Origin of the sequence: Clostridium lundense DSM 17049 (assembly GCF_000619945.1) — a bacterium.
GTDB classification, from domain to species: Bacteria; Bacillota; Clostridia; order Clostridiales; family Clostridiaceae; genus Clostridium_AO; species Clostridium_AO lundense.
In genome coordinates, this window is sequence record NZ_JHVC01000017.1 from 1 (window position 1) to 89091 (window position 89091).

Genomic DNA, 89091 nt, shown 5'->3' on the forward strand with positions numbered 1-89091 from the left:
TCTGTTCCAACGTTTGTATCATTTGTTCCTTGAACTGCAAGTTCTCTCATTCTTTGAAGAATTGAGTGTGTTTCATTTAATGCTCCTTCTGCTGTCTGAATTAATGATATAGCATCCTGTGAGTTTCTTGATGCCTGATCAAGTCCTCTTATCTGTCCTCTCATTTTTTCAGAAATTGCAAGACCTGCAGCGTCATCTCCTGCTCTGTTTATTCTTAAACCTGAGCTTAATTTTTCCATTGCCTTTCCTGCATTTCCAATGTTAACTCCCATGTTTCTATGAGCATTCATAGCATTTAAATTGTGATTAATTATCATAATAAATTCCTCCTTGAATTTTTTTGGGCATCCATGCCCCATATTTATAGTTAAGCTCTTTTGAGCCTACTAACTTATTTGATTTAGAGTTGAAAATTAAGAACTGAAGTTTATTATTTTTTATGTATATTACAACTATTTTATCGTAGTGACTTTTCAGTACTTTATAGTTTTTTTAAAATCTTTTCTAATCTTTTTAAACTTTATTTTTGTTATCATCTTATATTATGTTTTTCGGCAATATACTTTAAAACTTTATATATTTTAAAATAAAAATCTTGCCTTTCTTCAGCTAAGCTAGGATAAAATGTATTATTAAATCTCCACTTTCAATCCCCAACTAAATAAAGTACTTTGTAATTTTTAAAAGCGCTCTACAGGTTTTTAATTTTATAATTTTCTATAAAAAAGAAAAAAGCATAAAAACTTATGCTCTATAATCTGGGGGTACTCCCTGACAACTTAAGGTTTAGTTACCAGGGAGATTGTGGGATTAAACTTTGATGTAGATTTTAATATTTGTTTACTACATTATACAATATTTGCTACTATTAAACAATATACATTATAAAAAGCTTATATTTTTTTACTAAATATTGTACTATTTGAGTAAAATTTCTTATTATAATTAACATTAGCATTTCTATTTGTAGATAATTTTCTCATTTCCTCTTTTATATTTGCCTTTTTTTCATTAATAACCTTTTCTAATTCTTTGTCATATTCTATAATATTTAATTCTTTTGCTATATCTACAAATTCCTCTTTTGAAAATTCCATATGATCTATGTTATCTATTATCTTTTGCCTTTCTTCCATAAGGCTATCTACTGCATCTAAATCATCTTCTTTTACATTATAGATTAATTTAATAGTAATATCTTTAAAACTTTGCAGATATTCCTTTATGATACACATAAAATTTCTCCCTTATTTAGTCTAAGCTAAAATTTCTATTATTGAAATTGTTGTGCTAACCAAGAAGTCTGAGCGTTATATTTATTCATAACTACTTCTAATGCAGAAAATTTCTTATAAAGACTATTTTCCTTATCTTTTAATTTGCTATTTAAAGTTTTTATTAAATTATCTTTTTTATAAATTTGATCTGGTAATGTATTACTTCCAGCAGTTCCATAGATACTATAGTCTTCTTGCTTATTAGCATACTTTGTAAGTATAGCACTATTTATTGTAATTCCTGGAGTACCCACATTATCATTTAATATGGTGCTAATTCTTTGAAAAATACCAGAATTATCATACATTATCTTCTTTTGTTCTTCTGATGATTTGGTTAAGTCATCACTGCTCAATGTATAAGTTTTATTAAACAGATCCATTATTTCATCTGCTCTTTCACTTAATGCTTTTTTAAATGTGTCACCAGTATCATCTGAAAACTTTATTTGTCCAGCTTTTGATGCCTTTCCATCAGTATCCAATCCTATAGATTTACCAAAACTTGCAGAAGCCTCATTTACAGGATCAAAAAAGGTACTTCTAAGGTGTGAAAGCATATTTCTAAGGTTATCATCATTTCTTAATATACCTTTTTTAGCTTTTTCTTCCCAAGCCTTTATTTCGTCATCTTTCATTCCTTTCTTTTGATCATCAGTAAGAGGTTTATAATCATAATCTTTCTTTTCTGTAAGCTTTGTGTTTATTTTATCTATTAATGAATTATACTTGTCTATAAATTTTACAAATCTATCGAAAGTCTTATCTGCATCCTTAGTTACGGTTAAAGTCGTTGCACTTAAGTTATTTGCTTCTCTAGGAAGGTTTGGGTCAATAACTTCACTTTGACTTTGCAAATTATATGCTATACCATCAATAGTAAAGTTATTTCTGGACTGTGTTACTTTAGTTTCAGTGCCACCTGGTGGAGTTATATGAACTATTGCATCCTGGGAATTCTGATTTTTATTAAAAGATAGCTCTGCACTACTAACATTTAAATCCTTAGTAGCATCTGCTACTGCTCCTGTTTTCTTTTTAACTATAGTAAATTTTTGAGTTAACTCGCTATAAGAAACATCAACATCATTTCCTACTAGAGTTCCGTCATCCCATTTTGCATTTTTTACATTATTAATAAAATCTTTTATAGTATCAGTAGCATTAAAATTGACATCAACATTCTTTCCATCTAAAGTTAGTGTTATTTTACCTGTTGATTTCATTTCTGTATTTAAGTCTCCTGCTATTCCACATTGGAATGCGGCTCCTTTAGCTAATTGCTCTACTTTTACACTATAATTTCCACTAACAGCCCCTGTTGTTGCAGTAGCTGCTGCTATTGCAGAATTTGTGCTATCTACTTTAAAATCAGAATAGGCTTTAGATGAAATTAAGCAATCAGCACTTGTAGCACCAAAATAAGTATTCTGAAGATCTTTTACATCTTTTATAATATCCTGATACATTTCTTGTTTCCAAACAATTGCCTGTCTTTGCTGCTTGACTACATCTACTTTTTTTTGCTCAGCTAGCATCATTTTTTTTATCATACCGTCTATATCCATACCTGATGCCATACCTATAACTCTCATCATATCTCCGCCACCAGTTCCAGATAATCCGCTAATTGAATCTGCCATTTATATCTCCCCCTCTTTATTTCTTCATTGGAATTAATTTTTAATTTATATAAAATTTATGCATATAGCTTAATAATATAATTTATAATCCACAATTATGCTCTATCAGCTAACTCCATACTCTATTAACTTTATTATATAATCTAACTATCTGATTTTTGAAAGTTTATATGCTTCATTCCAAGTATCTCTAATTTCTTCTATAAGCGGAATTACCTCATCCATTATAGCCACATCTTTTTTTACATTTGCCATCATAAGTCTATTTACAATAAATTCGTATATACTCATAAGTCTTGGAGCCCAATCTCCCCCTTTATCCACATCTAACGTAGCCATTAATTCATAAAATATATTCTGTGTTTTCACTATATTTTCATGGGCCTTTTTTATATTTTTTTCTTCAATGCCTTGTCTTGCTATTTTAGAAAATTTAACAGCTCCATCTAAGATCATAAGTAAAAGCTGTTCTTTTGATGCAAAATTTACACTATTATTTTTATAAGCACTATATGCATTTCCTGCAAACATTCTTTATACACCTACCTTTTAATATCAAGGAATCTCCCACTAGAAAAATTATTTTTTTCATCTTCATTTATATATCCTTCTACTTTTACTTCATCTATCTTTTCCGCTTGGATGAAAAGCCTTTTGCTTTTTTGAGCATTCTTTTTAGAATGTTTTTTAAGCTCATCAGAAAAATTTTCTCTTTTAGAATGTTTATTACTATCTTTATTTATTTCAATTTCCTGTTTTCTATGAACTAAACCTTCCTTTGTTGAATCCTCTATTCTCTGCCTTATGTCTGTATCAATTTTATTTAGCTTATACTCCATAAAACCACTCCATTTCTTCAGTGAAAATTTAATGATCAAAAATGAATAATGAATAAAGTTTTTTCTTACATAGAACTAAGAAAAGCAATTAATCAATTTTTATTAGTTTTTAATTAAGTAGAAAATAACTTTTTACTCTTCATTCTTATCTTTTCACTATTCACTGAATTAAGCTTTGTCATCCATAAATATTCCTGCCAATTCGCAAAGCTTGTCTACCATATCTATTATTTTCTTGGGTGGAATTTCCTTTACTACTTTTTTCGTACTACTATCCATTATCTTTATAGTTATACTCTTAGATTTTCCATATAATTCATATTCTACATAAGTTGGCTTACCCTCTAGCAACTTATTTAATTTATCTACAGACCTTTTTACATCTTGTTCTCTTACATTTCCATTATCATTATTTACACCATTTGCCTCTTTTATAGCAGTATCTATTATATATTCTCCATTTAAATTCTTTATTTGTGTTTCTTCACCTAATAAGCTATCTATTGAATTAATATCAAAGGCTTCACGTCTTCCTTGACTTATATATTTTACATCCATGATATCACCTCTTTTAATTATTCCTTTCCAATTTTTTTTAATAGTGATAAATCCATTTTAGCTGCTTTTTTATTTTCTTCCTCTACTTCCTTGTAAAGTTCTTTTCTTAATATAGCCACATCTCTAGGAGCTGATATAGCAAGCTTTACTGAACCATCCTCTACCTTTACTACTGTTATCTCTATATTATCTCCTATAAGTAAAGACTCTCCCTTTTTCCTTCCTATAACCAACATGACTAAACCTCCTGAAAAATTGGATGTTTTATTTCATATCTATCATTATCTAATATTATTTGTTCCCCAATTTTATCCTTAATATTAATAATTATAGGAGCCTTTAAATTAGTTGTTATATCCTTATAGTTAGAACTTATAGTAACAGTATTTAATGTTACTACATCTGTTGCACTTTTTATATTCAATTTTTTGATTTGCTCATCAGATAAAGAAAATTCATAGTTTTTACATATCGTAAATGGAGATACTACGGGTATACCAATTTCCTCATCCTCTATAGAATGAACAATACTAAATACTTTATTTTCTTCTAAAGAGAAGATTATAAACTTCTTTAAATTTTCAAATCCAGGCAGTCCCTTGTTAAAAGTAATTATATCCTCTTCTTTATACTCTATCTCTCCATGATACTTTGAATTTAATTTCATAAAAACCATCCTTCTTTTTTAAGTGAAAAGTTAAGGGTTAAAAATAAAGGATATTTTTTAATTTATTAAACATAATTTTCTTTATTCTTAACTCCTCATTATTTATTCTTCACCATAATATTTATACTATATAATTTAACGTAAGTAATCCAAAAGAGTAGGCTGAATTATTCTAGCACTGGTTTGAAGTGACGCAGTATATACTGTAGATGCTACTGCAAGTTCCATGGTCTTCTGAGTAAAGTCTATATCTTCAGTTTTAGATAATATTGATGTCATATTAAAATTTTCTTCTGTATTTCTATCTTCTGCACTCTCCATTCTATTTTGTTTTGCACCAACTTGAGAACGAATTTTTAATATATTATTCACAACTGCATCTATAGCATCTAAATCTTCGTTTGATATTGCTTTTATATCTTTAGATCCATCAGGAGAATCTAAATGTTTTACTATTTTTTCTAGTATATCTTTTAAATTTTTTGCATTTCCTTTTTCATCATTAAACTTTATAATGTCCGTTGCTGTAACATTATATTCTATATTAACACCTTGAGATATTTCTGTTACTAATCTTTCATCCATGGTTTCAAGTTCAAAAGAACCCATAAACTTTTTAGTTTCATCCTTTAAATCTGAAATATCAGTTTCTTTTATAAATGCTTTATTTTCTTCCAAGGAAAAAATCTCTATAGAACTTTCTTTCCCATTCTTAATCTCACGTGCTAATATTTTACCCTTTAGTTTTTCATTTGAATTTATCTTTTCTATAATATCATTTGTATCTTTTACATCTTTTAATTCTAATTTTACTTCTTCTCCATTTACATTGAAAGTTATATTCTTACCATTCCAATCCTTTATATCAGAAATTTTTCCTGTTAATGGATCTGCATCATTTACTTCGTTTCCTGCCTTACCATTAAATATTAATTGAGTATTTCCATTAGCCACAGCTGTAAATTTATATCCACTTCCATTTACTAATTCCCCATCAATTTGGAATGTTAATCCATTACCCAAATCCCAACTGTTATCTTTAGGATCTTTTTTAGCTATGATTTCTTTACCATTAACTTCAAATGTAACATTACTACCATTTACCTTTACTTCAAAATCCATATTTTCAGCACCAGTATATTTTCCATTTACAGAAGCCTTAGCTGGCAACTTTCCATCTGGTGATATTTGAAGTTCCATTTCTGTTACTGCAGGGCCCTTAATAGTTGTGGTAGGTTTAGTAGTACCTCTAGTACCAGAAAATAAATATTTTCCATCAAAAGCTGAATTTAAGGTTTGTGATAGCTGTCCTATTATTTCATTCATCTCATCTTTTATCTTTTTTCTCTCACTAGACCCATATGCTGCATTTCCAGCAGATACTAAAAGTTCTCTTACCCTTTGAAATTGATTTCCTGCCTGATTTAAAGCAGTATCTGTTTGTTCTAGCCAGTTTATAGTATCTTTAATGTTGTCATTATACTGCTTATTTGAATTTATATCTGTATGTAGCTGCATTGCCCTTGCTACCTTAAACGGATCATCAGAAGGTCTTCTAATTTCTTTTCCTGAAGTCATTTGCATATTAAGAGTCTGCAAATTTTGCAAATTATTCATCATATCATTTAAAAAATTATCAGCCATCATAGTATTGGTTATACGCACTAAAAACACTCCTCTTTTCACTATTAATTAACAAATTATCTCTTCAATCCATTAACTATTACATCTAACAATTCATCTACAGTGGATATTATCTTTGAATTAGCCACATAAGCATGTTGGAACTGAACTAAATTAGTCATTTCTTCGTCCAAAGATACACCTGATACTGAAGCTCTACTTTGTGTAAAAGTATTAAGTAAATCACTTTGATTTTTCACCATTCTTCTAGCTTCCTGCTCCTGTATTCCAAGAGTGTCTACCATATCCTTAAAATAATTATCCACTTTCATACCATCTGTAGTTCCATTTAGCACTTTAATTCCATATTCATTTTCTTTTAATCCACCACAAAACTTATTTATAAAATCTTCTCTAGACATATTGCTGTTTATGTTTTGAATTCCCATAAGTACATCTCTTAAGCCTGCAATAGCTAAAGCTCTTTTTCCATCGGATTCACCTGATGGTGGTACATCCAATTTGCTTCCCTTTATTTTCATAGGATTATCCATTATTTCTTTATTCACCACTATGTTTGATGCATCTATCCCATTTTCTTGTCCATCTTTATTAACAAAGAAAGGTAAATCATCTTTACTACTATCAGTAGTTTGTCCATGAAGTGTATTTACTGCCAGAGCTAATCCTTTTGCTAAATTATTTGTTCTATCTATGTATCCATCTACATCTTGTTGTACAGACATATATCCTTTAAATTCTCCTGAAGAAGGTTTAAAAAGTGCTATATCTGAAAACTTAATTCCTGATATACCGTCTTTATCTGCATTTACAGCTCCTCCATCTTTTTTTAATAAATTTCCACTTTTATCTGTCCATAGAACTCTGCATTCATCCATTTCCTTTTTTTGTTCATCAGTTAATTCTACATCTTTTATAACAACTCTATTACTTTCTGTAGTTGTGTCTCCATTTTTATAATAAACTATATCGTATTTTCCTGTAGGATTTCCTTTGTCATCCTTTTGAGCTTGTATATCTTGTATATATGCAAATCTTGCTACATTATCTGGGTCTATAACTTGTACTAAATTAGCTCCCTTTGGTGAGCCTGCTTCTTTATCCTCTTTTGTATTTAGTTCAATAGCATTAAAATCTTTCTTATCTATAGTAATGCCAAAATTTGAACTTAGCTGATCTAATAAATAATCTCTTCTATCCATTAAATCATTGGGATTATTACCTGCTACACTTATCTGAATTATCTCCTGATTTAATTGATTAACTTGATTTATTATATTATTTACATCAAATACTTTCTGCTTTATAATATCCTGTGCATTTCCTTTTATCTTATTTAATTGGCTATAAGTATGATTTAATTCACTAGCTAATGCCTTGGACTGCTCTGCCACCATAGTTCTAGTATTTGAAGTTTCCGGCTGCTTAGAAAATTGATGCCATGCATCAAAGAACTTTCCAAAAAGTGTAGATAAACCTGTTTCACTTGGTTCATTAAACACTCCTTCTATTTCTCTTAAAAATTTATCTCTTCCTTGATAGCGTCCTTGAGTTCCCATTTCTACTCTTATTTGATAGTCCAAAAATGAATCTCTTATTCTTGCTATTTGAGAAATCTCAACACCTGTTCCTAATTGACCAGGTTCTGCTGCATTATTCATCGAAGGGGTACAAAATGGTCTTCTTGTTTGCATTTCCGCCCTTTGTCTTGAATAACCCGGTGTTTTAGTATTTGCTATATTATGTCCTGTTACATCAATAGCTCTTTGATTGGCAAAAATACCACTCTTTCCTATATTCAAAGTTCCAAATAAACCTGACAAATTTATTACCTCCAAACTTTATTCAGAGAACAATTGACAATTGACAGAGTTAAGAAAAAAATTTTTACAAAGTAAAAATTTCAGTAAAATATATAATTTAAGTTTTTCTACGCTCATACTAGAAAAACTTAAATTATACACTAATTCTTAATTATCATTTTCCCTCGTACTCTGTACTTTGTACTCTGCACTCTGTAATTTATCGTTTCATTTTTCCATAAGCTCCGTAGGTTTTAGGTTGTCTATCAGGATTTAATACTTGAAGCATCCTATTAGTGTATCCTAATCCCTGCTTTATAAGTATTTCGTTTGTTTCTTTTTGAACTTTAAGTTCTTCTATTAATTTTCTTGCTTTTCTATAATTTTCTTCTAATTCTTTATCATTTAGACTATCAACTATTTTTCCCATAGATTCACCATTGGTTAATTTTCGTCTTTCCATTTCCAATTTTGCAATTTCTTTATTGCAGCTATTAATTTCTTCCACTATCTTTTCCATTTTAAACACATCATTTTTAGCTACATACTCATGCTGTCTATCTAAACATTGTAGCAAATCTTCAAGGGCCTTTATTTCTGCTACTACTATACTATTTAATTCTTTAACCAATTAATTTCACCACCCTTATTTAAATTAAGAATTGAGAATGGAAAATTGAAAATAACTTTAGAAATTTTTATCATCATAAAAATTCTATAAAATATATAACTTAAGTTTTTCTAAGTATAACTTAAAAAAACATTCTTGATTCTCAATTTTCAACTCTCAATTCTCAATTTTCCTTTGTACTCTATAATCTTCCCTATACCAAATGTATTTTATTCTCTATTTTTCATAGCATCAATTAATCCTTTAGCTACAAGTCTTGAATCTCTATTATAAGTGCCCTTTGAAATTTCTTCCCTTAGTTTTTCTATTTTTTCTTTTGATTGAATACATTTGTCATCAATAGAATAGGAACTTAAACTTTTACCTACTGAAGATATCTGTATAGTATCGTTATTTTTTTCTTTTTTGACCCCTTTAATTTCTGTTCTCTTTTTATTATCTCCATAGGAATTTAATATTTTACTAGCACTTATTCCATTAATCTTCATTTAATACACTCCTTATCATAAACACATAGTGTTTAACTATACTACTAATAGTTTTACAATATTTTTTAATTATATTATACTTACCATTAAACACTTCTACATATTTCCAAATTTAATGTTATTTATATTATCGAGATTAAAATTTATTTATTTAGACGTCTTTAAAAAAATAACTATTGGAATATAAAAGTATATTTCATAGTTATTTTTTTAAGGATATCTTAAATTATAAATAATACATATTATCCAATAAATGTTAAATGTCAATATCTTTTTATTAGTCTTTATCCGAAAGTAATTTCATATACGTAAAAAAATAACGGCTTATAAAGCCGTTATTTTTGCTTACCAAGAGACTTAATTTTTTCTTCATTACTTACTATACTTGTTATTCTTACTCCAAAGTTTTCATCTACAACTACAACTTCCCCATAAGCTACTTTTTTTCCATTTACAAGAATTTCCACTGGTTCTTCTGCCAATTTATCCAGTTCTATTAGAGAACCTGTTCCTAAATTTAATATTTCTCTTATATTTAATCTAGTTCTTCCTAAAACTACAGAAACTTCTAGAGGAACATCCATTATAAGATCAATATTTTTAGGTAATGCTTGTGAAAATCCTGCATTTAGTGGCTGGAATGATGCCTGTTGAACTTCTATTGGCTTTTCCATCATTTGAGGCGCACCATAGTTCTGTGGCGGCATACTATTATACTGTTGTGGGTATTGCGGATTATAATTCATTCCATTAGGGACTTCATTTACATACCCCTGAGGTTCATGTTGAGTTTGTTGATTTCCTTGTGCCATTTTATTAACCTCTTTTTTAGATTGTGGTTGTTCAATAGGTTTACTTTCTTCTTTATCTGTTCCCATCATTATAGCAACTATTTTTTTGCAGTACCCATAGGAAGCAACTGCATAATGCTGCTATCTACCAATTCTCCTATTGTAAGACTAAATGAAACTTGAACTATATCTTCATCTTCACTTAATTGATCAGATACAGGAGAGCTTAAGTCATCCCATATTCTTGATAAAGGTGGTGATATATTAACTTCTCTAGCAAACATAGTAGCCATAGAAGTAGCTGCTGAACCTATCATCTGATTCATAGCTTCAGAAACAGCACTTTCTTCTATTTCTGATAAAGTGGTTACGTTTTCTACCACTCCTGTTCCACCCATCATAAGATTTGCTATTACTGCAGCATCAGTTATTTTCATAACTAAAAGATTTTCACCTACAATACCACTAGTATACTTAACCTCCAAAGCTACATTTGGTACTTCAAAGGTATCCTTAAGATCTCTTAAAGTAGTAACAGAAACTACAGGAGTTGTTATATTTACCTGCTGTCCTATTATAGTAGATAGTGCTGTAGAAGCAGAACCCATAGATATATTTCCTATCTCTCCTAAAAGATCTTTTTCTATATCTGTTAAATCTACTCTATCATTTTCTTCTGTTGTAGCATTTTCTATATCACTTGTTTCACCATCATTTATTTCACCCTCATTGTTATCATTGCTGCCATTTAACAATGAATCTATTTCTTCCTGTGAAAGAAATCCATTACTCATAATTTTCCACATCCTTATCTATTATATCTAGCACCTCAACACCCATCTTCTTTCCTACCAATCCTGGTTTACCATAGCAATATACTTCATTTTCTACCATTACCTTTATTGGAGAATTAGTATTTTCTTGTAAAATTAATATATCTCCTAAAGATAATCTTAAAAACTGCTCTACAGTAATACTAGTTGAACCTAATACCGCAGATATTTCTGTATTAACTATATTAATTCTTTCTCTCAATTTAGTTCTTGATTCATTTATTACATCTTCATCGCTTTGCTGGAACCAATACTGTATAACCAATTTATCTAATGTTTTTTCTACACTCAAATAAGGTATACATATATTTATAAATGTACTGCTTTTTCCCATTTCTACGGAGAAAGTTATTAATGCTACTGGTTCATTTGGTGCTAATGTTTGATTAAGGGCAGGATTAGTTTCCATTCCTTCTATCTCTGGGTGTACTTCTAATATATCCTCCCAGGCTAATTTAAGATTTGATATAAGCCCTTGGTTCACATGTCTTATTATATTTTTATCTATATCTGTAAATTCTCTTAATTTAAATTTTCCATATCCAGTACCTCCAAGGAGTACATCCATTATTTCATAAACAAATTGAGGATTAGTTTCAAATAAAATAGAGCCCGATAATGGAGGCATTTTAAACACAGTTAATATTGTTGGATTTGGAATAGAATGTATAAATTCTTCATAGGTTATCTGTTGAACAGATTCTATCTTAACTTTTACATTTGCTCTTAGCTGGGCGGTTAAATAGTTTGATATAATTCTAGCATAATTATCATGTATAAGCTCTAAAGTTCTTATATGATCCTTGGAAAACTTCTGTGGACTTCTAAAATCATATGGCTTTACCTTTTGCTTCTCTTCTTCTTTAGGCATCTCATCAGGTGTAATTTCACCTGATGACAGAGCAGCCAAAAGGGCATCTATTTCGCTTTGTGATAAAACCTCTGCCATACTTTTCCCTCATTTCTTGCTAATTTGAAAGGAGTCTATCTATATCGATTAAAGTAACTACTCTATCTTTAAAATTTATAACTCCCTTTATGTAAGCTCTTTTTCTGTCATCTTCAACTTTTTCTAATAGGTTTTCTTCAACTTCTAATACTTCATCTACTTGATCAACAGTAATTCCTACCATTTCTTCTTCAATATTAAGAATTATAATATTGCTTTGTTCTTTATCTTCTCTACCTACTTCTAGAAGTAAATTTATATCTAGAAGTGATATAATATTTCCTCTAAGATTTATAAGTCCTTTTATATGTGCTGGTGCATTAGGTACTTTGGTTATTTCCATCATATCATTTATACTTTGAACTTTGGCAGTTTCTACAGCAAATTGTTCATCACTTAGTTTAAATACCACAACTTGCACAATTTCACCCCCCCTAAAATTAGTTAACAGTTGACAAAGAACAGAGAACAGTTAAGGAAGGAATTTTTTACTTAGTAAAAAATTTCATAAAATATATGATTTAAGTTTTTCTAGGCTATGCCTAGAAAAACCTCCTTATCTGTACTCTATGCTCTGTGTTCTGTACTCTTAATAAATTATTGTCCAAGTACTTTTTTAATTGCTTCTAAAACTCTATCTGGTTGAAATGGTTTTACTATAAAATCTTTAGCTCCTGCTTTTATAGCATCCATTACCATTGTTTGTTGTCCCATAGCAGAACACATAATTATTTTTGCTGTAGAATCTATTGATCTTATTTCTTTTACTGCCTGTAAACCATCCATATCAGGCATAGTTATATCCATAGTAACTACATCTGGTCTTTCTTTTTTATAAAGTTCAACTGCCTTCAGCCCATTATTAGCTTCTCCTATAACTTCAAAACCATTTTTTTCTAAAATATCCTTAATCATCATTCTCATAAAAGCAGCGTCATCAACAATTAATACTTTTGCCATTTTAATACCTCCAAATTACATTACTCCTAATGAATTTAATATTATTTCTAAAGAACCGGGCATAGGTATATAGTAAAAATGCCCGCTTATTTTTGAATTATCCTGTAAAAATTGAGTTTCTACGTCAAGAACATATTCATCAAATTGTCCTGACTCAATAAATGTTGTTGAAAGAATAGCCCCTAGCATATCATAAGTTACTGCTGGTACAGATGGTATTATAGTTAAATTTGTAAATTTAGCTATAGCATTCATATAAGAAGCAGAAATTATATTTCCAATCTCTGATATTACTGAATTCCCCATTTCACTTACGCTATCTTCCTTTACTCCTATTAATAATTCTATTATATTAACAGCAGTTTCTTTTTCAAATACAAATAGAATATTTCCTGGAGTATCTCCTAATACTCTTACCAATACTCCATATACAATTTCCTCTCCACCTATTCCAGCAAATATTTCATCAAAAGGAACTACATTTATAGCAGGCACAGACATATCTATCTTTTTATTCAAAAGCTGTGATAAAGCTGTAGCCGCATTTCCAGCACCTATATTACCTACTTCTCTTAAAGCATCCATTTGCATAGGGGTAAGGTGTTCATATGACATATAAATATTCCTCCTTAAACTAAAGCAGCAACATCTAGAATTAGTGTTACAAGTCCATCTCCAAGAATGGTTGCTCCTATATATTCTTTCATACCTTGAAGTGTCTTTCCTAAAGGTTTTATAACTATTTCCTGCTGTCCTAGTAGAGAATCTACCATGAGCCCTACATTCTTTTCTCCTATTTTAACTATAACTATGTATTTCTTCTCACTTTCAGTTGCTTCTAAATTTAATTTTTTATTTAGTCTTATAAGAGGAGTTACATTTCCATTATGAATAATAACCTCTTTATTGTTTGTTCTCTTAACTAAACTTTCTTCAAAATCAATAACTCTATCTATATATCCTAGTGATATAGCCATAGTTTCAGTTCCTACTTTTACAAGTAACGCTTGTATTATTTGAAGCGTAAGTGGAAGCCTTATAATAAAAGCAGATCCTTTATCATGTTCGCTCACTACTTCTACACTACCACCTAAGGATGCAATCTTTGTTTTAACTACATCCATACCTACTCCTCTACCAGATATATCTGTTACTTGTTCATTAGTACTAAATCCCTGTAAGAAAATTAAATTTCTTATATCATTATCAGACATTCCTTCTGTATTAATGCCCAACTTTTCTGCTTTTGCTCTTACTTTTTCTACAGGAATTCCGCCACCATCATCTTCTACTTTTATAACAGCTTTTGTTCCTTCCTGATATGCAATTAATCTTATCTTACCTACTGGATCCTTGCCTTTACTAATTCTCTCTTCTCTTGGTTCAACACCATGGTCTGCTGCATTTCGTATTAAGTGTATCAATGGTTCCCCTATTTCGTCAATAACAGTTCTATCCAATTCAGTGTCTTGTCCTTGAACAATAAGTTCCATTTCCTTATTAAGTTCTACAGACAAATCCCTTACCATTCTAGGGAATCTATTAAACACTACATCTAAAGGTAACATTCTTATTTTCATAACTAAATCTTGTAAATCTGATGTAGTTCTTGCTACTTGCTCTAAAGTTTCATTTAAGTCTGCAAGTCTATAATTTAAACTTATTTGCTCAAGTCTTGTTCTATGAATAACTAATTCAGAAACCATGTTCATAAACTTGTCTAATCTTTCTAAATCAACTCTTACAGATTGATGCTGTTTTTTATGAGCCACTTCTTTTTCTTTATTACCATTTTTAACTTCTTTAACCTTATTGACCTTTTCATTAGAGGATACAGGTTTCTCTTTATTTTCTTTTTGCTGTTCTTGTATTTTCTCCTTTACCCTAGATACCTCTTTTTCCTCATTCTCTATTTTTTTGGCTATTTCTGCTTTTACATTTACATTATCGATGATAACCTCATCAACTTCAGAGATGTTCATCAAATTATTGTATATTTCATCTTTATCTTTAGTAGATAGGTATACTAAGTCTATTTCTAAATCAAAATTTTCATTTTCAATATCTTCTGTACTAGGTACTGACTTTATAATTTCACCTAAATCCTCTAGGTTTTTAAAAATTAGAAATGCTCTAGCAGATTTTAATAAGGTACTTGCACTTAATTTTATTTTTATATGATAAGAATTAAATCCTCTATCAACAGCTTGTTGTATAACATTTACATCATATTCATTTAACTCTATATCAGAAGCTATAATGCTTCCTTCAGGTTCACTTTCTTCATTTTCTTCTATTTCCTTTATTTCTGATGATGATATATCCTCACCATCAGCTACAGCTTCAAGTTCCTTTATTATGCTCTCTATAGATACTTCTTCTTCTACTCCATCTGATATATTATTAACCATCTGTTCTAAGGTATCTAAGCATTTAAAAAGAACTGTTACTACCTTTTGATTTACTTTAAGTTGTCCATCCCTAAATTCTGAAAGAACATCTTCCATCTTATGTGTAAGCTCTGCCATCTCATTGAAGCCCATAGTAGCTGCCATTCCCTTTATGGTATGAGCCACCCTAAATATTTCATTTAACTTGTCTACATCATCTGGTTCCTGTTCTAGTTGGAGCAGGGATTCATTTAATATCTGAAGATTGTCCATAGATTCTTCTAAAAACATTGACATATATTGTGATGTATCCATACTTACTATTCCCTCCTTATATCTTTCTATATATAAATGTTGAGGCTTTTTCAAAACCAAAGTCTTTATAATTATAAATACTTTCTGTTGCTCCTACAAAAAGCAGACCATCTTTTTTTAAGGATTCACTAAATTTCTTATAAATCTTATCTTTTATATCTGCATTAAAATATATTACCACATTTCTACATACTATTAAATCAAATCCTGTATCATATCTATCTAATATTAAATCTTGCTTTTTAAAGGTAACCATACTTTTTATTTTACTGTCTATTTCATAAAAGTCTTCTTTCTTTTTGAAATACTTATTAATTTGCTCATTGCTCACATTTTTTATTTCAGAATCAGCATAGCATCCCCTTTTAGCCCTTTCTAATATTGTATTATCTATATCTGTTGCTAATATACTATGTCTTCCTGTAGGTGCTATTTCATCTAAAATCATGGCTATGGAATATGGCTCTGCACCTATGGAACAAGCTGCACTCCAAATTTTCAAGTTCTTATTTTTAGGTAAAAGTTCTGTTTTAATTTTATTTCTTAGATCATTAAATATTTCTGGATTTCTAAAAAATTCAGATACATTTATAGTTATAAAATCCAAAAACTTTTGTCTTTGGTCTTTATCCTTTTTTAGTAATTCTATATATTCTTCTACAGTGCCTACTCCAACTCTAGACATAAGACTCAAAATTCTTCTATGTAACTGATTAGGCTTATAAGCTTTTAAATCTATCTTAAATTCTTTGAAAACCCACTCTTTAAAATATTCTAAATCCATAATTACCTCCAGCTTTCTCTAACTATCCTTATTAGTTCATCTGATATATTGTCAAGTGGTAAAACCATATCTACCATACCAGTTTCAAAGGTGGCTTTAGGCATTCCATAAATTGTACAGGTAGATTTATCTTCTGATATTGTTATTCCACCATTTTCTTTTACCTTTACTGTTCCATCTGCTCCATCCTTTCCCATACCAGTGAGTACCACACTAACTAATTTATCCTTATATACCTTTGATGCAGATATAAAAAGCTTATCAACAGCAGGTCTTACTCCCCAAATGGTTGGATCTGTATTTAAATGTATTTTTTTATCCATTCCTACTTCCATATGGAAGCCTCCCGGAGCTACGTAAACTGTATTCTTTTCTACTATATCCCCGTCACTAGCTTCTATTACTTTTAGTTTGCTATTATTGTTTAATCTATCTGCAAAAGCCTTTGTAAAAGTAGCTGGCATGTGTTGTACAACAAATACAGGTATATTTAAATTTTCTGGCAGCTTTGTTATTACTGAATATAATGCTTTTGGTCCTCCTGTAGAAGCTCCTATAACTATTGCTTCTATCTTAGTCCCTAAACTTTTTCTTATTACTTTATTCACTTTTACCTCTTTATTTTCTCTATGCTCAATTTCTTTTACAGTAGTGGCTTCTTCAGAATATCTTCTAATTTCCTTTTCTTCACAACTTTCCTCACATTTTTCATAAGCTAAATTTATCTTTGTAATAAGGTCGTTTTTAACCTTATTTATATCTAAAGATATAGTTCCTGAGGGTTTGGGAATAAAATCAAAAGCCCCCTTCTCTAAACAATCCATAGTTAGTTCTGAGGATTTTTTTGACATACTACTTAAAATTATTACAGGAATATTAATTCCTCTTTTTTTCATTTCTTTCAATGCTGATATACCATCCATAATTGGCATTTCCGCATCTAAAGTTATTACATCTGGAGTAAATTTTTCTATCTTTAAAAATAAATCTTCACCATTTCTTGCAGTAGCTACAACTTCCATGTTAAACTCTGAATTTATCATATCAGAAATTATTTTTCTCATTAAAGCGGAATCATCTACAACTAAAACCTTTATCTTTTTCAATATTTATCAACTCCATTATATTTCTTTTACACCCATTCCAACAGTCTTTATTTGAACTACGCCATTAGAAGTATCAAAAATCATTGTCCTTCCTTTATTGCCACCTATATCTTCTGCTAGTATTGGAATTGAAAATTCATTTAACACCCTTTTTACTGCAATACCATTTCGGTTCCCTATATCCATTACCATACTTTTATCAGAGAAATTAAACATAGAAGCTCCACCTGCAATTTTGGCTTTCATATTTCTCTTATTTGCACCTTTTGATTCCATTTTTTCAATAAGTATGGGAATACCCAAATCTGCAAATTTGAGTGGATTTGTTACATTGCTAAACTGAGTGCTATCTGGTAGCATTATATGGAGTAATCCTCCTACACCCTTAATTTTATCATACAACGCTATACCTATACATGAACCAAGCCCTACTGTTATTATTTTATCTGGTGATGTAGCTACATTTAAATCTGCAATCCCCACTCTATATTCTTTAACTTCCATAATATGCACCTTTCATTTTTTTAAATATTGATTTATAGCTGTGAATGTTTAAATTAAATAAGACTTTTTTCTTCTTCTGTAAGTATATTTCCTAAATTTAAAAAGATTATAATTTTCTTATCTATTTTTATAAGTCCTTTTATATATCTTTTGGATATTCCTGATACTATTTCTGGTGGCTCTTCTACATTATCTTCATTTACATCTCTTACTTCAGAAACTATATCTACTATAATACCTATTTTGTTGTTATTTTGTTTTGCTACTATTATCTTAGAATCACTTTTTCTTTCGCTTTCTTTTAATCCAAATCTTCTACTCAAAGATATTACTGGTAAAATATTTCCCTCATAATTAATAACTCCATCTACAAAACTTGGTGAGTCTGGGAGTTTTGTCGGTTCTTCAAAGCCTAGTATTCTCTCTACTTCCATAATATCCGTAGCATAGTATTCATCATTAATATTAAATATTAATATTTTTAATTCTTTACTTGACATAACACGCCTCCTATAACACAAATTTATCTATTATTAGTTCATCCTTATTATCTATGTAGGCATGGATATCTTTACTTGGTCTTTCTAGTAAATATTCTTTTTGCCCTATTATAAATATTGTATTCTGATATGCTATATCAGCCCATATATGACCACTTTTCTCTACAATTAATTTTGTAGATACTCCACCTTCACTTCCTACTGTTTTACATTTTATCTCTCTTTTAGCTTTTAGTTCCCCACCTCTAGCTATACTCTTGTCTTGGGTAAAATATATTGCACCATTTGCATCTAAATTTGATACATATTCTCCTTTACCTGATACTATTATATCTCCTGAACTACTAATAGTTGAATCTTGGCAATAACTTATCTTTACATTTACAGGCAAAGCTAATTCTCCCTTTACCCTATTCATGATTTCACTACAAGAATTTATAATATCTTGTAATTCTACATAATGTTTTATATTAACAGGACTTAATCCTATTAATTTTCCTCTTATCATTGGAAGTAATATTTCTTCCCCTTGTACATCATCTATTAAAATTATATTTTTAATAATACTTCCACATAGAATAGGCAGATTTTTAAATTTGTTTTCAATTAATATTTTTATTATTTCTCCGTCTTTTCTACCTTGTCCAAGCAAATCATACTTTTTAATTTCTTCTACTGTTTCCATTAACCTTTTAAGATTGTCCTTCATTTTGGTTAAGTCATCTATATAATCCAGTTTTAATACATCTTGTCCTCCACCTATAATATTGGACGTTATTATATTGCCATCAATGATAATATCTCCTTTTCCTTTTATCATTGATCTTTCTACCTGCTTTTTTATAGTTATAGAATTACCTGATAATATTTTCATTCCTTCTTTTACAGCACCATAGACTATAATATCTCCTACAAACTCGATATTACCAGTTTTTAAATCCACATCAGATTTCACTTCATGAATCTGATACACATAAAAAGCATTATTTCTTACACATGGTTTTCCATCTATAGTTGCGACAATTGTATTATTACCCTGAAGCTGGCATCCATCTCCTGTTTTTATTTTAATTTTTTTACCCGTTTTACACTTTTTCACTTTGCCAGTAATATCCTTACCATTCTTTCCTGGAGCTCCTTCAATTTTTACTGCTATCAAGTCTCCTTTTTTAACAGCTTGTACAGATCCTATGCTCTTAAAGTCTACTTTTCCTTTTTCATCTTCAATTAATTTTTTTATACACTCATCAATGGGAAATTTGTATTCAATAATATCATCCTTCTCATCTAAAGGATGATCTCCTTTTGCTATAGGTACACTTATACAATCTTTTTCTACATTTTTAGAAATATTTTCTTCTATTATACCATAAATCACCCCGAATTTGGATAATTCTTCTTTAACTTCTGCTAATGTATATTTATTAGGCATAATCTGTTCTTTTAATGTTTTTTCTAAATGCACAGTGTTATTTTCATTACAATCTTTAAGTGTATAAATGTTTCCTGGAGTATAAGTCAAACTCATATAAGCTTCCATTTTTTCATTATCCATGCTTATATCTAAATGCCTAGTAGGCACTACTTTCTCTAAAAATACTTCTATTGATGATTCCTCATAGATCTCTACTTTTCCAGAAACCTGTTTTCCATCTATATTAACCTTTATAGATGGATCAATTATAATACAGGCTGGGGCTCCACCTTCTATAGGATTAGTTACTATAACCTCTCCATTTTCTATCTTTACCATACCATCATTTTGATCATATGTATCCTGTTTATTATTTATATTATCAGTCTTGTCCAAAATAGTTCTCATTTTTTTTTCATCATTTAATTCTTCAGAACATTGAACTTTAATTGTTACTTTTTTACAAAAGAAACCATTTTTCTCTTCAATTATTTCATATTTTAATTTATCTTCCTCAATATTCAAAAGCTCACAAGCTTCTTTTATACATTTTTCTAAACTTACCGCCTTAAAAGTATCCTTCACATATATCCCCTCGCTCACACCATAATTTTAACCCTTAAAATATGATAAAACCCCTTTTTATAAACTATCGTTATTTTATAGCCATTCTTTACTTTTCGATTTATTTTAAATTAAATTTTATATATTTTTTAACTTTTTCGTTGAATTTCGTCATTATGGATTTTATCAATTGATTTTCTGAAGAATTTAAAACTATATTATCAATTTTCTTTACAGGAAGTATATCAAAAGGAGTACTTGATATAAACATCCCATCAATATTTCCAATTGAGCTACAGTTTATTTTCTCTTCTATTAGCTCTATATTTAACTCTTTGCATATTTCAAAAATGGTTCTTCTTGTAGTACCTGGTAGCACATCCTGAACTGGTGGTGTTATTAGCTTATTACTTTTTACTATAAATACATTTGATTTACTTCCCTCAGTTACATCTTTGTTTTTATCTACTAATATAGCTTCGAATATATTTTTCTCCTTTATAAATTTATCTAAATCTCTTCTAAATTCTATATTCAATACCTTAGCATTAGGATTTATTCTTTCCCTATTATATAAAGCCACATCTATACCCTCTTTATACTGTTGTTCTGCAGGAAAATTCTTTTCTTCAAAGAAAACTATAAAATTATTTTTTTCAAAATTAAAAACAAATTTTATGCTTCCTTCCTTTACTTTATTCTCTTTTATAAGTTTATTTAAACTTTCTTTTATTTTTGAATCTGAAATCCATGGTTTTACATTTATAAGTTTTGCCGAATTATGAAACCTTTCTAAATGTTTTTCTAAAAACAGTGGTACTTCTTCTTTTATCTTTATAACTTCATAAAGACTTGTTCCTCTTAAAAGTTCTTCCTCGTCAAAACAATTACTACTTATTAAATCATCGTTAAATAAAAAATAATTATTAGTTATTCCCACTTTAACATCCCTCTCTTTTTTTTAATGAAGAATTAATAACGAAAAATTATAGATTATATTTTAACTACATCAAAACCATCTTAAGCTGTTCTTATTTTTTTGTTAATGTAATTAAAAAACTTCCCTTACTTTTTATTCTTCGCTCTTCACTAATAAAACTACTTCCATCTAAGTATCTTTATTTTATCATGCTTTTTTCTATAATTAATTAAATATGGATTTCCTACTAAATTAAATAAGGGCAAATCTGCTAATGAGTCAGAAAACATATAAGAATTTTTAAAATCCACTTCTATATTCTCCTTTTTTAATACTTGCATTAGTCTATTTACTTTTTCTTCACCCTTGCAGTTTTTTCCTTCTATTTTTCTACTAAATATTCCATCATTCAAAGTAAATTTGGTTCCTATTACTTTATCTACTATATTTATATTATACAATTCATTTAAATAAAATTCAGCTGAAGCTGATATTAAATATATCTGACATCCTTGTTTTTTTAGCTTCTCCATAGTATCTATAGCATCTTTATACAATATTTTACTTAAACGCTTTTCATAAAATTCTTTAACCAATTCTTTCATATCATCTTCTTTTACACCATCTATAAATGATATAAAGTTTTCCTTAGCTTTACCTGAATCATATATCTTAAATGCATAAAAAAATGCAGCCTTAAGACTTCTAGGAATATGTTTAATAAGATATGGTCTTTTTCTCAATAAAAACATATAAAATTCTATTAATGTTTCTCTTTTAGTTAGTGTAAAATCCACATCAAATATTGCAAGTTTTACTTTCTCATTTTCCATTATTAAATCCTCCCATTAGTTATTTATTCTTTATTATTTGCTATTTATCCTTTTTCTATTGAAAAAAGAACCTCACATATGTGGGTTCTTCTTAAAAAATTATTCTTCTGTATTATCTAAAGTTTGATAATATGAAGATACTTCTTCAAACTCTTCATCCTCAGGGATTACAAGTTCACTATTTTCTTCATCTCCAATAACTTTAAATAAATATACTGAACCATCTTGTGGATTCTGTACTAATACATATTCATTGTCCTTATACTCAAATCCATCAACAACTTCACAAGTCACTACGTTGCCATTTTCGTCCTCTAAATCTACTACTAAGGCACCATGCTCATGATCATGACCTTCGCATCCACAGCCACAACCTTCACTTTCGCAACTTTCACCTTCACAACCGCAGTTATATAATTTTTCGTTATCCATAATATTCATCTGGTATTTAAAAAAACCAGATTTTCACCTCCTTTTCGGTTATGGTATAATTTTAACCTTAAATCCAATATTTTAAAAGACCTTTTTTAAAATATTTTTTTAAATTATAAATAATCCCTAGCAATTGCTAAGGATTATTTATATTAATATGCTTAAAAAGATCTTTTTATATTCTTAACTATTCTTTTTACACCTTTCTCTATACCATCTGTCATATCATTAATAGCCATCTTCATTTTTCTTTTCTTCATCATTTTTCTAGCCATTAAACTCATCTCCTTTCAAAAGAAGTTATATTTTTATTTTCTCTCTATACATATATTTAATACTAGTAAAACCAAGTTCATTTTAGTGATTAATTCCTTAATTTTTTAAACAACAAATAAAAAATTTTATCGTAATATTAATGTGAAAAGATTATCAATATTTATCTCTTTACTCTTTACTATTTAAGCCATTTAATATAAAAAAGGAGATCACTTAATGTGATCTCCTCTTATATTAAAATTAAACTAATCTTCTGTAGCTTTCGTATCTGCCCTTTGCATCTTCTTCAGTCTTAGCATATAGGCTATCTGCTACTTCTGGGAATGCTTTCTTTAATGAAGCATATCTTACTTCACCCATTAAGAAGTCTTGGAATTTGCTCCAATCTGGTTCTTTTGAATCAAGTGAGAATGGATTCTTTCCTGCTTCTTTAAGTTCTGGGTTGAATCTGTACATCTGCCAGTATCCGCAATCAACGGCTCTCTTCTGTTCTAACTGGCTGCATCCCATACCAACTTTTAATCCTTGGTTGATACATGGAGCGTAAGCGATGATTAATGATGGTCCATTGTAAGCTTCAGCTTCTTGGATAGCTTTTAATGTCTGATTCTTATCAGCACCCATAGCTATCTGTGCTACGTATACATAACCATAGCTCATAGCCATCATTCCAAGGTCTTTCTTCTTAGTCTTCTTACCTGAAGCAGCGAACTTAGCTATAGCTGCAGTTGGAGTAGATTTTGATGATTGTCCACCAGTATTTGAGTAAACTTCTGTATCAAATACGAAGATGTTAATGTCTTCTCCTGATGCAAGTACGTGGTCAACTCCACCGTATCCGATATCGTAAGCCCAACCGTCTCCACCAAATATCCACTGTGACTGTTTAACTAAGTAATCTTTGTGATCAAACATGTCTTTTACAGCTTCATTGTTGTTCTTTTCAGCTTCTAATAATGGAAGTAAAGCTTCAACTGCTTTCTTTGAACCCTCTCCATCATTTACATTATCTAACCAAGTCTGTAAAGCAGCTTTTAATTCAGCACTTACAGCGCCCATAGCTTCTTTAGCATCCTTTTCTAATCTTTCTCTTATCTGTTTAGTTCCAAGTAACATACCTAATCCGAATTCAGCATTGTCTTCGAATAATGAGTTAGCCCATGCTGGACCTTGTCCTTTATGGTTAACTGTGTATGGTGTTGAAGGAGCTGATCCTCCCCAGATTGATGAACATCCAGTTGCATTAGCAACCATCATTCTGTCACCAAATAACTGAGTTATTAACTTAGCGTATGAAGCTTCTCCACAACCAGCACAAGCTCCGTTGAACTCTAATAATGGTTGTTCGAACTGACTTCCTTTTACAGTCATCTTGTTCATTGGATTTTCTTTTGGTGATACTTTACTCTTAGCATAATCCCAGTTAGCTTCTTCTTTTAACTGAGTTTCAGCTGGCTTCATAACTAAAGCTTTTTCTGGAGCTGGACATACGTCAGCACAGTTTCCACATCCAGTACAATCAAGTGGTGATATGATCATTGTGTAGTTTAATCCTTCAAATGTCTTTCCACCCTTAGCAGCAACTAATTTCATGCCTTCTGGAGCATTTTTAGCTTCTTCAGCATTTAATAAAGTTGGTCTAATAACAGCGTGTGGACAAACGAATGAACACTGATTACACTGAATACATTTGTCTGCCTGCCATTCAGGAATATTAACAGCTATTCCTCTCTTTTCATATGCAGCTGTTCCCTGTGGGAATGTACCATCTTCATATCCGTTGAATGCTGATATAGGAAGTGAATCTCCTTCTTGTCTGTTCATAACATCAACGATGTTCTTTATGAATTCTGGTTTTTCTTTTTCTTCTGCTACGAATCCTTCAGTAGTTGTTGCCCATGATGCTGGAACTTTAACTTCGTGAACTGATTCAACACCCTTGTCGATAGCAGCGTTGTTCATGTTAACAACTTTTTCACCTTTTTTACCGTATGAAGTTACAACTGCTTCTTTTAAGTATTTAACAGCATCTTCTACAGGAATGATGTTGGCTAATTTAAAGAATGCTGATTGCATGATCATGTTAATTCTTCCACCAAGACCTATTTCCTGAGCTATTTTAACTGCGTTCATAGTACAGAATCTGATGTTATTTTTAGCTATGAAGTTCTTCATTGAAGCTGGTAATTGTGCTTCTAACTCTTCATCTGACCAAATACAGTTAAGTAAGAAAGTACCATTTGGTTTTAATCCAGTAAGTACATTATATTTATGAACGTATGCTTGGTTATGACAAGCAACGAAATCTGCTTTGTTTATTAAGTAAGGGCTCTTTATAGCTGTCTTACCAAATCTTAAGTGAGATACAGTTATACCACCAGATTTCTTTGAATCATATGCAAAGTATCCTTGAGCATACATGTCAGTGTGATCTCCGATGATTTTGATAGCACTCTTGTTAGCACCAACAGTACCATCTGATCCAAGACCCCAGAACTTACATGCTGTAGTTCCTTCTGGTGTAGTATCAACATCTTCTCCCATTGGAAGTGACTTAAATGTTACGTCGTCAACTATACCAATTGTGAAGTCATCCTTTGGACATTCAGCTTTTAAGTTTTCATATACAGAGATGATATGTCCTGGTAAAGTATCTTTTGAACCTAATCCATATCTTCCTCCAACTATAACTGGTTTCATATCTTGGCAGCTATAGTATGCTGACTTAACATCTAAGTATAAAGGTTCTCCAATTGATCCTGGTTCTTTTGTTCTATCTAAAACAGCGATCTTCTTAACTGTGCTTGGCATAGCTTTGAAGAAGTGCTCTAATGAGAATGGTCTATAAAGATGAACTTTAAGTAAACCAACTTTTTCTCCTTGAGCCATTAAGTAATCAATAGTTTCTTCGATACAGTCACAAACTGAACCCATAGCTACGATTACTCTTTCAGCATCTGCTGCTCCGTAGTAGTTGAATAATTTGTAATCTCTTCCTGTTAATTTGTTGATTTCATTCATGTAATGTTCAACAACCTGAGGAATTCTATCATAGAATTTATTACAAGCTTCTTTACCCTGGAAGAATATATCTGGGTTTTCAGCAGTTCCTCTAGTTACTGGATGATTTGGATTTAAAGCTTTTGCTCTAAATGCGTTAACACAATCCATATCAACTAATTTAGCTAATTCATCATATTCTAATACTTCTATCTTCTGTATTTCGTGTGAAGTTCTGAATCCGTCGAAGAAGCTTACGAATGGAACGCTACTCTTTATAGTTGATAAGTGTGCAACTGCTGCTAAGTCCATAACTTCCTGAACACTGCTTTCAGCAAGCATAGCAAATCCAGTCTGTCTTGCAGCCATAACATCAGAGTGATCTCCAAATATGTTTAATGCGTGAGTTGCAAGTGCTCTTGCACTAACATGGAATACGCATGGAAGAAGTTCTCCAGCTATTTTATACATGTTAGGGATCATAAGTAATAGACCCTGTGATGCAGTATATGTAGTAGTTAATGCACCAGCTTGTAATGAACCGTGAACTGCTCCAGCAGCTCCAGCCTCTGACTGCATTTCCATAAGTTTAACAGTCTGTCCAAAAATATTTTTTGTTCCTTGTGCAGCCCATTCATCAACATGTTCTGCCATTGGTGATGAAGGTGTAATTGGGTAAATTGCTGCTACATCAGTAAATGCATAGGATACATATCCGGCAGCAGTATTACCGTCCATAGTTTTCATTCTTCTCATTGAAAATTCCCTTCTTTCTATAGATTATGTTACATAAAATAATATTTAAAAATTTTGTAGAAAATCCACAAAATTTATAATAAGCTAAAAAACTTGTCCTAGAATTTTAAATATTACAGAATAAATGACCACCTATACTAATATACACCAAAAAAATAAATATGTAAAATATATTTATCATATTTTATATTAAATATTACTTTTTATCTAAAGGTTTTCTTAGAGTTTATATTATTTTTAAATTACATATAAATTTTCTATGTAAAACCTTTGCAAAGCTATTATAACATAAAATTTTTATTATTGTACACTTTTTTTATTATAAATACATCAATATATAAAATAAGTAATATTGCGAATTTTTTCAAAAATTATAAAGCAACTTTTTTAGATTACAAAACACAGAGTACAGATACAGTAGTTTTTCTTCCATCACCATCAACATTTATAGAAAAGCTTAGATTTAATATTAGTACACTTACACATAGTAAAATTAAATAAAAATTCATTTTAAATATAGTTAAAATAAATAATTTAAAATTTTTCATAATATTAATGAAGAAAATTCTCCTTATTTGTACTCTATGCTCTTTATTCTATATTCTAAAAAATTTTTCTTTAACTTTTTTACTTTGAATACTTTTCAATAAGTCTTATAATATTATCCACCCCATTTTGCGCTGGACTTTTTTCCATTGCTTTTATATACTTATCTTTATCCTTATAAAGTGTTTTTAAATTTTTTATAAGAACTTCACTAGTCAATTCTTCTTCTTGTAGAACTACACTATATCCAGCTTGTTTGAAAGATTGTGCATTTAATATTTGATCTCCTCTACTGGATTTTTTTGATAATGGTATTAATAGATTTGGCTTTTTTAAAGCTAGTAACTCAAAAATCACATTAGCCCCTGCCCTTGATATGACAATATCCGCTGCATTCATAAGATGAGGCAGTTCTTCTTTCACGTATTCAAACTGCTTGTAACCAACTGTGTTCTTAAGTTTTTCATCCATATTGCCCTTACCACAAATATGAATTACATTAAAATCTTTTAATATATTTATTAATACACTTCTTATACTATCATTTATAAACTTTGAACCTAAACTTCCCCCTATTATAAGTAATATTGGTTTATCTTCTTTAAAACCACATATTTTTATTCCCTCTTCTCTTTTTCCTGTAAAGAGTTCTTCTCTTATTGGAGTTCCTGTTAATACTCCCTTTTGTCCCTTTATACTATTTAAAGATTCAGGAAAAGTTACACAAACTTTTGTGCAATAAGGAATAGATAGCTTATTTGCAAGTCCTGGAGTAATATCTGATTCATGTGCGATAACCGGGACTCTATTTAAATATGCTCCAATTACTACAGGTACAGATACAAATCCTCCCTTAGAAAACACTACATTAGGCTTTTCTTTTTTTATTATCTTCTTAGCCTGACATACTCCTTTCAACACTTTAAAAGGATCTGTAAAATTTTTTATATCTAAATATCTTCTAAGTTTACCACTAGATATTACATGATACTTTATTTTTTCATTTTCTATAATACCTTTTTCTATTCCATCTTTTGTTCCTATATATTGAACTTCATAACCTAGTTCTCTAAGTTTGGGTATTAAAGCTAGATTGGGAGTTACATGTCCTGCCGATCCGCCACCTGTTAAAATTATCTTCTTTTTTTTCAAAATAATCACCAACCCTCTTTTTCAGTGAATAATTAATAGTGAAAAATTAAGAATAATGGACGTTACTTTTACATTAAGTAAAAATAGGCCAAATTATTATTTTACTTTTCCTAAACTTCCTTTACTCTTCTCTATTCATTCTTCACTTTTTCAAGTATCATTTTATATTATTCAAGTAGTGTTGTCCAATGTTATTACTTTTAATAAATTTTTCATAAACTTCAAATATACACCACCTTGTGTACAAACTACATCTTGTACCTATAAGTCACTAATATATTTGCTTCAAATATGGTTAAGATAATACTACAAAAGAAAAAGGAGGTAGTAAATATGGCAAACAGAAGTAATAGAGTTTTAGTACCAGAAGCTAGGGAAGGCTTAAACAGATTCAAAATGGAGGCTGCTAAAGAAGTAGGCGTTAACTTAACAAATGGATACAATGGAAACCTTACTTCAAGAGAAAATGGATCTGTTGGCGGACAGATGGTTAAAAGAATGGTAGAACAGTACGAAAGAAATTTATAATAAAAACTTAATAATTAAACCAGTGAAAAGTAAATGCTTTAGGATAGTTTCTTCTAAGAAATTTACTTTTCACTAAACTCTAAAAAGACATATAGTGTTTTAGTTATTAAAGCACTATATGCCTTTTAAATTTAAAGTTTAGTTTATATCAGACATCTCTATATTTACTATATCTACAAAGTTATCACTTAATGTAGCCCATGAACTTATGGAATTAGAAATTTTAGAATGTTTATCTAAAACAACAATAAATTCTGATCCTTCTGATTCCTTGCTTTTTACATAAATACTTCCCTTCATGGCTTCCACAAATTTTTTTACAACCGTAAGTCCTAATCCTAATCCCTCTGCACCTCTTGAAAGAGTACTATCTATTTGAGTACATCTATCAAATATTGAATCTATCTTATTTTCAGGTATTCCTATGCCTTCATCTTTAATAGTTAACGTAAAATAATCTTTCTTCACATCAATATACACATATATATGTTTATTGTGTGGAGTATATTTTATAGCATTTGATAGAAGGTTTAATAATATTCTCTCATATTTTTCTTTATCAATTACAACCTTACACTCTTCTTCATTAGTATCAAATATAATATCTAAACCTTTAGTTACTCCATAAGAGTTTACTAAGTTTACTATTCTTTCAGTTTCCATTACCACATCAAATTCTTTATTATTAACACAAAGCATCTCTTCCTCAGCTTTAGATATATCCATTATATTATTTGTTAACTTAAGAAGCCTGCTACAATTTTGCTTTATTCTATTAAAGGTCTTGTCTATATTTGGGGTAATTTCTTTACCATATATGTTATATGCTAATTGTAATGAAGAATATATTATAGTTAACGGAGTTCTTAATTCATGAGATATTATAGTTAAAAACTCATCCTTCATTTTATTTATTTTTTCTAATTGGTGATTATGATTTACTTCTTCAGTGACATCTACTCCATGTATATATATTCTCATACCATCATTTTTTATCTTATATGGTGTTATTCTCATTTTATAATATTTTTCTTTATTCTCTATTGATTTTACAGATAAAGGTGGTAAAATAACCTCCTTATTACTTTCAACAACTTTCAAAAGCTGCTTTATAAACTCCCTATTCTTATACTCTGAAAAAACGTTTAAAATATTATTTCCCACAATATTTTTTGCAGAATATTTTTCATTAAATACAGAACATAATATTTGTTCAAATTTTTTATTAAGTAATCTACCTGTAAATCCAGGGTAATCTAAAACAGATATAGGAACATCTAATGTATTTAAAACATTTTTTACAAACTGAGCTTGTTCTGCTGCATATATTTCATTAAGCTTTTTATCTGTAATATCTTTTAAAGTTATTATAGTATATATGAGTTTACCATTACTTTTTATTATAGGATTACTATTATATTCTATGTATTTAATATGCCCTTTCCCAATTTCCTCTAATTTTAAAACTAAATTTTTTATTGGTATATTCTTCATATGGTAATCTCGGAAAAATTCCCTTAAACTTTTACTTTCAGCATATTCTGGTGTTATGGTATATTTTCTTTCAATATTGTTATAATCTAACAGTTCTATTTGCTTTAAATTAAGTATATTACAAACAGCATTATTGCAAAGGGTTATTTTATGATTATTATCTATTACCAAAATTCCTTCTGATATATTATTTATAACATCCTTTAAATGCATTAAATGCTCTTTTTCTCTTTTTCTAAGTATCTCAATAATATAACATTTAGTCTTAAATTCAGTAGATAGGGCTAAAAACTTTTCTCTTTCTTTTCTTTGCTTTAACGTATCAATATAGGATTCAGTTATATCACTCCAAATACACATAGCACCTATTATACAATCATCTTTTGTAATTGGAATAGTAGTTGTTTTAATATATTTATCAACACAGTTTATATTACACAATAATATTTTATCCACAGAGCAAATACCTGTTTCTAATGTTTTGTACAATGGTAAATCTTTAATTTCTAATAATCTGCTATTATTATCATATAAGTTGCAATGTTTAATTATATGGAAAAGATTTTGCAACTCTCTTATTCCAAACTCTTCTAAACTGTGATAAGCTTTTTGATTCATGTATTTAATGTCTCCATTTTTGTCGGTAATACATACAAAATGAGCAAATGATTCTAAAATATTTGTATTTATAATGAAATTATCGATTATATTTTTATTTGTTTCCATTAATGGCGTATTACTTGTATCTATTTTGCTTGTAAATATCTGTATACTATCACCTATTATATTTATGTTTATATCCATAAAAATATCTGGATAAACCTCTACTTCCCTTAAATATGTTTCACTATCATTATACTTACAATTACAAATTGTATTTATCACTACATTAGGCAAAATAAAGTTTGATAGTTCCCTTCCTATAATATCACCAGAAATATTAAAATTACTTTTAAATCTATTATTTATATATGCAACCTTCAAAGTTTCTACTTTTAGTATCATCACTCCAAAGGGAATGCTATCATATAATTCATACATAAGTTTTCCCCCGTATATATAAAATCCATAAATGTTTTAATATGGTAACACAAAGCTAATTATTTAGGCTATATAAAAATATAGCCTAAATAATTAAATGTTCATAATATAAATCTAGAATTTGAAAATTTTACTCTAACTTATATTATATTCCTAAATTTTCTATGCACAACACTTTGTACTAAATTTTATGTCTATTTTTTACTAAGAGAACTAAATCTATAATCTACTATTCTAATTTGCGTAGATACATATCCATTATATTCATTTATATAAGGATAAAATATGAAGTCCATCTTAATATTTTGTGGTTTACTTATTATATCGTCATAACCACTACCATACTTTACCTTAAGATCATCATCAAATTCTTTTCCTCTTCCAAAACATAATCCATCAATTTTATTAAAACTATTACCTATTCTTAAAGTAAGTTTAACAGTATTTCCATCCTTACCCAATATACTTATTCTATCTAACGTTACATTTTTCTCTGCAAATAATGGAGAAGAATTTCCTTTACCAAAAGGCTCTAACAATTCAAGTTTTTTTATTAAATCTAAGGATACATGTCCTAATTGAAGTCTTTTATCTATAGAGATTCTAGGTATCATATCTTCATCAGTAAGTTTGCATTGTTTGTTTAATAAAGCCCTAAGCTTTTCTATATTCTCTTCTTTCAAAGAAAGTCCTGCTGCCATTGGATGCCCTCCAAACTTTTCTATTAGTTCCTTGCATTTAAGAAGTTCTTCAAACATATTATATCCTTCTATGGATCTTCCTGAACCTTTAGGCATATCCTTTCCTCTAGTTAAAACTATAGTTGGCACATTATACTTTTCCTTTATTTTACCAGCTACTATACCCGCTATACTTTCATGAATGTCCTCTTTATATATTACAAACACCTTATCATTTTTTAGTGGGGTACCTTCTATAATTTCTTCAATAGTTTCTACACTTCTTATTGTCATTTCCTGTCTTTCCATATTTAATGCATGAAGCTTTTTTGCTAGTTCCTCAGCTTTTTTTACTTCTTCTGTTAAAAGTAATTCCACAGAGAGATCTGCAGTTTCAAGCCTTCCTGTAGCATTGATGCAAGGTCCTATAATATAACCTATATGGTAAGAACTTAAATTTTTATCTTCCAAATTTGTTTCTTTCATTAAATGCTTTAGGCCTAAATTTTCTGTATTTCTTAAAATTTTTAATCCATTCTTAGCTATAATTCTATTTTCATCCACTAGATCAACTACGTCACATATTGTACCTATGGCAGCATACTGAAGTAATTCATATAGATTTTTTTCATCTATATTCATGACAGAATATAATGCCTGAACAAATTTTAAAGCTATTCCAGCTCCACATAATATTTTAAAAGGATATGTACAATCACTTCTTTTAGGATTTACTACCGCATCAGCTTCAGGTAATATATAATACCTTTCTCCTTTTTCATCTTCTTTAAAACTTAACTCATGATGATCTGTTATTATTACCTTCATCCCCAACTGTTTTGCTAATTTTATCTCTTCTATAGCTGAAATTCCATTGTCACAGCTAAGTATTATATCTACGCCTTCCTGTTTTAATTTCTGTATTCTTTCACTATTCATCCCATAACCTTCCCCTTCTCTGTTAGGGATATGATATATAAAATTGCCTTTACAGTTCTTTAGGGCCTTATATAGTATTACTGTACTAGTAACTCCATCAGCATCATAATCTCCATATATTGCAATTTTTTCTTTGTTCATTATACCTTCTTTTATTATTTCTACAGCTTTATCCATATCCTTCATTAAAAAAGGATCATAAAGATCCTTTAATGAAGCCTTAACAAATCTATCTATATCATAAGGAGTTTTTATTCCTCTATTAACCAAAATATTAACTATAACAGGATCTACTCCAGTTATAGCTGATAATTGTTGTATATTTGCACTATTACATTTTATCATCCATTTTCCCTTCAACATTTATCACCTCTAAAACATTATATACTAATTTGTAACAATTTCGTAGTATAAAAAGGTTGCAAGGCAACTTTTTAAATTCTCTATAAAATGAAAAAATCCTTGGGACTATCCCAAGGATTTTTTCTAATTCATAATATTTTTAAGGTCTACAAGTTTTTCTTCTAACTTATTAATACTCTGCTTATCATCTTCTAACCCAGTAATCTCATTAAAACCATTAACATTTGTTTCCTGGATTTTTTGTAAATATTCATCAATTTTGCTTTCATCTTTAGAACTAATAGCATTCTTTATATCTTTAAAACTATTTTCATAAGAACTTATCATTTGAATGAGTTTATCTAAATTTTTAACTTCAATATCTATGCTATTTGTGTACTCTATTCTAAATATTTCAAGACCATTTAAATTCGTCATATTAGCCGTTTCATTTTTCAAGTTAATCAAATTTTCTCTATATGCTATTAAAGTAGTTTTATAATTATTATAAGCTTTTTCAAATTTATCAAATACACCATAAACTTTATTAGGATCTTCTAAGTCCGCTAAAATATCTTCATTAAAAATACCATCAATAATATTCATAACATTATTTGCAGTGTTTGTACTGTCTGTTGTATATTTATTACAATTGCCTAATAGTCTATCAATATAATCTCTTTCTTCCTTAGTTATATTTTCTGACCCTTTTAATAAATACTCTATTGTGAAATCAACAGAACCCCTTCCTCCAAGCAGGTATATGTTTTTATAGCTTTTACCGTCTAAAAACTCCTTTTGGCTAGTTATATCCTGACCATTAGTAAGTATTATTGGGGCATTAAATTTTGTAGCTAAAGCACTTCCAGATAAAGCGTCAGGAAAATTTGTACCATTAGCAATCACTGCTGCATCTGTATCCATATTAAAATACTTACATACATTAAGTGACGTTTCATATCTAGTTTTTCCTGCTAACTTTATTATTTTCTTACTCTCTAGTGAAGGTACTAGTGTTTTTATTTCATTAATTACATTATCTCCTACAGAGGCATATCCACCTATTACATATACTTCACTTGGTGCAATAGTTTTAATCATGTTTTTAGCTTCATTTGATAAGTTAGAATTGGATGTCATAATTATAGGATAACCTTTAGAAGCCGCAATACTTGAAACACTAAGAGCATCCGCAAATCCATAAGCATTTGCTATAACTATAGGAGTATTCTTTTCTACATTCGTAAAGTTTACAATATGTTTATTAGTTTCAAATCTATTTTTTCCACCAAGTCTTACAAAATTTTTGTAACCTTGAGACTTCATATTATTTATAAACTCTTCATTTACAGATGCTTGTCCACCCAATATATATATAGTTCCATTTTTATCCAAATGATTATTTATATATTCTATACAATCCTTACTTTCATTAGCTGTACTACCTATTAATAATATAGGTGCATTTAACTTTTTGGATAATACACTTCCAGCTAAAGCATCGGGAAAATTCTTTCCACTTGCTACTATTACATTTTCCAAGGTATTACTATTAAATTTATTTGAAATATTAACTGACGTCTTATATCTATCCATTCCATATAATCTACTAACATTGTAATTATTTTGTGCATACACTGTATTTGAAATTCCTACCGTAATGATCGCCGCAACAACAAGACTTAATATTTTTTTCATTAAGTTCCACACTCCTAATTAATCTATAATAGAATCCTATCATATTACCATAATATTTACATTATGATATTTGTGGGATTCATGTAATATTTAGCAAACTCATTTATGAATAAAATACATAAATAAAATGAAAAATATAATTATAACTATTGGAGGCGATTTTATGAAAATTCATCTAAATAATCAATATGATAAATTAATATATTATTTGATGGTATATCCATGTAAATATGAAATAATTGACCCTGGAAATCCATATAAAAATAAAATTAATTATCACCTAATGTACTCCCAATACAATAATTTTGTTAATTTACTTATAGAAAGTGGAATAAAGGTACAATTTTTAGATATAATGGATAGTCCTTCTCAAGTTTTCTCCAGAGATATTGGCTTTGTAGTAAAGGATATACTTTTTATTTCGAAATTAAAAAGTCCAGAAAGAATAAATGAACCAAATGCTTTAAAAATATTTGCAAAGAAACATAATTTAAAAACATATGAAATGAAAAATAATATAGAAGGAGGCGATGTAATACTTCATGATGAAGTAATGTTTGTAGGCATGAGCAGAAGAAGCACTAGAGAAGCTTGTGATGAAGTTCAAGAAGTTTTAGATAAAGAAAACATAGATGTAAAAGTACTTCCCATAAACTTTGATAATCATAAACTTCATTTGGATTGTGTATTTAATACTATTGATAGAGATAATTGCATAATTTCTGATTATGTTTATGATGTAGATATAATAAAAAAATATATGAAAAACTTAATTAGAATAGATCATGAAGCTGCAGATAAGCTTGGTTCTAATTTTGTTTGTTTAGGAGATAAAAGAATACTAACTAGTAACGAAAATGTAAAAAACATACTATGCGAATACGGTTATAATGCCATATATTCAGATTATAGTGAGGTAATAAAAGCAGGTGGAAGCTTTACCTGTAGTACTTTGCCTATACTTAGAATTTAAAAAAAGTGCATTTCGCACTTTTTTTATAATGAGTAATAGTATTCTTTTAATAAAAGAGCATCTTTCTCAAGAATTGGACTTTCACAAATAATACAACCTTTTATATCAAAGGTTTTGAAAGCTTTTAAACAATCTATATAATTAAAATCACTTTCTTCAAATGGAAGATGATTTCTTTCACCCTCTTCACTATAGTTTATTCCTGACAAATGTATATGAATATCCTCTAAAGCATCATATCCTAGTTCATTTTTTATGTAATCAAGTATTTCAGCAAAATCATCATAATTCTTTAAACTACCATTATACCTAGCGTGAACATGAGAAAAATCAATACAAGGTTTACAAGTAGTTATTTCTTTGCAAAGAGCAACAATTTCTTCTACGGAACCAAATTGAGTTCCTTTTCCTGTGGTTTCAAGTCTATAATCTACACCTATGTTAGGAAGTTTAGATAAATTCTCCTTAATACTATTGAAAGCTTCTTCCTTTGAAGATTTTAGATAAAAACCAGGATGAAATATTAAACTTCTGCCTTGTACCTTTTTTAGTCCCTCTGCCCCTTTCACTATTCTTTCCATAGATTTTTCCTGTTTTTCTATTTCCTCTGCATTAAGATTTATATAATAAGAACCATGGGCGGAAAGATAAAAATCATTTTCTAGTTTAGATGCTAAAACTTCGTCTTTATTTTTATCTGTAATATTTACAGAGCGAACAAAAGGAAGCTCCATGGCATCAAGACCTATATCATTTAAATATTTTATACCAGTTTTATAAGTAAATTTAGTAGAGCCATCTCCTATAGGAAGGCCAGATATACCAAATAATAATTTATCCAAAATACCACAACCCTTCAAAATATTAATTTATAATATTTTAAACGTTGTAAAGCTTTAAGTCAAACTTTCAAACATGTATAGTTTTAGACCGAACTGTTTTTCTTTTTATTATTAATCCAAACAAATATAGCAATTAAGGTAATAAAGAATAGATTAAATCCTACACATACTGGTATTATTTTGCTCAAAATCTTTCTAGCCTTAACTACATTTCCATATAGTCCTGATATTACAACAATAAACGGAAAAGTTAATACTACAAATATTTTTCTATGTACTTTTTTCGTTATCTCACTTAATCCATGAGCAAAAATAAAATACTCATTACATATATTCTTAAACATGGTTAAAGCCCATAAAGACATAAATATGTATCTAAAAGAATTTATAACAGGTACCATTATACTTTCTGTAATAGTAACTAACGGCCATATAAATAGTAATGAAGTATCTATCCCTAAATAAAGTATATCTATAATAGTAAATGTTGCATATACTGCTACACAAAAAGCAATACTCTTTAATCCACATGCTTTTAACCTAGTATTATTTTTAAGAAATGGATAAATCAAAAAAATTATTTCTATTCCAGCGTATGCAAAAATAGTTTCTTTTGTCCCCTTTACTATATTCCATATTCCACTTCCAAATACAGGTCTTATATTTAAAATACTGCCATCTTTTATAGCTTCTAAAGGTATTAAAAAGATAATAATTGTGGAAAAAAATATAATTTCATTTAGTCTACCTATAGTTTTAGTTCCCTGATATGCAGTATAGGCTATGCTACAATACATAACCATTAGTATAGTCCATTTGTTTAAAAATGGAACTATGTATATAGTTAATACATTGTATACACCTGATGCTACCTCTGTAGTTAAAAGTCCAAAATATAAAACAAAAATTAAATTAAAGATATTTCCAAATATCTTTCCAAAAAACTTTTTGCTTAATGCAAGTATATCTTCATTGGGGTAACTTTTACTTACATAACTTGCTAAAAATACTATATATAATGGATAAACTGCTCCTAGTATAGCTGATATCCATCCATCTTGTTTTGAAATTTTTATAACATCATTGGGCAAACTTAAAATACCTATACCTATCATGCACCCTATTAGCACTAAAGTAAATTCCATTTCCGTCAATTCATTTTCTATATTACTTTTCATTAAACTTCTCCCCTAAACTTAGGATAATATAAACAAAGTTCTTGACTTGGGATACAATTACTCTATCTATTAATAATCTCCTCTGCCTTGACTATCCACTTTAACTTTTACATTAACTTTAATTTCAGAATTTAATATCTCCTTATTCCAATCTACTCCCTTTTCTCTTCCATACTTTGCAGCAGCAATATTTCCAAGTTGCAATACATCAACTTTATAATTATCCTTCATCTCACCTATAAATTTTTCACACTTTCCCTTTACTTGTTCTTCCATTTCTTTTTCAAATTGCTTTATTACTTTAGGATCAGTATCTAAATCTTTATACAATTCATTAGATACAATAGGTCCTTTAAGATTAATATCTATTACAAATTTATATTTATTCCCTTGTTTGGAGCACTTAACCTTTCTTTTAGCTTTAGGGTAAAAATTCACATATTCTTTAGAATTTTTTTGAATAGTTAAAATGCCTTTTCCTCCATTCTCCCTCAATAAATTTAATACTTTAACATCTTCCATTGCTAATTTTCTTATCATTTTATCTTTATTAAAAACGGCTAATCCTGTTATTTTTAATTCATTATCAACAATATCTATATAAGGTAAAACTGGAGTTTTTCCTTCTGAACTTGACAAAATAATAAAGTTCATTAAAGTATAATCTTCGGGGAAAAAATTAAATTGATTTAAATGTTCTATTAATGTGCCTATAAACTCCTCAGTTCCACTAAACTTTTTAACTTCATATTGCATTATGTCTTTTGCTTTGCCATTACATACTACCATTCTGGCATTATCATTTACTGATGGATTATTAAGTAATATATCTATTATATTGCTTACACCAAACCTAGCAGCTTTTTCACTAACAATTAATGCCTTTTCCAATCCTAATATAAATCTTTTACTGGATTGTAATTGCCTTCTATTTCTAGTTTCCCCTAGATTAATGGCATCTGCAATTACCAATTTACTTTCATTTTCAAATTTACTTTCCGAAAAATATATTCTCAATGGAACACTATATAACACCCCACTATCAGGTCCTTCTTCTATGTCATAACCTATAGCATTGGGAATATTTAACTCCTCTACAACAGCCCCTCTTTTACCAACTAAATTGGCAACTACTATTAAGATAAAACAAATTATAAGTATTTTTTTTTCTTATTTTTCACGTTTATCACCTTTCCCTAAAGCTATCAGTATAGCTGTAATGGAAACAAATATGATATTATATGCTGCATATGGTGGAAAAATCATATCTAAAAAGGTTCTTCTCTTAGCTGGATTGCCATACAGGCTAGATACTATAACCATCACTGGATAAAACAATAGCACCCAATTTTTTCTGCTAACTTTTGTAAATATTTTGCTAAATCCATAAGTAACTAAGTAATAATGTACAGTAATACACTTAATCATAGTCATTGTCCATAGTGATAAAAATATATATCTAAAAGAATTTATTATAGGTATTTCTATACTTTCAGTTACCGTTACTAAAGGCCATAAAAATTTTAATGCAGCATCCACTCCTAGATATAATATAGTGATTAAAGTAAACAAAGTATATATAATTGATATAAATGCTACACTTTTAAAAGCTATTTTTTTAATGCTAACATTTTCATCTACAAATGGATACACTATAAATAGTATTTCTATTCCAGAATAAGCTGTAGTTGTTTCTTTAATTCCCTTTAAAATATTTTGCACTCCTGCTCCAAATATTGGCTGCATATTTGATATATGTGATTTTTGAATTGAAAAAAAAGGTACTAAATAAACTAAAAACGTAATATAAAATAATATTTCATTTAATCTTCCTAATGCTTTAGTGCCACTATAAACAGCATAAGCTGATACTAAAAACAATAAAGTTAGTATGTTCCAAACACCTAGAAAATTTACTATATAAATTCTTATTGCATTGCTTATACCTGCTGCTACATCTGTTCCAATTATAAAAAAAAATAATATAAATACTAAATTAAATATATTGCCAAAAAATTTACCGTAAATATTTTTGTTTAAATCTAAAATATCTTCTTTAGGATGCTTTTTTCTCATATAATTTGCTATAACTATCATATATATGGGATAAATTGATCCAATTAAAACAGCTATCCAACCATCTTGCTTTGCTGACTTTATTGCACTTCTTGGTAAATTTAATACACTTACACCAATAATACTGGCTATAATTATAAAAGTGAGCTGACTTGGTGTTAAAACATTTTCCTCCTTATTCTCCATGCTTTTTCCTCCTAAACAAGTTCCTAAAGTTGCTTTGTCTAGTTGGATTGGAATTTGGTATAATTTCAGGTCTTTTATTCATCTTCCATAGAGGTGCTCTTATAAAGATATCCTTCATATCACCTTTATATAATTTAAAGTAAGGTACTCCATAACTTTCTAAAGTACATAAATAAGCTATTATAAAAAACCATCCTACTGCAATTCCAAACATACCTAAAAAGTTGCCTAATATTAGCATTGGGTAACTTATTAATCTTACTGAAAGTGCCATTTCATAATTAGGTATTAGAAAAGTTGCTACTGTGGCAATACCTACTACAAGCAATGTTGTAGAACTAACTATTTTTGCCTTTATTGCTGCATCGCCTATGATTATACCTCCAACCACACTTAGAGTTTGCCCTATTTTAAACGGTAGTCTCAATCCACCTTCTCTTAAAAATTCTACAATTATATTCATTGATAATATTGACATAAATGGAGTTAGTGCTATACCTCTTCTTGCTTCAATAATAGCTCCTAAAAACTTAAAGGGAATTAATTCTGCATTGAATTTTATTAGCGTTACATAAATAGCTGGCATTGTTATAACTATAAAAACTGCAATATATCTAATTAACCTAGTAAATGAAGATATTAATGTTCTTTGGTTATAATCTTCAACCGCTTGAAAAAACTCGAAAAATATTGTTGGAAATGTTAGTACAAATGATGTTCCATCAACAATAATAGCAATTTTACCTTCTAATAAGTTTGCTTCTACTATATCTGGTCTTTCTGTAGGAAAACTTTGTGGAAATATACTATATGGATTACTCTCTATAAATTGTTCTAACATTCCACTTCCCGTAAAGCCATCTACATCAATAATACTTAATCTTTGCTTTATATCATTTAGTATTTCCTTATCAACTATATTATCAATATACATTAATACAACGTCTGTTTGATTTCTTCTTCCAACAACTAATCTTTCCTCTACTAAATTGTTATCCTTTATTTTTCTTCTAATCATACTTATATTTGTTTCTAATTTTTCTACAAATCCTTCCCTGGATGCTCTTACAGATGTTTCATTAATAGGGTCTGAAATACCTCTATACTCTCCTCCTGTAGTATCCAGTATAATATATTTTGAAGTTCTTTCTAAAACAATTACTGTTTTTCCTCTTTTTATATTGAATATAACTTTATTTATATCCTCTTCTATGAAAGCATTACTAACAGATATATATTTTTTTACAATACTATCCTCTAAGTTATCTATAATGCTTAAATCTTCTTCCACCTCAAACATCAATGGCTTAAGTATATCTCTATCTATGGTCTGTCTATTTGCTAATCCATTTATATATAATATTGCTGCAGTTAGATTACATCCCTTTCCTATTACAAATTCTCTTACTATTAATTCACTTTTTTCTCCAACTAACCTTTTAATAAACTGTATTTTTTGTTGAAGTTCATTTAAATTGTTATTTTCCATAGATATCTCATCCTTCCATGGTAAGTAAAATATATATATATTAATTATTTCCATACATTTATATAACTATGCAAAAAGCATATATTACACTTCCTTTGTGCAATATATGCTCTTTACTTAATTAAATAAACTATTTATATTAAATTTTTACTTACTAAAAAGATCCTTTAAATTTTTTGATGCTTCTTTTATATTTTCTTTAGCCAATATAGCAGAAATAATTGAAACCCCCTCAATTCCTGTATCCTTGAGCAGGGATACATTTTTTTCATTTATCCCGCCTATAGCTACTATAGGAATAGAAACTGTGCTTTTTATTCTTTTCAACTCATCAATTGATACATTCTTAGCATCCTTTTTAGTAGTGGTACCAAATATAGCTCCCACACCTAAATAATCAGCTCCTTGTTTTTCAGCTTCAATAGCTTCTTCTAAATTTCTTGCTGACACTCCAATTATTTTTCCTTCTCCAATTAATTTTCTTACAATTTTAGCCTCCATGTCACTTTGGCCCACATGTACTCCTTCAGCATCTACTGCTAAGGCTATATCAACTCTGTCATTTATAATTAAAGGTACATTATATTTACTTGTTACAGCCTTTATTTTTAAAGCAATATTATAGAAATCTCTTGTATCTATATCTTTTTCTCTTAGCTGCACTAATGTTGTTCCACCTAAAATTGATTCTTCTACTGCTTCTTCTAGATTCCTTCCATTTAAAAGTTCTCTATCTGTTACCAAATATAATGTATAATCTATTAAACTTTTCATTAATATATTTTACTCCTTTCTTTATAAGTATTTAAGTCAAGATTATAAATACTGTCCATTAAAGCTGTCTTAAAAGAACCTATCCCTAAATCCTTAGTTTTCTCATAGGCTATTTCTCCCGCAATCCCCATAGAAGCTACTCCTGCTACAGCTGCTGTTAAATAATCTCTTTCTGCTCCACAAAAACTTCCTATTAAAGAAGAACACATACATCCTGTCCCAGTTATTTTAGATAAAATCTTATGTCCATTAGCAATATAATAACTTTTATCTTTAGAACTTATACAATCAACTTCTCCAGTAACTGCAATTATAGCATCTAATTCCTTTGAAAGTTCTTGGGAAATTTCTTTCTTTTCTTCCATTTTTGTAGAAGTGTCCCCAACTTCTGAAGCATCTACACCTTTAGTTATAACCTCTATACCTGCAATATTTTTAATTTCAGATAAATTTCCTCTAACTACTGAAAAGTGTACTTCTTCAATTAATTTTTTTGCCACTTCTGTTCTATAACTTGTAGCTCCTACTCCTACAGGATCTAATATTACAGGTATATTTAGGCTATTTGCTTTTTTGCCTGCAAGTATCATTGATTGTACTGTTCTACTATTTAATGTTCCTATGTTAATTACTAAAGAAGATGCAATGGATACCATTTCCTCCACTTCTCTCTCATCATCTGCCATTACTGGTGAGCCTCCAATAGCTAAAACAATATTTGCACAATCATTTACTGTAACATAATTTGTTATATGATGAACAAGAGGATTCTTTTCTTTAACTTTTAATAAACTATTATATATATTTTCATACATTTCCATATTTACTACCTCCAAAACTTTTCTTAAGAGTACAGATGACAGATTCTTTTATTTATTCTTTAATAGTCATTCCTGCTTTTTTATAAAGTGTATAAAAATGATTGGTAGGCCCTACTCCTTTTCCTATATCTAAAGAATATTCTATAGCTATAGTAATGTATTCCTTAGCTAATTTAACAGCTTCTTCAATTGAATGTCCAAGGGCAAGATTTGATGCTATAGCTGAAGACAGTGTACATCCTGTACCATGAGTATTTTTAGTATTTATTCTTTTGCTTTCAAAATAGTGCATTCTTTCTCCATCAAACAAGATATCTACTGCATCATCTTTTAAATGACCACCTTTTATAAGTACATACTTAACTCCAATTTTGCATATAAATCTAGCCACCTTTTCCATGTCTGCACTATTTTCTATCTCTCCTATATGTAATCTTTCTTCCTCTGGTAATACTTCATTATAAGTTTTTACAATTACCTCTGCTTCTGGAAGATTAGGAGTTACTACTGTAGCTAGTGGTAATAATTTTGTAACTAAAGTCATTTTAGATTCTGGTTTTAAAAGATCAAATCCGCTTTTAGATATCATAACTGGATCAACTACTAAATTTTTAGGACTATACTGTTTTATCTTTTCACAAATTACATCAATAGTGTCTATTTTAGATACCATGCCTATTTTCACAGCATCTACTTCTATATCTGTAAAAATAGCATCTATTTGTGCTCCAATTATATCTTTGTCTATATCTTGAACTGCAAAAACTCCTTGAGTATTTTGGGCAGTAATAGCAGTAATAACACTCATGCCAAACACTCCATGGGCAGACATTGTCTTTAGATCTGCTTGAACGCCTGCTCCTCCTGAACTATCTGATCCCGCTATAGTTAGTACCTTTTTCATAATTTATCTCTCCCTTTTAATTGTTAGTTATTACCGTTTTTCTATCCAAAGCTTTTAATATAAGATATCCAATAATGCTTCCGCCAATAGTACTAATAGAAAATGGAGCTACAAAAAATAATGCTGCCACTTTTTTACCTAAAATAAACTTTGCTATTGGAAAAGCTATTAATGCACCTATAATACCTGTACCTATAACTTCTCCTAACACTGCATGAATAAGTTTATGTCCTTTTTTATAAAGTGTTGCTGCAAGAAAAGCCCCTATCATACTTCCTGGAAAAGCAAGTAATGAACCTGTACCTAATACATTTCTCAGAAGTGAAATACAAAAGGCAATAGCCACACTATAATATGGCCCTAAAAGCGTTGCTGCTAGTACATTAATACTATGTTGTACTGGAAAACATTTAGATATTCCTACAGGTATGTAAATTAAATTACCTGTAAAAACTCCTACTGCAATAAGTAATGCTGAAAAAGTAATTTTCTTAGTTTTCACAAAAACACCATCCTTTTAAATTTATTGTATTTGCTAAATTTCAGTATTAATGCTAAGATATCAAATTAAAAACAAAAAATAAAAAAGGTACAAACCAACGTGGGATTTGTACCTTACTTAAACTAAAACTAATTTACAAACACTTTCCTACGCTGGCATTATCCAGATCAGGTTAAAAGGTCTAAGAATTTCGTTCCTACTCTCAGCCGGCAACACCAGCTCCCCTGCGATTGCTATATTTATTTTTACAACTTCATAATACTACAATGCAATAAAATGGTCAATAGCCAAAACTTACAGTTACTACCTTCAATCTACATTATTATATTATCAAAATAATAAATTATTACATGATTGACTATTATTGTTATTTAGAATAAACTATAAAAAAAGTACATAATACTTTTTTAGAGTACAGATTACAGAGCACAGATTATAGATATGGAAGCTTTTTTTCCGTTGACACTACAGAAAAGCTTAAATTTAATAATAAATAATTTAAAATTTTTCGTAATGCTAATGAAGAAAAATTATCCTTATCTGTACTCTGTACTCTTTGCTCTGTGCTCTAAAAAGTTGCTTCGCAATCTTTTATAATTATAAAGGAGGAAAAGTATAATGAAAATAGGGTACGCCTGTATTCCCATGGGCTTAGATGCCAAAACTACTAGGAGTTTTGTATTAAAAAACTTTTCTTTTGATAGATTTTATGAATGCGTAAAATACAACATAGAGGATTTAAATAAAATCCTTAATTATAATATAGATAATAATATTTACATGTTTAGAATTAGCTCCGATATTATTCCATTCGGTTCCCACAGCGTCAATGATTTTTCTTGGTGGAAAACCTTTCATGAAGAATTGCAAAATACAGGAGAATTCATTAAAAAAAATAATATAAGGGTCTCCATGCATCCTGGGCAATATACAGTGCTTAATTCTCCTTTTGAAGATGTAGTAAATAAAAGTATAAGAGATATAGAATATCATTGCCTTTTTTTAGATTCATTAGAAATTGATTATACTAATAAAATAGTCCTTCATATAGGAGGAGCCTATAACGACAAACTATCCGCTCTTAAAAGATTTAAAGAAAATTTTAAAAAGCTTTCTGATTCCGCAAAAAGTAGACTGGTTTTAGAAAATGATGAGAGAATTTTTAATATATATGAGGTACTAGAACTTTGTAATAACTTAAATATTCCTGCTGTATTTGATAATCTTCATCATAACTTTAATCCTGGTAAATGTGAAGATATTGAATGTGTATTAAAATCTGTTTACAATAGCTGGACTACTAAAGACGGTAATATGAAGCTCCACTATTCCGATAGCGACATAAATAAAAAAGCCGGCGCTCACTCAAAACATATAGATATAGAAAACTTTTTGAACTTTTATGAAAAAATTAAAGACTTTAATCCAGATATAATGTTAGAAGTAAAAGATAAAGATATATCTGCAATAGAATGCATAAATTGTCTACACCCTACTAAAAATTCCACTAAATTTGAACAATGGGCAAAATATAAATATACAGTAATGGAAAAAGATTATGGGCTATATAAAAAATGTAGTTCAATAATAAATTCAGATAAAAATATGCTAGAGTTTTATAAAATCATAGATAAAACTTTAGCCCTTCCGTTTAACGAAGGTAATTTTAAAAATACTCTTCTGCATACTTGGGGGTATATAAAAGATAAAGCTAGCATTAAGGAAAAAACTGAATTCATTAATTCCTTAGAAAACTTCGATGATCCCGGAAAGATTAAAAATGTAATAAAAAAGTTATGTAAAAAATATAATATAACCTACCTACTTAATTCTTATTATTTTTTGATGTGAAATTTTGTGGATAAGGGAGTTATAAGTATGAAAATAAAAAATTTAAAAGAATTTATATTTTATGTACTTATTGGGGGAATAAATTTTATAATAGATTTTACAATATTAAATATACTGTGGAAAATTACTCACTTATATGAAGGCTATGTAAATATAATATTTAAAACTATATCCTTTATTATATGTTCTCTCAACGGTTATAATTTGAATAAAAAATATACTTTTAAAGCAGATGGATCTTATATTAGATATGCCTCTGTTTTAGGCCTGTCTAATATAGCTGATGCATTCTTATTGTCTATATTGTCCATGCATAATATTTTAGGTATATCTCCAGTAGCTTGGTCTAATATTTCTAATTTCATAGCCTATGCTTCAACAGGAACAATAGTATTTATAATAAATAAATTTCTTATATTCAAAAAATAATGTTTCATTATATACCAGCCTAGGAATAAAATTCATAAAAACATGCATACTAATGTTAATATGCCTAGGAGGATTATTATGAAAGAACATCTTACTAATAAACAAATTGCCTTTTATATATTTGGTATAGTAGTTGGTTATGGTATCGTAAGTCTTCCAAAACAAGTTGCTGAATATGCTTCTACCGCTGGTTGGATTTCTATAGCTATATGTACAATTGTCTCTTTATTAGGAATGTATATAATAACCTTCTTAAATTATACTTACAAAAATATGACTTTTGATGAATATAGCAAAAAATTGGTGGGTAACTTTATTTCAAACATTTTTATAATATTATTCATAATATATTTATTTCTAGTTTCCAGTATGTCATTAAGAGATACAGCTAATATAATAAAAAACTCCATACTTATAAAAACTCCCTCATGGATTATAATATTTATTTTATTAATTTTATGTTATTATGCCTTATCAAAGGGTTTACAGGTTATTGGAAAATTGTGTGAACTTTATGGATTTGCTATTATTATTTTTGCAATAATAATAAATACTCTATCATTTACAGAAGGCGATATGCTTAACTTACTTCCAGTACTAGGGTTCAATGGTTTAATTGGCCCATTAAAATCATCAAAACATTTAATATTATCATTTATAGGAGGAGAATTATTATTAATAGTTCCTTTTAGTGATAAAAATAACAAGTCAGTATTTAAATATACTTTATCTATGACTGCATTTATAGGTTTAATTTATATTATAATTTTTGAATCAAATTTATCAATAATTGGTGCTGAGGATTTAGTTCATTATTACGATGCTCTTATAATTTCAGCTAAAAGAATGGATGTTCATTTTTTAGAGTTTTTCAGAAAAATTGATGGAATTGTATTGACCGCCTGGATTATGGCTGTTTTCACTACAGTTACTATTGAAAGTTATGCCTTAAATTTTTTTATTCGTAAATTGCTTAAAATAAAAAGTAATGTTCTATCAACAGCTATAGTTATGACATTAGTTTTCATTGCATCACTCATTCCACGCTATAATGAAGATGTACGAGAAATATTATTATATACCGGTTATTTAGGATTATTTTGCTCATTTGTAATTCCATTTATATTATTTATTATATCTAAGGTGAAAAAATATGATAAAAAAAATTTATAAATCATTATGTATTATGTTAATATTTATGTTTACTATAATTTTTTCAGGATGCTGGGATTATGCTGATATAGAAAAAAGGGGTATTTATGTTTCTATAGGTGTAGATAAGCTAAAGGATGAAGTAGAGTTAATCAGCGAGGTAGCTGGATTTAAAACATCATTATCTAAGGATCCCAATAAATCAAATTCTTCAAATATATATAAAATTATCTCTTATGGCCCCAATTTTGAAGATGCTCGATTTATTCAAGATAGAAAATCGCCTTTCCCTATATTTTTAGGCGCTGTGAAAACCGTTATTTTTAGTGAAAATTATGCAAAAGATGGCATATTGCCCTACATTAACAGGATCAATAGAATTTACAACTATAGAAAAACAGTTATACCCGTTGTAACCAAGGAATCTCCCAAAGAAATATTTAATTTAAATGTTCCCAATAATTTATCCGCTGGTTTTTTAATTGAGGATATTATTCGTAGCTCAAATGCAGAAGGGAAAGGTATTTATATTGATTTTAGTGATGTGCTTAACATTATTTCTTTAAAACATATGGGATTTGTACTTCCTTATCTAGGCATAGATAACGAATTAATAACTTACTTAGGTTCTGCAATAATGAATGAAGAAAGTAGGCTTATCGATGTAATAAACATTAATAAGTCTAAGGGACTATTATATTTATTATCTAATAATCCCAATTTAACAGAATATGTTTCTTTACATGATAATAGTAATTTAATATCCATTTCTCCTATAAGTTTTAAAAAAAATATAAAAACTAAATATATTGATAATAAGGTAGTTATTAATATTGATTTAAAATTAAAAGAAAAATTAGACTACTCCTATAAAGAAATGGATCTAAATGACAATGATTTATCAATGTTAGAAAATGAAACATCTAAAAAAATAAAAGGCTATATTACTAGTATAATAAAAAAAGCTCAAGAAGAATATAAATGCGATATTTTTCAATTTTTAAGATACTTTAGAGCTCAAAATCCAGTGGCATATAAAACAATTGATTGGAAAAAAGAATTTCCTAAAGCTGAAGTTAATGTAAATGTAAATACAAAAATAGTTAGTAAAAACTTTTATGATTATGAAAGTATTAATAAGAGTAATTCAAAGTAAGGTGAGTATTAGTGTTAAAAAATAAAGCTGTATTAAATCTAATAGAAGAATTATCTAAAAGCGAATTGGATATTACCATACGAAAATTAAATTTATTAGGATATGATTATTATCTACTTTATATTTCAGCAATAACTGATAGGATTTCACTGTCCAATTATATAATAAAGCCCTTATTATCCTACAAGGATTCAAATTCCTTAAATATAAATTACATAGCTGAATCAATTATAACTATTGATAACTTTCTTATTGATAATGACATTAATAAGATAACTGATTATATTTTAAAAGGAAATTCGGTTATTTTATCAACTAAAGATGTAAACTATATAGTAATAAATACTTATAAAGTACCAAAAAGGAGCTTACCTGACCCTCAACTTCAAACTACTTTAAAAGGTCCAAGAGATAGTTTTACGGAAAACTTCGAAAATAATATTTCACTAATAAGATATAGATTAAAAGATTCTAGATTAAATATACATAAAACCACTGTAGGTAAAAGGACTAAAACTTCTGTAGCTGTAATTTATTTAGAAGATGTTGCTGATTCTAATTTAGTAAATAAAGCTATTCAAAAAATTAATGGCATAGATGTTGATGGAATCATGGAAACCGGATACTTACAAAAATTTTTACAACAAAAATTCAGCTTATTTCCCCAAACTGGTATAGTAGAAAGATCTGATTCTGCTTGTGCATCTTTACTCGATGGTAAGATCTGCATAGTTGTAGAAGGTAGTCATTTACCTATTGTAATCCCTCAAACATTTTGGGACTTTATGGATGCTGGTGATGACCACTATAAACTTACTTACTTTTCTATATTCCTAAAATGCTTAAGATTATTTTCACTTGTACTCTCTTTAACTTTATCTCCTATTTATGTAGCAGTGGTAAGTTTTCATCCTGATATATTGCCAACTGAATATATTTTGACTTTAGCTAAATCAAGAGCTACTGTACCTATAAATGCATTTTTAGAAGCTTTTCTTATGGAAATAGTAGCAGAAATATTAAAAGAAGCTAGTTTAAGATTGCCAAAACAAATTGGTTCTACTATTGGTATTGTTGGTACTATAGTTATAGGTCAGGCTTCAGTAGCAGCTGGACTTGTAAGTCCACTTATGGTTATTATAGTTGCTTTATCCACTATGACCTCTTTTATACTTCCTGACTATACTATTATGTCTTCTTTTAGAGTATTAAAATTTTTTATTTTATTATTTACCGGAACCTTAGGGTTATTTGGATTTATTGTAGGAATAACTTTTATAGTCATCAATCTAGTTTCTACTATGAGCTTTTCTACTCCATACAGTTCTCCTGCAGTTCCTATTAATTTAGCTGGTATAAAAGACTTTTTTTTAAGTGATATAAAAGAAGATACTGAAAGACCTAGCTTTTTTTATCCTAAAGATAAAAAAAAGCAATAGCTGTGAAATATTATTCACAGCTATTTTACTTATCTTATATAACTTCTACCAAAACTAATAATCACTTGATTATCTGTATACTTGGAAAGTTAAGCACTCTATTTATAAGTGTATTTATTTTTTCTCCATCAATACTACTTAAATTTTCTACTTCATCATAAACTTTTTTATAAGAATTATACATAAGCTCATAACAAGTTAAATCTTTAGCTAATTGTATAGATTTTTCAATTCTTAAAGCCTTTTTTAGTTTAATACTTTTTGATGCACTTTGAATCTTTTCCTTTGTAAAAAAGTTATTATTATTTTTAATGTCTTCTATTGATTCATTAATTAATTTAATAGCCTTTTCCACCTTATCCTTTGATGTACCTAATGTAATTGTGAATAGCTTAATCCCTCTTTCTTCCTTAATATCGCTTGATATCTCATATGCTAGTCCATTTTTAGTTCTTATAATATCATATAATATACTGCTAGTACCCTCTCCAAAATAAAAATTAAATAATTTTAGCATCTTCATATCTTCCTCATTTAAACTATGTATTGGATAGCAGTATTGTATTTTAGCTCCATTGATTTCTTCCCTTAATTTTTGGAATACCCCTACCTTATTATTTTCATAAAGTTTTATTGAAGCATTCTTTTCACAGTTTGAATCTTCCAAATTAAAAGTTTTCTCCCCAATTTTAAAATCTTTAAAATAATTTTCTACTATATCTTTAACTAATTCAAATTTTAAAGAAGTTACTACTGAAATAACCATATTATCAGGTCTATAATATTTTTTATAAAATGTCTTTAAATCCTCCAATGTTATAGACTTAATACTTTCTTCTGTACCTATTATTAAATTTTTTATTCTTCTTTCATTAAAAGCATTATACAAAAGTTCATCTTCACAATATTGATATAAGTCATCTTTCCATTCCTTCAATTCCTCAAGTATTACATTTATTTCTTCAGAAAATCCCTTTTCAGGAAACGTTGGATTTAATACTATATCAGAAAATAATTCTAGACCTTTATTAAAATCCTCTGATAAGGTTGTCCCATAATATATAACATAGGGATAGTTGGTCATAGCATTTTGGAATCCAAATATTTCATCACAAAGTTTATTTATTTCTCCCTCACTTCTATTTTTAGTTTCTTTAAATACCATATGCTCTACCGCATGAGCAGTGCCTAAAGGAAAACCATCTTCCTCTAATGCTCCACCATTAAATCCGATACAAAATGAAGTTATATCACTAAAAGCTTCTTTGTATATAAGTTTTATACCATTTTTAAGCTGTATGTCTTTCATGAAATCACCTACAATATTAATAATTTAAAGACCTTTAAAAAGCATGTCCCTTTTTAAATTGTCTATATCCTTTGTTGTAATAAAATTTTCCAATATTTTATACGCAAAGTCAAGAGCTGTAGCTGGTCCTCTGCTTGTTATAATATTATCTTGTTGAATTACTTTATCCTCCACATACTTGCTATTCTTAAATTCTTCTTTAAAAGATGGATAAGAGGTTACTTCCTTATCATCAATTATATTAGCCTTTTCTAAAACTATTGGAGCAGCACAAATGGCAGCTATTATTTTGCCATCATCATTAAATTTTTGTAAAATATATAATACTCTATAATCCTCTCTTAAATTTGTTGCACCAGGCATCCCTCCTGGTAATATTACTCCATCATATTCATTTATTTTTATACTATCTATATTTACATCACTTTTTACCCAAATATTATGGGCTCCCTTTACCATTTCTTCTCCTATAGAACATAGATGACAGGTTAATCCTGCTCTTCTTAACACGTCCGCTGTAGTTAATGCCTCTATTTCCTCAAAACCTTCTGCCAATAATATAAGTAGTTTCATGTAAAATCCTCCTCTGTTAGCAAAAATTAGTTGTAATATATAGAATATTCTATATATATTTTATATTATAACAAATAATACATTTTTCAGCACCCTTTTTTATTTTATATCTATATGGTATAATATCTTAGTAAAAAATATACTCTCATTTTTTAAGGGGTGATTTTAAATGAATCAAATTGGATATGTAAAAGAAATACAGGGAGACACTGCTTTTGTCATATTTAAAAGATTGTCTAGCTGTGGTGATAACTGTGCAAGTTGTTCAGGTAGTTGTGAAGCACCACCTTTGGTTTTAGATATGGACAATACAATATCTGCGCAAGTTGGCGATAGTGTTGAAGTTATTATGGAAGATAATACCTTCTTTAAATTTACTTTCTTTGCTTATGTAGTACCATTAATATTAATGCTTGCAGGAATTGCTGTAGGATATCTAACTACTCATAATGAACTTACTGCTACTTTTACTGGACTAGCTTTTTTAGCTCTATCCTATGGAATTTTAAGAATAGTTAATAACAACCATGCAAAAAATAAAAAAGAAACTGTTGCTATGGTAAGAATTATAGATAAAGATGAGCTTGCAAGATTAGGACTTTAATTAGAATGCAGGTATTATTAGAGGGAATTTAAAATTATTTTGTTAATTTAGAGCATACATTATAAATCTGTGTATGCTCTTTTCTATATATAATAAAAATTACTACAGAAGTTTTACCTCCCATAGTAATTTTCAATTTAAATATATTTCCCCAAATTTCTGTGTGTGATTCTATTCATTTATTTTAACTCTAAACTATTTAGCCCATCCCATAGATCTCTTAACAGCTTCATGCCAACCTGCTGCTAATTCTTCTCTCTTATCTTCAGCCATAGTTGGTTCAAATGTTTTTGATATTGCCCAGTTATGAGAAACATCTTCTCTATCCTTCCAATATCCTACTGCAAGACCTGCTAAATATGCTGCACCAAGTGCTGTAGTCTCAATTACTTCTGGTCTTTCTACTGGAACTCCTAAAATATCGGACTGGAACTGCATTAAGAAGTTATTTGCACATGCTCCACCATCAACTTTTAATGCTTTAAGTTTAATTCCTGAGTCTTCTTCCATAGCCTTTAATACATCATAAGTCTGATATGCCATAGATTCAAGTGCTGCTCTTATAAAGTGTTCTTTTTTAGCTCCTCTTGTAAGTCCAACTATAGTTCCTCTTGCATATGCATCCCAATGTGGTGCACCAAGTCCTACAAATGCAGGAACTAAGTATACTCCATTAGTATCTTCAACTGCTGTAGCATATTTTTCTGATTCTGGAGAATCTTTAAGCATTCTTAATTCATCTCTTAACCACTGAATAACTGCTCCTCCAATAAATATACTTCCTTCTAAGGCATATTGAACTTTTCCATTAATACCAACTGCTATAGTAGTTAACAAACCATTCTTTGATTCAACTGCTTTTTCTCCAGTATTCATAAGTAAGAAACATCCTGTACCATAAGTATTCTTTGCTGTTCCTTCTTGGAAACAAGTTTGTCCAAATAAAGCTGCCTGCTGATCACCAGCGTCACCTGCAATTGGAATAGGAGCTCCAAATAATGCAATAGCAGTTTCTCCATATACACAGCTAGATGGCTTTACTTCTGGAAGCATTGACTTTGGAATATTTAATATCTCTAATAATTCCTCATCCCATTTTAGATCATGTATGTTAAATATCATTGTTCTTGAAGCATTAGTATAGTCTGTTACATGAGCTTTACCTTTAGTTAAATTCCAAATTAACCATGTATCTACATTACCAAATATAAGATTTCCTTTTTCTGCTTCTTCTCTTGCTCCTGGAACATTGTCTAATATCCATTTAATCTTTGTTCCTGAAAAATAAGCATCAACTACAAGACCTGTTTTCTTTTTAATTGTATCTGTAAGTCCTCTTTCTTTTAATTCATCACAAGTTGGAGCTGTTCTTCTACATTGCCAAACTATTGCATTATATACAGGAATACCTGTTCTCTTATCCCAAACTATAGTAGTTTCTCTCTGATTAGTAATTCCAATGCCAGCTATATCCTTAGCTTCTATGTTAGCTTTTGCCATAGCTTCAGTAGCTACACTAAATTGAGTAGCCCATATTTCCATAGGGTCGTGCTCAACCCATCCTCCTTTTGGATATATCTGTTTAAATTCTTTTTGAGCTACACTAACTACAAGTCCCTTTTCATTAAAAAGTATACATCTTGAACTAGTTGTACCCTGATCTAAAGCCATAACATACTTTGCCATAATAAATACCCCCATTTTTTATTTTTAGTTAAACCTTATAAATACTTGTCCATTTAATTATATGTTTATTGCATATGATTAAGAACAATGGTAATTAAAGGTTTACATATTTATATATATAAAAAGAACCATACTTAAGAAAGCCCATTAACTGAGCATTTCTAAAATATGGCTCTCTTATTCTCCGCCTTAATATTATATTATTATTATAATACTTTTGTAATATTTTATCAATTGTTTCTATAAATTCCATAATTCTATAGAAGTTGTTGATATAGCTATTGCCCCTGCTGCTAATGAATCCATAACATCTTTTTTAGTTTTTATTAATCCACCTGCTATTATTGGTACATTTATTTCTCTTTCCATACTGTGTATTATTTTACTAGCAACACCAGGCATAACTTCTACTGCATTTGGTCCTGTTTCATGTATATTTTTTATACCAGTTTTTAAAAACAATGAGTCTATTATAAATACCCTTTGAATAGTATAAAATCCCAATTGCTTTGCATATTTTATATTGCTACTTTTTGTGGTAATAATACCTTGAGGATTAGCATATTCCTTAATAAATTCAATACCTGCTTGATCCCCTTTTAGACCTTCTATCATATCTAAATGTACAAAAACTATTTTGTTTTCTTCTTTAAGCTTCTTACATATAGTAGCTATATTCATTATATTTCCATAGAGCACAAATACTACTAATGCTTTACTCTTTAATACATTTTCTAAATCTTTTTTGTTTCTTAATGCTGCTATAACAGGATTTTCTATAAGTATTTCTTTTATATTCATTTTGTAACTCCTTTATGCCTTTTTTCCTAATCTCATCTCTTCAACTATTGCTTTTACTTCCTCTAGACTTTTTTCCATGCTTATTTCAACTGCAGCAGTTATTGCCCCCTCCACCAGTGCCGTATCTACTATTTTAACTTTTTCTTTTCTTTCTTCTGGTAGAAAATCCAAAGCCATTTCTGCATTCATCAGTGCACTTCCTAAATCAAAAAGTATTATAACCCCGTCATCTGAATAAACTTTGTCTATAGCACTTAATATAAAATCTATATCAGTGCCAATTCTTCCATCCTTTGTGCCGCCTGCAACAGCTATGGGTACATCAGATGCCATTTGAAGAGCAAGTTCCCCTATTCCTTCAGCTATTTTGCGGCTATGAGAAACTATGACCATACCTACCATAGCATAACCTCCCTATTGGTAAATAACAATAACTATTTATTATTATTTAAGACATAGTTATATATTTCATTTAATATTAAATAACTTGACGTAGCTCCTGGATCTTGGTGTCCTATACTTCTTTCTCCTAAATAGCTTGCTCTACCCTTTTTAGCTATAATTCCTTTAGTATATTCCACCCCTTTTAATGCTTCATTTTTCATATTCTCTAAAGCAGTAATATCATCCAATCCATTAGCTTTAGCTTCTCTTAAAACATCTAGAGCAGGTTCTAAGGCATCTAACATAGTCTTATCTCCTCTATTTGCCTTACCCCTCATTTTTACTCCGTCTATTGCTGCTTGAAACATATCTATAAAATCATTTATATTCACTTCTTCTTTATTAACTAGAGAAGAAGCTTTCATAAATGCTGTACCATAAAGAGGGCCAGAAGCACCTCCAACATTTGAGACCAATGCCATTCCAGTAGTTTTTAATATATCACCTACTGTATTTATTTTAGCTGTAGTTAATTTTTCTTTCACAGCTTTAAAACCCTTACTCATATTAATTCCATGGTCTCCATCACCTATAGCAGAATCAAGTTCTGTTAAAAACTCCTTATTGTTTTGAATTACATTAGCTATATTATTTATCAATTCTGTAACTTGCGCTATCTTTAATGCCATAATAAATCACTCCTTTTAATTAGATAACAGATAATAGAGTATAGAGTATAGGTATTAAGATTAAATTTTAAAAATAGAAAGATAAGAGTGAAGGAATGTTTTTAATAAAAAATCTCTTTATTGACTTTTAATTTATTAAAGCGGATAGAGTTTCTCTCACTCCTTATGCCTTACTTTAAAAATCTAATCCATTCTCTACACCCTATCTCTATAATCTATTCCCTAAAATATGCATATTCTTTTCTTTTGACTCTTTACTAAATTAACTTTTACTTCAAAATTTATTATACATTAAACTATAACTATTAAATTATCTTAAATGCTGGAGTATCTGCTGAAGCATCTAATAATTCTTTTAATTCACTATCTAGCTTCAGTACAGTAACAGAACAACCTGCCATTTCAAGAGATGTCATAAATTCTCCTACAAAAGTTTTATATACCTTAATTCCTTTTTCTTTAAAGATTTCACTTACTTTTTTATTTACTATATATAATTCCATTAATGGCGTTGCTCCAAGTCCATTGACCATAATTGCAACTTCTTCATTTTTGCTAATATTTATGTCGTCTAATATTTTTGAAACTAAATGTTTAGTAACTTCATCAGCTGACTTTAAACCTTCCCTATGAGTACCTGGTTCTCCATGTATACCCATTCCTATTTCCATCTCATTTTCTCCAATAGTAAAAGTAGGTTTACCCGCAGCTGGTACTATACATGGTGTTAAAGCCATTCCCATACTTCTTACATTATCTATTACCTTTTCTGCTACAGCTTTTACTTCTTGTAAAGTGGCTCCAGTTTCAGCTTTAGCCCCTGCTATTTTATGAACAAATACAGTTCCTGCTATACCACGTCTTCCAGTAGTATATGTGCTATTTTCTACTGCTACATCATCATTAACTACCACACTATCAACCATTATTCCATCTGCTTCTGCCATATCCTTTGCCATCTCAAAATTCATTACATCCCCACTATAATTTTTTATTACTAGTAATACACCTTTTCCACCGTCTACAGCTTTTACCGCCTCATAAACTTGATCTGGAGTAGGAGATGTAAACACTGCCCCTGCTACAGCAGCACTAAGCATTCCATGTCCTACATAGCCTCCATGTGATGGTTCATGTCCACTTCCGCCACCACTTACTAAAGCTACCTTATCTTTTATTGGAGCATCTTTTCTAACAATTATATTTCCTTCTTCTAATTTTTTAATATACTGAGGATAAGCAGCTACCATTCCTTTTAACATATCTTCAACAACGTATTCTGAATCATTTATAAGTTTTTTCATGTTTTTTCCCCCTTTACGTAACAAATAATATTAAATATGAGAAAAGTAAAAAATTCAACTTAAAAATAATTGTACACTATTAAACTAAAGCTGCAAAAAAGAATGCTGCTATTAATCCTCCTACTATTGGTCCTAAAACTGGTATCCATGAATATCCCCAATCAGCATCTCTTTTCCCTGGTATTGGTAATATAGCATGAGCAATTCTTGGTCCTAAATCTCTAGCTGGGTTAATAGCATAACCAGTTGGTCCACCTAAAGAAAGACCTATACCAACTATTAATAGTCCAACATACATAATTCCTATTCCATCAGCAGCCTTATTAAGTCCAAATCCAAGTATTCCAAATACAAGCATAAATGTTCCAATAACTTCTGAAATAAAGTTTGCTACTGTATTTCTAATAGCTGGTGCTGTACAGAATACTCCAAGTTTAGTATTTGGATCTTCTGTTTCTTTCCAATGTGGTAGATACATAAGATAAACTAAAAATCCTCCAAGTATAGCACCTATCATTTGAGCAATTATATAAGGTACTACTTGAGCTGCTGGAAATTGTCCAATAGCTGCTAAAGCTATAGTAACTGCTGGATTAAAATGTGATCCACTTATAGCTCCAAAAACAAATGCTGGAACAGCAACTGCAATTCCCCAACCTGTAGCAACAACAATCCATCCACTATTTTGCGATTTACTCTTATTTAGAGAAACACCTGCAACAACACCATCACCTAGTAAAATAAGCAACATAGTTCCTACTAATTCACCCATAAAAGCTGACATTAATAATTACCCCCCATGATTTTATTTAGGAATAAAGTAACCGGTTACAAATCCCTATCAATATAACCAGCAATTCCCATGCCAATCATTTCCACAAGGTTATTAAGCTTTTACTGATATTTAGTAACATTAAGTTGGTATTTTTGACCTAATAACTATAGACCGTTGGTTATTTTTACCAAACTGCACCTATTTACCAATATTTTTAATGAATTTAGAATCATAAAAAATTTTTATAGATTATCCAATCTATTTCTATTATTTTTTATCCCATGATGTATTTTTTTCTATGCCAAACTGTCTTGCTTTCGCTGCTACAGTTTTATGACTTATGCCAAGAGCTTTTCCTGCAGCATTGTAACTTCCATACTTCTCCAAAGCTACTTTTATTATCTTCTTTTCATAAAACTTTAGTGGAAATATTGTATCTTTGCTATTAATTTTTAATATATCTTGTAATGTGTTATCTTTTATTATGTTATCATCTCCAATTCCTATGGAGTTTTCACTACCTTGAAGTATATAGTTTGGTATATCTGCAATAGTTAAATATCCACCTTCCTTAAGAGTTATTATTCTTTCCATAATATTTTCTAGTTCTCTCACATTTCCAGGCCAACTATAATTAATAAATACTTTCATTGCATCTTCATTTACTTTTCTTATATCTTTATGCATTTTTAAATTCATCTTTTTTAAAAAGTGATTTACTAAAAGAGGTATATCCTCTTTTCTTTCCCTTAAATTAGGCAAAATTATAGGTATAACATTTAACCTATAATATAAATCTTCTCTAAATTCTTCATTGTCTACCATTCTCTTAAGATTTTTATTAGTAGCTGCAATAATTCTAGCATCTGTTTTTAGAGTTTCCTCTCCCCCAACCCTTTGAAATTCCTTTTCCTGCAATACTCTAAGTAATTTTACCTGCATACTCTTTTCCAAATCACCTATTTCATCTAAAAATATACTCCCGCCTTTGGCCAATTCGAATTTACCAAGTTTCCTTCTAACCGCTCCTGTAAAAGAACCTCTTTCATGTCCAAATAGCTCACTTTCCAAAAGATTAGAAGGAATTGCTGCACAATTAACCTTTATAAAAGGTCCTGTGGCTCTTTCACTTCCCCTATGTATTCCCTCAGCAATAAGCTCTTTTCCAGTTCCACTTTCTCCATAGATTATAACAGTAGAAATACCTTTTGAAGCCTTTAATGCTATATTTAATGCATTCTTTGCTTTTTTACTTTCTCCAATAAATTTTATAAAGGGATTTTTGTTATATGTATTTATGTTAAAATAATGATACTTTAATTTTTCATTTATTTTATATTTGTTTATCTTATCATTAGTACCCTTGTTCTTGCAATTAAAATAGGCATCTTTTATATCTTCTCCTATAAGTACTTCAGGGGTAGTTTCTAAAAAAGTTGCATACAAATTGTTAGCATAAACAATTTTTCCATACTTATCAACAATACATATACCCTTTTCTTCCTTATCTTTACACTCTCTACTTTGGCTCAATTGTTTTCTTTCTTCCACCATAATCCCTCCTTTAATTACATTTTTTTACTGCCATTATATTACCATTATACCATAAGTATAGGTTCTATAAAAAAACTAATAACTAACAAAGTATAAGCAAATACTATTTCTGAATATTTTTAATTATCTGCATTTCAAAAAAGGGCTTATATATTTTTTTGATTTGGTATATAATTCTTTAACGTACTAAGAAAGTTTTAATACTATAATTATGGTAATAATAATTTTTGTATATATTAATAAGGGGGTAATGTGATGGACATTAATTTAATAGGTGTTCCTATTTATTATGGATCTGATATAAAAGGTGTTGAATTTGGTCCTAAAAAATTAAGAGAAAAAAATATTTATGGAGTTCTAAGTAAATACCATAATGTTTATGATTTAGGCGATTTGTATGTACCAACTGAAAAAGAAGAGAACAAATATTTTTACCATCCTAAAATGAAATATTTAAAACCTATAACTGAAGTAAACACTAACTTAGCTCAACAAGTGTATGCCTCCTTAAGTTCAGGAAGCTTTCCTCTTATATTAGGTGGAGACCATTCTCTAGGCTTAGGAAGTATTTCTGGTGTAAGTAAATATTACAAAAATTTTGCTGTAATTTGGGTAGATGCCCATGGAGATATAAATTCCTATCTCACCACTGAAACTGGTAATGTTCATGGAATGCCTCTTGCAGCAGCTATGGGTATTGGCTATGAAGACTTAACCAATATTTATTTTCACGGTACAAAAGTAAAAACTGACAATGTATTTATAATTGGAGCTAGAGATTTGGATAAAGGTGAATGTGAACTTATTGAAGAAAAAAATCTTAATGTGTATTCTACAGCAAGAGTACAAGAAAATGGTATAAGTTCTGTCCTTGAAGATGTATTAAATAAAATAAAGGATTTAAATATTAAAGCTATCCATTTAAGTTTTGATATAGATTGCATTGATTCAAATTATGTACCTGGAACTGGAACCCCTGTTAAAAATGGCATGACTATTGGTGAAGCCAAAACACTTTTAAAAGTTTTAGGAGAAACAAGACTTATTAAATCTATGGACTTCGTTGAATTGAATCCTAAACTAGATAAAGATGATGAAACTGCTGATTTATGCATAGATTTATTAGATTGGGCGTTTAAATATATTAAATAAATTTTACCCATTCTCTATTATTTTAAAAATTTTATTCTGAACTGTTTATAATCTATACTCTAAAAATGGATTGTCTCAAAATTTTTTGAGACAATCCATTTTTTACTTAATAACTTCTATATTCTTTACATAGTCATCCATAACTACTATCATTATGTTATTTCCTCTACCAGCTCTATTTTGAACCTTTATATTTTCTAATGGTACTATTTTGTCAACCTCTTTCATAGATTTTATCATTATCTTTTTATTTTCATCTTTTATAATAAAGGCAAAAGCTACCTTGTCATCCTCTCTAAGGCTTATTCCTGTAACTCCAGAAGCTATTCTTCCCATAGGATTTACTGAATTTTTATCAAACCTTATACTCATAGCTCTTTCTGTTATTATAACTATATCTTCTTTTTTCTCTTCTTTTGAAAAATCTACAGCTATTAACTCATCTTTGTCATTTTTAAATTTATAACCCATAGTAACAAAATAGTCTCCATAAAACTCATTTATCATAGTTCTCTTCACCAATCCATTTTTAGTGAAGAAATATATGCTTAATTCTTCTCCTTCTTTAAATGATAGTACATTTAAAATCTTATTTTTTCTTTGTTCATTTCCTAATAGATTTATTATGTTTATACCTTTATCCTCTAAGCTTTGAAGCATATAACATGGCATTAACATTGTACTTCCATCTTCTAAGAATAATAATAACTTCTCTGAACTATCTGTATTAACTATAAAGTCATAGCTTTTAACTCTTCCACTTACTTCTTTTATTTTTCCATTTTTCATTATTCCTAGATGAAAAGTCTTAAAGTTTCCTTCTTCTACAAAGTCTACACTGTGAATAAAGTCTTTATCACTTAAATTAAACAATTGTGTGGACGAAATATTTCTATCTACAGCTTGTAACGCTGGTTCTTCCATAGTAAACTCTAACCCTTCACCAGTTTTAATTTTTATAAACTTTTCTTCTCTATCTCTTGAAATTAGTTCTACCTTAATTAATTTTTCATCATCCTTAAGCTTTAATGCCATAAGTTTCGTATAGCTTGTATTGTATTTATCTAAATTAGTTTTCTTTATGGCTCCTTTAGAAGTTACAAATAGGAAATCTTTTTGAGCTGCAAAGTTGTCTATGGAATACGTATTCGCAATAACTTCTTCCTCTAAATTTAATCCCTTTATTAGTTCGTCAATTCTTTCTCCTTTTTCCTTCCATTTTAATTCTGGAATAGAAATCACTTTTATTTGATACATATTCCCCTTATCTGTAAATAATATTAATGTATCCTTTGTGTTGGAGTTAATTATAAATCTATTAAAATCTCCTTCTCTATATTCAATATCTTCTACATTAGCATTTGAACGGTTATAGGATTTCAGTGGGACCCTCTTAATAAATCCTTCATTAGACATAGTTATTATAACATCTTCTTCAACTATAAGATCTTCTACATCAATCTTTGCTTTTTCATCATCCTCAACTATAGCAGTCTTTCTATTATCAGCATATTTATTTTTTACTTCTAAAAGTTCATCTCTTATTACCTTTAAAAGTTCTTTTTCACTTTGTAATATTTTATTAAGTCTTTTTATTTCTCTTTCTAGTTCCTTATACTCTTTTTCAAATGTTTTTATTTCAAGCCCAGTAAGTCTATATAACATAAGTTCCAATATAGCTTCAGCCTGCATTTCTGTAAATAAAAACTTATTTACAAGATTATCTTTTGCATCTTTTTTAGATTTTGATGCTCTTATGGTTTGGATAATTTCATCCATAATATCTATAGCTTTAATAAATCCCTGTACTATATGAAATCTCTTTTCTGCAATTTCTAATTCTCTCTTTGTTCTTCTTGTAATTACATCCCTTTGATGATTTACATAGTGATATATTATGGTTTTTAGCCCCATAGTTTCTGGCTTTCCATTAGCTAAAGCTACCATATTAAAAGGTAAGTTACATTGAAGGTCTGTTTTCTTATATAAATATTTAAGAACTTTTGAAGCTGTTTCTTCATCAACAGATTTTTTAAATTCAATAACTGCTCTTACTCCTGTTCTATCTGACTCATCTCTTATATCACTTATAGCTTCTAATGCCTTTGAATGTTTTTTGTCTGCTGTCATTTCAGAAATAATTTGAAGAAGCTTTGCTTTATTTCTTCTATAAGGGAATTCTGTAATTACAATACCCAATCTTCCACTTTCCAACTTTTCAATTGATGTCTTAGCTCTTAAAGTAACCTTACCTGTGCCTGTTTCATATGCAGATAACAATGAATTTTTACCTATAAGTATGCCTCCTGTAGGTAAATCTGGTCCCTTTATATATTCCATTAAACCTTTTGTATCTATATTATTATTCTCTATGTATGCTAAAGTTGCATCTATTACTTCTCCTAAATTGTGTGGGGGAATATTGGTAGCAAGACCTACTGCTATACCAAAAGCACCATTAACAAGTATATTAGGATATCTTGCTGGTAATACTTCTGGCTCCTTTTCAGATGCAGAATAGTTATCTACCATATTGACTACTCCCTTATCAATATCCCTTATCATTTCCAGGGCAATAGGTGTAAGTCTAGCTTCAGTATAACGCATAGCTGCTGCACTATCTCCATCCTGACTTCCCCAGTTACCATGTCCATCTATCAATGGTTTTCTAGTAGTAAAATCCTGTGCTAATATTACCATAGCATCATATACTGAGGTATCCCCATGAGGATGATATTTACCTAAAATATCTCCTACAATTCTAGCTGATTTATAATAAGGCTTATCTGGAAAAGCTGAAAGCTTATATGATCCATAAACTATCCTTCTATGTACAGGCTTTAGGCCATCTCTAACATCTGGAAGTGCTCTATCCTTTGCCACTTCGACTGCATAAGGTAAATAGTTGTCTGGCATAGCTTCTTCTATAGGCATAGAAATAATGTTTCTATCCTTTGGTATTTGTAATTTCTTTGACATTGAAACACCCCTTTAAAATTCCGCGTATTTGTACATATAATTTTTCCTTGGTTCTACTACATCCCCCATTAATAAAGATACCATTTTCTCAGCTTTAGCTGCATCTTCAATAGTAATTCTTTGTATTGTTCTTGTTTCTGGGTTTAGTGTTGTTTCCCAAAGCTGCTCTGGATTCATTTCACCTAATCCCTTATATCTTTGTATTAAACAACCTTTCCCAATTTCCTTCTTTGTCTTTTCTAATTCATCATCGCTATAAGCATATCTTACTACTTCTCCACCTTTTGCTTGTTTATAAACTTTATAAAGTGGTGGAAGGGCTATATATAAGTGTCCATTTGTAATTAATGGTTTCATATATCTATATAGATAGGTCATCCATAATGTTCTAATATGATATCCGTCCACATCCGCGTCTGACATAATTATTATCTTATCGTATTTTAAGTCTTCTTCTTTATAATTATCAAGGACACCAGTACCTACAGCTGTATTAAATATTTTAAGTTCTTCACTACTTAATACATTTTCAAGTTTTTGTTTTTCTGTATTCATTATTTTACCTTTTGAAGGCATTATGGTTTGGAATCTTCTATCTCTTGCTTGTTTTGCGGAACCTCCAGCTGAGTCTCCTTCCACCACTATGAATTCAGCCACAGAAGAATCCTTCAGGGTACATACCGCAATTTTACCTGCTAATGGAGCCGTTCCCTTTCCTATTTTTTTCTTCTCCGCTTCATTTATCTTTTTTATTTTTTCTCTTCTAGCTGCAGCCTCTAATGCATTATTTATCATAAGAGAAGCAGTTTCTTTATTATCCTCAATCCATTCAGAAAGTTTAGTATAAGCTAAATCATTCATCATAGTATAAGCTTCGTTATTTCCAAGCTTTGTTTTAGTTTGACCTTCAAATACAGGATTAGTTAATTTTATCCTTACTATAGCAGTCATCCCTTCTCTTAAATCGTCACCTTCAAACTCAATGTCCTTTTCCTTTAAAAGATTAAGCTTTTTAGCCCATTCCTTAAAGGCTCTAGTCATACCTGTTTTAAAGCCTGTTTCATGAGTTCCAGATTCCGTAGTAGGAATATTATTTACATAGCTTGCAATATATTCTGTAGTTGAATCTGTAAACTGCATGCATACTTCTCCATACATAGTTATTTCATTAACTTCTCTTTCCCCCTCAAACAAAATAGGTGGATTATGAAGTACTGTTTTACTTTCGTTTAAATAATCTATAAAATCTAAAAGTCCTCTTTCTGAATGATATTCTTTTTCTATAGTTTCTTCTTTTCTATTATCTATAAGTTTTAAAGTTATTCCTTTATTTTGGAAAGCTAATTCTTGAAGTCTTTCATCTATAACATCGAATTTAAAATCTATTGTTGAGAAAACCTCTTTATCAGGCATGAAAGTAACTCTTGTTCCTGTTTCTTTTGTGTCTCCTACAGCTTCCAAATTAGTTACTGCTGTTCCTGGCATTTTTTTCTTCAAACCCTTATCATAGGCATATTCAAATCTTTGTTTAAATATCTTTCCGTTTTGCTTTACCTCTACTTCTAACCACTCTGAAAGAGCATTAACTACAGAGGCACCTACTCCATGAAGTCCTCCAGATGTTTTATAAATGGAATTATTAAATTTTCCTCCAGTATGTAGCTCTGTAAAAACCATCTCTACTCCTGATTTTTTCTTTACAGGATGTATTCCTGTAGGAATTCCTCTTCCATTATCTTCTATAGTAACACTTTTATCCTTATTTAACACAATAGTAGCTTTATTTCCAAAACCATTAGAAATTTCATCTATAGCATTATCTAGTATCTCCCATATGCAATGATGAAGCCCCTTAGCCCCTGTAGAGCCTATATACATTCCTGGTCTTACACGAACAGGCTCTAATTTTTCAAGGGATGTGAGGGCCGTTACATCATATAAAGAAGCTTTTTCAAATTCCTTTTCCATAAACATCCTCCCTTAAATCAAGTTCATCACAAATTAAGATTATATCAGATATTTTTTATAAAAACAAACGTTCCCATTTTACAGAACAGAAATAATTGCGAATTTACACACATTTCTCAAGAAAGCAGATGACAAAGTCAATTGTAACTTATTAATAATAAATGATGACACTTTTCTTTTTCGAAAAGTACTTAATTAAACTTTATCTTACCTATGGATTAAGATTTCCTTATTTATTATCTATTCTTTATTATTTTTTATTTATAATTTAGAATTTTATATTTAAGTTATAGTTTCCATTTCACTTCTTCCTGCATATAAAATTATTAAAAGCATGAAAGGAGAGATATTTATGCCAAGTATAATACTTCAATATGTGCTCATTGTTTTTTTAGTTGTTGGCATTGGTTACCTTCTATACCTGCTAAAGGATAAGGGAATTACTATAAAAGATGATTATTTTGGAATAACTCTATATATTCTAAATACCTTAACCGAACAAGATGCTACTCCTGAAAATGTAAAGAAAATATTGAGGGCTGTTTCTAAAGCTGTTAATTATGTAGAATCAAATTATAAAGATGAACCTAATAATATAAAAGAAATAAAAGCATTAGAAATGGCTAAAGAAATGATAAATGCATTAAATCTTAGTAGTCCAATTCCAGACGAATCTATAATCTATTTAATTAGAATTTCAGCAGCTTTATTACCCCCTAAAAATAAAGAATAAAGCATAAAAAATAAGAAGGCTAGCTACAGTATACTATAATCAGCCTTCTTATTTTTCTGCACTATAAAAACTCTATTTGTAATTTACTATTCTTGTGAATTTGCTTTCTTAAATACATATGTTGATGTAATTGTAGCAATTATTACTATGCATAATGGGATAATAAATTTTGCAGAACAAGGATTTAATATGTTTTCCCCCATAACTGAATAGCATAATGTTTCAGGTGATACTCCTATAAGAGACGCTAAAATAAAATCTCTATATTTTATTTTTGTTAATCCACATGTATAGCTTAATGGATCATAAGGTAATACTGGTGGCAGTCTTAATAAAAGTAATATTTTAAATCCGTTTTTCTCCAGATTTGCATTTATGTTCAACGCTCGTCCTTTTAGAATCTTATCTATAGTAGCTTTTCCTAAAAATCTAGAAAGATAGAAAGCTAAAGTTCCAGATATGAAGAATCCAAACATATTTAACAGGAATCCTTCAACTGGCCCAAATAAAATTCCTCCTACTACAGAAAACATGGCCGCTGGCATAAAAAGCATTAGGGGCTTCAATCCACAGATAACTAAAAAAAACAATCCTGCATATTTCCCATAATTCTTTATATAATTAGCCAAGGTATTTATATTTATTTTTCTTATGTCTATATTAAACTTTTCCAAGATAATAATAACTACCAAAATCAAGATAATTATTATACTCAGTTTTAATATACCTTCTTTTTTCATATATAGCTCCTTTCAAATAATTTATGATCCCCTTATAACTTGATTATTATATCCATACGCCCAATACAATTTTATCACATAAAATATTAATAACAATACTATTTTATACTGTTATCAATATTTTAGTTGTACTTAAATTAAAATAAATATTATTTTAGAAATTCGATTATTTATTACACAAATTGTTAATTTACAGCTATAAATTAATGTTCTAAAGAAAGTGTATTTGCTTTCGATATCATATACAAATATATTATTATTTCATGGATAGAAAGTTTATATTTTATATAAATTAATAAGGAGGACAATATTATGACTTTAAAAAAGAAACTGCCAATAATTATCTCCCTAATTATATTTTTATCCCTTTCCTTAACTGGTACAATCAATTATATTCAATCTTCAAAAGCCATGATAGATTCTACCAAAAATTCCATGATCTCTATTAATGAAAGGGTAGTCTCCACTATGAATACTATTATAAATAGGGAGCAAACTTTAGTTACTATATTATCAAATAGAAGTAATATAATAGCTCTTATGAAGGCACATAATTCTTCTAAACTAGATGATAATTATAAAAAACTTATTCAATCAAACAATGAATGGTTAAAGGGATATGTTAAAGAAGTAGGAAATATAGAACATGCCTTTATCGTAGATTCTAAAGGGTTAATTATTTCTGATAGTGAAGCTAGCACTATTGGTAAAAACGTATTAGATAGAGATTACCATAAAACAACTATGAATGGCTCTAAAAGTATAGGTAGTTTGGTGGTTTCAAAATCAACTGGTAAACAAATTATTGTATTTACATCACCTATAAAAGTAAACAATGAAATATTAGGCTATGTGGGAACTGCAGTATTAGCAGAAAGTTTTTCTGAACATTTATCAAACATAAATATAAATAATACAAAAGGAAGTTATGGTTATTTATTAGACAGTAAAGGAATTATGATTTATCATAAAGATTTATCTAAAATAGGAAAACCTGTAGAAAATGAATCTATAAAAAAGGTGGTAAGTGATATTTCTTCAGGCAAAACCTTAAAGCCTGCTTCTGTAGAATATACATATAACAACGCTAAAAAAGTAGCTGCATATAATTTTGTAGATAAAACAAATTGGATATTAGTAATAACCAGTGATTATAATGAAATAATATCTCCTATAACTAAGTTAACTAGAATTATAATTATAGTTAGTTTTCTAGCTATAATTATTTCAATATTAATAGCTACATTCATATCTAACAAGATAACAACGCCTATTATAAAAATATCAAGGCTAGTTGATAAAACATCTAACTTAGATTTAGAACATGATAATAGCTATGATGAGTATTCTAAATACAATGATGAAATAGGAATAATATTCAAATCAACAACTGCTATGAGAGAAAATTTAAGAGAAATGATTAATCAATTATCAAGTATTAGTAACAGCATAAACAACAATGCAAATATGGTAGAAAAACTAACTGCTGAATTAAAACTATCTTCAACAGAAACAAATACAGCAATAGAAGGCCTCACAGCTGCTATGGAAGAATCTGCTGCCACTATAGAAGAAGTTTCTGCTTCCTCCACAGAAATCGAAAATGCTGTTAACTTAATGGCTCATAAAGCCACAGAAGGCTCTATAAATGCAAATGAAATTTCTGATAAGGCCGATAATATGCAGGTATCTTCTAAAAAAGCTAAGGAAAATTCTATTACAGTGTATTACACAGTAAAGGATGAACTCTCTAAAGCTATTGATGGGGCTCGTTCCGTATCTAAAGTAAATGAGTTGGCAGAATCTATATTAAATATTACAGGTCAAACAAATCTTTTAGCATTAAATGCAGCTATTGAAGCTGCTAGGGCTGGAGAAGCTGGAAAAGGCTTTGCAGTAGTTGCTGAAGAAGTAAGAAAACTTGCTGAAGAATCTTCAAAAACTGCATCTAATATTCAAACAATCATTAAGCAAGTAAATAGTTCTGTATTAGCTTTAATAGAAAGTTCTAATAAAATATTAGAATTTATAGATAAAGAAGTTACTAAAGATTATGATATCCTTATACAAACTGCTGAGGAATATAAAAAAGACGCTAATAATTATAATGAAGTTATGACAGAGTTTTCGGCTACCTCAGAAGAGTTAACTGCATCAATAACTGGTATTGCAAAAGCTATTGGAGAAATGTCCTTAACCATAAACTCAAGCACAGATGAGATTACAAGTATTTCTGATAAATCCTCATCTCTTAATGAAAAGGTATTAGTAATTGAAAATACTTCTATAGAAAATAAAAATAGTGTAACTGTATTACAAAGTATTATTGATAAGTTTAAAATATAAAAAAATTACAACAAAGCTTTTTAGAGCAAAGAGCACAGATTATAGAGTATAGATTGCTGAGCAACTTTTCATCTATGCTCTTTGCTCTATTATCTATGCTCTGAAAAAAGTTCTGGAGCAATCTTTTTAATTAATACAAGTTCCTCATCTTTTTTCATATAATCTATAAAATCCGGATATAATTTTATAGCTATCTTTATATCATTAATTCCTTCATCTATTAATTTTTCATGAACATAAAAACAAGCCCTATTATAATAAAGATATGGTTCTTCTGGATTATTTAAAATTCCATCACTTATAATATGAATAGCTTTATCATAACTTCCCAGCTCTTTATAAAGTACAGCCAAATTAAGAAAACTATACCCATATTTTTTATTTTCACATATTGATTTTTCATAATACTCTATTGCTTTATTAGAATTCCCTAACTTTTTTGATATAACACCCATATTAAATAGTGCCATATAATGATTAGGATCTATTTCTAAAGCTTTTTTCATTTCTTCTAAAGCATGATAATCCTTATTTAACTCTTCATATATACACCCTAAATTTATATGAGTCCAAAAATCTATAGGTTGTATTTCTTCTGCTTTTTTATAATATTTAATAGCACTTTCTTTGTCTCCCATCTCATCATATAAATTAGCTAAAAAAAAGTATGCTTTATGATAATAAGGATTTATGCTAATTGCTTTTTTATAATAATTTATTGCCTCATGGTATTGTCCCTTATCTTCATATAGTATGGCTAACCCATAATATGCCCGCTCTTCTTCAGCTATATTAATTACTTCTCTATATTTTTCCTCTGCCATAATCGCATTATCCAATTCATCATAAAGCAGTGCCAAATCTAAAATTAGCTCTATGTTTTTCCTTCCTTCTGGTAGATTATAAGCCTTATTGAAAAACTGTAATGCTTTTATTATCTGCCCATTTCTCTTGAAATTTTTACCAATATTTTTATAGTTTTCCATCATGTAATTATTATTCATATTACCATCTCTCCAACTACCTTAAATTTAATAATTTTCTATCAAATATAGTTTACCACTATCCCCCACTACATTTGCAAATTTTAATATATATACTGATTAAAATCAATATGCTAAGTTAGCCTTAAATATAATTTTTGGTGAAAATTTTAGATATATTTCCACAACTTAATCATTGATAACATATTCAATACTAAATATAATTGTATTCATCATGTATATTAAATATTATTTTTAAAACTTAATTTAACCAATAAGGAGAATGAGTATGAAAAAAAGTATTTGTAAAGTACTAAGTATGCTTGTTTTATTAGTTTCTACTGCCGCTCCATTGCCGAAAGTTAAAGCTGCTGAAACAACCGGTATAACTAGAAGCACCGCTGAGCAAAGAGCCTTAAACATGATTAATCTTAAATGGACATACTCTTCAGATAAAAACGGTATCATAGATCCAAAATATACTAACCTAATTACATCTCCAAAACAGTTTACCAATGTTACTACAGCAGAGTTTACAGGAATACCTTATAACTGGGGCGGACAAGACTCTCTAGATTCTTTTTCAATTGATTCACCTTGGACAAACTTTTTAGATGCCATAAATAAAGGTGCTCATGCTGGAAACGTAAATACCGAAGCTGGATATGGATATATTTCAGGAACTGCTGGTATAGACTGTTCAGGATTTGTTCAAGCGACATTTAATATAAAAGATTATAAGCTTTCTACCTCAACCCTTTTCAATAAATATTTTACAAAAATCAACTTAAATGATTTAAAGCATATGGATATTTTGGACAAGCCATGCGATCATGTTGTTATATTTGATAAATGGGGTACATTAAATGGTGTCTACGGTGCTTTTACCTATGAATCAACTACTGACGATATCTATGGTGGAATACAAGGAACAAAAAAATATTTTATAAGCATGAATGAAATTAACAAAGGATATATTCCAGGAAGATATGTTAATATAATTGAAGAACCTACAACACCTCCAATTACTCCAGGAATATTTGCCAAAGTAACTAATGCTAATGATTGGATTAATTTTAGAAGCGGTCCTTCAACAGATTCTGCTACTATAAATACCATACCACTAAATAGTATTATTTATTTAATGGATTATTCCTCTGGTTGGTATAAGGTAAATTATAATGGTACTACTGGTTGGATATATAAAGACTTTGTTGGCTTACTTGATGAAGGCAAATATGTTACTGTAAATGGTGTTTATGCTTTAAATATTAGAAGTAATCCTTCTGCTAGTTCTTCCATACTAAGTGTATTATACAAAAATCAATATGCAGAAGTAATTGATTATTCAAATGATGGTTCATGGATGAAAATAAGAATAAATGGAGTGGAAGGCTGGTCTTCTAGCAAATATTTAAAATATATATATTAATTTGTAAACAAAAATGCTCTAGGAAAAGATTATCGTTTCCTTAGAGCATTTATTTTTAAATGCAAACTTCCCCTTGTTTTAATATTACCTTACCATCTGCTATAACTGTAGGTTTAGTCATTATAAGGTCATAATGGCAGGCTGCTTTAACATTTCCACCTAAAGTAATATTAGTTCCAATTCCAATATGTACAGAACCATATACGCCTTCGTCCTCTAACATAAGTCCTGTAAATTTACAATTTGGATTAAGCCCTACCCCCATTTCTGCAATATTATAAACAAAAGGATCATTTTTAAGAGCTAAATTTTCTCTTAAAATGTCTGCTTCTTTTCCACCAGAAATATCTATAATCATACCTTTGCTTACCTGAATTTTAACATTTTCCTTTAAAATTCCTATTCCTATATAAGGTATGCTTGCGTCAGCTACAATTACTCCTTCTGCAGTACCTTCTAATGGTGATACATTTGCTTCTATTGTAGGCACAGGAGCAAATTCTCCTGAAGAAACAATACAAGTTAAAGCGTTTCCTCTTCTTCCATGAGCTGAAAAAGTTAAATCTGTTCCACTAGGCGTAGTAAGCCTTACTTCCTTGCTATTTTCTAAGGCTTTAGCTACAGCCTTACAAGTTACTGAAGCCAATTCAAAATTTGCTTCTATTCCTCCACTTATAAGCATATCTTCCTCAAATTGAGTAAGCATTATTCCTCTAGAGTTAGCATTTACTGCTTCCTTTACTGCCTTAGTATGAGTAATGGATTTTGAAACAGCACATATAAATACATCACTGCTTTTCATTGCAGCCGCTACAGTTTTTGGTGGTTCCTCACCATCTCTTTCTCTAGGTACTATGTACATAATTGTAGGCTCTGATCCTACTGCATATACTGAAGTTGCTATACTTTCAACAATGTTTTTTGTTTTATATTCCCCAATAATTAAAACCTGTTCTTTTTCCTTTACCTTTGCACAAACTTCTATAATAGTTTTTGCCCCCCTGCCCATAAGAACCTTTTTCATAATTAAATCCCCCTTTTATATTAAAAACTATTCAAATTTAAATTTATTTATACTTTCCATTAATTCTTGTGACATATTACTTAATCTAGTAGCCGTTTGAGCTAATTCATCTGTAGAAGCACTTATTTCTTCTGAAGAAGCTGCTACATCCTCTGTAGAGGCATTTATTTTTTTAGCAATAGATAATGCTTCTTCATTTTCCCTTAAAAGCTTTATCTTTTCCTTACTTATATTTTTAGCTGAGTTATTTATAGAATCTATCCTTGGTACAATAACTTGTATTAAATGTATTACCTGATCATAAGAATTCATGGATGTAGTTGTTACCTGTTTTGAATTATCTAATTTTTTTCCTATATACTCCGTGGAATTTATGATATTAACAGTTTCCGTTGATATTTTTCCTATTAATTTACTTATGCCATTTGATGAATCTCTTGTTTCCTCTGCAAGTGCTCTTATTTCCTCTGCTACTACTGAAAAACCTTTACCTTCCTCCCCTGCCCTAGCTGCTTCTATAGAAGCATTTAGTGCTAAAAGATTTGTTTGCTCTGCTATATTATTTATTAATATTGAAATGTTATTAATCTCTTTAATATCATTTCCCAATGAATTTATTTTCTCTATAAATTTTTTAAAATCTTTACTTATATGGACTATATGTTGAATTAATTTTTGCATATTATCCATATTATCCTTTGATATATTATCAATGGTTATGGAATTTTGTGCTACTTCTTCTATATAACTTATCATTTCATCTAACTCTATGTCAAATTTTTGAAAGAAACCATTTATATTCTCCAAATTCTCCCACTGGCTTCTTGTACCATGGGCTGCATTATTAATAGTTTCAGAAACTTCCCCGGAACTACAGGATAATTCTTCTGATACCGACGCTAACTCTTCTGAATATTGCAGGGCTTTTGTTGATTGATATTTTATATTGCCTAATAAATTACAAAAACTATCTTTAAATTCATTTATCGATATTGATATTTCTTCAATTTCATCTTTAGAATTTACTTCTACACTATTCAATAGATTTCCTTCAGACATATCTTCTAAAGAACTTTTAATTATATTAATATTTTTAGATATTCTTTTGGATAAAATATAACTAGTTATAAATGATACTATTATAATTAAAAATGAAACAAAGATAAAACTTAATATCATTCTGTCTTTCATAAATTGATAATCTGCTCCATTATAATCTGCTCCTATGATCGCTATTACTTCACCTTTAGAATTTTTTATAGGAGCATATGCAGAAATAAAAATACCCTCACCATCTTTGATTAATTTACCTGAACATGATACAGTACCATTAAAGGCATCTTTCATTTCTTTTTCAAGAGTATATGTACTTTCTGGCGTATCAGCATTTTTTATACTGGAATCTACAATAAAATAGGCACTTTTTTCATCCTTTATTCCCATTATATATAAGTATTTTATATTCTTGTCATTCCTAAAGTTAATCAATTGCTGCCTAATATCTTTATATTCATTACTATTAATATCTTTATCTTGTATCACTTTCATCAATTCATCTGTATTTACTATAGATACAGACTCATTAGCAGCATTAATTGCTTCTGTTTTTCCTTCCCTTACCAAGGATTTGTAAGTAAAATAATTGGATGCCATTACAATTAAAATACATACAAATGAAATCATCATCATAGCAGTTAACATCTTTTTTCCTATAGAGTTTTTCATAGATTTCCTCCTTTAAATTTTTTGTGCTATTTTGTCGAAATTACCACTATAATTATTATAATACATTTTTTTTACCTTATATATTATTTTCCTCTTAATTATTCCAGGTAAATGTTTCCTTAAGCTATTTATTATAGAAAAAAACGAATTCCTAAGAATTCGTTTTTAAATATATAATTATTTACAAATTAGCAATAAAAATTATAGTAGTAACATCAATGGTTATCAGTCTAAATTAACTTTAAACTTATCTACATTTTCCTCCATATTTTCTATCATATTGGATAGTTTTTCAGCTATAGAAGTTACATCTTCTCCATTAACACTTATTTGCTCAATAGAACTAGATATCTCTTCTATAGATGATGATATTTCCTCTGATACTACAGAAGCTCCATTTATTTTTTCAAATAATTCCTCACTCTTATTATCAATACTTATAGTAGAATTACTTAAAACATTTATATTAGGTATTATTTCTTGTAACAACTCTACTATTTTCTTAAAAGAATCAATGGTATTATTAATAATATCCGTTCCCTTATCTAATTCATTTTCCACAAATTTATTTCCACTTATTAATTCATTACTATCTTGAGATATATTATTCACCAATGTTTCTATACTTTCTGCAGATGCCTTACTTTGTTCTGCTAACTTTCTTACCTCTTCTGCAACCACCGCAAAACCCTTTCCAGATTCTCCAGCTCGTGCAGCTTCAATGCTTGCATTTAAAGATAGAAGATTTGTTCTTTCCGAAATACTATTTATTATATTATTAATTTGATAAATTTCTGTTATATTTTTTTCTAACTTTAAAATCCTATCTGAAAACATACCAAAAGAACTTGTTATATTTTGTATAGAATTTATTAAGGTATTCATATTACTAGTACTATCTTTAGCCATATCATCTACAGATTTTGATTGACATTCAATATTTTTTATATTTTGGATTATCCCCTTCAATTCATTACTAAAATCATCTACCATCTTATTTATATTTATTAGATCTTCTGATTGTTCCTCTGTTCCCCTTGCTATTTCTTGTGTAGCTGCTGAAGCACTTTCCAAAGATGCTTGGATCTCCTGAGATATGGAAAGTAATTCTTTAGACTTCTCATTTACATTACATGACTTTTCTTTTACTCCGTTTATCATTATTGATACATTTATAATAGTTTTATTAAGAGATTTTTGTATAAATCCCATTTCATTATTTCTATCTGAATTGAATTCTACAGTTAAATCTCCATCTGCAATCTTATCTACATTTTTTATAATATTTCCACACTGTTTCTTTATATTATTTATTACAAATGCACATATTAATGTAAACAAAACTATTCCTATTATAACAACAATTATAAATATTTTAATACTTAATAAATAAGTCTCTTCATTGTTATTCTCCAAATCATCAGCATACTTTTCATTGTACTCTATTAACCAGTTTAATTTAGATTCTATATTATTACTAAACTGATCTAATTTCTTTAAATCTTCTTCGGCTAATTTATGTCCTTTTGATAATTCATTATCCAATTTATTCCAGAAATATATATAATCATTATATTCTTTATTAAATTTATCTAGTATATCTTTTTCATCTCTATCGAGATTAGTATTCAAATAACTTTTTACACTGTTTTTTAACTTTTCATCATAATTTCTTATAACATTATCATAATTTTTATCATAATATTTATTAGCCCTATTTACTTGAATCCTTATACTTAAATAATTACTCTTTATATTATTTGCTTCTATAATTGGATGTACATTTTCTTCATGCATTGTAATACAATTTTTATTAATATTTCTTATAGTGTATGCTCCTAGAGCCCCTAAAAATACAATAATAACTATAGCTAATATCTCCATAACAATCATACATGTGGAAATTTTTAAATCCTTAATTTTTTTCATCTAATAGCTCACTCCTACTTATTTGCTTAAATTCATAATAATCTAAAAATTATCAACTCATAATCCTACACCAATTAAGTAAAGTTTGCTATTCCGAATTAAAATATAAACAATAAATCAATATGTTCATTGATTTTCCCTCCCCCCGAAGGTTTAATCAAAAGCTTTAGGCAGGTTTCCTGGCTTACGGTTCATTCTCCATCCTCCTTCCCAGAATACTAAATTCCAGTGGTTTAGGACTTAGTCGCCGTATACAGTAGCGGGGCTGCAGCGGATTTTCACCACTTTCCCTTTTAACCTCATGAAAATAAGGCACCTAAAACTTAAAATATTACCATTTAAGTATATAAAATTTAATTACATACTTCAACAATACTTGTTATTTTTCATAACTTTTCTCATAAGATTGTTAGTTTATTGATAAAAATTAAGAGTAACTTGTAAAAAAATGCACTCTTTTACAAATTACTCTTATTCTTGATAACACCTATTATAACATATTGATTCTAACTTCCCTATTTAGTATTATTTTTAAGAAATTCTCTTATTTCATCAGAAGTTCCTAGCTCCATAACCTTTGGTACTAATTTTTTACACTCTTCATATTTTAAATTCTTTATTGTAGCTCTAGCTCTAAGTACAGAAGATGCACTCATACTAAATTCATCTAATCCCATACCTAAAAGTAATGGAATCAATTCAATATTTCCAGCCATTTCGCCACACATTCCAACATATTTTCCTTCTTTATGTCCATTATCTATTACCGTCTTTATAAGCCTTAATACTGCTGGGCTAAAGAAATCATAAAGATAAGATACCTTTTCATTCATTCTATCTACCGCTGTGGTATACTGAATAAGATCATTAGTTCCTATACTAAAGAAATCAACTTCTTTAGCTAACACATCTGAAATAACTGCTGCTGAAGGTATTTCTACCATTATTCCAACTTGTACCTTATCATTAAAATCTATTTTTTCTTTTCTTAATTCCCCTTTACATTCTTCCAATACAGCTTTTCCTTCCCTTAATTCCTTAAGGTTAGATATCATAGGAAACATTATTTTTAAGTTTCCATATAAAGAAGCTCTAAGTAATGCTCTTAGCTGAGTTTTAAATATGTCTTTTCTATCTAAACATAATCTTATTGCCCTATATCCTAAAAATGGATTTAATTCCTCCTCTATAGGAAGATAAGGAAGTTTTTTATCTCCACCTATATCAAGAGTTCTTATTATTACAGGTTTTCCTTCTAACTTTTCTAACACTTCCTTATAAGCGCTAAATTGCTCCTCTTCACTAGGTAACTCTTCTTTAGACATATATAAGAATTCTGTTCTAAACAGTCCTACTCCTTCAGCTCCATTGCTTATAGCATTTAAAGCATCTTTAGCTGAACCAATATTTGCTGCTACCTCAACTTTTCTATTATCTAATGTAATAGATTCCATATCTTTAAATTTGATAAGGTTCTTTTTAAATTCTATATCATTTAACATTTTGCTTTTATAATTATTTAATGTTTTATCATCTGGATTAACTATTATTATTCCATTATCTCCATCCAATATTAGCAAGTCATTATCCTTTATATGATTAATTTCTTTTCCTACACCAAGAACTGCTGGTATACCAATAGAGCGAGCAATAATAGCAGAATGTGATGTAATCCCACCAATTTCTGTAGCAAACCCTAATACTTTTTCCTTATCAATTTGAGCAGTATCCGATGGCGTAAGATCCTTTGATATTATAATACATTCTTCCTTTATATCCCCTATACATACACTTTCTATTCCCTTTAATATTCTTATTATTCTACTAGCAACATCCCTTATGTCTGCAGCTCTTTCTCTCATGTAATCATTATCTAAAGCTTCAAAAATAGACGCTAACTCTTCACTAGTAGTTTTTAAAGCATATTCTGCATTTACTTTTTCAAGAAGTATTTTTGAAGAAATAGCTCCAACAAATTCTGGGTCATCTAGCATAAGTAAATGCGCCTCAAATATTTTTGATTTTTCTTCCCCTAACTTTTCCATTGTGGTATTTATGGTATTTTGAAGCTGTACTTTTCCCTTTTCTATAGCTTCTTTAAACCTTTCATTTTCACATTCACATTCAACCACATCTTTTTTTACAATTTCATAATCATCTTCTTTTAATATTAAGGCTTTACCTATTGCTATGCCTGATGAAGCACTTATTCCCTTTATCACCATAATTCCCCCCTATTTACTTATGCGGTTTTCTATCAAGTCAATTAAACAAGCTACCGCTTCATTTTCATCTTCTCCAGATGCTTTTACAGTAATTTCATCTCCTTTTACACATCCCATAGACATAATTCCTACAATACTTTTAGCATTATAGTTATTTCCATTCTTTATTAAAAATATATCTGATTTAAATTTTGAGGCTTCTTTAACTACTTCCATAGCTGGCCTTGCATGTAAGCCAGTTTCATTTTTTATTATTATATTCTTCTCTGCCATAGTTAAATCCTTCCTTTCACATATTTTTCACTCTATTTTTTAATTTTTATTTTAGCTATTACTGAACTAGTGTCTATATCTCCATAATTAAATTCTATATCCTCTATTATTTCTTTATTTGTAATAACCATGGGGCTTAGATCAGATTTTGCCTTTTCATTTACTAACTTTAAATCAAATGATATTAATTTATCTCCTGCTTTAACTTTATCTCCAGCTTTTACAAAAGCCTCAAATCCTTCACCTTTCATACCTACTGTATCAATACCTATATGAAGTAATATTTCAAGTCCTTCTGTTGATTTCATAACTACTGCATGTTTTGTAGGAAATACTTGAATTATCTCCCCATCTACTGGTGAATATAATATTCCATCTTTAGATGAAAAACCAATTCCTTCTCCCATCATATTGGATGCAAATACCTCGTCTGGTATCTTATCTACATTAAAACATGTTCCCACAAAAGGTGATTTGACCTCTATTACATTATTATTTTTCTTAAAAAAATTAAACATATACATTCTCCTTTATAATAAATTACATTATTTTTTTAATTTCATCTTTAAGCATTTCTGCTTCAGTTCCAAATACCACCTGAATATTTCCTCCACCTGCATCCATAGTACCTGCTGCACCCAATGATTTTAATCTTCCTTTATCAACCTTGGATGTATCATGAACTGTAAGTCTAAGTCTTGTAATGCAAGCATCTATAGCATCTATATTTTCTTTACCTCCTAAAGCTTCTAATACTTTTGAGGCTTTTGAACATTTATCTAAGTTTTTATTTTCCTCAGTATTTACAGTTTCAATTTCTTCTTCTCTTCCAGGGGTTTTATAGTCAAATACTCCTATTGTATAATAAAATACTACAAAGTATAGTATTCCAATTATAGGTCCAACTATTAAAAATAACTTCCAACCATTTTGTGAATTAGTTATTCCTAACACATAGTCTATTAAACTTGCGGAAAAGCTGTAACCTAATCTAATACTTAATGCTTTAGTTAAGAAACCTGATAAAAATGCCCCTAAAACATGAAATACATATAAAAGTGGTGCTACAAATATAAAAGAAAATTCTATTGGCTCTGTAATACCTGTAAGTATTGATGTTACTGCTGCTGTAAGCATCATACCTGCTATAGCCTTTTTCTTCTCTTTTTTTGCTCTTAAATACATAGCTAAAGTAGCTGCTGGAAGTCCAAATAACATTATTGGGAACTCACTAGCCATAAAATATCCCGCAGTAGGATCTCCTGCAAAATATCTAGCTGCCTCTCCCTTTAATATTTCTCCTGTAGCTGGATCTGTAAATCTTCCAAACTCATATAAAAATGGTGGATAAAAAACATGATGCAATCCAACTGGAATTAAAGCTCTTTTACCTGCTGCATATATACCTGGTCCAAAAGGTGATACTGTTGCAAAACTTGCAAAACTATTTATACCTGATTGTATTGGAGGCCATATAAATGAGAAAACTACACCAATTAGAAGAGCACTTGCTGCAGTAACAATAGGCACAAGCCTCTTACCTGCAAAGAAACCTAAGTAAGGTGGAAGTTTTGTCTCATGGAATTTATCGTACATCTTTGCTGCAAGAAGACCTATTATAATTCCTCCAAAGACTCCCATATCAATGCTTTCTATTCCTCTTGCTTTGATATTTTGAATATTCCCCATTACTTTTAATACACTGGTAAGTACTCCATAACCTACTGCTGAAGCAAGTCCTGCTACTCCAACATTACTTGTAAACCCTATAGCAACTCCTATAGCAAATATAAGAGATAAATTTACAAATACTGCTAAGCCACCATTATAGATAATCTGTCCTATTACATTAATAAATCCATGGCCCTGCATGAACCATCTACCTAATGCAACTAAAATTCCTGCTGCGGGAAGAACAGATACTGGTGTCATAACTGCTTTACCTACTTTTTGTAGCGTTTTAAATGCTTTACCACTAACCATTTTTAACCCTCCTTATTTTATTTCATATGTGTTATTTATATTAGTTTGATGTTAAATCGCAAAAATTATAATAAGAAACAAAAAAGCATGAACCCAAAAATGCTAACAAAGCATTTTTTAAGGCTCATGCCTGACTCTCTCAGTAACACGCCAAATTATATTTAATTTTTTTCTAATAATCTGTGTATATGAACTGCTATATATCCTATCTCATCTTCTGGAACTTCTTTATTCAATTTCTCCCCTATGAATCTACATACTTCTTTTGAAATTTGAAATTCCTTTTCCAATTGTTTTTTTACCGAAGGCAAAAACATATTTTCCAAGTTTTTATCATTTTCAATTCTATAAATAGCATATCTTAAGTGAGAAACAAGTCTTGAATATTCTAATGATTTTCCATCTATAGCTATATTTAATTTTCTACTAATAAAATCTACTACTTCGCTAACTACCTTTGTATTTCTTAAACTATCTGCAACAGCTATGTTTACTCTAGCAGAATAAACATGAAGGGCTATAAAACCAATTTCACTTTCTGGAAGTTCAACATTTAACTTCTCCCTTACTAATTCTAAAGTCTTTTCTCCTATTAAATATTCTATAGGATATAAAGTTTTAATTTCATAAAGAAAAGGATTTACTATATCAATTCCTTCCTTTATTCTTTTTATAGCAAAGTTTATATGATCTGCTAATCCCACATGTATATGAGAATTTAATTCTTCTCCTAATTTTTCTGAGGCTAATGATATTACTTCCTCTGTCAAAGCTAAAATTTCTTCATCTACACTTTTTAATATATCTTCATAAACATTCTTTTCTTTGTCATTAATTTGTATAAACTTATGCTCAACACCTTTATCCTCAGATATTATATCCCCTTTTTTCTTTCCAAAGCCAATGCCTTTGCCAAGTAGCACAAATAATTTATCGTCTTTTTCTGTAACTACTACATTATTGCTAAGGGTTTTTACTATTTTATATCCTACATACATCCTTATCACCTAGATTATAAATTATTTATTCTTTATTTTCAATTTTTATATTTATTGATTATTTAATATTATACATATAATTCTTCATATTTTCTAGTTTTTTTAAACTTTCTGATATTTTTCAACAACAATAATATTATTTTTATTCTAATTATTAGAATTTATCTATATACTTTGCCATTAAATTCTTAAATAGATTTTAATTTTTCACTTTTATAATCCCTTAATAATTAAATTATTATTCTATGATTAATTATTAAAATAAAACTTGTGATGTAAATGATAAATATTTTTATAGTCCTTAAATATTTCCAATCACAACTTAAATGTAATACTTTTCCACATACATAATAATATATAACTATATAGATAAAATTATTTGATATGTGGAGGATTGTAATGTATCCATTAAAATTTCAAAGTATATATTTTCTTAAAATCTGGGGAGGGCGAACGTTACAACTTTTTAGAAATAACCTACCAAAGGGAAGTATTGGTGAAAGTTGGGATGTAGCTTGTCATCATAATGGAACTAGTATTATTTCTAACGGGAAATTTAAAGGTATGAAGCTAGATGACCTTATACAAATAAAAGGAAATGAGCTTCTAGGTAATACTGTTTCAAAATACTGGTTTCCTCTTTTAGTTAAATTAATTAGCACTGAAGATATGCTTTCTGTACAGGTACACCCAGATGATACATATGCTAAAAACTTTGAAGGTGAAATGGGAAAAAACGAAGCCTGGTATGTACTAGAGGCCTTTGAAGGTGCTAACATTATTGTAGGAACTAAAAATTGTACAAAGGAACAATTTTTAGTTGCTTTAAAAAATGGTGTTTTAGATAAATATTTAAACAAAATACCTGTAAAAAAGGGAGATGTATTCTTTATAAAAAGCGGACTAGTACATGCTATTGGCAAAGGAATTATAATTGCGGAAATACAACAAAATAGTGATATAACTTATAGGGTTTTTGATTATAATAGAGGAAGGGAACTTCATGTAGCTAAAGCATTAGATGTTATAGATTTAAGTTTAAAAGGGGAACCCTGTATATGTAAAGAAGAAGAATATGATGGTTATATTAAAACTCCATTATGTTCATGTGATAAGTTTACTATAGATTTGATAAAAGTTAATACAATTTTCAAAGAAAGAAGTGATAAAGATAAATTTTTTATAATTACTTGTGTAGAAGGACAAGGCAAAATAAAATATTCAAATGGTGAAGAAACATTTAGTTTAGGGGATAGTGTTCTTATTCCAGCCTACTTAGGTGAATATGCTGTTGAAGGAAATATAAAGTTTATAAAAAGTCAACCTTAGAAAATATTACACAATTTTTAGAGTACAGATGACAGAGAACACATAAGGATAATTTTTCTCCACGCTATTGCAAAAAATTTTTAGTAATTCACATAAGGAAAAATTATCCATTTATTCTTTACTATTCACCAAAAGCCTCTTACTAATACATCATATCCTTCACATAATCTTTTAACTTTTTTATATCCTTTTGACTATAATTAATAAAATTCTTTAATAAATTTATATCCTCTTCAAAACTCATTTCCAAACATTCTTCTATGGAGTTTTCTTCCACAAATTGGACTAAAAAGCAACATAATGCTAAAGTAATATATATATCCTTTAAATCTATTATAAATAAGCCCTTTAATCCTATATAATCCAAAGAACCACCAAAAAAAACTTTATCAATAAAAGAACAAATAGCACCAGATATCATCATTATAAAAGTGCAGTCTATCCAAAAACTTTTGTTATTAAAACTAATGTAAAATCTGTACATCTGAATAATTAAAACTATACTTATTAAATTTATTATATCTAACCATAAAAGTGAAATACCTAATTTAAATCTTGAATTTATCCAACAACCTTGAGAGTTAATGATACTATAAATATATAGCCAATCATGTAAAACAGGAATCTTTACTTTGTATGGAACAAAAAAACGAATTACAACTTTTATGATTTGCTCTATAACTATCAAGTAAAAACAAATATTAATCAATGTATTTAAGTTTTTAAGATATTCTTTAATATCCTGAATAATTAAAAATACAATTGCCATTATATAAAAAAATATAAATGGTAAAATACTCATAAAAAAATCTTTATAACTTCTAAAATTGCCCACACATGCTTCAAACATTATATACAAAAACCATTGAGATATAAAAATTAATTTTACTTTATCAAACTTTAACTTATTAATTATATATTTCATGATATCTTCCTTACTTTTGCTATCTATTTAATTGTTTATATTGATTATATAATAATCACAAAATATTTACCATAAAATGTTTTGTGGTAAATGTTAGGATGATTTACTTAAAATAAGTTGCCTTATTTTAAGACAAAATATATATTTTTATGATAAAATAATATTACTTACTTTAATCAACATTTGGGAGATGGGATTATGGCAAAAATAGATATGTTAAATATAAAAACAGCTATTTCTGTACTTTTATGTGTTGTATTGTTTAACTTTTTTCATAGGCCTTATCCTTTTTATGCTTGTATAGCCGCAATTAGCTGTATGAGGGATACCTCATGCAACTCTTATTCCGCAGGAAAGAGCAGGGTTATTGGCACTTGTATAGGTGCTGCTGTAGGATTAATATTCTTTATTTTTCTTAAAGATACTGCTATATATTGTGGACTTGGTATTGTAATAGTTATATACCTATGTAACCTTTTTAAAAAAACTAGCTCTATTGTAATAAGTTGCATTGTTTTTGTAGCTATAATGACAAATCTTAAGGGTATGCCTTCTGATGCCTATGCACTTAATAGAATAATAGATACTACAATAGGTGTTATAATCGCTGTATCAGTAAATAAATTCTTTGAAATTAAATATATTAAAAACCTTAAAAACTATGGTAATTCACTATGGTCCTAGTGATTATTATAGTTTTTTTACCTTATGCCCCAAAGTAGTATGGACTTTTATAGTTCTATGCTACTTATTTGTTTTTTATCTATTTTTACTTTAGAAGTTTATGGAACATTCATCTCGGCACTGAAGTACTAGTATTCTGTGTCGGTACATAAACCTCACATAAATGTTTAAACTAATAGTAAACTATAAAAAATGCATTGCACTTTTTTAGTTGACAGTTGACAGATGACAATTGACAGTGTCTGTTATCTGTACTCTGAATTTAATATAAAGGAATGATAATATGAAAAAATTTGGGGCTTGGTTAGTAATTATTTTTATTTTACTTATTGCTTCTATATCATATCCAATTTCACAATATTATTATACAAAAAATTGGGAAGATAAAATATACCCAACTACATTTATTAATGACATTGATGTATCTGGGAAAAGAAAAGATGAAGCTATAAAAATATTGAACAATAATTTTAAAAAAGTAAAGGATACTAACATTTCAGTTAAAGCTGGAAATAAAACTTATACACTACAATTATCTAAAGCTAATCCTAAATACAATATAGAAGATGTGGTAAATGATGCCTTATCATATGGGAAAAATTTAGGTTTATTAAAAAAAGCTAATGAAATAAAAAATCCAAAGGAAAGAAAACTTAGCATTAATGTAAAATATGATACAAAATATATTGAAAAATTTATAAGTAATATAGAAAAAGATATTAATAAACCTCCAAGTAACGCCTCAATCAAAATCACATCTCCAAGTAACATATATGTTACAAAGGATGTAAAAGGTGTTAGATTAAATAAAAAAGATTTAATGGATAGTATTTTATCTAAAATTAATACTGCTGAGAACAACAATAATAAAGTAATAGCTAAAATTGAAACCTATAGTGGGAATATTACTGAAGAAAAGTTAAGACAAATAAATTCTATAGTTTCTTCTTTTTCTACAAACTTTGGTAATTCTCCAGAAGGTAGAGTTACTAATATTCAAATTGCTACAAACACATTAAATGGAATATTAATTATGCCTGGTGATACTTTTAGTTTTAATAAACTTATAGGAAACACAACCGCAGAGAAAGGCTATAAAGAAGCTCCTATAATTATTAACAATAAGCTAGAAGCAGGTATCGGTGGAGGATTGTGTCAAGTATCTACAACTTTATATAATGCAATTATAAGATGTAATATTAAATCAATAGAAAGGACAAATCATTCTATAGCTCCTGCTTATATAGAGCCTGGATTTGATGCTACAGTATCAAATAAAGATATTGACTACAAATTTAAGAATACACTATCTTATCCTATTTATATAGAAGGCTATACAAATGATGGTAAAATAACTTTCAATGTTTATTCTAATAGTTCTTTTAATAAAGTAAAATATAATCTTGTAAATGAAATATATGAAAAAACAGATCCTAAAAAAGTTGAAGAACCAGACCCTACTTTACCAAAAGGCACTATAAAAAAAGTTCAATCTCCTAAACCTGGTTGTAAAGTAAAAGTTTTTTTAGTACGCTATGAAAACAATAAAGAAGTATCTAGAGAACTTATTTCAACTGATCTATACAAACCATCAGATGAAATAATTAAAATAGGAACTAAAAGTTAAGCAATTACTTATTCTAATTTTCCTATACCCTCCGATATGATAATATAAATATAAAATATAAAATTATATTTTAAGGGGGATTAATACATGGATAAAAAAATAAATGTTGGTTTAATAGGGTATAGCTCTGGAGGTAGAATCTATAATGCACCTATTATTGCTAGTGTACCTGGATTAAAAATAGTTAAGATATTTGAAAGACAGAAAGAAAATGTTAATTTAGCAAATATTAATTTTCCCAAAAGCTCTATAGTATCTGATACAAAAGACATATTTGAGGATAGTTCCATAGATTTAGTAGTTATTGCTACTCCTACTCCATATCATTATGAATTAGCTTATAAAGCTTTATCTAACAATAAAAATGTAATAGTAGAGAAACCTTTTACAGTGACTAGCAAAGAAGCCGATAATTTAATTCAATTAGCTAAAGATAAAAATAGGCTTTTAACTGTACATCATAATAGGCGATTTGATAGCGATTTTAAAACAGTAGAAAAGATTATAAAAAACCATGCTTTAGGTAAATTAGTGCAATATGAAGTGCATTTTGACAGATATAAACCTGAAATTAAAAAAGATTCCTGGAAAGAACAAAATATTCCTGGTTCTGGTATGCTGTATGATTTAGGAGCTCATTTAATAGATGGAGCGCAGTGGCTTTTTGGACTTACAGAAGAAATAACTGCTGATATTAGGATAGAGAGACAAGGTGGTAAAGCACCTGATTGTTTCAATATAGTATTAGGTTATCCTAATTTAAAGGTAGTGCTAAAATCTAGTATGTTAGTAAGAGAAAACTTGCCTCATTACATATTACTTGGTGATAAAGGCTCCTTCATAAAATATGGTATGGATCCTCAAGAAGATGCCCTAAGAGAAGGTAAATTGCCCTTACATTGTCCAAATTGGGGAGAAGAAAATGAACACCTTTGGGGTAATATAAATACAGAAATTAATGGAATGCACATTATAGGAAAAGTAGAAAGTGAAAAAGGCGATTACAGAGCTTTTTATGAAAATATATATAGAACTCTTTTAGGAGAAGAATCCCTAAAGGTTACCCCTATTCAGGCTAGAAATACTATAAGAATTATGGAAATTGCTATGGAAAGTAGTATTAGGAAATGTACATTACCTTTTAGTGAGTAGTATATAAAAGAGAGTGTGAAAGTTTTTCTGTAAATAGCTTTCTATGATAATTATTTTATAGGCATGGAGGTCATGGTAAAACTCCATGCCTTAATTACAATATAATTAACAATGAATTGCATGTCAAGAACACCCTAG

At 29.0% G+C, this 89091-nt stretch carries 77 protein-coding genes, 2 pseudogenes and 2 riboswitches; of the genes and pseudogenes, 16 read left to right on the forward strand and 63 right to left on the reverse strand.

The window, feature by feature from the left end:
* The 29 genes and pseudogenes from T514_RS0116885 to T514_RS0117035 form a co-directional block, all read right to left on the reverse strand.
* Positions 1-317: flagellin N-terminal helical domain-containing protein (locus T514_RS0116885; protein WP_027625834.1), on the reverse strand; the 317-nt coding region annotated here is incomplete at its 3' end.
* Between the two features lie 576 nt (positions 318-893).
* Positions 894-1235, reverse strand: a complete 342-nt coding sequence (locus tag T514_RS0116890; protein WP_027625835.1) for a flagellar protein FliT — start codon at positions 1233-1235, stop codon at positions 894-896.
* Between the two features lie 38 nt (positions 1236-1273).
* Positions 1274-2920: a flagellar filament capping protein FliD gene (fliD, locus tag T514_RS0116895; RefSeq protein ID WP_027625836.1), complete on the reverse strand. Its 1647-nt coding sequence runs from the start codon at positions 2918-2920 to the stop codon at positions 1274-1276.
* Positions 2921-3067: 147 nt separating this feature from the next.
* Positions 3068-3451, reverse strand: a complete 384-nt coding sequence (gene fliS, locus T514_RS0116900; RefSeq protein ID WP_027625837.1) for a flagellar export chaperone FliS — start codon at positions 3449-3451, stop codon at positions 3068-3070.
* Between the two features lie 11 nt (positions 3452-3462).
* Positions 3463-3759 (reverse strand): hypothetical protein, encoded by a 297-nt coding sequence (locus tag T514_RS0116905; RefSeq protein ID WP_027625838.1) that lies wholly within the window; start codon positions 3757-3759, stop codon positions 3463-3465.
* Between the two features lie 168 nt (positions 3760-3927).
* Complete coding sequence (locus tag T514_RS26260) at positions 3928-4317, reverse strand: flagellar protein FlaG (protein ID WP_027625839.1); 390 nt, start codon at positions 4315-4317, stop codon at positions 3928-3930.
* Between the two features lie 17 nt (positions 4318-4334).
* Positions 4335-4553 (reverse strand): carbon storage regulator CsrA, encoded by a 219-nt coding sequence (csrA, locus tag T514_RS0116915; RefSeq protein ID WP_027625840.1) that lies wholly within the window; start codon positions 4551-4553, stop codon positions 4335-4337.
* A 2-nt stretch (positions 4554-4555) separates the two neighbouring features.
* The gene (gene fliW, locus T514_RS0116920) at positions 4556-4984 is read right to left on the reverse strand and encodes a flagellar assembly protein FliW (protein ID WP_027625841.1); all 429 of its coding nucleotides are present in this window, start codon (positions 4982-4984) and stop codon (positions 4556-4558) included.
* A gap of 135 nt (positions 4985-5119) precedes the next feature.
* A complete protein-coding gene (gene flgL / locus T514_RS27400; RefSeq protein ID WP_084284684.1) occupies positions 5120-6649 on the reverse strand; it encodes a flagellar hook-associated protein FlgL in 1530 nt (509 codons plus the stop codon).
* Positions 6650-6684: 35 nt separating this feature from the next.
* Positions 6685-8451, reverse strand: coding sequence for a flagellar hook-associated protein FlgK (gene flgK, locus T514_RS0116935; RefSeq protein WP_027625842.1), 1767 nt, complete (start codon positions 8449-8451; stop codon positions 6685-6687).
* A gap of 199 nt (positions 8452-8650) precedes the next feature.
* On the reverse strand, positions 8651-9061 hold the full coding sequence (locus T514_RS0116940; protein ID WP_027625843.1) for a flagellar protein FlgN: 411 nt from the start codon (positions 9059-9061) through the stop codon (positions 8651-8653).
* 209 nt (positions 9062-9270) lie between these two features.
* Positions 9271-9549 (reverse strand): flagellar biosynthesis anti-sigma factor FlgM, encoded by a 279-nt coding sequence (locus T514_RS0116945; protein ID WP_027625844.1) that lies wholly within the window; start codon positions 9547-9549, stop codon positions 9271-9273.
* Between the two features lie 335 nt (positions 9550-9884).
* Positions 9885-11134: pseudogene (fliY, locus tag T514_RS24860) on the reverse strand (flagellar motor switch phosphatase FliY).
* Positions 11127-12122, reverse strand: a complete 996-nt coding sequence (fliM, locus tag T514_RS0116955) for a flagellar motor switch protein FliM (RefSeq protein WP_027625845.1) — start codon at positions 12120-12122, stop codon at positions 11127-11129. Before fliM ends, fliY begins: the two are co-directional and overlap by 8 nt.
* Positions 12123-12141: 19 nt before the next feature.
* Entirely contained in the window at positions 12142-12543 is a 402-nt protein-coding gene (locus T514_RS0116960) for a chemotaxis protein CheW (RefSeq protein WP_027625846.1), read from the reverse strand.
* 176 nt (positions 12544-12719) lie between these two features.
* On the reverse strand, positions 12720-13082 hold the full coding sequence (locus T514_RS0116965; RefSeq protein ID WP_027625847.1) for a response regulator: 363 nt from the start codon (positions 13080-13082) through the stop codon (positions 12720-12722).
* A 15-nt stretch (positions 13083-13097) separates the two neighbouring features.
* On the reverse strand, positions 13098-13697 hold the full coding sequence (locus tag T514_RS0116970; RefSeq protein ID WP_027625848.1) for a chemotaxis protein CheC: 600 nt from the start codon (positions 13695-13697) through the stop codon (positions 13098-13100).
* A gap of 14 nt (positions 13698-13711) precedes the next feature.
* Entirely contained in the window at positions 13712-15787 is a 2076-nt protein-coding gene (locus T514_RS0116975; RefSeq protein WP_027625849.1) for a chemotaxis protein CheA, read from the reverse strand.
* A 16-nt stretch (positions 15788-15803) separates the two neighbouring features.
* Positions 15804-16571, reverse strand: coding sequence for a CheR family methyltransferase (locus T514_RS0116980; RefSeq protein WP_027625850.1), 768 nt, complete (start codon positions 16569-16571; stop codon positions 15804-15806).
* A gap of 2 nt (positions 16572-16573) precedes the next feature.
* Positions 16574-17677, reverse strand: a complete 1104-nt coding sequence (locus T514_RS0116985; protein ID WP_027625851.1) for a protein-glutamate methylesterase/protein-glutamine glutaminase — start codon at positions 17675-17677, stop codon at positions 16574-16576.
* A 15-nt stretch (positions 17678-17692) separates the two neighbouring features.
* Entirely contained in the window at positions 17693-18181 is a 489-nt protein-coding gene (locus T514_RS0116990) for a chemotaxis protein CheD (protein ID WP_027625852.1), read from the reverse strand.
* Between the two features lie 53 nt (positions 18182-18234).
* On the reverse strand, positions 18235-18681 hold the full coding sequence (locus T514_RS0116995; protein ID WP_027625853.1) for a chemotaxis protein CheW: 447 nt from the start codon (positions 18679-18681) through the stop codon (positions 18235-18237).
* Positions 18682-18691: 10 nt separating this feature from the next.
* A complete protein-coding gene (locus tag T514_RS0117000) occupies positions 18692-20680 on the reverse strand; it encodes a flagellar assembly protein A (RefSeq protein WP_027625854.1) in 1989 nt (662 codons plus the stop codon).
* 100 nt (positions 20681-20780) lie between these two features.
* Positions 20781-21599 carry an aminotransferase class IV gene (locus tag T514_RS0117005; protein ID WP_027625855.1) on the reverse strand — a complete coding sequence of 273 codons (819 nt, stop codon included), beginning with the start codon at positions 21597-21599 and terminating at the stop codon, positions 20781-20783.
* Positions 21600-21757: 158 nt separating this feature from the next.
* On the reverse strand, positions 21758-22411 hold the full coding sequence (locus T514_RS0117010) for an HAD-IB family hydrolase (protein ID WP_034869515.1): 654 nt from the start codon (positions 22409-22411) through the stop codon (positions 21758-21760).
* 99 nt (positions 22412-22510) lie between these two features.
* On the reverse strand, positions 22511-22843 hold the full coding sequence (locus T514_RS0117015) for a DUF1292 domain-containing protein (RefSeq protein WP_027625857.1): 333 nt from the start codon (positions 22841-22843) through the stop codon (positions 22511-22513).
* 516 nt (positions 22844-23359) lie between these two features.
* Positions 23360-26875, reverse strand: a complete 3516-nt coding sequence (gene nifJ, locus T514_RS0117025) for a pyruvate:ferredoxin (flavodoxin) oxidoreductase (RefSeq protein WP_027625858.1) — start codon at positions 26873-26875, stop codon at positions 23360-23362.
* Between the two features lie 392 nt (positions 26876-27267).
* Positions 27268-27423, reverse strand: coding sequence for a hypothetical protein (locus T514_RS26750; protein ID WP_156939979.1), 156 nt, complete (start codon positions 27421-27423; stop codon positions 27268-27270).
* A gap of 79 nt (positions 27424-27502) precedes the next feature.
* Positions 27503-28573, reverse strand: coding sequence for an undecaprenyldiphospho-muramoylpentapeptide beta-N-acetylglucosaminyltransferase (locus T514_RS0117035; RefSeq protein WP_027625859.1), 1071 nt, complete (start codon positions 28571-28573; stop codon positions 27503-27505).
* A gap of 333 nt (positions 28574-28906) precedes the next feature.
* Between T514_RS0117035 and T514_RS0117040 the strand changes: the two genes are divergently transcribed.
* Positions 28907-29101: an alpha/beta-type small acid-soluble spore protein gene (locus T514_RS0117040; protein ID WP_027625860.1), complete on the forward strand. Its 195-nt coding sequence runs from the start codon at positions 28907-28909 to the stop codon at positions 29099-29101.
* 138 nt (positions 29102-29239) lie between these two features.
* On the opposite strand, the gene T514_RS0117045 is transcribed toward T514_RS0117040, so the two are convergent.
* The 3 genes from T514_RS0117045 to T514_RS0117055 all read right to left on the reverse strand — a co-directional run bounded on the left by T514_RS0117045 (position 29240) and on the right by T514_RS0117055 (position 35295).
* On the reverse strand, positions 29240-31636 hold the full coding sequence (locus T514_RS0117045) for a PAS domain-containing sensor histidine kinase (protein WP_242850623.1): 2397 nt from the start codon (positions 31634-31636) through the stop codon (positions 29240-29242).
* Between the two features lie 194 nt (positions 31637-31830).
* Positions 31831-33615 (reverse strand): single-stranded-DNA-specific exonuclease RecJ, encoded by a 1785-nt coding sequence (recJ, locus tag T514_RS0117050; protein ID WP_027625862.1) that lies wholly within the window; start codon positions 33613-33615, stop codon positions 31831-31833.
* A 126-nt stretch (positions 33616-33741) separates the two neighbouring features.
* Complete coding sequence (locus tag T514_RS0117055; RefSeq protein ID WP_027625863.1) at positions 33742-35295, reverse strand: cell wall-binding repeat-containing protein; 1554 nt, start codon at positions 35293-35295, stop codon at positions 33742-33744.
* Positions 35296-35458: 163 nt separating this feature from the next.
* Here T514_RS0117055 and T514_RS0117060 point away from each other — a divergent pair, with 163 nt between their 5' ends.
* Complete coding sequence (locus T514_RS0117060) at positions 35459-36268, forward strand: dimethylarginine dimethylaminohydrolase family protein (protein WP_027625864.1); 810 nt, start codon at positions 35459-35461, stop codon at positions 36266-36268.
* A 23-nt stretch (positions 36269-36291) separates the two neighbouring features.
* Here the strand turns inward: T514_RS0117060 and T514_RS0117065 are convergent, their stop codons facing one another.
* From T514_RS0117065 to thiW, 9 genes and pseudogenes are all read right to left on the reverse strand, one after another.
* Entirely contained in the window at positions 36292-37110 is an 819-nt protein-coding gene (locus tag T514_RS0117065; protein ID WP_027625865.1) for a TIM barrel protein, read from the reverse strand.
* An 83-nt stretch (positions 37111-37193) separates the two neighbouring features.
* Positions 37194-38288: a GerAB/ArcD/ProY family transporter gene (locus T514_RS0117070; RefSeq protein WP_027625866.1), complete on the reverse strand. Its 1095-nt coding sequence runs from the start codon at positions 38286-38288 to the stop codon at positions 37194-37196.
* Positions 38289-38357: 69 nt separating this feature from the next.
* Positions 38358-39469, reverse strand: a pseudogene (locus tag T514_RS27210) (Ger(x)C family spore germination protein).
* Positions 39459-40550, reverse strand: a complete 1092-nt coding sequence (locus T514_RS27215) for a GerAB/ArcD/ProY family transporter (protein WP_027625868.1) — start codon at positions 40548-40550, stop codon at positions 39459-39461. The pseudogene T514_RS27210 and the gene T514_RS27215 overlap by 11 nt, the downstream one beginning before the upstream one ends.
* Entirely contained in the window at positions 40540-42039 is a 1500-nt protein-coding gene (locus tag T514_RS0117085) for a spore germination protein (protein ID WP_027625869.1), read from the reverse strand. The genes T514_RS27215 and T514_RS0117085 overlap by 11 nt, the downstream gene beginning before the upstream one ends.
* A gap of 147 nt (positions 42040-42186) precedes the next feature.
* Positions 42187-42813 carry a thiamine phosphate synthase gene (gene thiE, locus T514_RS0117090; protein WP_027625870.1) on the reverse strand — a complete coding sequence of 209 codons (627 nt, stop codon included), beginning with the start codon at positions 42811-42813 and terminating at the stop codon, positions 42187-42189.
* On the reverse strand, positions 42813-43634 hold the full coding sequence (gene thiM, locus T514_RS0117095; RefSeq protein ID WP_027625871.1) for a hydroxyethylthiazole kinase: 822 nt from the start codon (positions 43632-43634) through the stop codon (positions 42813-42815). The genes thiE and thiM overlap by 1 nt, the downstream gene beginning before the upstream one ends.
* Before the next feature lie 52 nt (positions 43635-43686).
* A complete protein-coding gene (gene thiD, locus T514_RS0117100) occupies positions 43687-44538 on the reverse strand; it encodes a bifunctional hydroxymethylpyrimidine kinase/phosphomethylpyrimidine kinase (RefSeq protein WP_027625872.1) in 852 nt (283 codons plus the stop codon).
* Between the two features lie 16 nt (positions 44539-44554).
* Positions 44555-45040, reverse strand: a complete 486-nt coding sequence (gene thiW / locus T514_RS0117105; protein ID WP_027625873.1) for an energy coupling factor transporter S component ThiW — start codon at positions 45038-45040, stop codon at positions 44555-44557.
* A gap of 126 nt (positions 45041-45166) precedes the next feature.
* A riboswitch (TPP riboswitch) is annotated at positions 45167-45276 on the reverse strand.
* Between the two features lie 382 nt (positions 45277-45658).
* On the opposite strand from thiW, the gene uvsE reads away from it, so the two are divergent.
* The 5 genes from uvsE (at position 45659) to T514_RS0117130 (ending at position 51067) form a co-directional block, all read left to right on the forward strand.
* Entirely contained in the window at positions 45659-46891 is a 1233-nt protein-coding gene (gene uvsE, locus T514_RS0117110) for a UV DNA damage repair endonuclease UvsE (protein ID WP_027625874.1), read from the forward strand.
* A gap of 27 nt (positions 46892-46918) precedes the next feature.
* Positions 46919-47320 carry a GtrA family protein gene (locus T514_RS0117115; protein WP_034869521.1) on the forward strand — a complete coding sequence of 134 codons (402 nt, stop codon included), beginning with the start codon at positions 46919-46921 and terminating at the stop codon, positions 47318-47320.
* 78 nt (positions 47321-47398) lie between these two features.
* Positions 47399-48493 carry a GerAB/ArcD/ProY family transporter gene (locus T514_RS0117120; protein ID WP_027625876.1) on the forward strand — a complete coding sequence of 365 codons (1095 nt, stop codon included), beginning with the start codon at positions 47399-47401 and terminating at the stop codon, positions 48491-48493.
* Positions 48474-49628, forward strand: a complete 1155-nt coding sequence (locus tag T514_RS0117125; RefSeq protein WP_027625877.1) for a Ger(x)C family spore germination protein — start codon at positions 48474-48476, stop codon at positions 49626-49628. The genes T514_RS0117120 and T514_RS0117125 overlap by 20 nt, the downstream gene beginning before the upstream one ends.
* An 11-nt stretch (positions 49629-49639) precedes the next feature.
* Positions 49640-51067 (forward strand): spore germination protein, encoded by a 1428-nt coding sequence (locus T514_RS0117130; RefSeq protein WP_027625878.1) that lies wholly within the window; start codon positions 49640-49642, stop codon positions 51065-51067.
* Positions 51068-51128: 61 nt separating this feature from the next.
* Here T514_RS0117130 and T514_RS0117135 read toward each other — a convergent pair whose 3' ends face one another.
* Together T514_RS0117135 and T514_RS0117140 are read right to left on the reverse strand one after the other, a co-directional pair.
* Positions 51129-52376: a M16 family metallopeptidase gene (locus tag T514_RS0117135; RefSeq protein WP_027625879.1), complete on the reverse strand. Its 1248-nt coding sequence runs from the start codon at positions 52374-52376 to the stop codon at positions 51129-51131.
* 24 nt (positions 52377-52400) lie between these two features.
* Positions 52401-52949: a DJ-1 family glyoxalase III gene (locus T514_RS0117140; RefSeq protein ID WP_034869524.1), complete on the reverse strand. Its 549-nt coding sequence runs from the start codon at positions 52947-52949 to the stop codon at positions 52401-52403.
* Positions 52950-53118: 169 nt separating this feature from the next.
* Here T514_RS0117140 and T514_RS0117145 point away from each other — a divergent pair, with 169 nt between their 5' ends.
* Positions 53119-53553 carry a SoxR reducing system RseC family protein gene (locus T514_RS0117145; RefSeq protein ID WP_027625881.1) on the forward strand — a complete coding sequence of 145 codons (435 nt, stop codon included), beginning with the start codon at positions 53119-53121 and terminating at the stop codon, positions 53551-53553.
* Positions 53554-53748: 195 nt separating this feature from the next.
* On the opposite strand, the gene glpK is transcribed toward T514_RS0117145, so the two are convergent.
* From glpK to T514_RS24865, 7 genes are all read right to left on the reverse strand, one after another.
* Positions 53749-55239, reverse strand: coding sequence for a glycerol kinase GlpK (gene glpK / locus T514_RS0117150; RefSeq protein ID WP_027625882.1), 1491 nt, complete (start codon positions 55237-55239; stop codon positions 53749-53751).
* Between the two features lie 240 nt (positions 55240-55479).
* Positions 55480-56040 carry a glycerol-3-phosphate responsive antiterminator gene (locus T514_RS0117160; RefSeq protein ID WP_027625883.1) on the reverse strand — a complete coding sequence of 187 codons (561 nt, stop codon included), beginning with the start codon at positions 56038-56040 and terminating at the stop codon, positions 55480-55482.
* 12 nt (positions 56041-56052) lie between these two features.
* The gene (gene dhaM / locus T514_RS0117165) at positions 56053-56442 is read right to left on the reverse strand and encodes a dihydroxyacetone kinase phosphoryl donor subunit DhaM (protein ID WP_027625884.1); all 390 of its coding nucleotides are present in this window, start codon (positions 56440-56442) and stop codon (positions 56053-56055) included.
* 32 nt (positions 56443-56474) lie between these two features.
* A complete protein-coding gene (gene dhaL / locus T514_RS0117170; protein WP_027625885.1) occupies positions 56475-57113 on the reverse strand; it encodes a dihydroxyacetone kinase subunit DhaL in 639 nt (212 codons plus the stop codon).
* Positions 57114-57418: 305 nt separating this feature from the next.
* Positions 57419-58417: a dihydroxyacetone kinase subunit DhaK gene (gene dhaK / locus T514_RS0117175; RefSeq protein ID WP_027625886.1), complete on the reverse strand. Its 999-nt coding sequence runs from the start codon at positions 58415-58417 to the stop codon at positions 57419-57421.
* Between the two features lie 79 nt (positions 58418-58496).
* A complete protein-coding gene (locus T514_RS0117180; protein ID WP_027625887.1) occupies positions 58497-59201 on the reverse strand; it encodes an MIP/aquaporin family protein in 705 nt (234 codons plus the stop codon).
* Positions 59202-59459: 258 nt separating this feature from the next.
* Positions 59460-60746: a sigma-54 interaction domain-containing protein gene (locus tag T514_RS24865; RefSeq protein WP_242850624.1), complete on the reverse strand. Its 1287-nt coding sequence runs from the start codon at positions 60744-60746 to the stop codon at positions 59460-59462.
* 255 nt (positions 60747-61001) lie between these two features.
* On the opposite strand from T514_RS24865, the gene rocF reads away from it, so the two are divergent.
* Positions 61002-61898: an arginase gene (gene rocF / locus T514_RS0117190; RefSeq protein ID WP_027625888.1), complete on the forward strand. Its 897-nt coding sequence runs from the start codon at positions 61002-61004 to the stop codon at positions 61896-61898.
* Between the two features lie 102 nt (positions 61899-62000).
* Here the strand turns inward: rocF and T514_RS0117195 are convergent, their stop codons facing one another.
* A complete protein-coding gene (locus tag T514_RS0117195; RefSeq protein WP_027625889.1) occupies positions 62001-64877 on the reverse strand; it encodes a DNA topoisomerase IV subunit A in 2877 nt (958 codons plus the stop codon).
* A gap of 12 nt (positions 64878-64889) precedes the next feature.
* The gene (locus T514_RS0117200) at positions 64890-66845 is read right to left on the reverse strand and encodes a DNA gyrase/topoisomerase IV subunit B (protein ID WP_027625890.1); all 1956 of its coding nucleotides are present in this window, start codon (positions 66843-66845) and stop codon (positions 64890-64892) included.
* A 352-nt stretch (positions 66846-67197) separates the two neighbouring features.
* On the opposite strand from T514_RS0117200, the gene T514_RS0117205 reads away from it, so the two are divergent.
* The gene (locus T514_RS0117205; protein ID WP_027625891.1) at positions 67198-67578 is read left to right on the forward strand and encodes a hypothetical protein; all 381 of its coding nucleotides are present in this window, start codon (positions 67198-67200) and stop codon (positions 67576-67578) included.
* Positions 67579-67664: 86 nt separating this feature from the next.
* Here the strand turns inward: T514_RS0117205 and T514_RS0117210 are convergent, their stop codons facing one another.
* Positions 67665-68318: a TVP38/TMEM64 family protein gene (locus T514_RS0117210; protein WP_027625892.1), complete on the reverse strand. Its 654-nt coding sequence runs from the start codon at positions 68316-68318 to the stop codon at positions 67665-67667.
* Between the two features lie 312 nt (positions 68319-68630).
* Between T514_RS0117210 and T514_RS0117215 the strand changes: the two genes are divergently transcribed.
* The gene (locus T514_RS0117215) at positions 68631-70664 is read left to right on the forward strand and encodes a methyl-accepting chemotaxis protein (RefSeq protein WP_027625893.1); all 2034 of its coding nucleotides are present in this window, start codon (positions 68631-68633) and stop codon (positions 70662-70664) included.
* An 89-nt stretch (positions 70665-70753) separates the two neighbouring features.
* Here T514_RS0117215 and T514_RS0117220 read toward each other — a convergent pair whose 3' ends face one another.
* Positions 70754-71668, reverse strand: a complete 915-nt coding sequence (locus tag T514_RS0117220; protein ID WP_027625894.1) for a tetratricopeptide repeat protein — start codon at positions 71666-71668, stop codon at positions 70754-70756.
* 268 nt (positions 71669-71936) lie between these two features.
* Here T514_RS0117220 and T514_RS0117225 point away from each other — a divergent pair, with 268 nt between their 5' ends.
* Positions 71937-73079 carry an SH3 domain-containing protein gene (locus T514_RS0117225; protein ID WP_027625895.1) on the forward strand — a complete coding sequence of 381 codons (1143 nt, stop codon included), beginning with the start codon at positions 71937-71939 and terminating at the stop codon, positions 73077-73079.
* Between the two features lie 55 nt (positions 73080-73134).
* Here T514_RS0117225 and T514_RS0117230 read toward each other — a convergent pair whose 3' ends face one another.
* The 8 genes from T514_RS0117230 to T514_RS0117265 form a co-directional block, all read right to left on the reverse strand.
* A complete protein-coding gene (locus T514_RS0117230; protein ID WP_027625896.1) occupies positions 73135-74103 on the reverse strand; it encodes an aminopeptidase in 969 nt (322 codons plus the stop codon).
* A 27-nt stretch (positions 74104-74130) separates the two neighbouring features.
* On the reverse strand, positions 74131-75828 hold the full coding sequence (locus T514_RS0117235) for a methyl-accepting chemotaxis protein (RefSeq protein WP_027625897.1): 1698 nt from the start codon (positions 75826-75828) through the stop codon (positions 74131-74133).
* Between the two features lie 225 nt (positions 75829-76053).
* Positions 76054-77757: a methyl-accepting chemotaxis protein gene (locus T514_RS24870; RefSeq protein WP_051542109.1), complete on the reverse strand. Its 1704-nt coding sequence runs from the start codon at positions 77755-77757 to the stop codon at positions 76054-76056.
* Between the two features lie 152 nt (positions 77758-77909).
* Positions 77910-78092, reverse strand: a riboswitch (cobalamin riboswitch).
* 180 nt (positions 78093-78272) lie between these two features.
* Positions 78273-79982, reverse strand: a complete 1710-nt coding sequence (ptsP, locus tag T514_RS0117245; protein WP_027625898.1) for a phosphoenolpyruvate--protein phosphotransferase — start codon at positions 79980-79982, stop codon at positions 78273-78275.
* 9 nt (positions 79983-79991) lie between these two features.
* Positions 79992-80255: an HPr family phosphocarrier protein gene (locus T514_RS0117250; protein WP_027625899.1), complete on the reverse strand. Its 264-nt coding sequence runs from the start codon at positions 80253-80255 to the stop codon at positions 79992-79994.
* A 32-nt stretch (positions 80256-80287) separates the two neighbouring features.
* The gene (locus T514_RS27645; RefSeq protein ID WP_027625900.1) at positions 80288-80773 is read right to left on the reverse strand and encodes a glucose PTS transporter subunit IIA; all 486 of its coding nucleotides are present in this window, start codon (positions 80771-80773) and stop codon (positions 80288-80290) included.
* Between the two features lie 22 nt (positions 80774-80795).
* Positions 80796-82238 (reverse strand): PTS transporter subunit EIIC, encoded by a 1443-nt coding sequence (locus tag T514_RS0117260; RefSeq protein WP_027625901.1) that lies wholly within the window; start codon positions 82236-82238, stop codon positions 80796-80798.
* A gap of 161 nt (positions 82239-82399) precedes the next feature.
* Positions 82400-83236, reverse strand: coding sequence for a BglG family transcription antiterminator (locus tag T514_RS0117265; protein WP_034869530.1), 837 nt, complete (start codon positions 83234-83236; stop codon positions 82400-82402).
* Positions 83237-83635: 399 nt separating this feature from the next.
* On the opposite strand from T514_RS0117265, the gene T514_RS24875 reads away from it, so the two are divergent.
* Positions 83636-84565: a type I phosphomannose isomerase catalytic subunit gene (locus tag T514_RS24875; protein ID WP_051542111.1), complete on the forward strand. Its 930-nt coding sequence runs from the start codon at positions 83636-83638 to the stop codon at positions 84563-84565.
* A 142-nt stretch (positions 84566-84707) separates the two neighbouring features.
* Here the strand turns inward: T514_RS24875 and T514_RS0117275 are convergent, their stop codons facing one another.
* Positions 84708-85490 carry a signal peptidase II gene (locus tag T514_RS0117275; protein ID WP_027625903.1) on the reverse strand — a complete coding sequence of 261 codons (783 nt, stop codon included), beginning with the start codon at positions 85488-85490 and terminating at the stop codon, positions 84708-84710.
* A gap of 198 nt (positions 85491-85688) precedes the next feature.
* On the opposite strand from T514_RS0117275, the gene T514_RS24880 reads away from it, so the two are divergent.
* The 3 genes from T514_RS24880 to T514_RS0117290 all read left to right on the forward strand — a co-directional run bounded on the left by T514_RS24880 (position 85689) and on the right by T514_RS0117290 (position 88953).
* On the forward strand, positions 85689-86174 hold the full coding sequence (locus T514_RS24880; protein WP_207640949.1) for an FUSC family protein: 486 nt from the start codon (positions 85689-85691) through the stop codon (positions 86172-86174).
* Between the two features lie 283 nt (positions 86175-86457).
* The gene (locus T514_RS0117285; RefSeq protein ID WP_027625904.1) at positions 86458-87801 is read left to right on the forward strand and encodes a VanW family protein; all 1344 of its coding nucleotides are present in this window, start codon (positions 86458-86460) and stop codon (positions 87799-87801) included.
* An 87-nt stretch (positions 87802-87888) separates the two neighbouring features.
* On the forward strand, positions 87889-88953 hold the full coding sequence (locus T514_RS0117290; RefSeq protein ID WP_027625905.1) for a Gfo/Idh/MocA family oxidoreductase: 1065 nt from the start codon (positions 87889-87891) through the stop codon (positions 88951-88953).
* Positions 88954-89091 lie beyond the last annotated feature (138 nt).

Coding starts and splice junctions, on each gene's coding strand:
- nifJ (WP_027625858.1), bottom strand. CDS start 26,875: ATGAGAAGAATGAAAACTATGGACGGTAATACTGCTGCCGGATATGTA.
- T514_RS0116970 (WP_027625848.1), bottom strand. CDS start 13,697: ATGTCATATGAACACCTTACCCCTATGCAAATGGATGCTTTAAGAGAA.
- T514_RS27645 (WP_027625900.1), bottom strand. CDS start 80,773: ATGTTTAATTTTTTTAAGAAAAATAATAATGTAATAGAGGTCAAATCA.
- T514_RS0117140 (WP_034869524.1), bottom strand. CDS start 52,949: ATGAAACTACTTATATTATTGGCAGAAGGTTTTGAGGAAATAGAGGCA.
- T514_RS0116975 (WP_027625849.1), bottom strand. CDS start 15,787: ATGGATACATCACAATATATGTCAATGTTTTTAGAAGAATCTATGGAC.
- T514_RS0117275 (WP_027625903.1), bottom strand. CDS start 85,490: ATGAAATATATAATTAATAAGTTAAAGTTTGATAAAGTAAAATTAATT.
- dhaK (WP_027625886.1), bottom strand. CDS start 58,417: ATGAAAAAACTTATAAATGATTCAGAATACGTTGTTGAAGATATGTTA.
- dhaL (WP_027625885.1), bottom strand. CDS start 57,113: ATGGCATTAAAGATAGCGCAAGTTACAGAATTGATAAATAATATAGCT.
- thiE (WP_027625870.1), bottom strand. CDS start 42,813: ATGAAAAGTTTAATAGATTATACATTATATTTGGTAACAGATAGAGAA.
- T514_RS26260 (WP_027625839.1), bottom strand. CDS start 4,317: ATGGATGTAAAATATATAAGTCAAGGAAGACGTGAAGCCTTTGATATT.
- T514_RS0117285 (WP_027625904.1), top strand. CDS start 86,458: ATGAAAAAATTTGGGGCTTGGTTAGTAATTATTTTTATTTTACTTATT.
- T514_RS0116990 (WP_027625852.1), bottom strand. CDS start 18,181: ATGGAAGTTAAAGAATATAGAGTGGGGATTGCAGATTTAAATGTAGCT.
- T514_RS0117160 (WP_027625883.1), bottom strand. CDS start 56,040: ATGAATATAAAAGAAATACTTATAGAAAATCCTGTTATAGCAGCATTA.
- T514_RS24875 (WP_051542111.1), top strand. CDS start 83,636: ATGTATCCATTAAAATTTCAAAGTATATATTTTCTTAAAATCTGGGGA.
- thiD (WP_027625872.1), bottom strand. CDS start 44,538: ATGAAAAAGGTACTAACTATAGCGGGATCAGATAGTTCAGGAGGAGCA.
- T514_RS0117235 (WP_027625897.1), bottom strand. CDS start 75,828: ATGAAAAACTCTATAGGAAAAAAGATGTTAACTGCTATGATGATGATT.
- T514_RS0117260 (WP_027625901.1), bottom strand. CDS start 82,238: ATGGTTAGTGGTAAAGCATTTAAAACGCTACAAAAAGTAGGTAAAGCA.
- T514_RS0117265 (WP_034869530.1), bottom strand. CDS start 83,236: ATGTATGTAGGATATAAAATAGTAAAAACCCTTAGCAATAATGTAGTA.
- T514_RS0117135 (WP_027625879.1), bottom strand. CDS start 52,376: ATGAAAGACATACAGCTTAAAAATGGTATAAAACTTATATACAAAGAA.
- T514_RS24870 (WP_051542109.1), bottom strand. CDS start 77,757: ATGAAAAAAATTAAGGATTTAAAAATTTCCACATGTATGATTGTTATG.
- T514_RS0117230 (WP_027625896.1), bottom strand. CDS start 74,103: ATGAAAAAGGTTCTTATGGGCAGGGGGGCAAAAACTATTATAGAAGTT.
- fliS (WP_027625837.1), bottom strand. CDS start 3,451: ATGTTTGCAGGAAATGCATATAGTGCTTATAAAAATAATAGTGTAAAT.
- T514_RS0117290 (WP_027625905.1), top strand. CDS start 87,889: ATGGATAAAAAAATAAATGTTGGTTTAATAGGGTATAGCTCTGGAGGT.
- T514_RS0117040 (WP_027625860.1), top strand. CDS start 28,907: ATGGCAAACAGAAGTAATAGAGTTTTAGTACCAGAAGCTAGGGAAGGC.
- T514_RS0117125 (WP_027625877.1), top strand. CDS start 48,474: ATGATAAAAAAAATTTATAAATCATTATGTATTATGTTAATATTTATG.
- dhaM (WP_027625884.1), bottom strand. CDS start 56,442: ATGGTAGGTATGGTCATAGTTTCTCATAGCCGCAAAATAGCTGAAGGA.
- T514_RS0117010 (WP_034869515.1), bottom strand. CDS start 22,411: ATGGAAAATGAGAAAGTAAAACTTGCAATATTTGATGTGGATTTTACA.
- fliD (WP_027625836.1), bottom strand. CDS start 2,920: ATGGCAGATTCAATTAGCGGATTATCTGGAACTGGTGGCGGAGATATG.
- T514_RS0117060 (WP_027625864.1), top strand. CDS start 35,459: ATGAAAATTCATCTAAATAATCAATATGATAAATTAATATATTATTTG.
- T514_RS24880 (WP_207640949.1), top strand. CDS start 85,689: ATGGCAAAAATAGATATGTTAAATATAAAAACAGCTATTTCTGTACTT.
- T514_RS0117015 (WP_027625857.1), bottom strand. CDS start 22,843: ATGGATAACGAAAAATTATATAACTGCGGTTGTGAAGGTGAAAGTTGC.
- T514_RS0117205 (WP_027625891.1), top strand. CDS start 67,198: ATGCCAAGTATAATACTTCAATATGTGCTCATTGTTTTTTTAGTTGTT.
- T514_RS0117045 (WP_242850623.1), bottom strand. CDS start 31,636: ATGTATGAATTATATGATAGCATTCCCTTTGGAGTGATGATACTAAAA.
- T514_RS0116965 (WP_027625847.1), bottom strand. CDS start 13,082: ATGGCAAAAGTATTAATTGTTGATGACGCTGCTTTTATGAGAATGATG.
- ptsP (WP_027625898.1), bottom strand. CDS start 79,982: ATGGTGATAAAGGGAATAAGTGCTTCATCAGGCATAGCAATAGGTAAA.
- uvsE (WP_027625874.1), top strand. CDS start 45,659: ATGAAAATAGGGTACGCCTGTATTCCCATGGGCTTAGATGCCAAAACT.
- T514_RS0117115 (WP_034869521.1), top strand. CDS start 46,919: ATGAAAATAAAAAATTTAAAAGAATTTATATTTTATGTACTTATTGGG.
- thiM (WP_027625871.1), bottom strand. CDS start 43,634: ATGGAAATGTATGAAAATATATATAATAGTTTATTAAAAGTTAAAGAA.
- fliW (WP_027625841.1), bottom strand. CDS start 4,984: ATGAAATTAAATTCAAAGTATCATGGAGAGATAGAGTATAAAGAAGAG.
- T514_RS0117200 (WP_027625890.1), bottom strand. CDS start 66,845: ATGGAAAAGGAATTTGAAAAAGCTTCTTTATATGATGTAACGGCCCTC.
- csrA (WP_027625840.1), bottom strand. CDS start 4,553: ATGTTGGTTATAGGAAGGAAAAAGGGAGAGTCTTTACTTATAGGAGAT.
- T514_RS27215 (WP_027625868.1), bottom strand. CDS start 40,550: ATGGAGAATAAGGAGGAAAATGTTTTAACACCAAGTCAGCTCACTTTT.
- T514_RS0117085 (WP_027625869.1), bottom strand. CDS start 42,039: ATGGAAAATAACAATTTAAATGAACTTCAACAAAAAATACAGTTTATT.
- T514_RS0116945 (WP_027625844.1), bottom strand. CDS start 9,549: ATGAAGATTAATGGAATAAGTGCTAGTAAAATATTAAATTCCTATGGA.
- T514_RS0116995 (WP_027625853.1), bottom strand. CDS start 18,681: ATGTCAAGTAAAGAATTAAAAATATTAATATTTAATATTAATGATGAA.
- glpK (WP_027625882.1), bottom strand. CDS start 55,239: ATGGCAAAGTATGTTATGGCTTTAGATCAGGGTACAACTAGTTCAAGA.
- T514_RS0117055 (WP_027625863.1), bottom strand. CDS start 35,295: ATGAAAAAAATATTAAGTCTTGTTGTTGCGGCGATCATTACGGTAGGA.
- T514_RS0116980 (WP_027625850.1), bottom strand. CDS start 16,571: ATGGATTTAGAATATTTTAAAGAGTGGGTTTTCAAAGAATTTAAGATA.
- T514_RS24865 (WP_242850624.1), bottom strand. CDS start 60,746: ATGGTGGAAGAAAGAAAACAATTGAGCCAAAGTAGAGAGTGTAAAGAT.
- T514_RS0117070 (WP_027625866.1), bottom strand. CDS start 38,288: ATGAAAAGTAATATAGAAAATGAATTGACGGAAATGGAATTTACTTTA.
- T514_RS0117220 (WP_027625894.1), bottom strand. CDS start 71,668: ATGAATAATAATTACATGATGGAAAACTATAAAAATATTGGTAAAAAT.
- T514_RS0117120 (WP_027625876.1), top strand. CDS start 47,399: ATGAAAGAACATCTTACTAATAAACAAATTGCCTTTTATATATTTGGT.
- T514_RS0117145 (WP_027625881.1), top strand. CDS start 53,119: ATGAATCAAATTGGATATGTAAAAGAAATACAGGGAGACACTGCTTTT.
- rocF (WP_027625888.1), top strand. CDS start 61,002: ATGGACATTAATTTAATAGGTGTTCCTATTTATTATGGATCTGATATA.
- T514_RS26750 (WP_156939979.1), bottom strand. CDS start 27,423: ATGAAAAATTTTAAATTATTTATTTTAACTATATTTAAAATGAATTTT.
- T514_RS0117215 (WP_027625893.1), top strand. CDS start 68,631: ATGACTTTAAAAAAGAAACTGCCAATAATTATCTCCCTAATTATATTT.
- T514_RS0117250 (WP_027625899.1), bottom strand. CDS start 80,255: ATGGCAGAGAAGAATATAATAATAAAAAATGAAACTGGCTTACATGCA.
- T514_RS0117195 (WP_027625889.1), bottom strand. CDS start 64,877: ATGTCAAAGAAATTACAAATACCAAAGGATAGAAACATTATTTCTATG.
- T514_RS0116905 (WP_027625838.1), bottom strand. CDS start 3,759: ATGGAGTATAAGCTAAATAAAATTGATACAGACATAAGGCAGAGAATA.
- T514_RS0117210 (WP_027625892.1), bottom strand. CDS start 68,318: ATGAAAAAAGAAGGTATATTAAAACTGAGTATAATAATTATCTTGATT.
- T514_RS0117225 (WP_027625895.1), top strand. CDS start 71,937: ATGAAAAAAAGTATTTGTAAAGTACTAAGTATGCTTGTTTTATTAGTT.
- T514_RS0117180 (WP_027625887.1), bottom strand. CDS start 59,201: ATGTCAGCTTTTATGGGTGAATTAGTAGGAACTATGTTGCTTATTTTA.
- fliM (WP_027625845.1), bottom strand. CDS start 12,122: ATGGCAGAGGTTTTATCACAAAGCGAAATAGATGCCCTTTTGGCTGCT.
- T514_RS0116890 (WP_027625835.1), bottom strand. CDS start 1,235: ATGTGTATCATAAAGGAATATCTGCAAAGTTTTAAAGATATTACTATT.